The sequence below is a fragment of the Burkholderia cepacia genome (genome assembly GCF_029962485.1).
Taxonomy (GTDB): Bacteria; Pseudomonadota; Gammaproteobacteria; order Burkholderiales; family Burkholderiaceae; genus Burkholderia.
On sequence record NZ_CP073637.1, the window covers coordinates 3,007,844 to 3,122,260 of the forward strand.

A 114,417-nucleotide genomic window follows, 5' to 3' on the forward strand; every position below is an offset into this window, starting at 1 on the left:
GCGCAACCGGCGCCCGCCAACCCCGTGCCGGCCCCGGCGCGTTCGATGAAGACTCCGCTCGCCTGCGGCAGCGAACCGCAATAAGGCAAGGGAGACAGACACAATGAAACGCAAGTCCCTGTTTGCACTCTCGGCCGCCGCGATCGTCGCGGCCGCCGCCCTCGTCCCGGTCCTGTGGCCGGGCAGCGACACGCTGCACGGCGCTTCCGCCGTCGCGGCCACGCCGGCCGACCAGGCCGCGCTGATCAAGAAGGGCGAATACCTCGCGCGCGTCGGCGACTGTATCGCGTGCCACACCGTGCGCGGCGGCAAGTCGTTCGCGGGCGGCCTGCCGATGGCGACGCCGTTCGGCACGATGTACACGCCGAACATCACGCCGGACGACCAGAACGGTATCGGCAAGTGGACGTCGGACGACTTCTACCGCGCGATGCACACGGGTCGCTCGAAGGACGGCAGCCTGCTCTACCCGGGCTTCCCGTTCGCGAGCTACACGAAGGTCACGCGCTCGGATTCGGACGCGATCTACGCGTACCTGCGCTCGGTCGCACCGGTGTCGGTGCCGAGCCGTCCGCACGAACTGAAGTTCCCGTTCAACAACCGCAACCTGCTGATCGGCTGGCGCACGCTGTTCTTCAAGGAAGGCGAGTACAAGCCTGATCCGACGAAGTCGGTCGAATGGAACCGCGGTGCGTACCTCGTCGAAGGCCTCGGCCACTGCTCGATGTGCCACACGTCGATCAACATGATGGGCGGCCCGGTGAGCTCGTCGGCGTTCGCCGGCGGCCTGATCCCGCTGCAGAACTGGTATGCGCCGTCGCTGACGAACGACAAGGAACTCGGCCTCGGCGACTGGCACGTGCAGGAGCTGTCCGACCTGCTGCAAGCCGGCGTGTCGCACAAGGGTGCCGTGTTCGGCCCGATGGCGGACGTGGTCCACAACAGCCTGCAGTACATGACCGACGAAGATACGCGCGCGATGTCGACGTACCTGAAGTCGATCCCGCAGAAGGCTGAAGCGCCGAAGAACATGCAGTACGAGCCGTCGAAGCAGTTCGGCAACGCGCTGTTCGACCAGGGCAAGAAGATCTACGCGGACAACTGCGCGACCTGCCACGCCGAAACCGGCGCCGGCAAGCCGCCCGCTTATCCGCCGCTCGCGGGCAACCACTCGATCATGATGGAATCGGCCGTCAACCCGATCCGCATGGTGCTGAATGGCGGCTATCCGCCGAGCACGTTCAAGAACCCGCGTCCGTACGGCATGCCGCCGTTCGCGCAGTCGCTGTCGAACCAGGAAGTCGCAGCAGTAGTAACGTACATCCGGATGTCGTGGGGCAACAACGGTACGCCGATCTCGCCACAACAGGTGAGTGACCTGCGTTCCGCGCCGCTTGACTAAATAACGCGTGACGCAAACGGGGCGCGGCTGCGGGAAACCGCAGCCGCGCCCCTTTGCTTTTTGCGACGCCAGTCCCCGCGCGGGCCGCGCGAGGTGTCGCCGATCATAAAACTCAAGAGTGGTATCTATGTCTTTCGAATCTCTCGGCCTGGCCGAACCGCTGGTCAAGGCGGTCAACGAGCTCGGCTACACGTCGCCGACTCCGATCCAGCAGCAGGCGATCCCTGCCGTCCTCGGCGGCGGCGACCTGCTCGCCGGCGCGCAAACGGGCACCGGCAAGACCGCCGGCTTCACGCTGCCGATCCTGCAACGCCTGCACACGTTCTACGCGGACAACCGCGGCGCGAAGCGCGCGGTGCGCGCACTGATCCTCACGCCGACGCGCGAACTCGCCGCGCAGGTCGAGGAAAGCGTCCGTGCGTACAGCAAATACCTGAAGCTGCGCTCGACCGTGATGTTCGGCGGCGTCAGCATCAATCCGCAGATCGACGCGCTCAAGCGCGGCGTCGACATCGTTGTCGCGACGCCCGGCCGCCTGCTCGACCACATGCAGCAGAAGACCATCGATCTGTCGAATCTCGACATCCTCGTGCTCGACGAAGCCGACCGGATGCTGGACATGGGCTTCATCCACGACATCAAGCGCGTGCTCGCGAAGCTGCCGCCGCAGCGTCAGAACCTGCTGTTCTCGGCCACCTTCTCCGACGAAATCAAGGCGCTCGCGGACAGCCTGCTCGACTCGCCCGCGCTGATCGAGGTCGCACGCCGCAACACGACCGCCGAAAGCGTCGCGCAGAAGATCCACCCGGTCGACCGCGATCGCAAGCGCGAGCTGCTCACGCACCTGATCCGCGAACACAACTGGTTCCAGGTGCTCGTGTTCACGCGTACCAAGCACGGCGCGAACCGGCTCGCCGAACAGCTGACGAAGGACGGCATCAGCGCGATGGCGATCCACGGCAACAAGAGCCAGTCGGCCCGCACGCGCGCGCTGGCCGAGTTCAAGAACAGCACGCTGCAGGTGCTCGTCGCGACCGATATCGCCGCGCGCGGGATCGACATCGACCAGTTGCCGCACGTCGTCAACTTCGACCTGCCGAACGTGCCCGAGGATTACGTGCACCGGATCGGCCGCACGGGCCGCGCGGGCGCGACCGGCGAAGCCGTGTCGCTCGTGTGCGTCGACGAGAAGCTGCTGCTGCGCGACATCGAGCGACTGATCAAGCGCGAGATTCCGCAGGAAGTCATCGCGGGCTTCGAACCCGATCCGCACGCGAAGCCGGAGCCGATCCAGCAGCGCCGCGGCCAGCAGCCGCGCGGCGGTGGTGGTGGTGGCGGCAATCGCCAGCCGCGTGCAGGCGGCTCAGGCCAGCCGGCCGCGAAACGCGACGGCAACCCGCAACCGAAAGCCGCACAACAGAAGGCCGCGAAGCCGCGCACGCAAGGCGGCGCCGGCGCCGGCGGCAATAGCGGCGGACGTCCGGCCGGCGGCGGCAACAGCGCACGCCCGGCGAACGGCAATGCCGCGCACGCGAACCGCAATCGTTCGTCGCGCAGCGGCCAGCGCGGTCACTGAAGCCGCGCGGCTGCGTGCCGCAGGTGCTCGACCTGGCGTTGCCAGCGTGCGAGCACCGCGGCGCGATCCCCTTCCAGCGTGAACGTGACACCTGTCGCGAGACGCGCATAGCCGACCCGCTGCGCATCGCCGTGCGCGATCGTCGCAGCGAATCCGGCGAGGCCGCCGAAGTCTCCTTCGAGCGGCGTCATCTTCAATTGCGCCTGAAAGAACGCGCCGTCGGCGACGAGCGTCAACGCGGCCGTGCGCCGTTGCATGATCGCGCGCGCCGCCCGCGACTGCGGCCATAGCGCGACTAGCAGCGTGCGCGCATCGTGCGCGTAGATCTCCCCCACGCCGAGCAGCGTCGTGCGCAACTGTCCGTCGTCGGTCGCGACGATCAGCGATGCGGCGAGATCGGCATGGCGCTCGAGCGCGCTGCCGTCGAACAGCGCGACGACGGCCGGCGGCCACGCGTCGAACGTCCATTGTTCGAGTGCGTGGCGATGGGAATCGGTCATGATGGCGTGGCCCTGGTGCGGATCGGATGAGGATGCGCCAGCATACGCGCGACGGGCCGTGCCGACGCGATCAGCGCAGGAAAACGTGCCGCGTGATCTTCGTGAGCGGATAGTGGACGCCCGGCTGGATCTTCGCGGGCAGGTCGAGCGGCTTGAGCAGCATCTTCACGCACATGTCGGCCGACAGGTTGCGCCGCACGAGCGAATTGATGCGCGCCGCGCGCTCGCGGTTGTATTGATTGTCGCCGATGCGATCGGGATAGCGAATCGCGAACACGTGGCGCAGCGCGATCTCGGAATCCTCGTTCTTGATTTCCATCACACGACGCATCAACGCGCCGAGCACCGCGAGCCGGCCGTTGCCTTCGACCTGGTTGTACTTCTTGAAGAACTTGAAGAAGTGCTTGTAGTGACGCACTTCGTCCGTGCGGATGTTGTCGGTGATTTCCTTCAGCACGGGCTCGTCCGAGCATTCGTTGATCGCGCGATAGAGCGTGGCCGTGCCCGTCTCGACGACGCAGCGCGCGACCATCTCGAGCGCGCGGGTCTTCTCGAACGCCTCGACCGAGCAGGTCTTCGAATACTCGGCGAAGAAATTCGCGAACGCGGTATCCCAGTCGAACTCGGGCCACACGTGCGCGATGTACGCCTTCAGCGCGCGGCCATGCTGCAATTCTTCGTGCTCCCATGCATTGTTGAGCCATGCGGAGACTTCCGGATCGTCATTGAAGAATGTGCTCAGATTGCTCGTGTAGAGATCCGAGCCGCTTTCGATGAACGACGACGCGCACAGCAACAGCAACAGATCCTCGTTCGCGGCGGCACGCTGACGATCGATCCGGTTCAGGTCGATGTCCTCGATACGCCACGGCATGACATGCGTCGTTTTAGTGTCCATGGTGGTGCGCTCCCAGTCGTCGCGCGGGGGCCGGCCCATGCCTCCGGCACAGGCGCCAGCCTTCCCGCAGGCGGCGTTTTACGTCGTTTATAGTGAATTGGTCCGGCCGAACCATGCAGGCATCTTAGCCGGACTTTGATGTTCGTGCTCCAGAGCACTGACCATAGCCGACAAGCGCAGTTCCACGGCGTCTGTTGCCGTTCGTTAGACGAGTCCTTCAAACCGCTTGCGTCCGTTCGATGGTATGGGCCGCGCCAAACGAAACGGGCGGCCATCCGGCCGCCCGTCGAGCACGCAAAACGGAAGCGATCCGTCAGAAACCGGCCGCCAGGCCATCGCGCCGGCTGTCGCTCGCGGCCACGTAGCCGCGCTCGCGATCGTCGCGGTCGAGACGCCAGATGAACTGCCCCGAGCCGAAATCCATGTAAGGATCGTCGATCGACTTGATCGTATGGCCACGTGCGGCCAGTGCATCGACGGTCGCGCGATTCATCGTCGATTCGACGTCGAGCGTGAAGTCGCGATTGACCTTCCAGCGCGGCGCATCGCATGCGGCCTGCGGCTGCTGCCCGTGGCCGAGCATCCGCACGACGGTCTGCAGGTGGCCTTGCGGTTGCATGTCGCCGCCCATCACGCCGAAGCTCATCACGGCCTCGGTGCGGCCGTCGACCTCCTCGGTGACGAACGCCGGGATGATCGTGTGGAACGGCCGCTTGCCGCCCGCGACGACGTTCGGCGAGGCCGGATCCATCGAGAAGCCGTGCCCGCGGTTTTGCAGCGCGATGCCGGCACCCGGCACGACGAGCCCCGAGCCGAAGCCCATGTAGTTCGACTGGATAAAGCTCACCATCATCCCGCGCTCGTCGGCGGCCGACAGGTAGATCGTGCCGCCCGAATGCGGCCGGCCGGCGTCGAAGTGCGTCGCGCGCGCCGGGTCGATCAGCTTCGCGCGTTCGGCGAGATACGCATCGTCGAGCATCTGCTCGGGCGTGACTTCCATCGCGCGCGGATCGGCGACGTAACGATAGATGTCGGCGAACGCGAGCTTCATCGCCTCGATCTGCAGATGCTGCGAGTCGACCGAATCGAGCGGCCATTCGGTCACGCCCGCATGCTCGGCGATCCCGAGCGCGATCAGCGCGGCGATGCCCTGCCCGTTCGGCGGGATCTCGTGAATCGTATGGCGGCCGAAGCGCTTGCCGATCGGCTCGACCCATTCCGGCCGGTACGCACGCAGGTCGGCTTCGGTCAGCGCGCCGCCGCCTTCGCGCGAGAACGCGGCGATGCGCTCGGCGAGCGCACCTTCGTAGAACGCACGGGCGCCCTCCTTCGCGAGCGTGCGCAGCGTCTGCGCATGACCGGGCAGGCACATGCGCTCGCCGACGAGCGGTGCACGGCCGCGCGGCATGAAGGTGTCCGCGAAGCCCGGCAGACCCTGCAGTTCGGGCACGGCCGCCGCCCACTTGTGCGCGACGATCGGCGGCACCGCATAACCGCGCTCCGCGATCTCGATCGCCGGCTCGAGCAGATCCGCGAACGGCAGCGAACCGAACTTCGCGTGCAGCGCCTCCCAGCCCGCGATCACGCCCGGCACGGTGACGGTGTCCCAGCCGCGCGTCGGCTTGTTCGCGATGCCGTGCGCATCCTCGCCATGACGCTCGCGGAAGTAGTCGACGTTCCATGCGGCCGGCGCGACGCCCGACGCGTTCAGCCCGGACAACCGCTCGCCGTCCCACACGAGCGCGAACGCGTCGCCGCCGAGCCCGCATGACACGGGTTCGACGACGGTGATCGCGGCCGCGGCGGCCAGCGCCGCGTCGACCGCGTTGCCGCCCTTCCACAGCATCCGCAGCCCGGCCTGCGCGGCCAGCGGATGCGACGTCGACACGACGTTGCGCGCGAACACCGGAATGCGGGTCGTCGGATACGGGTTGTGCCAGTTGAAGCCAGTCATCGATGCCACCTCGTCGAAAGCTGAAATGAACACGCCAGCGCGCGCGGGCAATCCGTCATTGCAGCGCGATCGGCGGAATCGCACAAATTCATTTGTCACATGAATCCATGCAATTTCCGCATGAATCGTGCGCGCTCGTGCGGGCCAGGCCGGCCGAACGGCGTTGCCGCCCTTACAATACCTGCTCCGTCTCACGACACGACCATCGAGCCATGACCCGAGATCCCCGCCTCACCCTCAACGCGCGCCAGCAGGAATTGCTCGAATGGGTGCAGCGCGACGGCTTCGTGACCGTCGACGATCTCGCCGCGCACTTCGCGGTGACGCCGCAGACGATCCGCCGCGACGTGAACTGGCTCGCCGACCTGAACCTGCTGCGTCGCTACCACGGCGGCGCGAGCCTGCCGACCAGCTCGGAGAACGTGTCGTACACCGCGCGCCAGCGGATGTTCCACGACGAGAAGCGGCGCATCGCGGCGCTCGCGGCGTCGCACATCCCCGACCAGGCGTCGCTGTTCATCAACCTCGGCACGACGACCGAGGAGGTCGCGCGCGCGCTGAACCGCCATCACGGGCTGCACGTCGTCACGAACAACCTGAACGTCGCGTCGATGATGAGCGGCTACCCCGACTGCGAGGTGCTGATCACGGGCGGCATCGTGCGTCCGTGGGACAAGGGCATCGTCGGCGAGCTCGCGATCGACTTCATCCGGCAGTTCAAGGTCGACTACGCGATCATCGGCACGTCGGCGATCGAGGCCGACGGCACGCTGCGCGACTTCGACACGCGCGAGGTGCGCGTGGCCGAGGCGATCATGCAGCACGCACGCACGGTCTACCTCGTGGCCGACCATTCGAAGGTCGGCCGCCCGGCACTGGTGCGCCAGGGCCACCTGAGCCAGGTGCACGCGCTCTTCACCGACAAGCCGCTGCCGCCGGAGATGGCCGACACGGTGGCCGCCGCCGGCACCCAGGTGTACGTCGCGGAGTGACCGTTGCGATGCTGCACCGCACCTGAAACTTCAAGTGAAATCAAGAAGTTGGCGCGGCATGTGGACCGCTTGCGGCGGGCGTTCCTGTCAAACGGAAAATTAACGGGGCACGATTTGTCGTTGCCCGCGCGCTCGACTAGACTCCAGTTCCCCGGCCCGTTCGCCCGATCCGCCTGTGCCAGGGCGTGTGCGAACCGCAGGGCCGGCGAATACAGCTTTCCCCCCAAGCCATACCCCGCGGGGTATCGCGCGTCGGCGTGTGCGCCGGCCGCGCGGGCAGTCCGATTGCCATGGAGAGAACGATGCTGAGTCCGCATGAATTCGCCACGCTATTGCTTGTGAAGGACGCGCCTGACCAGCGCGATATGGATCGGGATGAACTGGACATCCTGCTCGAACAGCAGCTCGTTCGCCTGGAAGGGCTCGGCTCGGGGCGCAAATACTGCGTGACCGAGAGCGGCGACGCCGCGCTGCGATCCATCAAGTACCGCTATTCGTGAAATTCCGCTGTTCCTGACCTGACCGCGCGGCCCGACTCCCGGCCACGCGGTCGCTTCCGCTTGCTCCGCCCGCCTACCTCAGCCGGCTTCAACCGCCGCGCAGCGTCGGATCGACCGCCGCCCGCCAACTGATGGCCTGTGCGCGCGCACCGTTGAAATACGCGATCCAGCCGGCGCGCGCCGCCGCGTCAGGCGCCACATAGTGGGCCGAAAGTTCGTTTACGAACGCACAATAGTTCGCTTCGGTCAGCCCGCGATACCGCTTCGCCACATACGCGTCGTACAGCGTCGAGTAGACCGGCTGCGCGTCCGCGCCCCAGTCGCGCGCCGTGCCGCCGCACGACGTCTGCAGGTCGACGAACGACGGCGCCCGCCAGTTGCCGGTGAGCGGCGGCGTGCCCGCGCTGCACCCCGCCAGAAGGACGGCGCACACGCCGGCCCACATCCCAATACGCATGATTCACCTCGCGAAACGGTCGATTCCGCCAGTATCGTCCGGGATCGCGCCGCGCGCTACTGGCCCCGCTTTTTCGAACTTTACTTTTTCGATTTCGTTCGTTAAATTTCGAATTCGAACATTTCGTGTTCACCATATTTCAACAGACGATAAGGACAGCAGGTGACCCAACCGAATCGCTACGATCTGCTCGTCGTCGGCGGCGGCATCAACGGCGCGGGCATCGCGCGCGATGCGGCCGGCCGCGGCCTGTCGGTCATGCTCTGCGAGCAGGACGACCTCGCGTCGCACACGTCGTCGTCCAGCACCAAGCTGATTCACGGCGGCCTGCGTTACCTCGAGTACAACGAGTTCGGGCTGGTGCGCAAGGCGCTGCAGGAGCGGGAGACGCTGCTGCGCGCGGCGCCGCACATCATGTGGCCGCTGCGCTTCGTGATGCCGCACATGCCGAACCTGCGTCCGGCCTGGCTGATCCGCATCGGCCTGTTCCTCTACGATCACCTCGCGAAACGCGAACTGCTGCCCGGCTCGCGCGGCATCGACATGCGCCGCCATGCGGCCGGCGCGCCGCTGATCGACTCGATCAAGCGCGGCTTCGTATATTCCGACGGCTGGGTCGACGACGCCCGCCTCGTCGTGCTGAACGCGATGGATGCGAAGGAGCGCGGCGCCGAGATCCTGACGCGCACGAAGCTCGTCTCGGCCGAACGGCACGGCGACGCATGGGAAGCGCGGCTGCAGCACGCCGACGGTTCGATCCGCGTCGTGCACGCGCGTGCGATCGCGAACGCGGCCGGCCCGTGGGTCGGCGAAGTCCTGCACGGCGCACTCGGCCGCGGCGCGCAGCATAGCGTGCGGCTCGTGAAGGGCAGCCACATCATCACGCGCCGCCTGTTCGATCACGATCACGCGTACATCTTCCAGAACCCGGACAAGCGAATCATCTTCGCGATTCCGTACGAACACGACTTCACGCTGATCGGCACGACCGACGTCGAATACACGAACGATCCCGCGAAGGTCGCGATCGATCGCGACGAAACGCAGTACCTGTGCGATTCGATCAACCGCTACTTCAAGCGCAAGATCTCGCCGGCCGACGTGCACTGGACCTACTCGGGCGTGCGCCCGCTGCTCGAAGACGAGAACGCGACGAACGCGTCGGCCGTCACGCGCGACTACCGCCTCGAGCTCGACGACGGCGCGGGCGCCCCGCTGCTGTCGGTGTTCGGCGGCAAGATCACGACGTTCCGCAAGCTCGCGGAAGAAGCCGGCGACATGCTGTGCCGCGCGCTCGGCCGCGACGCGAAGACCTGGACGGCCGGCGTCGCATTGCCGGGCGGCGACATCGCGAACGCGAAGTTCGACGTATTTGCCGGCGCGTTCGCGAAACGCCACCCGTGGCTGCCCGCCGCGCTCGCCCGCCGTTATGCGCGTGCGTACGGCACGCGCGCGGAGCGCGTGGTCGACGGCGCGACGTCGCTCGCCGATCTCGGCGCCGAAATCGCGCCGGGCATCCACGACGCCGAACTGCGCTACCTGCGCGACGCCGAATGGGCGACCTGCGCACAGGACGTGCTGTGGCGCCGCTCGAAGCTCGGCCTGCACGTCACGCCGGGCACGCTCGATGCGGTGACGGCCGCCGTCGACGCATGGTTCGCCGCCGCACACGCGCCGCACGCGTGATCCGAATGCAGTTGCAGTTGTCTTACCGACGTTGACTCACCGACGCGCCGCCCCACATGCGGCGCGCATCACAACTACGCCAATTCACGGATGGAGATGAGAGACATGCAGGACCAGTACATCCTCGCGCTTGACCAGGGCACCACGAGTTCCCGCGCGATGCTGTTCGATCGCCAGGGCAATATCGTATCGATCGCCCAGAAGGAATTCGAACAGTTCTACCCGCAACCCGGCTGGGTCGAGCACGACCCGCAGGAAATCTGGTCGACGCAAGCCGGCGTCGCCGCTGAAGCCGTCACGCGCACGGGCATGAACGGCACGTCGATCGCCGCGATCGGCATCACGAACCAGCGCGAAACCACCATCGTCTGGGACCGTGAGACGGGCCAGCCCGTCTACAACGCGATCGTCTGGCAGGACCGCCGCACGGCCGACTTCTGTGACTCGCTGAAGAAGCAGGGGCTCGAGGCAAAGGTGCGCGCGAAGACCGGCCTGCCGATCGATTCGTACTTCTCCGGGACCAAGATCCGCTGGATCCTCGACAACGTGCCGGGCGCACGCGAGAAGGCCAGGCAGGGCAAGCTCGCATTCGGCACCGTCGACAGCTGGCTCGTGTGGAACTTCACGAAGCACGAACTGCACGTGACCGACGTGACGAACGCATCGCGCACGATGCTGTTCAACATCCACACGCGCGAATGGGACAACGAGCTGCTCGAACTGCTCGACATCCCGCGCAGCATGCTGCCGGAAGTGAAGGCCTCGTCGGAAATCTACGGCCACACGAAGACCACCGTGTTCGCGTCGAAGATCCCGCTCGCGGGCATCGCCGGCGACCAGCAGGCGGCGCTGTTCGGCCAGATGTGCACGACCTCGGGCATGGTGAAGAACACCTACGGCACCGGCTGCTTCCTGATGATGAACACCGGCGACAAGCCGATCGAGTCGAAGAACAACCTCGTCACGACGATCGCATGGCAGGTCGGCGACGACGTGCAGTACGCGCTCGAAGGCAGCATCTTCATCGCGGGCGCGGTCGTGCAGTGGCTGCGCGACGGCATGGGCATCATCAAGAGCGCGGCTGAAATCGAAGCGCTCGCCGCGAGCGTGCCGCACACCGACGGCGTCTACCTCGTGCCCGCGTTCGCCGGCCTCGGCGCGCCGCACTGGAACGCACGGGCACGCGGCTCGGTATTCGGCGTCACGCGCGGCACGACCTCCGCGCACCTCGCACGCGCGGCGCTCGATGCGATCGCGTACCAGTCGCTCGACGTGCTGGCCGCGATGGAAGCCGATTCGGGCATCAGCATCGGCGAGCTGCGCGTCGACGGCGGCGCGAGCGCGAACGACCTGCTGATGCAATTCCAGGCCGACCTGCTCGGCGTCGATGCGGTGCGTCCGCAGATCACCGAGACGACCGCGCTCGGCGCGGCCTACCTCGCGGGCCTCGCGATCGGCTACTGGAAGAACCTCGACGAAGTGCGCGACCAGTGGCAGCTCGATCGCCGCTTTGCACCGTCGATGCCGAAGGAGCAGGTCGAACGCTGCATGTCCGGCTGGCAGCGTGCGGTGCGTGCCGCGAAGGCATGGGCCGACGATACCCAGTAATCGTCAGCTTTCCATACGAAATACAACAACACCGGCGGACCGCGCAACCCGCGAGTCCGCCGCGACATACGAGAGACAACCATGTCACCTTATATTGCAGAATTCATCGGCACAGCGATCCTCGTGCTGCTCGGCAACGGCGCGGTCGCAAACGTGCTGCTTGCGAAGACCAAGGGCAAAGGCGCGGACCTGATCGTGATCGTGATGGGCTGGGCGATGGCCGTATTCGTCGCCGTCTACGTGACCGCGTCGTTCAGCGGCGCGCACCTGAACCCGATCGTCACGATCAGTCTCGCGCTCGCGGGCAAGTTCGCATGGTCGAAAGTCGGCGGCTACATCCTCGCGCAGATGCTCGGCGGGATGGCGGGCGCCCTGCTCGTGTGGCTCGCCTATCGCCAGCACTTCGCGAAGGAAGCCGATGCCGACCTGAAGCTCGCGGTGTTCTGCACGGCGCCGGCGATCCGCAGCGTCACGCACAACGTGCTGACCGAAGCGATCTGCACGTTCGTGCTGATCCTCGGCGTGCTGTACCTCGCGTCGCCGCAGGTCGGCCTCGGCGCACTCGACGCACTGCCCGTCGGCCTGCTCGTGCTCGGCATCGGCATCTCGCTCGGCGGCCCGACCGGCTATGCGATGAGCCCCGCGCGCGACCTGTCGCCGCGCATCATGCATGCGCTGCTGCCGATTCCCGGCAAGCGCGACAGCGACTGGCGCTATGCATGGGTGCCCGTTGTCGGCCCGCTGCTGGGCGGCGCCGCGGCGGCCGGTCTGTATCTGCACCTGCATTCCACGATCTGATCGCGGTTTGAACGAAGCGCGCGGCGTTCGGCGTCGCGCGCTTCGCGCATCATCCCCCGCCACTCCCCTTCCCCTCGCCTGCCCGCCCCCCGTCGTTGACGAATTCGCGTCGCGGCGCCAGCATACCGCCAGCCCCCGCACCCTCACGACAGCGCGCGCCCGCCGCACGCATGCCGGGGAAACATTCAAGCACCGCCCCTGGCCGACAGGAGACGACACGATGGCCGCCGCCCCCGCACCTCGCCGGCGCAAACGCACTGCGCGTTTCGTCGAGATCGCACAGCTCGCGGGCGTCAGCACCGCGACCGTCGATCGCGTGCTGAATGAGCGCGGCAGCGTATCGGCGCACGCGCGCGAACGCGTCGTCGCCGCGGCGCGCACGCTCGGCGTGCCGCGCCAGCTTCCCGATGTCCGGCACGGGCTGATTCACGTCGACGTGCTGCTGCCCGATACCGACACGCCGTTCTACCGACGGCTGCAGCAGGCGCTGCAGCGCGCGGTGCAGATGCTCGACCGGCGCGTCGTCGTGCACCGGGCGATCCTGCCCGCCGCCGACTGCACGCGCCTCGCCGAGCAGATCGAGCGCCCCGCGTACCGCCGCGCGGCGCTGATCGTGACAGCCGGCGATACGCCGCGCGTGCGCGATGCGCTGGCTGGCGCGATCGCGCGCGGCGAGACCGTCGTCACGATGGTCTCCGACATCGGCGGAATCGCGCGCTCACACTACGCCGGCATCGACAACGAACGCGCGGGCCGCACGGCCGGCTACTGCATCGGCCGTCTCGCGAAGCGGCCCGGTCGCGTGCTGCTGCTCGGCGGCCGGATGGGCTATCGCGTGCACATGGATCGGATCGCCGGCTGCCGCGTCGAACTGGCGCGCGCATTCCCCGAACTGGCCTGCGACACCGAAACCGCCGAAACGCTCGATCAGGACGACCTCGCCTACAGCGCCGTCGCGAAGGCGCTGCGCGCGTCCGGCGACGTGGTCGGCATCTACAACAGCGGCGGCGGCTCGGCCGGCATCGAGGCCGCGCTGCGCCGCTTCGGCGCGGCCGGCAACGTCGTCTGGGTCGGCCACGAGATGCTCGACCAGCATCGCGCGTACATCGAGGCAGGCACGATGGACATCGCGATCGACCAGGACCCGGACGGGCAGGCGATCTCGGCGCTGCAGCACCTGATGCATGCGTGCGGCGTGGTCGAGCAGCAGCCGCCGGCCGAGCCGGTCGAGTTCCGCGTGTTCTGCTCGGCCAATGTGCGCACGAGCCCGTACCTGCAACCGGTCTAGGGCCTGCCGGGCACACCCGTTTCGCGCCCGCTCATGGAGCGTCTTCTTGCCGATTTTTCGGCAACGCCGCGCATGCAGCCGGGACGGCGCCGTCCTACATTGACGGTCATTCGCCACGACGAATGCGCCGGAAACGATGGCCCGACCGATGGACGCCCCGCACACGGGCGGCGCTCGGTCGCGGCGGCCGATCGCCTGCCGTCCCGGCGTCGAACCCCGACCGAGGCCCCGTGATGACCCAACCCCTTACGTTTTCGCTGAACCGGATGAGCGCGCCGCGCTTGCCGCTCGACCGCTACGTCGCGCTGTGCCGGCGCCTCGGTGTCGACGCGATCGAGATCCGCAACGATCTCGACCGCATCGAGATCGCCGACGGCACGCCGGCCGCCGCCGTGCGCGCGACGGCCGAAGCCGGTGGCGTGACGATCCTGACGATCAACGCGCTGCAGCGCTTCGAGCAATGGAACGCCGAGCGCGCGGATGAAGCGACCGTGCTGGCCGACTACGCGGCGCAATGCGGTGCGCGCGCGCTGGTGCTGTGCCCGACCAACAGCCGCAACGACACGCGCGGCGCGGGCGCGCGCCATGCGGATCTCGTGAAGGCATTGAAGGCGCTGAAGCCGATCCTCGAAGCACGCAACCTGCTCGGCTTCATCGAGCCGCTCGGCTTCGAGGAATGCGCGCTGCGCCGCAAGTCGGACGCGGTGAAAGCCCTCTACGACGCGGCGGGCGAGCAGGTCTTCCGGCTCGTGCACGACACGTTCCACCATCACCTGTCAGGCGAGGACATCTTCTTCCCGAACCTGACGGGCCTCGTGCATCTCTCCGGTGTCGAGGAAACCGACCTGCCGGTCGACCGGATGCGCGACGGCCACCGCGTGCTGGTCGGCGGTGCCGACCGGCTCGGCAACATCCGGCAACTGCGCGAACTACTTGCGCGCGGCTACCGCGGCGCGTTCTCGTTCGAACCGTTTGCGCGCGAGATCGCCGAGGCGGACGACATCGAAGACCGGCTGCGGGCGAGCATCGACTACGTGCGCGGCCAACTGGCGGATCGCTGATACGTCACCACCGCACGCGGCCGACACACGCCGCGTGCCGGCAAAACCCAATCAACAGGAGAACGGAATGATCGAATTCGCGTTGTTCGGCGCGGGCAGGATCGGCAAGATCCACGCGGCGAATCTCGCGCGCCATCCGGGCGCGAAGCTCAGGTACGTGATCGACCGCCATGCGCCGTCGGCCGACGCGCTCGCCCACGCGCACGGCGCGCAGGTTGCCGACATCGAACGCGCGCTCGGCGATGCGTCGGTACAGGCGGTCGTGATCGCGTCGAGCACCGACACGCACGCAGACCTCATCGTCGCGGCCGCGAACGCGGGCAAGGCCGTGTTCTGCGAGAAGCCGGTCGACCTGAGCATCGAGCGCTCGCGCGCATGCGCGGACGTCGTGCGGTGCACCGGCGTGACCTGCATGATCGGTTTCCAGCGCCGCTTCGATCCGACGTTCGCCGCGCTGAAGGCACGTGTCGAGCGCGGCGAGATCGGTGCGCCGGAAATGCTGGTCGTCACGAGCCGCGACCCCGGCGCGCCGCCGGCCGACTACCTCCGCAGCTCGGGCGGTATTTTCAAGGACATGCTGATCCACGACTTCGACGTGTTCCGCTGGATTCTCGGCGACGAAGCGCAGACGCTGCACGCAACCGGCAGTTGCCTGACCGACCCGGCCGTGCGCGAAGCAGGCGACATCGATTCGACCGCCGTGACGATCCGCACGCGGCGCGGGCTGCTGTGCCAGATCAACACGTCGCGACGCGCGGCCTACGGCTACGACCAGCGCTTCGAGCTGCTCGGCAGCAACGGGATGCTGCAAGCCGGCAACGTGCGTCCGACCGAGGTAAGCGCGTGGCTCGCCGGCGGTATCGCGGCGGACGTGCCGGAGCCGTTCTTCCTCGAACGCTACCGGCATGCGTACGCGGCCGAGCTCGCGCACTTCGTCGATGCGCTGCGCGACGGCACGCCGGTCAGGACGACGATCGACGACGGGCTCGCCGCGCTCGAACTTGCCGAGGCCGCGATGACATCGTGGAAAACGGGGCGCGTGATCGAGCTGTAACGCAACAAGCGGCGACGGCCCGGGCAAACAGGCCGCCGCCGTCACGCGATCCGCAGCACACCTGCATGAAGCGCGGCAACGGTACGGCCGGATCGGGCAAATTTGCCGAAACGGCGCGCGGCGCGCGCGTGAAAGCACGTATGATGACGAATTGATCGGCGTCGCCGATTGTCTGCTTTGTCACCATCATGCTCGATCACCTCATCTGCGACTGCGACGGCGTGCTCGTCGACAGCGAAGTCATTGCCGACCGCGTACTGCTTGAAACGCTGTCCGCCACGTTCCCGAACCTCGATTTCGAAGCCGCTGCCAAGTCGGCATTCGGCCAGCAGACGTCGCGCTTCCTCACCGGAATCGAATCCCGCTTCGGGATCGACATGCCCGCGAACTTCATCGAGACCATCGAGCACAACATCGAGGTCGCGCTCGCGCAATCGCTCGCGCCGATCTCCGGCGTGCGCGACGCACTGCTGAAAGTCACGCTGCCGGCGGCCGTGGTGTCGAACAGCCGGCTCGTGCGCGTGCGCAATTCGCTGAAGCGCGCGTCGCTCACCGAGATCTTCGGCGAGCGCGTGTTCAGTTCCGAGCAGGTGGCGCGGCCGAAGCCCTACCCCGACGTCTACCTGCATGCGGCGCACACGCTCGGCGTGGCGCCGGAGCGCTGCGTCGTCGTCGAGGACAGCGTATCGGGGCTGAATGCCGCGCGCGCGGCCGGGATGAAGACGATCGCGTTCGTCGGCGCGAGCCACATTCCCGACAACTACGCGGACGCGCTGCGCGCGATGGGCATCACGCGGATCATGCGCAAGATGGACGAACTGCCGTCGCTCGTCGAAGCCGGCATGCGCGGCGAATTCGGCGACGTGCAGTCCTGATTGTCATCCAGGCCGGGTCAGGTCGCGCCGGCTCGCGACGGGTGCGCGAACGCACCCGTTTTCCCGCCGCTCAGGCCGGTTCGCAGCAGCGCTCGCGCGCGACCGCCAGCGCCTCGCGGAACTCGACGAGTTCCGCGATCGTCAGCATCGGCAGCCCGTGTCGTTGCGCGAAACGCTCGACGTCGTCGCCGCGCGTCATCGTGCCGTCCGGGTTCATCAGCTCGCACAGCACGCCGGCCGGCTTCAGGCCCGCGAGGATCGACAGGTCGACCGTGCCTTCGGTGTGACCGCGACGCGCGAGCACGCCACCCGGTTGCGCACGCAACGGAAACACGTGGCCGGGCCGCACGATGTCGTGCGGCTTCGCGCCTTCCGCGATCGCCGCGCGGATCGTCGTCACGCGATCGGCCGCCGACACGCCGGTATGCACGCCTTCGCGCGCTTCGATCGACACCGTGAACGCGGTGCCGTTGCGGCTTTCGTTGGTCTGCACCATCGGCGGCAGTTCAAGCGCGCGCACCGTGTCGTCCGTCAGGCACAGGCACACGATGCCGCTGCACTCGCGGATCAGCAGCGCCATCGTCTCGGGCGTGATGCGCTCGGCGGCGACGATCAGGTCGGCTTCGTTCTCGCGGTCGTGGTCATCCTGCAGCACGACCGCACGGCCTGCGCGCATGGCGTCGAGCGCAGCGGCGATGCGCGGCGGCACCGGTTCGGAATCCAGCAACGGGAGATCGGCAAAGGCGTCGGCCGGTGCCGACGAAAGGGACATCAAGGACATGTGAAACGCTCCTCGCAAATACGATGTGGGCGAAAAACGTTCCAGGGCATTGCAAACAGACAGAACGACAACCCGCTTCGCACGCATCGCGAAGCGGCCCTGACGGACATGACTATCTGCACATCTTCTCTCATCCGGACTATGACCGTCGGCTCTGGCATTCGACCAGATCTGCTGACCCCGCGCGGATGCGCGGGCGCTCGCGGGCTCGCCGGCTTACGCCAGCCTACCGCCGGTGGGGAATTTCACCCCGCCCTGAAGACGCACTGATTGCCGGATGGGGTACCCCATCAACGGCGGGCCAAGCATACAACAGCTGCGCGCGACGCGCAGCGCACCACACCTAAAACCTTACTGACGACTCCGTCTAACGGCATCGTCCGAACGGCCGACCACCCGGCCGCACTCCCGCGCTCCCGCGCTCCCGCGCTCCCGCGAGACGGCGGGAAAGCGACCGTTCCGTTCCACGCGTGCGGTCAGTGGGCCGCGTGCGCCGCGTCGGGCACGAGCCACCGCGGCGGCACCTCGGGGCTCACCGTCACGCGGAACGCGCGCGCTTCGCTGTCGCCCGGGTTGCGCAGGCTGTACGGCTGATCGGCATCGAACACGATCGCGTCGCCGGTCGCCAGCAACTGGCGGCGGTCATGCACGCTGACTTCGAGCGTGCCTTCGCTGACGACGAGGTTGACCGTCGTGCCGGGCGCGCGGCGCGCGCCAAGCTCCGTATGCAGCGGCGCGATCCGCAATTCGTGGAATTCGGCCGCGGCCGGCTCGCCTTCCGGATACAGCGCGCGGGCCGAGAAACGGCCGTTCGAGCTGACGACGCGCGACGCGCGTTCGGCCGCCAGGTGCTCGAAGCCGTTCACCGCATGGCGGCGCAGGAACGCGGCGACCGACACCTTCAGCGCCGCGGCGATCTTGCAGAGCACCTTGATCGACGGCACGCTGCGCGCCGATTCGATCTGCGCGAGCATCGCGCGCGACACGCCGGACAGCCGCGCGAGCGCATCGAGCGACAGTTGCCGCTCGGCGCGCAAGCGCGCGAGGTTCACGCCGACGACCTGCTCGAGGACATCGAGCGACGCGGACGCGCGCAGGTCGGCAGCGTTGCCGGACTCGAAGGAAGACACGTCGCGCACGAGCGCCAGGGATGAAGACATAGCATTGCCTCCGGGCCGCTGCGCGGCCCTGCGTATGGGGTAAGCCGGGATCGGAATCGCGTTGCGCCAGCCATGGCGCGTATCGAGACGCTATCACCCGGCCTTGCACGGGCAAACGAAGTTATCTTCACACCGTTATCAGCATCGCGGAGGAATGCGTTTCTCGCGAACCTTTTCCTGCCGCTATCGCGTCGCTCACTGCGCCGCCGGCGCCGCGCCGCGTGCCGGGCCGCGCGCGTCGAGCCGCATCGCGAGCCACGTGACGACGAGCGCCGCGAACGTCACCGCGACGGCAACCCACGGCAGCGCGTCGAGCGCGAAGCCGTGCTCCAGCGCAAGGCCGCCGAGCCACGCGCCGCCCGCGTTGCCGACGTTGAACGCGCCGATGTTCAACGTCGATGCGAGATGCGGCGCGCTCGCGGCCTTCTCGACCACGCGCGCCTGCAGCGGCGGCACCGTCGCGAACGCGGCGATCCCCCAGACGAATACGGTGACGGCGGCCGCGACCGGCAGGTGGCTCGTCTTCGCGAACACGGCCATCACGGCCATCAGCGCGACGAGGATCGCGATCAGCGACGGCATCAGCGCACGGTCGGCAAGCTTGCCGCCGAGCGTGTTGCCGATCGTCAGACCGGCGCCGAACAGCACGAGGATCAGTGCGACCGCGCGCGGCGAGTAGCCCGACACGGTTTCCAGAATCGGCGCGATGTACGTGAACACGACGAACACGCCGCCGAAGCCGAGCACCGTCATCAGCAGCGCGAGCCACACCTGCGGCTCCTTCAGCACGCGCACTTCGTGGCCGAGGCCGACCGGCCCGCTGTCGTGACGGTTCGGCACCAACGCGGCCACGCCGCCGAGCGCCAGCACGCCGAGCGCGGCAACGATCCAGAACGACGCACGCCAGCCGAGCAGCTGACCGACGAACGTGCCGAACGGCACGCCAAGCACGTTCGACAGCGTGAGCCCCGTGAACATCAGCGCGATCGCACTCGCGCGCTTGTCGGCCGGCACGAGCGACGCGGCGACCACCGCGCCGATCCCGAAGAACGACCCGTGCGCGAACGACGTGACGACGCGCGCGACCATCAGCATCGCGTAGCCTGACGCGGTCGCGCACAGCACGTTGCCGACGATGAAGATCGCCATCAGCAACTGCAGCGCGGCCTTGCGCGGCATGCGGCTCGTGAGCACCGCGAGCAGCGGCGCGCCGGCCGCGACGCCGAGCGCATAGCCGGTCACGAGCAGGCCGGCCGACGGCAGCGACACGGCGAGGTCGTGCGCGACCTCGGGCAGCAGGCCCATGATGATGAACTCGGTGGTGCCGATGGCGAAGGCGCTGATCGCAAGCGCCAGTAACGGGATGGGCATGACGTTCTCCGGAAGGCGGCGGCCGCGGCGCCCGATCGGTGCCGCACCGCACAAAAGGCAGGATGGGCGCATTGTCCCGAAGATGCCGATATTTGATAATTGGCGTGACGTTTGAACCATTTTCAAATATTTCTGGAAAATCACATGGATCGACTGGGCGATATCCGGCTGTTCGTCGAGGCGGCCGAACTGGGCAGCCTGTCCGCCGCCGGGCGCAAGCTGAATCTCACGCCGGCCGCCGCAAGCGCGCGCCTCGCCAAGCTCGAGGCGGCGGTCGCCACCCGGCTGTTCGACCGTTCGACCCGGCAGTTGCGGCTCACCGACGAGGGCCGCCTGTACCTGAACGGCTGCCGGCAGGCGTTGCAGGCGCTCGACGACGCAAACGCGCTGCTGCAGGCCGGCCGCAACGTCGTCGGCGGCCGGGTGCGGCTGTCGGCGACGTCCGATTTCGGCCGCCGCCGGCTGCTCGACTGGCTCGACGAATTCACCGCACGCTACCCGGACGTGACCTTCTCGCTGACGGCGTCCGACTCGACGGTGAACCTGTGGCAGGACGAGATCGACCTCGCGATCCGTTTCGCCGCGCCGCCCGACGGCGCGCTGATCGCCCGCCGGCTCGCCGCGGACCGGCGCGTGCCGTGCGCGACGCCGTCGTTCGTCGAACGCCACGGCATGCCGCGCGATCCGCACGATCTGGCCCGCTTTCCGTGCAACGTGATCACGGTGGCGTCCGGGCCGATGAACACGTGGCGCTTCACGCGCGGCGACGACACGCAGACCTGCACGGTGCCGCTCGCCACCGCGTTCGAGACCAACGACGGCGGCCTCGCCCGCGAGTGGGCGCTGCGCGGCCACGGCATCGTGCTGAACTCGATCTGGGATGTCGCCGACGACATCCGCGCCGGGCGGCTCAAGGTCCTGCTGCCCGACTGGCGGCACCAGAGCGCGCCGCTGCACGCGATCTATCCCGGCAAGCGCTACATGGCGCCGCGCGTGCGCGTGCTGCTCGACTTTCTCGCCGAGCGCTTCACGCGCGAGGAAGCCGCGCACGACGACCTGCTGAATGCGTGCCGCTGATGGCCGGCGCGCCGCCGTTCAAGGGTCCGAACCCGCCGATCGACGTCGCGCAGCCGCAACCCGACGCGGGCCCAGGGCAGCGCGAAAAGCTATAATGGAAGGCTTTCCCGACGGCTTTTCCTGCTCGATGCGCGCGTTTCGCGTGCAGCGCACGGCCGTCCCGATTCACTCTTGACGACGCCCCCAGGTCAACCACTGCGAACGGCGAATCCCCATGACCAAGAAAGTTTACGTAAAGACCTTCGGCTGCCAGATGAACGAGTACGACTCGGACAAGATGGTGGACGTGCTCAATGCCTCCGAAGGCCTCGAAAAGACCGACACGCCGGAAGACGCGGACATCATCCTGTTCAACACGTGCTCGGTGCGTGAAAAGGCGCAGGAGAAGGTGTTCTCCGATCTCGGCCGCGTGCGCGAGCTGAAGGAAGCGAAGCCCGGCCTGCTGATCGGCGTCGGCGGCTGCGTCGCGAGCCAGGAAGGCGCATCGATCGTGTCGCGCGCCCCGTACGTCGACCTCGTGTTCGGCCCGCAAACCCTGCACCGCCTGCCGCAGATGATCGACGCGCGCCGCGAGAGCGGCCGCGCGCAGGTCGACATCTCGTTCCCCGAAATCGAAAAGTTCGACCACCTGCCGCCCGCGCGCGTCGAGGGGCCGAGCGCGTTCGTGTCGATCATGGAAGGCTGCTCGAAGTACTGCAGCTACTGCGTGGTGCCGTATACGCGCGGCGATGAAGTGTCGCGCCCGCTCGACGACGTGTTGACCGAAGTGGCCGGCCTCGCCGACCAGGGCGTGCGCGAAGTCACGCTGCTCGGCCAGAACGTGAACGCGTACCGCGGCGCGCTGGCGGCCGGCTCGTCGGAAATCGCCGATTTCGCGACGCTGATCGAATACGTCGCCGACATCCCCGGCATCGAGCGGATCCGCTATACGACGTCGCACCCGAAGGAATTCACGCAGCGCCTGATCGACACCTACGCCAAGGTGCCGAAGCTCGTGAGCCACCTGCACCTGCCCGTCCAGCACGGCTCCGACCGCATCCTGATGGCGATGAAGCGCGGCTACACGGTGCTCGAATACAAGTCGGTGATCCGCAAGCTGCGCGCGATCCGCCCCGACCTGTCGCTGTCGACCGACATGATCGTCGGCTTCCCCGGCGAGACCGAGGACGATTTCGACAAGATGATGGCGCTGGTGCACGACATGAGCTACGACACGAGCTTCTCGTTCATCTACAGCCCGCGCCCCGGCACGCCGGCCGCGAACCTGCACGACGACACGCCGCGTGAAGTGAAGCTCAAACGCCTGCAACATCTGCAGGCGACCATCGAGGAGAACGTCGCGCGCATCAGCCAGTCGATGGTCGGGAAGGTCGAGCGGATCCTCGTCGAAGGCCCGTCGCGCAAGGACCCGAACGAACTCGCGGGCCGCACCGAGAACAACCGGGTCGTGAATTTCCCGGCGCCGCTCGCGTCGCACCCGCGCCTGATCGGCCAGATGATCGACGTGAAGATCAACCATGCGTACCCGCATTCGCTGCGCGGCGAGCTCGTGCTCGTCAGCGACGACGCGAGCGCGGCCACCCACTAATTGACGCTCAACAGGAGCCCGACGCTACTTTGAAGACCGTCCAAGCACTGGAATTCACTGCCCCGCGCGAAGACAACGCGCGCCTCGCCAATCTCTGCGGCCCGCTCGACGAGAACCTGCGGCAGATCGAACAGGCGCTCGACGTCACGCTCGCGCGGCGCGGCCACCGGATCACGATCCGCGGACGCGGCGCCAAGCTCGCGCTCGCCGCGCTCGAAAACTTCTACAACCGGGCGCGCGATCCGCTGTCGGTCGACGACATCCAGCTCGCGCTGGTCGAAGTGCGCCACACGACCGGCAACGGCCGCCAGGACACGCTCGACGTGCGCTTCCGCGGCGACCCCGACCATCCGTTCGATGAGCCCGTCGTGCAGCTCGACGCCAGCGAGCCGGACGAAGAACCCGCGCCGAAGCTGTACACGCGGCGCGCCGACCTGCGCGGCCGTACGCCCGCGCAGCGCGAGTACCTGAAGCAGATCCTGTCGCACGACGTGACGTTCGGCATCGGGCCGGCCGGTACCGGCAAGACCTACCTCGCGGTCGCCTGCGCGGTCGACGCGCTCGAGCGCGACCAGGTCAAGCGGATCGTGCTGACGCGCCCGGCCGTCGAAGCCGGCGAGCGGCTCGGCTTCCTGCCGGGCGATCTCGCGCAGAAGGTCGACCCGTACCTGCGCCCGCTGTACGACGCGCTGTACGACCTGCTCGGTTTCGACAAGACCGCGAAGATGTTCGAGCGCCAGATGATCGAGATCGCACCGCTCGCGTACATGCGCGGCCGCACGCTGAACCACGCGTTCATCATCCTCGACGAGGCGCAGAACACGACGCCCGAGCAGATGAAGATGTTCCTCACGCGGATCGGCTTCGGCTCGAAGGCCGTCGTGACCGGCGACACGAGCCAGGTCGACTTGCCGCGCGGTCACAAGAGCGGCCTCGTCGAAGCGCAGCAGGTGCTCGGCGGCGTGCGCGGCATCGCGCTCACGCGCTTCACGAGCGCGGACGTCGTGCGCCACCCGCTCGTCGCGCGCATCGTCGAGGCATACGACGAGTTCCACGCGCAGCACCAGGACGGCTGACGGGCGGCGCCCGCGCGCGCTGCCCCGGCCTGCCGGCCCGGCCCGCCACACGGCGCGCCGGGCTTTTTTTCGCCCGTTCGAATGCGGGTGGGATCGGCCGTTTGGTGTATCCTCAACGCGTCCCAATCGCCGTACGCGTCATGAAATCCTCCCGTTCCCGCAAGTCCGGTCGTGCCCAGTCCGCCGCGCCCGAATCCCCCCGTCTTTCGCTGTTCGACGCGAAGGGCAAGGCCCGCACCGTCAACGCACAAGGGCTGCGGATCGACTTCCCCGACGGTCGCAGCCTGATGTTCGACCTGTCGGGCAGTTCGGGCGACGCGGCCGTCGCGATCGTCGCGCAGCACAACGATCCGGCGATGCGCGCGAAGCTCGCGCTGCAGCCCGAGCACTACGACAGCGTGACGCTGCACGTGGGTGCCGAGCTCGCGCCGCGCGAAGACGATCTCGACGATGAACCGCGCGCACTGGAACTCGACCTGTCCGTGCAGTACGGCGACGAGATCACGAGCGAGATGCGCAAGACGCTGCCCAAGCGCAAGCTGATCGCCGAATGGATCGAGCCGGCGCTGTTCGCGAGCGCACAGCTCACCGTGCGCTTCGTCGGCGAAAACGAAGGCCGCACGCTGAACGCCGGCTACCGCCACAAGGACTACCCGACCAACGTGCTGACCTTCGCGTACGACGCGGCGCCCGACGGCACCGTGATCGGCGACCTCGTGCTGTGCTGCCCGGTCGTCGAGAAGGAAGCGCATGAACAGGGCAAGCCGCTCACGGCCCACTACGCGCACCTGCTGGTGCACGGCGCGCTGCACGCGCAGGGCTACGACCACGAGACGAGCGACGAGGACGCGGCCGAAATGGAAGCGCTCGAAGTCGACATCCTCGCGAAGCTGGGCTTCCCGAACCCATACCAGTAAGCCTTCAGTACGATGCGCAACGCCGCGATGCTCCCGTCCGCCTACCCGCCCGCGATCGGCGACGGGCGACTGCTGACGGAAGACGAGCTCGCGGCCTCGCTCGCGCACACGATGCGCGACTGGGACGGCCGGCAGGATCTCTGGCTGTTCGGTTATGGCTCGCTGATCTGGAACCCCGGTCTGCCGACCGTCGCCGCCGTCCGCGGCAAGGTGCATGGCTACCACCGCGGGCTGTACCTGTGGTCGCGCGTGAACCGCGGCACGCCCGAACGCCCGGGCCTCGTACTCGCGCTCGATCGCGGCGGCTCGTGCTCGGGCATCGCATTCCGGCTGTCGGGCCCGACCGCGCAGCCGCACCTCGAGACGCTGTGGAAGCGCGAGATGCCCATGGGCTCGTACCGGCCCGCCTGGCTGCCGTGCTCGCTCGAGAATGGTGAACGCGTAAACGCGCTCGCCTTCGTGATGCGCCGCGACGTACCGACCTATACGGGCAAGCTGTCCGACCCGATCGTGAAGGAAGTGTTCAGCTGCGCGACCGGCCGCTACGGCACGACGCTTGACTACGTGAGCCGCACGGTCGACGCGCTGCGCGCGAGCGGCATCCCCGATCGCGCACTCGAAGGGCTGCTCGCGCGATGCCGGTGACGCGGCCCGACGCCCGGCTGGCCGTCACGCGATCCCGCGCCGCCTGCGCATTCGAACGAGGTTCCCGCCGATGAAACCGTCACGCTGGTCGCGCTGCAAGGTCGCCGCGCTGCTCGTCGCCGCGAGCGTCGCGCTCTCCGGCTGCGGGATCCTGGGCTGCGGCGGCGCCGCGACCAACGGTGCGGCCGCCGGCGGCTGCTCGGCCGGCATGCGCTTCTGAGCCTTCTTCCCCGCAGCCGTCTTCGGCAGCCATCGCATGCGGCAGATTGCCGCCGGCACCCACCGGTCGGCCGGTCGTTTCCCCGCGTCGGGCCGGCCCTGCCTGCCCGAACCCGTTTTTTGCCGCTGCTGCGCCTTCGCCCTTTTCTGAGATAGGATGGACCCGAGGACGATGTCGCGCCCGGCGCGGCCGTCCGCGAGCGGGGCCCGCGCGCAACCCGCCCTGGCCGTACGGCCGGGGTGACACGGTCGCGTCGTGCCCTTGGTGTATCCTTGCCTACTCCGTGACAGCGCGCTCCGGCATGACCCGGGCGCACCACCATGAACGATTCGTATCCCAGTCGTAAGCTAACCGACAAACCGCAAGAAAAGCGCTCGCTGCTCGAGCGCCTGACCGACTTCATCTCGCCCGAGCCCGAATCCCGCGGCGAGTTGCTGGAAATCCTCCAGGACGCTCACGAACGCAACCTGATCGACGCCGACTCGCTGTCGATGATCGAAGGCGTGTTCCAGGTATCCGATCTGTGCGCCCGCGACATCATGGTGCCGCGCGCGCAGATGGACGCGATCAACATCGCCGACAAGCCCGAGGATTTCATCCCGTTCGTGCTCGAAAAAGCGCACTCGCGCTACCCCGTGTACGAGGAGAACCGCGACAACGTCATCGGCGTGCTGCTCGCGAAGGATCTGCTGCGTTTTTACGCCGAGGAAGAATTCGACGTGCGCGGGATGCTGCGCCCGGCCGTGTTTATCCCGGAATCGAAGCGCCTGAACGTGCTGCTCCACGACTTCCGCGTGAACCGCAACCACCTGGCGATCGTCGTCGACGAATACGGCGGCGTCGCAGGCCTGATCACGATCGAGGACGTCCTCGAGCAGATCGTCGGCGACATCGAGGACGAATACGACTTCGACGAGGAAGCCGGCAACATCATCTCGGGGCCGGACGGCCGCTTCCGCGTGCGCGCGCTCACCGAGATCGAACAGTTCAACGAGGCGTTCGGCACCGATTTCCCCGACGACGAAGTCGACACGATCGGCGGCCTGATCACCCATCATTTCGGACGCGTGCCGCACCGCGGCGAGAAGCTGCAGCTCGGCAACCTCGTGTTCGAGATCCAGCGCGGCGATGCGCGCCAGGTGCATGTGCTGCTGGTGCGCCGCAATCCGCTCGCCAGCCGTCGCGCCGAAACCTCGCACGAAGACTGACCGCTCCGCGCCAGCCGCGTTTCCTTCAACCGCTCGCCCACTTCCGCTTCACATGGACGATCCGATCCCGTCCCGCCCGGCTGGCGGCCTCCTCGCGCCGGCGCCCGGCCGCGCGCTGCCGCGCTGGCATTACCCGGCCGCGCTGCTCGCCGGCGCCGCCAATACGCTCAGCTTCGCACCGACGCCGCATGGCGGCTGGCTGCAACTCGTCGTATTCGTCTGGTTTTTCGCGCAACTGACGCGCACGTCGAGCTGGCGCGGCGCCGCGCTCACCGGCGGCGCGTTCGGCTTCGGCAACTTCATCAGCGGCATCTGGTGGCTCTACATCAGCATGCACGTGTACGGCGAGATGGCCGCGCCGCTCGCGGGCGGCGCGCTCGTGCTGTTCGCGCTGTACCTGTCGCTGTATCCGGCGTTCTCGGCCGGGCTGTGGTCGTTCTGCGCGGGTCATGCGTGGCATCGCCGCACCCCTGATCCGCGTCCGTTCTCGCCGACCTGGCACGGCGCGTTCGCGTTCGCGAGCGCGTGGGCCTTCAGCGAATGGCTGCGCGGCACGCTGTTCACCGGCTTTCCGTGGCTCGCCAGCGGCTACCCGCAGGTCGACGGCCCGTTCGCAGGCTTCGCGCCGGTGGTCGGCGTGTACGGGATCGCATGGGTGCTCGCGCTGTTCGCCGCGCTGGTCGTGCAGGCGCTCGCCGCCGCACGCCCGTCGCCCGCGCGTGACCCCGGCCCCGGCAGTGCGGGCGGCAACGCGCGCGTGCGCATCGCCGCACCGGCCGGCGTGGCGGTCGCGCTCATCGCGGCCGGCCTCGGGCTGTCGCAGGTCACGTGGACGGTGCCCGCGAATGCACCGCTCACCGTGCGGCTGCTGCAGGGCAACGTGAAGCAGGACATCAAGTTCGAGCAGGAAGGCATCGACGCGGCGATCAAGATGTACCAGCAGATGATCATCGAGAAGCCGGCCGACCTGATCGTCACGCCGGAGACCGCGATCGCGGTGATGATCCAGGAGCTGCCCGAGCCGTTCGCCGTCGCGATCCGCAAGTTCAGCGACACGACGAGTTCGGCCGTGCTGTTCGGCGCGGTCGGCGCGTCGGTGACCGAGGACGGCCACTACGTCGACTATACGAACAGCCTGTACGGCGTGACGCCGAACTCGCGCGACATCTATCACTACGACAAGCACCATCTCGTGCCCTTCGGCGAATTCATCCCGTGGGGCTTCCGGTGGTTCGTCAACCTGATGAAGATGCCGCTCGGCGATTTCGCGCGCGGCGCGCCGGTGCAGAAGCCGTTCCTCGTGCACAACCAGCCGGTGATGGCCGACATCTGCTACGAGGACTTGTTCGGCGAGGAAATCGCCGCGACGATCCGCGACAACCCGCAGCCGCCGGGCGTGCTCGTCAACGTAACGAACCTCGCGTGGTTCGGCGACACGATCGCGCTCGACCAGCACCTGCAGATCGCGCGGATGCGCTCGCTCGAAACGGGCCGGCCGATGCTGCGTTCGACCAACACGGGGATGACGGCCGCGATCGATGCGCACGGGCGCGTACTCGGCCAGCTGAAGCCGTTCACGATCGGTTCGCTGGATGTGCGGATCGAAGGCACGAGCGGCTTCACGCCTTACGTGACGAGCGGCAACAACATCGTGCTCGCGGTGTCGTTCGTGCTGCTGGCGTTCGGCTTCACGTTCGGGCCGGGGCTGCGCCGGCGCAACGGCCGGAAGACCGGCGACGACCAGCCCGAATGAGGCAAACGGCCGCCGCTGCGCACGGCGGCCGACGACCGTGAACCGGCAGGCCGCTCAGGCCTGCCGGGCCGCTTGATCCAGTCGACCCGGCTGCGCGGCCAGGCTCCGCAGGTCGCGACTCGCCGCCTCCATCACCGGCGCCCACGCACCGAACGTCGACTGCCGGTACAACGTGGCGGTCGGATACCACGGGCTGTCCGTGCGTTCGAGCATCCATGGCCAGTGCGGATTCACGTCGAGCAGCACCCAGGTGCGCGCACCGAGCGCGCCCGCCAGGTGTGCGACCGACGTGCATACGGTAATCACGAGATCCAGCGCGCCGATGAACGCGGCCGTATCGTCGAAGCTCGTCAGTTCCGCCGTGAAATCCTCGACCGCGAAGCCGGCCGCGCGTGCCGCGGCGACATCCGCGTGCGCGCCCGGTTGCAGCGAATAAAACGCGACGCCGTCGATCCCGCGAAACGCATCGGCATAGCGCTCGAGCCCGACGCGCCGGAACGGGTTGCGCTGGTGGCCCGCGCTGCCCGTCCACACGAGCCCGACCTTCAGCCGACGTTCGCCGGCAAGCCGCGCGCGCCACGCGTCGCACGCATCGGAGTCGGCCCGCAGGTACGGCACCGACGACGCGAGCGTCGACGCTTCCATCCCGAGCATCAGCGGCAGGCCGATCAGCGGCACCTCGTAGTCGAACGCCGGCAGCGTGTCGACACCGCCGCCCGCGCCAAAATCATCCGCGTACGCGCCAAGGCTGCGCTGCATCAGCGTGCCGACCTGCGGGAACGTATTCCACACGAGCCGGCCGCCTTCGCGATGGACGCGCTCCGCGAGCGGCGCGACGAAGCGGCAAAACTGCAGCACGTCGCCCAGGCCCTGCTCGCCCCACACCAGCAGCGTCTTGCCCGCGAGCGGCTCGCCCTGCCAGCGCGGGCCCGGCAGCACCGGCCGGCGGCCGCGCAACTCGCCCGCGCCGTCCCAGCGCGCCTCGTGGCCGCGCCAGCCGGCCGCGTAGTTGCCGCGCACGAGCTGGATGATCGCCAGGTTGAAACGGAACGACGCGTCGTCGGGCGCCAGCTCGCATGCGCGCGCCGCGTAGCGCTCGGCATCGTCCCAGCGCTGCGCCTCCTTCATCGCCATCGCGACGTTGTTCATCGCAAGCGCGTTGCCCGGCGCGAGGTCGGCCAGCCGCGCGGCGCACGCGAGTGCGCCGTCGAGGTCGTGCGTCGCGATCCGCGCGACGACGAGATTGATCCACGCCTGCACGTCTTGCGGATCGTGCTGCACGGCCGCGTCGAGCAGCGCGATCTCCTCGGTGCGATCGCCGCTGGACAGCCGCAGCGCGATCGCGAGGTTGTTGCGCAGCGACGGCCGGCCGGCATCGATCGCCAGCGCCGCGCGGTACGGCGCGACGGCGTCCGCATGGCGGTCGGCCATCTGCAGCGCATAGCCGTGATTGAAGTACGCGGTCGCGCCCGGCTGCACGCGCACCGCGCACTCGGCGAGCGCAAGCGCGTCGGCCGTGCGCTGCCGCGCGACGAGCGCCGTCGTGAGTTGCGCAAGTGCATCGGCATCGACCGCATGCAGATGGGCGGCGGCGGCGAGCCACAGATCGTGTGCGGCGCGCTCGCCGCGCGCCTGCGCGTCGGCGGCCTGCCCGAGCAGCGCGAGGAACGGCGGCAGCAGCGGAATGAGGAGTTCGGTCGGGTCGTCCATGCAGTCGGCGTCGGAAAGCGGTGACGCGGCACGCATGACGCGCGCCGCAATATGCGCATCTTAACGCTCGCGCGCGGCGGCACGGCACACGCGTCGCGACAGGCCCGCGGACGGCCGGACGGGCCGCGCCGGCCACCCGTGCGCACCCTCCGGAAGCGGGCCGGCGGCGGTGTCGCCCGCGTTCCGGCCGCATCCGGTCGCCGATCCGGTAAAATTACGCGTTTCAGCACACTAACAAGCCGCGCCGCCGCGCGAGCCGACCCTCCGGGCCCCGCCCGGAGCGCCGCCCGCAACGGAGCGCCAGCGCCACGAAGGCTCTTCATGCTTACGTTTCAGCAAATCATCCTGACGCTGCAGTCCTACTGGGACAAGCAGGGTTGCGCCCTGCTCCAGCCCATCGACATGGAAGTCGGCGCGGGCACGTCGCACGTCCACACGTTCCTGCGCGCGGTCGGCCCCGAGCCGTGGCGCGCCGCGTACGTGCAGCCGTCGCGCCGCCCGAAGGACGGCCGCTACGGCGAGAACCCGAACCGCCTGCAGCACTACTACCAGTACCAGGTCGTGCTCAAGCCGGCGCCGGAAAACATCCTCGACCTGTACCTCGGCTCGCTCGAAGCGCTCGGCTTCGACCTGAAGCAGAACGACGTGCGCTTCGTCGAGGACGACTGGGAAAACCCGACGCTCGGCGCGTGGGGCCTCGGCTGGGAAGTGTGGCTGAACGGGATGGAAGTCACGCAGTTCACGTACTTCCAGGAAGTCGGCGGCCTCGAATGCAAGCCGGTGCTCGGCGAGATCACGTACGGCCTCGAACGCCTCGCGATGTACCTGCAGAAGGTCGAGAACGTGTACGACCTCGTGTGGACCGAATGGGAAGAGCAAGGCCCGAACGGCCCCGAGCTGCGCCGCCTGTCGTACGGCGACGTGTACCACCAGAACGAGGTCGAGCAGTCGACCTACAACTTCGAGCACGCGAACGTCGACCTGCTGTTCACGTTCTTCAACAGCTACGAAGCGGAAGCGAAGAAGATGATCGACGCGCAGCTCGCGCTGCCCGCGTACGAACTCGTGCTGAAGGCCGGCCACACGTTCAACCTGCTCGACGCGCGCGGCGCGATCTCGGTCACCGAGCGTGCGGCGTACATCGGCCGCATCCGCGCACTGTCGCGTCTCGTCGCACAGGCTTACTACGACTCGCGCGAGAAGCTCGGCTTCCCGATGCTCGGCAACCCGCCGGGCGTGCCGGGCCTCACCACCGACGCCCAGGACGCCGCGCAGCCGGCATGGGCGCCGCCGCTCAAGGTCGAACGCAAGATCGATCAGGACTGACGAGACGAGAATTATTCCAATCATGACGCACAATCATCCCGCCCCCCTGCTCGTCGAACTGCTGACCGAAGAGCTGCCGCCGAAGGCCCTCGCGCGCCTCGGCGACGCATTCGCCGAAGGTATCGCGCAACGCCTCGCGGCGCGCGACCTCGTCGAAGGCGAACTCGTGTTCGAACGCTACGCCACGCCGCGCCGCCTCGCCGTCGTCGTGCAGAACGTGCGCGCCGTTGCGCCTGAAAAGCAGGTCCGCGAAAAAGTCCTGCCGGTGTCGGTCGCACTCGACGCGCAAGGCAAGCCGACGGCCCCGCTCGCGAAGAAGCTCGCGGCGCTCGGCCACCCGAACCTGTCGATCGCCGATCTCGAGCGCGCGCAGGACGGCAAGGCCGAAGCCTTCTTCATCAATTATTCGGCGGCCGGCGCCACGCTCGCGGACGGCCTGCAGGCCGCGCTCGACGAAGCGCTCGCGAAGCTGCCGATCCCGAAGTTCATGACGTACCAGCGCCCGGACGGCTCCGACGTGAAGTTCGTGCGCCCGGTGCATCGCCTGACGGTGCTGCACGACGACCGCGTCGTGCCCGTCACCGCGTTCGGCGTCGATGCCGGCGACACCACGCTCGGCCACCGCTTCCTGTCCGACGGCCTCGTCGCGATCCAGCATGCGCGCGCGTACGCCGACACGCTGCGCGACAAGGGCCGCGTGATCGCGCACTTCGTCGATCGCCGCGAAACGATTCGCACGCAGCTGAACGAACACGCGAACGGCGACACGGTCGTGATGCCCGAATCGCTGCTCGACGAAGTGACGTCGCTGGTCGAATGGCCGGTCGTCTACCCGTGCCGCTTCGAGGACGAATACCTGCAGGTTCCGCAGGAATGCCTGATCCTCACGATGCAGACGAACCAGAAGTATTTCGCGCTGACCGACGTCGCCGGCAAGCTGCGTTCGCGCTTCCTGATCGTGTCGAACATCGAGACGAAGACGCCGGGCGAGATCATCGAAGGCAACGAGCGCGTCGTGCGCCCGCGCCTCGCCGATGCGAAGTTCTTCTTCGAGCAGGACAAGAAGAAGCCGCTCGCCGAGCGCGTACCGCAGCTCGCGAACGTCGTGTATCACAACAAGCTCGGTTCGGCGCTCGCGCGCGTCGAGCGCCTCGAGGCGCTGGCCGGCGAGATCGCGCCCGCGATCGGCGCCGACGCCGCCCACGCGAAGCGCGCCGCGCGCCTCGCGAAGGCCGACCTGCTGACCGACATGGTCGGCGAGTTCCCGGAACTGCAGGGCACGATGGGCACGTACTACGCGCGCCACGACGGCGAAGCCGACGACGTCGCGCTCGCGTGCGCCGAGCACTACCAGCCGCGCTTCTCGGGCGACGCGCTGCCGACCACGCCCGTGTCGACCGCCGTCGCGCTGGCCGACAAGCTCGAAACGATCGTCGGCATCTGGGGCATCGGCCTCGCGCCGACCGGCGAGAAGGATCCGTTCGCGCTGCGCCGCCACGCGCTCGGCGTGCTGCGCCTGCTGCTCGAGAAGCAGCTGCCGCTCGATCTCGTGTCGTTGCTGCGCACGGCCCACGCGCGCTTCGAGGGCGTGCCGGGCGTCGCCGAGTCGACCGATGCGATCTTCGCGTTCTTCATGGATCGCCTGCGCGGACTGCTGCGCGAGCGCGGCTATACGGCCGGTGAAATCGACGCGGTGCTGAGCCTGAACCCGACGCGCGTCGACGATCTCGTCGCCCGCCTCGACGCGGTGCGCGAATTCACGCGCCTTGCGGAAGCCGAAGCGCTCGCGGCCGCGAACAAGCGGATCTCGAACATCCTGAAGAAGTCGGAAGGCGGCGCGAGCGGCACGGTGCAGCCGTCACTGCTCGTCGAAGCCGCCGAGAAGGCGCTGCACGAACAGCTCGCGGCCGTGACGCCACACGTGCAATCGCAGCTCGAGGCGCGTGCGTACACGGGCGCGTTGTCGGCGCTCGCCGCGCTGCGCGCACCGGTCGATACGTTCTTCAACGACGTGATGGTCAACGCGGAAGACCCCGCACTGCGCGCCAACCGGCTCGCACTGCTGTCCGCGCTGCACCAGCAGATGAACTGCGTCGCCGACATCTCGAAGCTCGCCGCATAAGGGCCGCACGATGCCGATCAGCCCCAACCGAAAGCTCGTCGTCCTCGACCGGGACGGCGTGATCAACGTCGATTCGGATGCGTTCATCAAGACGCCCGACGAATGGATCGCGCTGCCCGGCAGTCTCGAGGCGATCGCCCGGCTCAACCACGCAGGTTATCGCGTGGTCGTCGCGACCAACCAGTCCGGCATCGGTCGCGGGCTGTTCGACATGGCCACGTTGAACGAGATGCACCTGAAAATGCATCGCGCGGCGGCCGCGGTCGGCGCGCGCATCGACGCCGTGTTCTTCTGCCCGCACACGGCCGAGGATCACTGCGACTGCCGCAAGCCGAAACCCGGCATGATGCAGATGATCGCCGAGCGCTTCGAGATCGATCCCGATCACACGCCGGTCGTCGGCGATTCGCTGCGCGACCTGCAGGCCGGCGTCGCGGTCGGCTTCAAGCCGCACCTCGTGCTGACCGGCAAGGGCAAGAAGACGCTCGCCGCGGGCAACCTGCCGCCCGGCACGAAGGTGCATGACGACCTGCGCGCATTCGCGCTCGATTTCCTTTCACACGAACACGAGTGATGCGGCCGCCGCGCGCATCCTCCCTAACGCCAGACTTACGCCGATGCGCTTCGTCCGCTCCCTGCTGCTGCTGATCTACTTCGTCCTGTATACGGTGCCGTACGCCACCGCGTGCTTCATCGCCTTTCCGTTCATGCGCCCCGACGCGCGCTACTGGATGGCGGCCGGCTGGTGCAAGTCCACGCTGTGGGTCGTGCGCTGGCTGAACGGCATCCGCTACCGGATCGAAGGCTACGAGAACCTGCCCGACGGCCCGGCCGTGCTGCTGTCGAAGCACCAGTCCGCGTGGGAGACGCTCGCGTTTCCGGCGCTGATGCCGAAGCCGCTCTGCTATGTGTTCAAGCGCGAGTTGCTGTACGTGCCGTTCTTCGGCTGGGCGCTCGGGCTGCTGCACATGGTCAACATCAACCGCAAGGAAGGCAAGAACGCGTTCACGTCGGTGATCCGCCAGGGCAAGAAGCGCCTGTCGGAAGGCGCATGGATGATCATGTTCCCGGAAGGCACCCGCACGCCGGTCGGCAAGCAGGGCAAGTACAAGACGGGCGGCGCGCGCTTCGCGATCGAAACCGGCGCGCCGGTCGTGCCGATCGCGCACAATGCAGGTCGGGTGTGGCCGCGCAACTCGTTCACGAAATTCCCGGGCGTCGTCACCGTGTCGATCGGCAAGCCGATCCCCAGCGACGGGCTGACACCCGATGTATTGAACTCGCAGGTCGAAGCATGGATCGAAGCGGAAATGCGCCGCATCGATCCCGATTCCTATCGCCAGGCGGGCAATGCCGGCTCGCGCGATGCCGCGCGTGCCTGAAGCCCCCGGATTGCAGCCGTTGCGTACGACAAAAAGAAGCGAACTGATGAAACAGCGTCCGCGGCCACGGCCTGCCGTCGTGGCTCTCGATCATCGCCAGATGGATCTGCCGCTCTTCGACGGGCCGGCCGCCGCACCGTCGGCGCCCGCCACGCCGCCGGCGCCGCCTGAAGCCTCCCCTACGGCTCCGCCCGCTCCGGGCCCGGCACCCGACCGTTCGCGCGTGCGTACGTTCGCGCTCGACAGCCGCGTGCTCGAATACCGGCTGAAACGTTCGGCACGCCGTACGATCGGCTTCACGATCGACGGCAGCGGGTTGTCGATCACCGCGCCGCGCTGGGTCACGCTCGCCGACATCGAAGCGGCGATCTCCGAGAAGCAACGCTGGATCTTCGCGAAGCTCGCGGAGTGGAAAACGCGCACCGAACAGCGCGCGCTGCCGCAGATCGACTGGCGCGACGGCGCGCAGCTCCCGTATCTCGGCAAGACGGTGACGATCGCGCTCGGCGCGGGCGCCGTCTCGTTCGACGCCGATGCGCTGCGTCTGTCGCTGCCGCTGTCCGTGCAGGCCGACATGCAGCAGATCAAGGATCGCGTGCAGGGCTGGCTGCAGGGCGAAGCGAAACGCATCTTCGGCGAACGCCTCCCGGTCTACGCCGAAAAACTCGGCGTCACGTATTCGATGTATGCGCTGTCGTCGGCCGCGACGCGCTGGGGCAGCTGTTCAAGCGATGGCAAGATCCGCCTGAACTGGCGGCTGATCCATTTTCCGATGTCGATCATCGACTACGTCGTCGCGCACGAGCTGTCGCACCTGCGCGAGATGAACCACAGCCCGGCCTTCTGGCAGACCGTCGAATCGATCTTCCCCGAGTTCCGCGAAGCGCGGCACACGCTCAAGCATCACCCGCCCGAGCTGCTGCCGTCGCTTTGACGCGACGCACGCGGCGTCGCCGCCCATGAAAAAGGGCGATGCGGGTCACCCCGCATCGCCCTTTTTGCCGCCCGCGCGCATCGCGCGTCGCGGCCCGCTCATCCGGCGCTCACTTCTTCTGGATGAACTCGATCTTGTAGCCGTCCGGATCCTCGACGAAGGCGATCACGGTCGTGCCGTGCTTCATCGGGCCCGCTTCGCGCGTGACCTTGCCGCCTTGCGCCTTGATCTTCTCGCACGCGGCGTACGCATCCTCGACCGCCACGGCCAGATGGCCGAAGCCGTTGCCGAGATCGTAGGACGGCGTATCCCAGTTATGGGTCAGCTCGATCACGGTGCCGGTGCTCTCGTCTTCGTAGCCGACGAACGCGAGCGTGAACTTGCCTTCCGGATAGTCCTCGCGACGCAGCAGCTTCATGCCGAGCAATTCGGTGTAGAACTTGATCGAGCGGTCGAGATCGCCGACTCGCAGCATCGTATGCAGCAAACGCATGTCTTGTACTCCTGTGGGGACTTTCCAGAACCGGGAACTCTACCAGAGTCGGCTAAAACTCGCCGGGGGCGCACGGAGCGGGGCGGCCGATACGGCGCATCGGCGCGATACGCGCAAGCACGCTCGCAACGGCGGAAAACGGCACGATCCCGCTCGCCCGGCTACCGCGCCGATCGGGTAACATCCTTCCACCTCGCACCAAAAGCGGGCATGCGCTTCACCGCCCGAACGCGACCACCTACCCTTCCCTGAAGCCACACTGCCGTGCGAAACCGCCGATTCGAGCGCGCCGGACGCGCCACCCGTCCGACCTTGCCGCCGCCGTACCGATCAGCCGAGGCGCGCCGATGACCACCCTCGCCGCCGCCCCCGTGCGCCGCGCGCTCGACCTGCGCGCCGTCGGCCTGATGTTGCTGCTGTGCGCGATCTGGGGTTTCCAGCAGGTCGCGATCAAGAGCACGAATGCCGCGATCGCGCCGATGTTCCAGGCCGGGCTGCGCTCGGTGATCGCGGCAGGGCTGCTGTGGGGCTGGGCCCGCACGCGCGGCACGCCGCTGTTCCAGGCCGACGGCACGTTCGGTGCGGGCCTCGCGGCCGGCGCGCTGTTTGCCGGTGAATTCATCTGCGTGTTCTTCGGGCTCACGCTGACGAGCGCATCGCACATGGCGATCTTCCTGTACACGGCGCCGTGCTTCACCGCACTCGGTCTGCACCTGTTCGCACCGGGCGAACGGTTGCAGCGCACGCAATGGGCCGGCGTCGGTCTCGCGTTCGCCGGCATCGCGCTCGCGTTCGCGGACGGCTTCCTGAAGCCTCGCGCGCCCGGCGCATCGGTACTGGCCGGGCTGGCCGGCGACGCGCTCGGGATTCTCGGCGGCGCGATGTGGGCCGCGACGACGGTCGTCGTGCGCTCGACGGCACTCGCGCGGGCGAGCGCGAGCAAGACGCTGTTCTACCAGCTCGCGGTGTCGGCGGTCGTGCTGGTCGCACTCGCCGCGCTGTTCGGGCAGGTGTCGTTCGCGCACGTGACGCCGATCGCGGTCGCAAGCCTCGCGTACCAGTCGGTGATCGTCGCGTTCGTCAGCTACCTGTCGTGGTTCTGGCTGCTGACGCGCTACAGCGCGTCGCGGCTGTCGGTCTTCACGTTCCTGTCGCCGCTGTTCGGCGTCGCGTTCGGCGTGCTGCTGCTCGGCGAATCGGTCGGCTGGCGCTTCATGTCCGCCGCCGCGCTCGTGCTGACCGGCATCGCGCTCGTCAACGCGCCGCCGCGCAGGCGGGTGTGACGTGCAACGAAAGGCACGCGCGCAATAAAAAAGGCCGCCCCGTCGGGCAGCCTCTTCGACACGTCCAGTCCGGCCTGCGCCGTGCGCGTCAACCGGCCTTGCGCACCGCCGCGAGCGCCTGCGCGACGCCGACGTATTCAGCCACGCTCACGTCCTCCGCACGGCGCGCGAGATCGAAGCCGAGCCCTTCGAAATCGATCGTCTCGCGATAATCGCCGAGCGTGTTGCGCAGCATCTTGCGGCGCTGCGAAAACGCGGCGGTGACGATTTCACCGAGCAGCACGGGATCGACGTCCGGCAGTTCGTGCGGCTCGTACGGAATCATCCGGACGATCGCCGAATCGACCTTCGGCGGCGGCTGGAACGATTCCGGCGGCACGTCGAGCATCTTTTCCATCACGTAGCGGTACTGAAGCATCACCGACAGCCGCGAAAACGCCTTCGTGCCCGGCTCCGCAACCATCCGTTCGACGACTTCGTTCTGCAGCATGAAATGCTGGTCGATGACTGCATCGGCGAACGTCATCAGGTGAAACAGCAGCGGGCTGGAAATGTTGTACGGCAGGTTGCCGACGATCCGCAGCGACGGCTTGTCGCCGGGCGCCGCGAGCGAACGGAAGTCGAACGCGAGCGCGTCGCCCGCGTGCAGTTCGAGCAGCGCACCGAAGCGCTGCTGCAGGCGGCCGATCAGGTCACGGTCGAGCTCGACCGCGTGCAGCGGCGACTCGGGCGTCGAGAGACGCTCGATCAGCGGCCCGGTCAGTGCGCCGAGCCCGGGGCCGATCTCGACCATACGCTGACCGCGCGCGGGGCCAATCGTCGACACGATCGAATCGATCACGCCGTGATCGACGAGGAAGTTCTGCCCGAAGCGCTTGCGCGCGAAGTGGCCTTGGTGCTGTCTGCTGTTCGACATCGACTGAGTAAAACGAAAAATACGACGAATGAGGTAAAGCCGGACCGAGTCAGGCCGCGCGGCGATGGCGCGCCATCGTGACGGCCGTATCGAGCGCGGCAATCATGCTGCCCGGATCGGCACGGCCCGTGCCGGCCAGGTCGAGCGCGGTGCCATGATCGACCGACGTACGGATGATCGGCAGCCCGAGCGTCACGTTGATGCCCTCGCCGAACGTCGCATACTTCAGCACGGGCAGGCCCTGGTCATGGAACATCGCGAGCACGCAATCGGCATCGGCCAGATGGCGTGGCTGAAACAGCGTGTCGGCCGGATACGGGCCGCGCGCGTCGATGCGCTGCGCGTTCGCACGGGCCAGCGCCGGCGAGATCACGTCGATTTCCTCGCGGCCGAGATAACCGTTCTCGCCCGCATGCGGGTTCAGGCCCGTCACGAGGATGCGCGGCGCGGCGAGACCGAAGTCGCGCCGCAGGTCGCGATCGATGATCGCCAGCGTCTCGACGAGCCCGTCGATCGTCAGCGCGGCGGAGACATCCTTCAGCGGCAGGTGCGTCGTCGCGAGCGCGACGCGCAGCGGCTTGTCGCCGGTGCCCGCCAGCATCATCACGACACGCGGCGTGTGCGTACGCTCTGCCAGGTATTCGGTATGGCCGGTAAACGGCACGCCCGCATCGTTGATCGTGCTCTTCTGCAGCGGCGCGGTCACGATCGCGTCGTACCGGCCGGCCAGCGCGCCGTCGATCGCCGTGTCGAGCAACCCGAGCACGTAGCGGCCGTTCGCGGCGTCCAGCGTGCCCGCCCGCGCGGGGACGGCCAGCGCGTGGTGCGCGACCGACACCTGCGCACCGCCGGCCAGCACGGCGCGGTCGGCGCCGACGGCCGCGGCGCGCGCGTCGAGCAGCGCCACATCGCCGAGCACGGTGAAATGTGCGTCGGGCCAGCGCTGCGCCGCGTCACGCAGCGCCTGCACGGTCAGCTCCGGGCCAACCCCCGCGGGTTCGCCGGTCGTGATCGCGATCTGCAGCGCGGGCGTGGTCATCCGAAGCTCGCTCAGTTCGCCGGGGCGACGCCGCCGATCTTGTACTGAACGTACGACGAATCGCGCAGCTCGCGCAGCCAGTCGGCGTAGGCCTGCTCGGCCTTGCGCTGGCCGATCGCCTGGCGGGCGATGTCCATCTGCTGCTGCACCGACCCTTCCGCTTCGCGGCGGTTCAACACCTGGATCAGGTGATAGCCGTACTCGGTACGAATCGGCTGGCTGATCTGGCCGTCCTGCAGGTTGTTCATCGCGCGCTCGAATTCCGGCACGGTCTCGCCCGGGCTGATCCAGCCGAGATCGCCGCCCTGCGACGCCGACCCGTCCTGCGAGTAGGTGCGCGCGAACTTCGCGAAATCGCCGCCGGCCTCGACCTGGTTGCGGATGTCGACCAGTTGCTGGCGCGCCTGGCCTTCCGACTTGCCTTCACCGACGCGCAGCAGGATGTGGCGCACGTGCGTCTGGACGATCTTCGGCGCGGCGGCGGTCGCACCCTGGCTCTGGCGGCGGTCGACGAGACGCACGATCTCGAAGCCGTCCGGCACGCGGATCAGCGTCGGGTTGACCTGGCCCGGGCGCAGCTTCGATGCGGCGTCGACGACTTCGGCCGGCAGCGCGCTCGGCGCCTTGAAACCGAGGTCGCCGCCCTTCTTCGCGTCGTTCGCTTCCGAGTTGTTCTTCGCGAGGCGCTCGAAATCGGCGCCCGACTTCGCCTGCTGCAGCAGCGCGTCGGCCTTCTTCTGCGCGACCTCGATGTCGGCCTGCGGCGCGTTGGTCGGCGCCTTGATGAAGATGTGCTGGAAGCGCAGGTCCTGCTGCTGCGACGCGTTCGGCCCGCGCTGGCTCGCGATGTAGTTCGCGACTTCGGCGTCCGACACGGTGATCTTGCCGTCGACCTCGCGCTCGCGCAGCTTCGACAGCATCAGCTCGGTACGTGCATCGCTCGTGAAGATGCTCCAGGGCACGCCTTGCGCCTCGAGACGCGCGCGGTACTGCTCGAGCGTCATCCCGTTCGCCTGCGCGAGACGCTGCAGCGTGGACTGCACGGTCGCGTCGTCGATGCGGATCCCGTCGTCCTTCGCCTTCTGCACCTGGATGCGCTCGAGCACCATCTGGTTCAGCACCTGTGCGCGCAGTTGGTCGGTCGGCGGCACGGGCGCGTTCTGCTGCTGCAGCCGGCGCGCGATCAGGCCGGCGCGCTGGTCGAGTTCGCGGCCCGTGATCACGTCGTTGTTGACGACCGCGACGACTTCGTCGGCGAGCTGCGCACCTTGCGAACCGAGCGCCTGCGCCGCGGCCGGCGCGGCGGCGAGCAGCGCGGCGGACGCGGCGAGGCTGGACACGACTGCCGCGAAACGAAGGTTTTTCTTCATTGCCACTGAAACTCCATTGAAATCGTGCTGACCGGTGCAGACAAGCCGGCGTTACTCGTAGTTGCTGAAGCGGGACATCGGCGGCGGCGGCGGCGGCAGCGGCGTGTAGCCCGGTACCCCGGCGCGGAATGCGGACACAAGGCCGTTGTCGACGGTCGACAGGCCCTTGAGCGTCAGTTGCATCATGAATCGCGTCGACGAGTTCTGCTGTCCCGACGAATTGATGCCGTTCGCAGCCCGCTGCACCCCGACCCCGAGCGCCCAGCAATCCGCGTCGTATTGTAAGCCGACCAGACCGTCGACCACGCGATCTCCGGCGAGGTCGTAGTTGAAACGGCCGATCGCATACAGGCGGCGCGTGAGCGGCCACTGCGCGGATATCAGGAACTGGTTGATCGGCTGGTTGTCGAGCGTGGTGTTCGATCGCGTGTAGCGGTAGCCGACGTTGATCACGCGGCGCTCGCCCGGGCTGTAACCGAAACCGACGCTCGACTTCACGAGCTGGTTGTTGTTCTGGTTGTACTGGAACGCCGTCTCAGACATGAAGCCCGAGCCGAGCTTCAGCGCGGCGCCGACGATCAGGTCCGAGTGGCGCGCCAGCACGGCGCTCTGGCCGGAATTCAGCGTGACGCGCTGATCGGCGAAGTAGTACTGCTGCGCGATCACGAAGCGCGCGCGTTCGTCGCCGGTGCGCGGATCGATGAAGCGCGACGTCAGGCCGGCCGTGATCCGGTTCGCGTCCGCGATCCGGTCGTTGCCGACGAACGTGTTCGGCTGGTAGATCTCCGCGAGGCCGAAGTCCGATTCCGCGGAGTCGAACAGCGGCGCGTTCGACTGGTCGCGATACGGCGTGTACACGTAGTACAGGCGCGGCTCGAGGGTCTGGATGAAGTCCTGGCCGAACAGGCGCACCGAGCGATCGAAGATCAGGCCCGTGTCGAAGCTCACGGTCGGGATCGACTCGGTGAAGCGCTTCGGGCTGTTCGGCGTGGTCGACGACAGGTAGTTCAGGTCGTACGACGCGAAGTGGTACTGGACCTTCGGCACGACGAAGTAGCCGGGGCCGTACACGCCGTACGCGATATACGGGTTGAAGACGATCCGGTCGCCTTCGGTCGCATCGGCCGTCGTGATGCGGAACCGCGAATAGTCGGCTTCCGCGCCGAAGTCGAAGCCGCCGACGTTGTACTTCGTGTACTTCACGTTCAACTGCGGCTCGCGGCTGTACGGCGCGATCGACGGCGGCAGCGTCTGCCAGTGCTGGTAGCGCGCGAGCACCGACCACGGGCCGTTGTTGTACGTGAGGCCCGCTTCCTGCTGGTACAGCGTCTGCGTCCCGTTGATGAACTGGTTCATCGACCCAAGGTCTTCGGGATACGTGTTGTCCGAGACCTTGTTGAAGTAGACGTAGCCGCCGAAGCCGCCGCCGAAGTTCTGCTGGTGCTGCCAGTAGATCGCGTAGCGGTTGCGGTGCGCGAGCCGGTCATCCGGCAGGTAATTGGCCGTAAACGTGCCCGAATACGACGGCGACAGGTAGCGGAACGTCGCTTCCATCATCGCGCCGCGCCGCGAGATGATGCGCGGCGTGAGCGTCAGGTCGCGGTTCGGCGCGATGTTGAAGTAGTACGGCAGCGTCAGCTCGAAGCCGTTGCTCGAGTTCACCGAGAACGTCGGCGGCAGCAGGCCGCTGCGCCGCTCGCCCGACAGCGGGAACGTCATCCACGGGCTCGCGAAGATCGGCACGCCCTGGAAGAACAGCACACCGTTGCGCGCGGTGCCTTCGTCGGCGCCCGTATCGAAGTCGAAGCGGCTGCCCTTGATGTACCACGCGGGGTTCGTCGAGCACTGGCACGCGGTGTAGGTGCCGTTGACGAATACCGAGCGCTCGTTGTCGACCATGTCGACGCGCTCGGCGCTGCCCGACCCGCCCGTCATGTTGAAGCGGTACTTCGGCGCCGTCATGTAGCCCTGGTTCGCCTCGATCTTCAGGTGCGCCTCGGGGCCTGCGAACGACGTACCGCCATTGACCACCTTGACCTGGCCGTACGCATCGGCCATGTCGGTATCCTGATCGTAGTGGAGCGCATCGGCCTTCACGACGGCATCGCCACGCCGCAACTCGGCGGAACCCTTGGCGGCGAGGTCCTGCTCGGACGTGCCGCTCGTGTGGTCGGCGATCACGAAGGCGGCCGGCTTCGCGCCGTCCTTCAGCGGACGATCCTCGAGCTGGGGCGCGAGACGCAGATCCCACGGCGAGTCGAGCGGCTGCGGCTGCGCGGCCGCGCCCGACAGCTGCGCGTACGACACGGCCGGCACGAGGCCGGGCACGGCCAGGAGCGCGAGCGCGAGCCGCCGTTTGCGCGGCGCCCCGTCACCGGGGAAAACATTCGGGAATAGCGGTTTGGGCGGCATCTATCGTTTGGCGAATCGCCCCTTGTCAACCGCACCTTCACGGCACATGCGCGCACGGCGGGCCGCGCCGTCGCACCGCGACTGCGGCGGAGCGCAAACCGGGGAGGCGATCGGGCGGGCGGCGCGACAGGCGGCGAGCCTGCACGGCGGAAGCTGACGCGGGGCGCGTCAAAAAAGTCGTGGGGTATTATATGGCAAGACGTTCCCCCCTCCCCCGAGTTTCATGACGCCCCCATCCGCCGCATCCCAGCCCGACGCCCGCCTCGACGCCCTGACCGCGTGGCTGCAACCGCTCGCCGAGCGCTATGCCCTCGACCTGTCGACCCTCGCGCCCGCGTCGTCGGACGCCAGTTTCCGCCGCTATTTCCGTGTCGCATCGGCCACCAGCGCCGGCGGCACGCTGATCGCCGTCGACGCGCCGCCGCCCGAGAAGTGCCGTGAATTCGTCCAGGTCGCGCAGCTGCTCGCGGCGGCCGGCGACCACGTGCCGGACGTGCTGGCCCACGATTTCGACGCGGGCTTCATGCTCGTGACCGATCTCGGCCGCACGTCGTACATCTCGGTGCTCGACCCGGCCGACCCGGTCGCCGCGCGCCCGCTGATGCGCGACGCGCTCGACGCGCTGATCCGCTTCCAGCTCACGTCGAAGCCCGACGTGCTGCCGCCGTTCGACGAAGCGTTCCTGCGCCGCGAAATGGAATTGCTGCCCGAATGGTTCGTCGGCCGCCACCTCGGCAAGCCCGTCACCGACGCCATGCGCGGCACGCTCGACCGCACGTTCGCGCTGCTCGTCGCCAGCGCGCACGCGCAGCCGCAGGGCTTCATGTTGCGCGACTTCATGCCGCGCAACCTGATGGTCTGCGAGCCGAATCCGGGCGTGCTCGACTTCCAGGACGCCGTCTACGGGCCGCTGACGTACGACGTCGTGTCGCTGGTGCGCGACGCGTTCATCAGCTGGGACGAGGAGTTCGAGCTCGACTGCTTCGCGTACTACTGGGAAAAGGCGAAAAAGGCCGGCCTGCCGGTCGACCCCGATTTCGGCGAGTTCTACCGCCAGCTCGAATGGATGGGGCTGCAGCGCCATATCAAGATCCTCGGCCTGTTCGCGCGCATCAATTACCGCGATGGCAAGCCGCACTACCTGAACGACCTGCCGCGCTTCATCGCGTATGCACGCAAGGTCGCGCTGCGCTACCGCCCGCTCGTGCCGTTTGCCAAGCTGCTCGACGAGCTCGAGGGCAACGCGCCGGCCGACGTCGGCTATACGTTCTGACTGCCCCATAGAGCCCTGACACCCGGCCGAACATGAGCACACCCCTGACCACGGCGATGATCTTCGCCGCCGGGCGCGGCGAACGGATGCGCCCGCTCACCGACACCCGCCCGAAGCCGCTGCTCGAAGCCGGCGGCAAGCCGCTGATCGTGTGGCAGATCGAGGCGCTCGCGCGCGCGGGCATCGAAACGATCGTGATCAACCACGCGTGGCTCGGCGAGCAGATCGAGGCCGCGCTCGGCGACGGTTCGCGCTGGGGCGTGCGGCTCGCGTATTCGGCCGAAGGCGAAGCGCTGGAGACCGCGGGCGGCATCGCGCAGGCGCTGCCGCTGCTCGAGCGCGACGGGCAGCCGGCCGTGTTCGCGGCCGTCAGTGGCGACGTGTACTGCGCGTTCGACTACCGGACGCTCGCGCCGCGCGCCGCGCGGATGGCCGCGCTCGACACGCCGGCGATGCACCTCGTGATGGTGCCGAACCCGCCGTTCCACCCCGCCGGCGATTTCGCGCTCGGCAACGATGGCCGGCTGGCGCTCGACGGCGTAACGCGTGTCACGTTCGGCAACATCGGCCTGTACGACACGCGGATGTTCCGCGATCTGGCGCCCGGCACGCGGCGCGCGCTGACGCCGTACTACCGCGCGGCGATCGAAGCCGGCCGCGCGAGCGGCGAATTGTACGAAGGGTTCTGGGAGAACGTCGGCACGCCCGCGCAGCTCGGCGAGCTCGACGCGCGGCTGCGCGCCGCGGGCTGATCGTTTCGCAGTCGCGCGCCGGTTCGCAGGTTCGGCCGCCGATATCCTGACAGACCGACGACTGCGCGGCCGACCCGCCGCGGACCAATCCGGAATCAAATGTCGCGGACGCTTCGCACGGCACGCCGGCCGTGACGGCACCACACCGCCCGTTCCCGCCGCGCACCGCGTCGCACGGCGCCCGTGCCTACGCGGCCTCGGCCTCTTCCCCGCCGGCCGCCGCGCGCTGCTGCTGCAGCGCCCACATCTGCGCATACAACCCGTCCGCACGCACGAGTTCGTCGTGCGTGCCGCGCTCGACGATCCGGCCGTGGTCCATCACGAGGATCTGCTGCGCGTGCACGACCGTCGACAGCCGATGCGCGATCACGAGCGTCGTGCGATGCCGCGCGATCTGGTCGAGCTCGTGCTGGATCGCGCGCTCGGAGCGCGAATCGAGCGCCGAGGTCGCCTCGTCGAACAGCAGCACCGGCGGATCCTTCAGCAGCGTGCGCGCGATCGCGACGCGCTGCTTCTCGCCGCCCGACAGCTTCAGCCCGCGCTCGCCGACCGGCGTGTCATAGCCCTTCGGCAAGGTTTCGATGAAATCGTGGATGTGCGCGGCACGCGCGGCCGCGACCACCTCGTCGCGCGTCGCGGTCGGCCGGCCGTAAGCGATGTTGTAGTAGATCGAGTCGTTGAACAGCACGGTGTCCTGCGGCACGATCCCGATCGATGCGCGCAGCGAATCCTGCGTGACGTCGCGGATGTCCTGGCCGTCGATCCGGATCGCGCCGCCCGCCTGGCGATCGAGATCGTAGAAACGGAACAGCAGGCGCGACAGCGTCGATTTCCCTGAACCGCTGTGGCCGACCACCGCGGTCGTCGTGCCCGCGTCGATCGTGAACGTCACGTCGTGCAGGATCTGCCGCGCCGGCTCGTAGGCGAAGTTCACGTGCTCGAAGCGCACCTGCGCGCCGGCCACCGCGAGCGGCTGCGCATCGGGCCGATCGGCCACTTCCTTCGCGGCCGACAGCAGCCCGAACATCCGGTCCATGTCGGTGAGGCTCTGCTTCAGCTCGCGGTACACGACGCCGAGAAAATTCAGCGGAATGTAGAGCTGCAGCATGAACGTGTTGATCAGCACGAGATCGCCGAGCGTCAGCTTGCCCGCGAGCACGCCTTGCGTCGCGCGCCACAGGATGAACACGAGCCCCGTGCCGATGATTGCCTGCTGACCGAAGTTCAGTACCGACAGCGAGTTCTGCGAGCGGATCGCGGCCTTCCGGTAGCGCTTCAGGTTCTCGTCGTAGCGCTGCGCCTCCCACTCCTCGTTGCCGAAGTACTTCACCGTCTCGTAGTTGATCAGCGAATCGATCGCGCGTGAATTCGCGCGCGAATCGAGTTCGTTCATCGTGCGGCGAAAATGCGTGCGCCAGTTGGTGACCTTCACGGTGAACACGATGTACGTGACGAGCGCCGCGAACGTGACGTACGCGTAATAGGCCTCGTACTTGACCACGAAGAAGCCGAGCACGAGCCCGACCTCGACGAGCGTCGGCAGGATGCTGTACAGCGAATACGAGATCAGCTGCTGGATACCGCGCGTGCCGCGCTCGATGTCGCGCGACATGCCGCCCGTCTGGCGTTCGAGATGGAACCGCAGCGACAGCCCGTGCAGGTGCCGGAACACCTGCAGCGCGAGCTGGCGCACCGCGCTCTCGGTGACCTTCGAGAACAGGATTTCGCGCAGCTCGGTGAACAGTGAAGTAGACAACCGCACGAACGCATACGCGACGACCAGCAGCCCGACGCCGCCCGCGAGCACGATGCCGGCCGATTGCTCCGCGCGGCCGAGCGCGGTGATCTGCTGCACGTAGGACAGGTGGTCGACGATGCGCTTCATCACGACCGGCACGCCGAGGTTCGCGACCTTCGCGCCGATCAGGCAGGCGAGCGCGAGCGCGACGCGCCATTTGTAGGTGGTCAGGTACGGCAGCAGCGACCGGATGGTCTGCCAGTCGTTGCGGGGCCCGGTCGAAGCCGGCGCGGGCTCGCCGGAAGCAGGAAATCGGCGCATGGGGGAAGTCTCGGTGGCGGTGCCCGACGCGTGTATCGACGGCCGGCTCGCGCGCTTTCTCGTACAATTTGCGAACGTTGTATTGTCGCAGAAGCCGCTTCGCGCCGCTGCCGGCGGCCTCGCCGGCCAGCCTGCGCGCGGCGGCCCATTTATTACAGGATGAAAGCCCCAGCCATGACCGATTCGACCCTCGAACTCCCGCAGATGCAGCCCGCGCTGCGCGTCGTCCCGCAGCCGCACGACGCGAACGTCCACGGCGACGTGTTCGGCGGCTGGATCATGTCGCAGGTCGACATCGCCGGCTCGATCCCCGCGAGCCAGCGCGCGAACGGCCGCGTCGCGACGGTCGCGGTCAACTCGTTCGTGTTCAAGCAGCCGGTATTCGTCGGCGATCTGCTGAGCTTCTACGCGACCATCACGCGCACCGGCAACACGTCGATCACGGTCGACGTCGAGGTGTACGCGCAGCGCATGCGCCTGATGGGCGAAATCGTGAAGGTCACCGAAGCGACGCTCACGTACGTCGCGACCGGCACGGACCGCAAGCCGCGGCAACTGCCGCCGCTCTGACCGGCGAGCGCCGCGACCGTGCGGCGCACGGTCGCGTCAGTGCGTGGCCGTCAGCCCGAACTCCCGCATCGCGGGCAGGAAATCGTGATTCAGCTTCGGCTTGCGCGACAGCTTGACCAGCACGTAGCGCTGGAACGGCGCGAGCCGCTGCCACTGCGCGAGCGCGGGCGCCGTCAGCCCGGCCAGCGCGCTCTGCTGCACGAGCGTCTCCGGCACCGTGTCGACGGCGCGCCAGGTCGGCTGCTCGTCCGGCTGGAACCATGACGGTTCCAGATCCGCGTGCGTGCGCAGCATTTCGAACAACGCATGATCGAAGTTGGGCTCGATCGCGGTGTCGTCGTCGGCCGGAAAGCGCGCGAGCAGCTTGCGGTCCTCGAGCGGCAGCAGTTGCCACTGTTCGAGCGAGATCCGCAGACCGAAGCGGTCGAGATTGAAACGCACGATCATCGGGATGTACGTGAAGTTTTCCGACGAATCGTGTTCGAAGTTGAAGAGCAACGGAGCGTCGCTGAGTCCCATGGTCGTTACCTGACGTGGCGGATGCCGGCGCGGCCGGCCTGCCTGAGGTATTTTAGAACCTCTGCGCGCGGGCGGCGGTGCGATTGTCGCCGGCCGTGCTTCGAATCAACGGGAGTGCTCGTGAATCCGACCCAATCCGATGGACTGCGCGACGACCTGCGCGACGAACCGCGCGGCGCGATCGAACTGTCCGTGCGCCGCACGCGCGGCGGCGCCGTCGAAACCGCGCACGACTACGTGGGCCAGGAATGGCCGGTCGCGCTCGTGTTCAACGGCATTTCGCACGCGGTGATGATGTGTACGCCGTGTGACCTCGAAGCGTTCGCGGTCGGCTTCGCGATCTCGGAAGGGATCGTCGCGCGCGGCAGCGACATCAAGGATATCGAGGTGATCCTGCACGCCGATGCGCCGCTGCCGCATGCGGAAGTGCACCTGGAGGTCGTCCAGCAGGCGTTCGCCGCGCTGAAGGACCGGCGCCGCGCGCTCGCGGGGCGCACGGGCTGCGGCGTGTGCGGGATCGAAAGCATCGATTTGCTCGATCTCGCCCCGGAACGCGTGCCCGACACGGGCTTTCTCGCGCGCCTCGCGCCCGACGCGCTCACGCACGCGGCGCAGGCACTGCCCGCGCACCAGACGCTCACGAAACTGACCGGCGGCCTGCACGCGGCCGCGTGGTGCGACGCAACAGGCGCGATCCGGATGGCATTCGAGGATGTCGGCCGCCACAACGCGCTCGACAAGCTGATCGGCTCGCTCGTGCTGGCGCGCGCCGACGCGACCGACGGCTTCGTGTTCCTGTCGAGCCGCGCGAGCTACGAGCTCGTGCGCAAGGCCGCCCGCGTCGGCATTCCAATGGTCGCGACGATCTCCGCGCCGTCGTCGCTCGCGATCGAAATCGCGAAGGCGGCCGGTTTGCGACTCGTCAGCTTCTGCCGCGAAACCGGCCACGTCGACTACGGCACGGCCTGACTGCGACCACGGGATCGCGCCGGCGGTCAGACCCCGGCGCGCCCTGCTCCGTCAGTCGAACTGACGGAAATCCGGCTTGCGCTTCTCGAAGAACGCCGTCATCGCCTCGCGCGCTTCCGGCGCGCGCAGCATCGCGGCGAAGTGGCCCGCCTCCTCGGCCATCCGCGCGGACGTCGCCACGCCGCCCGTATCCTTCAGCAGCGCCTTCGTCACGCGCAGCGATGCCGCCGGCAACGCCGCGAGCTTCGCCGCCTGCTTCGCCGCGAACGCGTCGAGCTCGGCAGCCGGCAGCACGCGGTTCACGATGCCGATCCGGTGCGCTTCCAGCGCGTCGAACGCCTCGCCCAGCAGCAGCTTCTCGGCCGCGACCTGATGGCCGGCCAGGCGCGGCAGCAGCACGCTCGACGCGGCTTCCGGACACAGCCCGAGCTGCGCGAACGGCAGCGAGAACGTCGCGGTGTCGGCCGCGTACACCAGATCGCAGTGCAGCAGCATCGTCACGCCGACGCCGATCGCCAGGCCCGGCACCGCGGCCACGATCGGCTTGCTCGCGCTGCTGATCCGCGCAAGGAACTGGAACACCGGAGCGGTGTCGTCCTTCGGCGGCGCTTTCAGGAAATCCTCGAGATCGTTCCCCGCGGTGAAATTGCCGTCGCTGCCGCGCAGCAGGATCACGCGGATCGCCTTGTCTTCCTGCGCGTCGGCGAGCGCATCGGCCATCGTCTGGTACATCGCCGCCGTCAGCGCATTCTTCTTCGCCGGGCGCGCGATCGTGATCGTCATCACGCCTTCGGCGCGTTCCACTTGAATTTCGGCCACAACCGTCTCCTTGACTTTCCTCTATCGGAATGAAAAAACGGTGCGCGAGCTCGTGGCCCGCGCACCGTCGTCGCTTTGCGTCGCGTCCCGCTTACAGGCGTTCGATGATGCCCGCGGCGCCCATGCCGGTGCCGACGCACATCGTGACCATCCCGTACTTCAGGTTGCGGCGGCGCAGGCCGTGCACGACGGTCGCCGCGCGGATCGCGCCGGTCGCGCCGAGCGGGTGGCCGAGTGCGATCGCGCCGCCCATCGGGTTGACCTTCGACGGGTCGAGGCCGAGGTCGCGCATCACCGCCAGCGACTGCGCGGCGAACGCCTCGTTCAGCTCGATCCAGTCGAGATCGTCCTGCTTCAGGCCAGCAGCCTTCAGTGCGGCCGGAATCGCTTCCTTCGGGCCGATGCCCATGATTTCCGGCGGCACGCCGCGCACCGCGAAGCTCACGAAGCGTGCGAGCGGCGTCAGGTTGAATTCCTTCAGCACCTTCTCCGACACGACGAGCAACGCGCCCGCGCCGTCCGACGTCTGCGAGCTGTTGCCGGCCGTGACCGAGCCCTTGTTCGCGAACACCGTGCGCAGCTTCGCGAGGCCTTCGATCGACGTATCCGCGCGCGGACCTTCGTCGAGCGCGATCTCGCGCGTCTTCACGTCGACTTCGCCGGTCGCGAGGTTCGGGAAACGCTCGGTGATCGTGTACGCGGCGATCTCGTCGTTGAACTCGCCGGCTTGCTGCGCGGCCAGCGCCTTGCGATGCGACTCGACCGAGAACGCGTCCTGGTCTTCGCGGCTCACCTTCCACTGCTCGGCGACGCGCTCGGCCGTCAGGCCCATCCCGTACGCAATGCCGAAGTCTTCATTGCGATCGAAGATGTGCGGCGACATCGACGGCTTGTTGCCCATCATCGGCACCATGCTCATCGATTCGCAGCCGCCCGCGAAGATCGCGTCCGATTCGCCGACGCGGATGCGGTCGGCCGCCATCGCCAGCGCGGTGATGCCCGACGCGCAGAAACGGTTGACCGTCACGCCGCCGACCGTCTGCGGCAGGCCCGCGAGCAGCGCGCCCATGCGCGCGACGTTCAGGCCCTGCTCGGCTTCCGGAATCGCGCAGCCGATGATCGCGTCCTCGATCAGCTTCGTGTCGAAGCCGGGCACCTGCGCGACCGCCGACCTGATCGCGTGGACCAGCAGCTCGTCCGGGCGCGTATTCTTGAAGACACCGCGCGGGGCCTTGCCGATCGGCGTGCGGCTAGCGGCGACGATGTATGCGTCTTGCAATTGTTTGCTCATTTGAGACTCCTTGCCTTATCCGCTCGCTCAGTTACGCACCGGCTTGCCGGTCTGCAACATGCCCATGATCCGTTCCTGCGTCTTCTGCGTGCCGAGCAGCTCGACGAACGCACGGCGCTCCAGCGCGAGCAGCCACTGCTCGTCGACGAGGCTGCCGGCTTCGACGTCGCCGCCGCACACGGCTTCGGCGATGCGGCTCGCGATCAGGTAGTCGTGGTCGCTGATGAAGCGGCCGTCACGCATGTTGACGAGCGATGCCTTGATCGTCGCGATCGCCGAGCGGCCTGCGACCGGCACGTCCTTCGCACGCAGCGGTGCGCGGTAGCCGGTGGCGGCCAGCGCACGCGCTTCCTTCTTCGCGGTGTCGAGCAGTTCGAACACGTTGAAGATGATCGTGTCGGACGGCTTCACGTAGCCCATCGCACGTGCATCGTGCGCGGACGCCGAGACCTTCGCCATCGCCGCATTCTCGAACGACTTCGTGACGAACTTCAGGATGTCGGTGGTCGCGTTCGCGGCCGTTGCGGCATCCGCCGCGCGCAGCGCCGCTTCCTTCAGGCCGCCGCCCGCCGGCACGAGGCCGACGCCCACTTCGACGAGACCGATGTAGCTCTCGACATGCACGACACGCTTCGCGCTGTGCAGCATCAGCTCGCACCCGCCGCCGAGCGCGATGCCCGACACGGCCGCGACGACCGGCACGTTCGCGTACTTCACGCGCAGCATGCCTTCCTGGAACTTCTTCACGAACGGCTCGATACCCTTCGCGCCGCCCATCATGAACGCGGGCATCGCCTCTTCGAGGTTCGCGCCGGCCGAGAACGGGCCGCCCGGCGTGCCGAGCTTCAGCGACGTCGGCTGCCAGATCACCACGCCCTTGTAGTCCTTCTCCGCGAGTTCGATCGCCTGCACGAGGCCGTCGATCACGCTCGGTCCGATCGTGTTCATCTTCGACTTGAACGACACGATCACGACGTCGTCTTCACCCGCACGGTCGTCGACCCATGCACGCACCGCGTCGGTTTCGAACAGCGTCTTGCCGTAGGTCTTCGGATCGGCGCCTGCTTCACCGAGCAGCGGCGCGCGGAAGACTTGCTTGTCGTAGACCGCGAGGTCCGAACGCGGCACGAAGCGCTGCGCGGCCGGCGCCCACGAGCCTTCGGCCGTGTGCACGCCGCCCTTCTCGGCGACCGGGCCCTCAAGCACCCACGACGGCAGCGGCACGTTTGCCAGCGCCTTGCCGGCCGCGATGTCTTCCTGCACCCACTCGGCGACCTGCTTCCAGCCGGCAGCCTGCCAGCCTTCGAACGGGCCTTCGTTCCAGCCGAAGCCCCAGCGGATCGCGAGATCGACGTCGCGCGCGTTGTCGGCGATCGACTCGAGATGCACGCCGATGTAGTGGAACACGTCGCGGAAGATCGACCACAGGAACTGCGCATGCGGATGGTCCGTTTCACGCAGCAGCTTCAGGCGCTCCGCCGGCGGACGCTTCAGGATGCGGCCGACGGTTTCGTCAGCCTTCGCGCCCGCGTCGACGTAGGTGCCCGTCTTCGCGTCGAGCACCTTGATCGCCTTACCTTCCTTCTTGTAGAAACCGCCGCCCGTCTTCTGGCCGAGCGCACCCTGCTTCACCAGTTCGGCGAGCACGGCGGGCGTCTGGTAGACCGGGAAGAACGGATCGTCGGCGAGGTTGTCCTGCATCGTCTTGATCACGTGCGCCATCGTGTCGAGGCCGACCACGTCCGCGGTGCGGAACGTCGCCGACTTCGCGCGACCGAGGCGGCTGCCCGTCAGGTCGTCGACTTCGTCGAAGCGCAGGCCGAACTTCGCGGCCTCGGTGATCACCGCGAGGATCGAGAAGATGCCGACGCGGTTCGCGATGAAGTTCGGCGTGTCCTTCGCGCGCACGACGCCCTTGCCGACGATGCTCGTCAGGAAGGTTTCGAGCTGGTCGAGGATCTCCGGGCGCGTATACGCGGTCGGGATCAGTTCGACGAGGTGCATGTAGCGCGGCGGGTTGAAGAAGTGCACGCCGCAGAAGCGCGACTTCAGCTCGTCCGAGAAACCTTCGGACAGCTTCGTGATCGACAGGCCCGACGTGTTGGTCGCGAAGATCGCGTTCGGCGCGATGTGCGGCGCGACCTTCTTGTACAGGTCGTGCTTCCAGTCCATGCGCTCGGCGATCGCCTCGATCACGACGTCGCATTCGGCCAGCTTCGCGATGTCGTCTTCGTAGTTCGCTGCTTCGAGGTACTTCGCGTCGTCCTTCACGCCGAACGGCGCGGGCGACAGCTTTTTCAGGTTCTCGATCGCCTTCAGCGCGATCGCGTTTTTCGGGCCTTCCTTGGCCGGCAGGTCGAACAGCAGCACCGGCACGCGTGCGTTGATGAGGTGCGCGGCGATCTGCGCGCCCATCACGCCGGCGCCCAGCACGGCGACCTTGCGAATCAGGAAATTGCTCACGGGATGTCTCCGGATAGTGTCGTGCAGCGCGGGTTGTGAGGGCTGCACGGCGAAGTGAGTACCAGGAACCGTTGCGTTCGGGCGGCGCGCGGCGCGCACCGCCCGGACTCGCGTCAGAACAGCGATTCGTCGACTTCCATCATCGTCTTCGAGCCGGCGCGCGCGGCGCGGATCGTCGACGCCGTTTCGGGCAGCAGACGCGCGAAGTAGAAGCGGGCCGTCGCGAGCTTCGACTTGTAGAACGGGTCGCCCGACGCTTCGTTGTCGAGGGCGAGGCGTGCCATGCGCGCCCAGAAGTACGAGAACACCAGGTGGCCGACGGTACGCAGGTACGGCACGGCCGCAGCACCGACTTCGTCGGGGTTCTGCATCGCCTTCATGCCGATTTCCATCGTCAGCTTCTGCACCTTGTCGCCGATGTCGGCGAGCGGGTTGATGAACTCGGCCATTTCCGGCTTCACGCCTTCGGCTTCCGCGAATTCCGTCACGAGCTTGCCGAACTTCTTCAGCTTCGCGCCCATGTCGCCGAGCACCTTGCGGCCCAGCAGGTCGAGCGACTGGATCGAGTTCGTGCCTTCGTAGATCATGTTGATCCGCGCGTCGCGCACGTACTGCTCCATGCCCCACTCGGAGATGAAGCCGTGGCCGCCGTAGATCTGCATCGCGTGGTTCGTGCACTCGAATGCGTTGTCGGTCAGGAACGCCTTGATGATCGGCGTGAGCAGCGCGACGAGGTCGGCGGCTTCCTTGCGCACGGCTTCGTCACCGTGCGACAGTTCCTTGTCGATCTGCAGCGCGGACCAGTACGTGAACGCGCGTGCGCCTTCCGCGTAGGCCTTCTGCGTGAGCAGCATGCGGCGCACGTCCGGGTGCACGATGATCGGGTCGGCCGGCTTGTCCGGTGCCTTCGGGCCCGTCAGCGAGCGCATCTGCAGACGATCCTTCGCATACGCGAGCGAGTTCTGGTACGCGACTTCCGTGAGGCCGAGACCTTGCGCGCCCACGCCGAGACGGGCCGCGTTCATCATCACGAACATCGCGTTCAAGCCCTTGTTCGGCTCGCCGACCATCCAGCCCTTCGCGTTGTCGAGGTTCATCACGCACGTCGAGTTGCCGTGGATGCCCATCTTGTGTTCGATCGAGCCGCACTTGATGCCGTTGCGCTCGCCCGGCTCGCCCGCTGCGTCGGGAATAAACTTCGGCACGATGAACAGCGAGATCCCCTTCGTGCCCTGCGGCGCGTCCGGCAGGCGCGCGAGCACGAGGTGGATGATGTTCGTGGCCATGTCGTGCTCGCCGCTCGAGATGAAGATCTTCGTGCCGCTGATCGAGTACGAGCCGTCGCCGTTCGGTTCGGCCTTGGTGCGCAGGATGCCGAGGTCGGTGCCGCAATGCGGCTCCGTCAGACACATCGTGCCGGTCCATTCGCCGGTCACGAGCTTCGGCAGGTAGGCCTTCTGCAGTTCCGGCGCGCCGTGTGCGTGCAGGCATTCGTAGGCGCCGTGCGACAGGCCCGGATACATCGTCCAGGCCTGGTTCGCCGAATTCATCATTTCGTAGAGCGCGTTGTTCACGAACGCGGGCAGGCCCTGGCCGCCGTAGTCCGGATCGCAGCCGAGCGCCGGCCAGCCGGCCTCGACGTATTGCTGGTAGGCCTCCTTGAAGCCGGTCGGCGTCTTCACGACGCCGTCGCCTTCATACGTGCAGCCTTCGCGGTCGCCGACCTGGTTCAGCGGGAACAGTACCTCGGAGCAGAACTTGCCCGCTTCCTCGAGGACCTGGTTGATCGTGTCGGCGTCGAGGTCCGCATGCTTGGGCATTTGCTTGACTTCGGCTTCGACGTTCAGAAGCTCGTGCAACACGAATTGCATGTCGCGCAGCGGCGCGGCGTACTGTCCCATGACTCTCTCCAAAGGTGGGCAAAACGGCTCGAGCTCCTGGCGGGCGGGTCACGCGCCGCTAACGGCTCTCGCTCTGATACGAAACAATCGTCTTTTCCAGCGCGGCCCACGTGAGGCGCACGGCGTCCGGCGAATGCAGGAAGCGGGCGTCGTGATGCAGGCCGAGCGTGAAGCTGTACAACTCGAAGAGCATCAGGTCCGGATCGGTATCCGCACGCAGATGGCCTTCTTCTTTCGCCTGCGAAATGGCACGCAGCATCGCGGCACGCCAGGCTGTCACGCTCGCGATCAACTGCTCGCGCACGGGGCTGTCAGGCCGGTCGTCGTACTCGACCGCACCGCTGATGTAGATGCATCCCGTCGTCACCTCCTGGATGCGCTTCTCCGTCCAGCGGGCCAGCATCGCCCGAAGGCGCGGCAAGCCTCGCGACTCGCGCAGGCTCGGAAAGAACACCTCGTTTTCGAAACGATGGTGATACTCGCGGACGACCTCGACCTGCAGGTCCTCACGCGATCCGAAGTGCGCGAACACACCGCTCTTGCTCATCTGCATGCGCTCGGCCAGCAGGCCGATCGTCAGCCCCTCCAGCCCGTCACGGCTGGCGAGGTCCAAAGCAGCTTCAAGTATCGCGGCACGCGTCTGTTCGCCTTTTCGCATAGCTATTTCTGTAACCGTTCGGGGGTTCGAATAAAATCGAACGGCCGTACTATTATTGAGTGCGGCCGCTCGCGAAACAAGGAAATTATTAGAAACCGGTGTCTAACCGAGCCGCTATTTTGCGCGATTCCGGCGGGACCGGAGCGGCTTTTCCGCACGAACGTGCGGACAGATATTTTGAAGCGAATGCTTAGTCTGCGTCAGTCGTAACCGCCGACCGTCAGCGCCTTCATCACGACGCGATATGCGGTGTACGCAAGCCAGTTCAGCAGACGCTCGATGCGCGGGCGCGCGGCGAAGCGCGCGGGGTCGATTTCCCGGCCATCGGCGAACGCAGCCGCGATCGCGTCGCGCAGTTCGTTCGTGACAGCATCGTAACGCACCAGCACGACATTCGCTTCATTGTTCAGCATCAGGCTCAGCGCGTCCAGGTTCGACGAGCCGACCGTCGCCCAGTTGTCGTCGATCACGGCGACCTTGCCGTGAAGCATCGTCTTGTCGTATTCGGCGACGCGCACGCCCGCGCGCAGCAGCGCGTGATAGAGGAACGGCACGGCCGTATCGAGCGCCGCGAACTCCTTGCGGCCGATCAGGATCCGCACGTCGACGCCGCGCCGTGCGGCGCCCGTCAGCGCACGGCGCAGCTTGCGGCCCGGCATGAAGTACGGATTCGCGAGCAGGATCCGCTGGCGCGCCTGGCCGATCGCCGCGAGATATGCCTTCTCGATCGCGCGGCGGTTCACGACGTTGTCGCGCGCGACGAACGCGACGCTCGGCTCCGTCACGACCCTGAGTGCACCGGCCTTGATCCACCGGTGGCTGCGCATCCAGCGCCGGAACATGTCGGGGAACGCTTCGCCGCCGTGCAGCCCGGCCGCGTACTGGGCATACGGCTTGTGGCCGAACTGGATCCGGTGCCACTGCAGCTCGAACGCCGCGCGCACGTCGGACACCGCAGGCCCGGCCATCTCGACCGCGAAATCCCAGCGCGGAAACGGCAGCGTCGTGCCGTTCTGCGCGTAGTCGTCGACGATGTTGATGCCGCCGCAGAACGCGGCCGCATGATCGATCACCGCAAGCTTGCGATGCGTGCGCGAGAAGCCGAAGCGGCCGAACAGGAAGCGGTTGTAGATGCAGTGCTCGACACCGGCCTCAACCCACGTGTCGAACAGCGGCAGGCGCGCGGTGCCGATGCCGTCGGTGATCACGCGCACGCGCACGCCGCGCTGCGCCGCACGGATCAGCGCATCCGACACCGGCCGGCCGGCTGCATCGTCGCAGAAGATGTAGGTTTCGAGCATCACCTGCTCGCGGGCCGCATCGATCCGTTCGATCAGGGCCCGGAAGAACGCGCCGCCGCTCTCGCACAGCCGCACGGTGTTGCCCGACGTGAACGCGAGCCGCGATGCGGAGCCGCGTTCCTGCAGGAACATCTGCCGCAATTGCGCGAAGCGCTTGCGGGCTTCCGCCGTCATGCGGACGAGCCGTGCGGCGCGCGCGACAGGGCCACGCGCGCGGGCAGTTGCAGGATCGCCTCGGCGTTCGACGGCGAGAAGCAGCGCGCGGCCGCCTCGCGGAACGGCAGCCACGCGTGGTCGACGTGCTCGCGCGGCGACAACGTCACGCCGACGCGATGCGGCACGCACAGGCCGAACCAGTGCTCGACGTTGCGCGTGACGCCCGGCGCATAGCGGTGCAGATATTGCGGATAGATCGAGTATTCGATCCGGTGGCGCCAGTCGACGAGCGCGCCGGCCGGCACGTCCGCCGTGCCGATCGCGATGCCGGTTTCCTCCGCCACCTCGCGCGCGGCGGTGAGCGCGAGCGGCTCGTCCAGTGCATCCTTCGAGCCGGTGACCGATTGCCAGAAATCGGGCTGGTCGGCACGCTTGATCACGAGCACATCGAGGTCGGGCGTGTAGATCACGACAAGAACGGATTCGGGGATTTTCGGCGGCTTCGTCATCGTTGTTTCATGCGGCACAGGGCCGTGCGTCGGGCATGTGCCCCGAACGTGCGGCAAGTGCTGCGACTGTACCGCAAAAAATGAAAAAGGCGCATCGCGCGCCTTTTTCATGTGCGTCGTGTGCGCGTGACCGCACACACGACCGGGTGCCAAACGCGTTACGCCTTCGGCTGTTCCGGCTGACGCAGGCGGATGTGCAGTTCGCGCAGCTGACGCTCGTCGACCGGGCTCGGCGCTTGCGTGAGCAGATCCTGCGCACGCTGCGTCTTCGGGAACGCGATCACGTCGCGGATCGAATCGGCGCCGGCCATCATCGTGACGATGCGGTCGAGACCGAATGCGATACCGCCGTGCGGCGGCGCACCGTACTGCAGCGCGTCCAGCAGGAAGCCGAACTTCAGTTGCGCTTCTTCCGCACCGATCTTCAGCGCGCGGAACACCTTGCTCTGCACTTCTTCCTGATAGATACGCACCGAGCCGCCGCCGATTTCCCAGCCGTTCAGCACCATGTCGTACGCCTTCGCGAGGCAGCGGCCCGGGTCGGTCTCGAGGTACTCGAGGTGCTCGTCCTTCGGGCTCGTGAACGGGTGGTGCGCGGCGACGTAGCGTGCATCTTCGTCGTCGTATTCGAACATCGGGAAGTCGACGACCCACAGCGGCTTCCAGCCGGCCTGAACGAGGCCGTTCGCCTTGCCGAATTCCGAATGGCCGATCTTCAGGCGCAGTGCGCCGAGGCTGTCGTTGACGACCTTCGCGCGGTCGGCCGCGAAGAAGATGATGTCGCCGTCTTCAGCACCGGTGCGCTCGAGGATCGCCGCGATCGATGCGTCGTGCAGGTTCTTGACGATCGGGCTCTGCAGGCCGTCGCGGCCCTTCGCCTTCTCGTTGACCTTGATCCAGGCAAGGCCCTTCGCACCGTAGATGCGCACGAATTCCGTGTAGCCGTCGATGTCGCCGCGCGACAGTTCGCTGCCCTTCGGCACGCGCAGCGCCGCGACACGGCCGTCCTTCGCGTTGGCCGGCGTGCTGAACACCTTGAAGTCGACGTCCTTCATCGCGTCGGTCAGCTCGGTGAATTCGAGCTGCACGCGCAGGTCCGGCTTGTCCGAACCGAAACGCGCCATCGCTTCCGAGTACGGCATCACCGGGAATTTCGCGTCGAGCTCGACGTCGATCGTCGTCTTGAAGATGTGACGGATCATGTCTTCGAACAGGTCACGGATTTCCTGCTCGCCGAGGAACGACGTTTCGCAGTCGATCTGCGTGAATTCCGGCTGACGGTCGGCACGGAGGTCTTCGTCGCGGAAGCACTTGGTGATCTGGTAGTAACGGTCGAAGTTCGCGACCATCAGCAGCTGCTTGAACAGCTGCGGCGACTGCGGCAGCGCGAAGAACTGGCCCGCGTTCACGCGCGACGGCACGAGGTAGTCGCGCGCGCCTTCCGGCGTGCTCTTCGTCAGCATCGGCGTTTCGATGTCGATGAAGCCCTGCTCGTCGAGGTACTTGCGCGCCTCGATCGCGACGCGGTAACGCAAGCGCAGGTTGTGCTGCATCTGCGGGCGGCGCAGGTCGAGCACGCGGTGCGTGAGGCGCGTCGTTTCCGACAGGTTGTCGTCGTCGAGCTGGAACGGCGGCGTGACCGACGCGTTCAGCACGTTCAGTTCGTGGCACAGCACTTCGATCTTGCCGCTCTTCAGGCCGGCGTTGACCGTGCCTTCCGGACGGTTGCGCACGAGGCCCTTGATCTGCACGCAGAACTCGTTGCGCACGCCTTCGGCGGTCGCGAACATCTCCGCGCGATCCGGGTCGCACACTACCTGCACGAGGCCTTCACGATCGCGCAGGTCGATGAAGATCACACCGCCGTGATCGCGGCGGCGCTGCACCCAGCCGCACAGCGACACGGTTTGGCCCAGCAGGTGTTCGGTCACGAGACCGCAGTATTCAGTACGCATCGACATGATGTTTGCTTTCGTTCGGTTTGATCAACGGGCGCCGCAACGCGCGGCCCGGGCGATGATTCTTTACTTACAGCGGCGGCTCGACGGGACGGCGGGCGGGCGCCGGAGCCGGCGCCGGAGGCGCCACGACGCCCATCGAGACGATGTACTTGAGCGCGGCATCGACCGACATGTCGAGTTCGATGACTTCGCTCTTCGGCAGCATCAGGAAGAAGCCCGACGTCGGGTTCGGCGTCGTCGGGATATACACGCTCACGTATTCTTCCGTCAGATGATTGAGCACGTCGCCGCCGGGCGTGCCGGTCAGAAACGCGATCGTATACGAGCCGCGGCGCGGATATTCGATCAGCAGCGCCTTGCGGAACGCGTTGCCGCTACTCGACAGCAGCGTGTCCGACACCTGCTTGACGCTCGTGTAGATCGGCCCCACGACCGGGATGTGACGCACGACCGCATTCCACCAGGTGACGAGCTTCTGGCCGACGAAATTCCGCGTGGCCAGACCGACGACGAAGATGAACGCAAGCGTCAGCACCGCGCCGATCCCCGGCAGATGGAAGCCGAGCATCCGCTCGGGCTGCCACGATTCGGGCAGCAGGAGCAGCGTCTGGTCCATCGTGCCGATGATGAGGCCGAGCACCCACAGCGTGATCGCGAGCGGGACGAGAACCAGCAGGCCGGTCAGAAACACCGATTTCAGGGTCGTCTTTTTCATCATCTGCCGTCAATGAACCGCGCCGGCGGCGGCGCGGAGTGGTCGCGGCCCGGTCGGACCGCGACGGTCAACTACTGGCGGCGGGCGCTGCAGCCGGGGCGGGCGCGGCGCTCGTCGTCGACGTGCTTTCGGAACTCGCAGCGGCCGGCGCGGCCGCTGCCGGCTCCGCCGCGGCGGGTGCCGCCGCAGCCGTGTCACCCGACGCGGTCGCCGGCGCGCTGGCGCCACCCGAACCGCCACGGAAATCGGTGACGTACCAACCCGAACCCTTCAACTGGAAGCCCGCGGCAGTGACCTGCTTGCGAAACGCATCCTTCCCGCATTCCGGGCACTGCGACAACGGCGCGTCGCTCATCTTCTGGAGCACGTCCTTCGCGAAACCACACGCTTCGCATCGATAGGCGTAGATCGGCATGATATTTTTCCCGCGGAAACTGGAAACAGCTTGCAAAACCTTGAATTATAGCCGAAACCCCGGCGCGGTCCGGCAACGGCCGCTACGCCCGTGCATCAGCGGCGGCGCCACGTGAGCCAGCGCTCATGCCCTTCGAACACGGCCAGCGAATCGGTCACGGGCAAATCCTCGATCAACTCGAAGTGCGGCGCGAGCAGCGCATCGAGTTCCGCACGCTCGATTCCGAACGGCGGCCCCTTCGGTTTCGCCATCACGAAGAAATAGCCGGCCAGCAATCCGTCCACGGGCAACAGCTCGGCCATCCGTGCCGCGTAGCCCGTGCGCATGGCCGGCGGCAGCGCGCACAGGAACGCGCGCTCGTACACCCACTGCACGTCGAACGGCGGCCGGTACGCAAAGAAATCGGCCTGCTCGACGACGTCCGCGTGCGCGCCGAGCTGCGCCTTCGCGGCAGCCACCGCCTGCGCGGCGAAATCGATCGCGCGCACGGGCCAACCGGCCTGTGCGAGCCACCCGGCCTCCTGCGCACTGCCGCAGCCGGGAATCAGCACCGTGCACGGCTCGAGCCGATGCGCAAACGCGCGAAAACCGTCGGGCACGCCGCCGAATTCCCACGGCGTCACGCCACGCTCGAAGCGCTCGTCCCAGAACGATGCGTTGCCGGGGTCGCGCGTCGCGAAATCGGCGGCCGTCGGTGCAGCCGGTTGCTTCGGATCGGACATCGCGTTGCTCCTTTCGGTCAGGCGCCGTACGCGAGCGCGAACAGCACGCGCGCGACCAGCGCGCCGACGCCGACCGACAGGCCGAAGATCAGCAGCGCCTGCAACAGCCTGTTGGTACGTTTCTGCTCGACGAGGATCTGGCGCATCAGGTCCTCGCTCGCGGCGCGCGGTGCGTCATGGCGCGCGGCCATCGCGTGATGGATCAGGCGCGGCAGTTGCGGCAGCGTCTTGCTCCACTGCGGCGCCTCGACCTTGAAGCGCTCGTACCAGCCGCGCAGGCCGATCTGCTCGGTCATCCAGCGCTCGAGGTACGGCTTCGCGGTCTTCCACAGGTCGAGCTCGGGGTCGAGCGAGCGGCCGAGCCCTTCGACGTTCAGCATCGTCTTCTGCAGCAGCACGAGCTGCGGCTGGATCTCGACGTTGAAGCGGCGCGACGTCGAGAACAGACGCATCAGCACCTGGCCGAGCGAAATATCTTTCAGCGCACGGTCGAAATACGGCTCGCACACCGCGCGGATCGCGCTTTCGAGTTCTTCGACGCGCGTCTCGGGCGGCACCCAGCCCGATTCGAGGTGCAGCGTCGCGACGCGGTGGTAGTCGCGCTTGAAGAACGCGAGGAAGTTCTGCGCGAGGTAGTTCTTGTCGAAATCGGACAGCGCGCCGACGATCCCGAAATCGAGCGCGATATAGCGCCCGAACGTGCTCGGGTCGAGGCTCACCTGGATGTTGCCGGGGTGCATGTCCGCATGGAAGAAGCCATCGCGGAACACCTGCGTGAAGAAGATCTCGACGCCTTCGCGCGCGAGCTTCTTGATGTCGACGCCGGCCGAGCGCAGCGTCTCGACCTGGCTGATCGGCACCCCCGTCATGCGCTCCATCACGAGCACCTGCGACGTCGAGAAATCCCAGAACATCTCGGGCACGAGCAGCAGGTCGAGGCCCGCGAAGTTGCGGCGCAGCTGGCTGCCGTTCGCGGCCTCGCGCATCAGGTCGAGTTCGTCGTGCAGGTACTTGTCGAATTCGGCGACGACCTCGCGCGGCTTCAGGCGGCGGCCATCGGCCCACATGCGCTCGGTCCAGATGGCGATGTCGCGCATCAGCGCGAGATCCGAGTCGATCACGGACAGCATGTTCGGGCGCAGCACCTTCACCGCAACGGCCTTGCCCGCATGCACGCCCTGCTTCAGCTTCGCGAAATGCACCTGCGCGATCGACGCGCTCGCGACCGGCTCGCGCTCGAATTCGTCGAACAGCTCGTCGACCGGCGCACCGAGCGACTTCTCGATGATCGAGATCGCGACGGCCGAATCGAACGGCGGCACCTGGTCCTGCAGTTTCGCGAGTTCGTTCGCGAAATCGACCGACAGCAGGTCGCGACGCGTCGACAGCACCTGGCCGAACTTCACGAAGATCGGGCCGAGGCTTTCGAGCGCGTGACGCAGCCGCACGGCGGGCGGATCGGAATAACGGCGGCCGATCGTCGTGATCCGCAACAGCAGCTTCACGCGCCGGTCGTCGATCCGGGACAGCATCACTTCGTCGAGACCAAAGCGGATGACGGTGTAGACAATCTTGATGAAACGGAAAATGCGCATGCCCTGCGGCCCTCAGTGCGCGCCGCGCGGGCCTGGGCCCGTGCGCGCGCCGATTTTTTGTTCGAGTCGCTCGACCCGCTTTTCGACCCGCGCGAGCGCATCGCGTGCGCGCGCCAGTTCGGCGTCGAAACCGCCGAGCGACGTGCGCCGGACGACTTGCGGGTTCTCGTCGAGCCAGTATTCGGCGACGGAATCGAGCACGTTGCGGCCGGTGCGTCGCGCGCGCGCACCGGCGTCGCGCACGACCGTCGCGATCCGGTATGCCGCCGCGTCGCCGACCAGCTTCGCGAGATCTTCTTCAGGTTCCCAGCGCAAGTGCTCGGCCAGCTTCGCGATCTGCGTCGCGAATTCCGCGTCGCCCTCGATCTTCACATGCTTCATCACGGCCGCCTGGCCGCCCTGCAGGAACGCGGCGACCGTGTCGCCGGCGAGCGCGATCGACACGTCGACCTGTTGCGCATCGTGCGCGTCGACGGCGGACAGATAGCCGTCCGGCTGCACCAGCAGCGTGAGCGTCACGGGGGGCACGTCGATCCGGGCAGTCTTGCCCGCATAGGGAATCAGGCGGTCGCGCGCCCATGATTCGCGCGCGAGCAGGTGATTGACAGCAGCAGCAAAAGGCTTGGCGGCAAAGGTCATCGGGCTGGGAAAGAAAAAACCCGCGCAGGCCGGGCGCCCACGCGGGTTTCTATTGTAACGTCGGATCGTCGGCAGACCGTGCCTGACCGTACACCCGGGCGGCAAGCGGTCGCAGTGCGGCGGCCGTCGCCCGGGTGCCTGGCGGCGCGGGCCGCCGGGCACGCTCAGTGCGTGTTGATCTGCTGGATACCCGCGAGCAGCCAGCCCTGGCTGCCCGACTTCGACAGGTTCCACACCTCGTCGAACGGTGCGGCCGACGCGCTCGCCGATTCGCGGATCAGGCCGTGGAAACGCACGCTCGCCGATTGCTCGATGCCGCGATCCTCGATGGCAACCAGTTCCGCGTCGAGCTGCACGACGTCGGTCTGGTTCGCCTCGTTACCGCGCGAATCGAGGTCGATCTTGATCTCGGCGAACATTTCGGGCGTCGTGAACTCGCGGATGTCGGCCAGGTTGCCCTGGTCCCACGCCGCCTGCAGGCGCACGAAGTAGACCTTCGCGCTGCGCAGGAACGCCTCGGAATCGAAGCCGGCCGGCACCTGGAGCGGTGCCGCCGCAGCCGCTGCCGCTGCACCGCCGCCGAACACGCCCTGCGCTTCGTTCGCATAGCTGCTGCCGCTGCCCGCATAGTTGCTGCCGGTATTGCCTTGCTGGAACGACGGGCTTTGCGAGTAGCCGCCCGACGACGACGCCGAGCCACCGACCGAGTACGCCGGCTCCTGCGGGCGACGGCGGTTCATGAACTTGCGGATCAGCCAGATACCGACCATCGCGAGCAGGGCGATCACGATGACGTTCGCCATCATGCTCGCGAACGCGCCGCCGAGGCCGAAGTGCGACAGCAGCGCCGCGATGCCGAGACCGGCCGCGAGGCCGGCGATCGGCCCGAGCCAGCGCGAGCGGTTGGGCTGCGCGGCCGGCGTGGGCGTGGCCGGATTCGCACGCTGCGCCTGCGACGGCGCGGCCTGCTGCATCGGCTGCTGCGCGGGCGGCGTGGCCTGGCGCTGCGTGACGGTGGAATTCTGCCGGCCGATGCTGCGCCCGCCGCCCATGCGCTTGGCTTCAGCGTCGAGCGATGCGAACGTGCCGGCCGTGAGCAGGCCGACCATCAGCAGCGTGCCGACCCGTCGAGCCCACGGCTTCGACGGCTTGCTACGGTTGAACAACGAACGCGTTTCGGACATCAGCTTCTCCAGATGTAAGGCGAATGTATGGAAAGAACCCCTTAGTACTTGGTTCCTAGGTGTAAAGCTACCACGCCACCTGACAAATTGTAATATTTGACGGCATCGAGGCCCGCTTGTTCCATCATCGTCTTCAGCGTGTCCTGATCGGGGTGCATCCGGATAGATTCAGCAAGATACCGGTAACTTTCAGCATCTTTCGCGAACTTGTCGCCAAGCCACGGTAATACTTTGAAAGAATACAGATCGTACGCTTTTTTCAACGGATCCCAGACTTTCGAGAATTCCAGCACCATCACGCGGCCGCCGGGCTTCGTCACGCGGCGCATCTCGGCCAGCGCGGCGTCCTTGTGCGTCATGTTGCGCAGCCCGAACGCGACCGTGACCACATCGAAGTAGTTGTCCGGAAAGGGAATTTTCTCCGCGTCGCACAGCAGCGACGGCGTCACGATCCCCTTGTCGAGCAACCGGTCGCGGCCGACGCGCAGCATCGATTCGTTGATGTCCGTATGCCAGACCTCGCCTGTCGGCCCGGCCGCCTTCTTGAACGACTTCGTCAGGTCGCCGGTGCCGGCCGCGATATCGAGCACCTTGAAACCGGGGCGCACGTTCGCCTGCGCGATCGTGAACGCCTTCCACGCGCGGTGCATGCCCGCCGACATCAGGTCGTTCATCAGATCGTAGTTGCTCGCGACCGAATGGAACACCCCCGCCACTTTCTTCGCTTTTTCGTTTTCCTCGACGCTTTCGAAGCCGAAGTGGGTTTTGCTCATCGCGTTGATCCTCAGTAAATGGCAAGACGGCGCCGAGCGGGCGCCGTCGATTTCAGTGGCAGTGGCCGTGCGACGCGGAGGCCGCCTGCATCGGGGCGTCGCGCTCGACGCCCGCTGCCTTCAATTTGTCGAAATAGTCGCGCCACAGCGCGTCCTGCTGCGTCGCCAGTTCGTACAGCAGATCCCACGAGTAGATACCGGTCGAATGGCCGTCGGAGAACGTCGGCTGCAGTGCGTAGTTGCCGACGCCCTCGAGCGCCGTGATCGTCACCTCGCGCTTGCCGGTCTGCAGCGTCTCCTGGCCGGGCCCGTGTCCGCGCACCTCGGCCGACGGCGAATAGACGCGCATCAGCTCGAACGGAATCCGGTAGCTGTCGCCGTTCGGGTACTGCAATTCGAGCACGCGCGACACCGCGTGCACGACGACGCCGGACGGAATCGGCGTCGTGGAAGTCAAACCGCTCATGGTTGCCTCGAATCGGTCATGCGTTGAATTTCCTCGCGCACCGCATTGTGCAGCAGCGAGGCCTGCGCGGCGCGCGTGCGCAACAGCGCCTCGGACACGCTGCGCTGGCGCGGCGCCCAGACGGGCTGCGGGAAGTGGGCGTCGTTGGAAAAGCGCGGGATCACGTGCCAGTGCACGTGCGGCACCATGTTGCCGAGGCTCGCGAGATTCACCTTGTTCGGCTGCATCACGCGGCGCACGGCCCGCTCGACCGCGTAGACCACGCGCATCAGGTGGGCCCGCTCGGATTCGCCGAGATCGGAGAACTCGGCCACGTGCGCGCCCCAGATCACCCGGCAGAAGCCCGGGTAGTCGTGCTCGCCCGTCGCGAGAACGACGCGCACCGCATCGTCCTGCCAGAGCAGATCGCCGCCGTCTTCACGGCAAAACACGCATTCCATCGTCGCTCCCATGTGGACAGGCGCCGGCATTGCTGCGCCGGCGCCCGCTCATTCCTGGCCCGGTCGGGCGGTCGTCATGCCCGCATTAGACCAGCACGCGCTCGATCCCGCCATTGTTGGCACGTGCGACATAATCGGCCATCCAGTTCTCGCCGAGCACCTGGCGCGCAATTTCGACCACGATGTAGTCGGCTTCGAGGTTCGCATCCTCGCTGTAGCGCGACAGGCCCTGCAGGCACGACGGGCAGCTCGTCAGGATCTTCACGTCCGGGCCGTTCGCGGCCGCGGCGGCCGGCGCCGGCGCATCGCCGGCCACGACGGGAATCGCGCGCAGCTTCGCGGCGCCCTTGCGGATCTCCTCTTCCTTGCGGAAGCGGACCTGCGTCGACACGTCCGGGCGCGTGACCGCGAGCGTGCCCGATTCGCCGCAGCAGCGATCGTTCTTCTCGATCTTGTAGCCGTCCTTTTCCGCGCCCATCAGCTCGTTGACGAGCTTCACCGGGTCCATCGTCTTGATCGGCGTGTGGCACGGGTCGTGATACATGTAGCGCGTGCCCGACACGCCGTCGAGCTTCATCCCCTTCTCGAGCAGGAACTCGTGGATGTCGATGATCCGGCAGCCCGGGAAGATCTTGTCGAATTCGTAGCCCGCGAGCTGGTCGTAGCAGGTACCGCACGATACGACGACCGTCTTGATGTCGAGGTAGTTCAGCGTGTTCGCCACGCGGTGGAACAGCACGCGGTTGTCGGTGACGATCTTCTCGGCCTTGTCGTACTGGCCCGAGCCGCGCTGCGGATAGCCGCAGCACAGGTAGCCCGGCGGCAACACGGTCTGCACGCCGGCTTCCCACAGCATCGCCTGCGTCGCGAGGCCGACCTGCGAGAACAGGCGCTCGGAGCCGCAGCCCGGGAAGTAGAACACCGCTTCCGAATCGACGGTCGTCGACTTCGGGTTGCGGATGATCGGCACGATCTTGTTGTCCTCGATGTCGAGCAGCGCGCGCGCCGTCTTCTTCGGCAGGTTGCCCGGCATCTTCTTGTTGACGAAGTGGATCACCTGCTCGACGACGGGTGGCTTGCCGACCGTCGCGGGCGGGTGCTGCGTCTGCTTCGTCACGACCTTCTTCAGCATGTCGTTCGCGAAGCGCTGCACCTTGTAGCCGACGCCCATCATCACGGTGCGCGCGGCGTTGATCGTCTGCGGATTGGTCGCGTTCAGGAAGAACATGCCGGCCGCGTTGCCGGCATTGAACTTCTTCTTGCCCATCTTGCGCAACAGGTTGCGCATGTTCATCGTGACGTCGCCGAAGTCGATCTTCACCGGGCACGGCGTCGCGCACTTGTGGCACACCGTGCAGTGGTCGGCCACGTCGTTGAACTCGTCCCAGTGCTTGATCGACACGCCGCGGCGCGTCTGCTCCTCGTACAGGAACGCCTCGACCAGCAGCGACGTCGCGAGGATCTTGTTGCGCGGGCTGTACAGCAGGTTCGCGCGCGGCACGTGCGTCGCGCACACCGGCTTGCACTTGCCGCAGCGCAGGCAGTCCTTCACCGAATCGGCGATCGCGCCGATGTCGGACTGCTGCATGATCAGCGATTCGTAGCCCATCAGCCCGAAGCTGGGCGTATAGGCGTTGCGCAGATCGGCGCCGTCGAGCAGCTTGCCCTTGTTGAAACGGCCGTTCGGGTCGACGCGCTGCTTGTACGCGCGGAATTCGGCGATCTCGTCGTCGGTCAGGAACTCGAGCTTCGTGATGCCGATCCCGTGCTCGCCGGAGATCACGCCGTCGAGCGAGCGCGCCAGCTTCATGATGCGTGCGACCGACGCGTGCGCGTCCTGCAGCATCTCGTAGTTGTCGGAGTTGACCGGGATGTTCGTGTGGACGTTGCCGTCACCCGCGTGCATGTGCAGCGCGACGAACACGCGGCCACGCAGCACGCGCTTGTGGATCGCCTGCGCTTCGTCGAGGATCTGCTTGAACGCGCCGCCGTTGAAGATCGCGCGCAGTTCCGCGCGGATCTCCTGCTTCCACGAGATGCGGACCGTGCGGTCCTGCGTGATGTGGAACACGGTCGCGCCCGGCTGCTCGTCCGTGCGATCCGCGAACTTCTCGGCGAGCGCTTCGTAGCCGAGCTGCACGAGATAGTGCTGCGCCTCGCGCAGCGGCTGGTCGAGCCGGTCGCGCACGAATTCCCAGCGTGCGCGCACGCGCTTGAGCAACTCCAGCGCCTGCTGTACACGATCTTCGAGCAGCTCGGCGCTCGGGATCTCGTTCGCGTCGTCGGTCTTGCCGAGCGGCAGGTTGCCGGCGCGGAAGAACGCTTCGAGCGCGTCGACGAGCTGCAGCTTGTTCTTCAGCGACAGCTCGATGTTGATCCGCTCGATGCCGTCGGTGTACTCGCCCATCCGGTTCAGCGGGATCACGACGTCTTCGTTGATCTTGAACGCGTTCGTGTGCTTCGCGATCGCGGCCGTACGGCTGCGGTCGAGCCAGAAGCGCTTGCGCGCCTCCGCGCTGATCGCGACGAAGCCTTCGCCGCTCTTGCCGTTCGCCATCCGGATCACTTCGGACGTCGCGTGCGCGACCGCGTCGGCGTCATCGCCGACGATGTCGCCGATCAGCACCATCTTCGGGAACGCATTGCGCTTGCTCTTGGTCGCGTAGCCGACCGCGCGCAGGTAGCGCTCGTCGAGGTGCTCGAGGCCCGCGAGGATCGCGCCGCCCTGCTTCGACGTTTCAAACAGGTAATCCTTGATCTCGACGATGCTCGGGATCGCCTCGCGCGCCTGCCCGAAGAACTCGAGGCAGACGGTGCGCGTGTGCGCGGGCATCTTGTGCAGCACCCAGCGCGCGGACGTGATGAGCCCGTCGCAGCCTTCCTTCTGCACGCCCGGCAGGCCGGCGAGGAATTTGTCGGTGACGTCCTTGCCGAGCCCTTCCTTGCGGAACCGGCGGCCTTCGATCTCGAGCATCTCGGTCTTCAGCAGCTTCTCGCCCGGCGCGTACGCACCGTCGAACCACTTCAGCTCGAAACGCGCGACCGCGATGTCGTGGATCTTGCCCTGGTTGTGCTCGTGGCGCGTGACTTCGAGCCAGTTGCCGTCCGGGTCGACCATCCGCCACCAGGCCAGGTTGTCGAGCGCGGTGCCCCACAGCACGGCCTTCTTGCCGCCCGCGTTCATCGCGACGTTGCCGCCGATGCACGATGCGTCGAGCGACGTCGGATCGACCGCGAATACGTAGCCGGCCGCTTCGGCCGCCTCGGTCACGCGGCGCGTGACGACGCCCGCGCCGGAGAAGATCGTCGGCACCTTGTGCGCGACGCCCGGCAGTTCGGTCAGCTCGACCGCGCCGAGCTGTTCGAGTTTTTCGGTGTTGATGACGGCGGAGAACGGCGTGAGCGGCACCGCGCCGCCCGTGTAGCCGGTACCGCCGCCACGCGGGATCACGGTCAGGCCGAGCTCGAAGCACGCCTTGATCAGCGCCGCGATCTCGGCTTCGGTGTCGGGCGTCAGCACGACGAACGGGTATTCGACGCGCCAGTCGGTCGCGTCGGTCACGTGCGACACGCGCGACAGCCCGTCGAAGCGGATGTTGTCCTTCTCCGTGCAGCGGCCGAGCGCCTTGGTCGCGCGGCGGCGCAGGTCGGCCATCTTCTCGAATTCGTCGGCGAACTCGTTGACCGCGCGCTGCGCGGCGGTTTCGAGCATCTCGACGCGCGATGCGCGCTCGCGGCCCGCGTCGTCGCGATGCTCGGTGAGATCCGCGCTGCGGCGCTTGCCGATCTCGGTCAGGCGGTGGTTCAGCGCCTCGATCAGCAGCGCGCGGCGCTTCGGGTTGTCGAGCAGGTCGTCCTGCAGGTACGGATTGCGGCGCACGACCCAGATGTCGCCGAGCACTTCATACAGCATCCGTGCCGAGCGGCCCGTGCGGCGCTCGGCACGCAGTTCGTCGAGCACCGACCACGCCTCTTCGCCGAGCAGGCGGATCACGATCTCGCGATCCGAGAAGGACGTGTAGTTATAGGGAATCTCGCGCAAGCGGGGCGCGGGGTCAGCGGCGACGGCGGCGGCCGCGCCATGCGGATCGAAAACTTGTGGTGCGTTCATGTTCGGACGACTCGGAGGGCCGATACACCGTGCACGGGCGTCGGCAAGCGCGTGGGCGCAATCTTGGGGAAATCTGTTCTGTTACCAGGCGCGCGGCTGTCCTTCATGGGGCCGGAGCGGGCGACTTGCCCCTCCTGGCCGGCGACAGGGCCTGGCGGCACTCGGAACGATCAGCACGATCGCGCGCGGCGCGCATGCCGTTCGGCCGCGGGGCTGGCTGCGCGCGGCGTCGGCTTCAACGGTGCGATCCGAGGGTGCCTCTGCATCTTCCGATCCTTGATTCAAAACGGAATTCTAACCCATGATCGGGCCATCCGTGACACGCCGGACAGGTCGTGGGGCTATCGCCTCCAGCCGCGCCGGGCGGGGTTCGGCGCGGTTTCGTGCGATCATTCGCCGCCCGTCCGGTCGGTAACCGTACGGTTAAGCCGGTAAAAAAAGGACGCTCCGCGTCGCGCACACCCCCTGCGCGCGCCGCTGCGACCGCTCGCCCGGCATGCCGCTTGCGTGCGGGCGGACCCTTGGCGCTATCATTGACCTTTTACCGTTTGCTTCCGCACTGCACGCGAGCGCCCATGGCACCCCACGATTACCTGAAAAAAATCCTCACCGCGCGCGTCTACGACGTCGCGATCGAGACGGAACTCGAACCCGCCCGCAACCTGTCGGCCCGGCTGCACAATGCCGTCTACCTGAAGCGCGAGGACAACCAGCCGGTGTTCTCGTTCAAGCTGCGCGGCGCGTACAACAAGATGGCGCACATTCCGGCCGACGCGCTCGCGCGCGGCGTGATTACGGCATCGGCCGGCAATCACGCGCAGGGGGTCGCGTTCTCGGCAGCCCGGATGGGCGTGAAGGCCGTGATCGTCGTGCCGGTCACGACGCCGCAGGTGAAGGTCGATGCGGTGCGCGCGCACGGCGGCCCGAGCGTCGAGGTGATCCAGGCGGGCGAATCGTACAGCGACGCGTATGCGCACGCGGTGAAGGTGCAGCAGGAGCGCGACCTCACGTTCGTCCACCCGTTCGACGATCCGTACGTGATCGCCGGCCAGGGCACGATCGCGATGGAAATCCTGCGCCAGCACCAGGGCCCGATCCACGCGATCTTCGTGCCGATCGGCGGCGGCGGGCTCGCGTCCGGCGTCGCCGCGTACGTGAAGGCCGTGCGCCCGGAGATCAAGGTCATTGGCGTGCAGGCCGAGGATTCGTGCGCGATGGCGCAGTCGCTGGATGCCGGCGAGCGCATCGAGCTGAGCGAGGTCGGCCTGTTCGCGGACGGCACGGCGGTGAAGCTCGTCGGCGAGGAAACCTTCCGGCTGTGCCGCGAATTCCTCGACGGCGTCGTAACGGTCAACACCGACGCGCTGTGCGCGGCGATCAAGGATGTCTTCCAGGACACGCGCAGCGTGCTCGAGCCGTCCGGCGCGCTCGCGGTCGCGGGCGCGAAGCTGTACGCGGAACGCGAAGGCATCGAGAACCAGACGCTCGTCGCGGTCACGTCCGGCGCGAACATGAACTTCGACCGGATGCGCTTCGTGGCCGAACGCGCGGAAGTCGGCGAGGCGCGCGAAGCCGTGTTCGCGGTCACGATCCCCGAGGAACGCGGCAGCTTCAAGCGCTTCTGCTCGCTCGTCGGCGACCGCAACGTCACCGAGTTCAACTACCGGATCGCCGATGCGCAGTCCGCGCACATCTTCGTCGGCGTGCAGATCAAGCGTCGCGGCGAATCGGCGGAGATCGCCGCGAACTTCGAGTCGCACGGTTTCAAGAGCGTCGACCTGACGCACGACGAGCTGTCGAAGGAGCACATCCGCTACATGGTCGGCGGCCGCTCGCCGCTCGCGCTCGACGAGCGCCTGTTCCGCTTCGAATTTCCGGAACGGCCGGGCGCGCTGATGAAGTTCCTGTCGTCGATGGCGCCGGACTGGAACATCAGCCTGTTCCACTACCGTAACCAGGGCGCGGACTACAGCTCGATCCTCGTCGGGCTGCAGGTGCCGCAGGCCGATCGCGCCGAATTCGAACGCTTCCTCGCGGCACTCGGCTATCCGTATGTCGAAGAGAGCGCCAACCCGGCTTACCGCCTCTTCCTGTCGTAAAGGCGTCAAACGATGAATCCCGAACATTCCCCGCTCGGCAAGGCCACCGTCTACGCGGCGCAGTACGACGCGTCGCTGCTGTTCCCGATCCCGCGCGCCGGTGCGCGCGAGCAGCTCGGCATCACATCGGCGCTGCCGTTCTTCGGCACCGACATCTGGAACGCATACGAGCTGTCGTGGCTCAATGCGCGCGGCAAGCCGCAGGTCGCGGTCGCGACGTTCTACGTGCCGGCCGAGTCGCCGGCCATCGTCGAATCGAAGTCGTTCAAGCTGTATCTCGGCTCGTTCGCGCAGTCAAAGTTCGACTCGATCGACGCGGTGCGCGACGTGCTGAAGCGCGACGTGTCGGCCGCGTGCGGCGCGACCGTGTCGGTGCAGCTCGTGTCGGCGCACGATTTCGGCAAGCTCGAGATGGACGAGCTCGACGGGCTGTCGCTCGACCGCCTCGATCTCGATACCGACATCTACGAACCCGATCCGTCGCTGCTGTCGGCCGCCGAGGACGAAGCGCCGGTCGAGGAGACGCTCGTGTCCGACCTGCTGCGCTCGAACTGCCCGGTCACGGGCCAGCCCGACTGGGGCAGCGTGCAGGTCCACTACGTCGGGCCGCAGATCGACCACGCGGGCCTGCTGCGCTACATCATCTCGTTCCGCAATCACACGGGCTTTCACGAGCAGTGCGTCGAGCGGATCTTCCTCGACATCCTGCATGCATGCAAACCGGTGAAGCTCGCGGTGTACGCGCGCTACACGCGTCGCGGCGGGCTCGACATCAACCCGTTCCGCACCAACTACAACCAGCCGATGCCGGACAACGCACGCACCGCGCGGCAGTGACGACGGCGGGTGACCGCCGCAGTTCGCAGTGCCCGGTTGGCGACGCGTGGCCGCCCCCCCCAGACAAAACGGCCCGACCGGATTCAACCGGCCGGGCCGTTTTTCATTGCACGCGGGAGCGCGGACGGCCCGCGCTCACCGGCTTGCCGGCCGCTCCGGCAGGATCTCCACCAAGCGCAGCAGGTAACCGTCGGGATCCTGTACCAGCACCTCGATCTGGCCATGCTCGATCTCGTCCTCCCGATACCAGGACGTACGCGGCTCGACGAACAGCGTCACGCCCGCGGCGCGAATCCTGTCGAGAATGAGATCGAGCGCATCGACCTCGATCTGAAAATTGATCCCGCGCCCGAACGGCGGCTCAAGCGGGCCGGTCAGCCAGCCCTCCGCGCTGTACTGCTCGAGCATCAGCTGAGCCCGCCCGATTTCAAGATAGGCGAAGCCGTCTTCCGGACGTTCGAAGCGAATCCGGAATCCCAGCACGTCACGATAGAAGCGAACGCTTCCGGCAAGGTCGGAGCAGATCAGCTCCGGCACCAACGCAGCCCATTCCATGTATTTCTCGTCCGTATGGTCATGCGGCACATTACATGAACCGGCGGGTGGCGTTGCGGCGGTTGCCGCAGCAGGAACGTGGAGCAACGGTCGAACCGTGCGCGCCACATGACAAAACGGGCCCGGCGCACGTGAATGCGCCGGGCCCGTTGCGTAGCGGCTCGCCGTTGCGGCGTTACTTCGCCGGCGCCTTGTACGCGATGCAGTCGACTTCGACCTTGCAGTCGATGACCATGCTCGACTGCACGCACGCGCGTGCCGGCGGATGCTCGCCGAAGTACGACACGAACACCTTGTTGAACGACGCGAAATCGCGCGCGTCGTCGAGCCACACGCCGCAGCGCACGACGTGTTCGAGGCCGTAGCCGGCTTCCTTCAGGATCGCGATCACGTTCTCGATCGTCTGCTTCGACTGCGTGACGATCCCGCCTTCGACGACCTCGCCGTTCACCATCGGCGTCTGGCCCGACACGTACAGCCAGCCGTCGGCCTCGACCGCACGCGCGAACGGCATCACCTGGCCGCCAGTTCCCTTCGCTTCGCCCACGCCATATCGCTTCATCGTTTCACTCCTCACATTTCGGTTACGGATGCGCGCGCCGGCTGCGGCACGCGCGGAAGATCGGAACAACCGCCACGCTCAGAACGCGGCGTCGGCACTCGCCGCCACGCGCTCGCCGCGCGCGACGAAGCCGCCAGCGCGCTCGCCGGTCGGCTGGCCGTTTTCATAAGTCAGCACGCCGTTCACCCACACCGCGTCGATCCCGTGCGCGGGCTGCTGCGGTTTCTCGAACGTCGCCGCGTCGATCACGCGCGCCGGATCGAACAGCACGAGATCGGCGTAGTAGCCGACCTGCACTTCGCCGCGCTTCGCGATCCCGTAGCGGCGCGCGGACAGCGACGTCATCTTGCGAATCGCCTCCTCGAGCGGCAGCAGGTTCGTGTCGCGCACGTAATGGCCGAGCACGCGCGGGAACGCCCCCCACAGCCGCGGATGCGGCAGCGGATCGTTCGGCAGGCCGTCGGAGCCGACCATCGTCGCGGGGTGCGACAGGATCCGGCGCACGTCGTCCTCCGACATGTTGTGGTACACGGCGCCGGCCGGGCGGATGCGCTGCGCGGCTTCCTGCTCGGTCACGCCCCAGTCGGCCGCGATCGCCTTCAGCAGCTTGCCCGCGACTTCCGGGTGCGGCTCCGACCACGTGATCGTGATGTCGATGTCGCCCGTCACCTGCTTCAGGTCGAGCGTCGACGAGCTGCGGCTGTACGGATAGCAGTCGCAGCCGACCGGCTGGTAACGACGCGCGCCTTCGAGCGAGGCGAGCACCTCCGTGCTGCGCCCCCAGTTCGACGGGCCCGCGCATTTCAGGTGCGAAATCACGACCGGCACGCGCGCATGGCGGCCGACCTGGTACGCCTCCTCCATCGCATCGAGGATCGCGTCGAATTCGGTACGCATGTGCGTCGTGTACAGCGCGCCGGCTTTCGCGAGCGGCTCGGCGAGCGCCATCACTTCCTCGGCCGGCGCCGCGAACGCGGAGCCATACGCGAGGCCCGACGACAGGCCGAGTGCGCCGTTCGCGAGCGCCTCCTCGAGCTGCGTGCGCATCCCGGCGATCTCGCCGTCGGTCGCCGCGCGGTCGAGGCGGTCCATCTGGTTGTTGCGCAGCGCCGTGTGGCCGACGAGCGCCGCGACGTTGACGGCCGGATGCGCGGCGTTCACGGCCGCGACGTAGTCGGCGAAGGTCGGGTACTGGAACGCGCCGCGCTCGCCGAGCAGATTCATCGGATCGGGCGGATCGCCGGCGAGCGTCACCGGCGATGCGCTGATCCCGCAGTTGCCGACGATCACGGTCGTCACGCCCTGCGAGATCTTCGGGATCATCTCCGGCGCGCGGATCACGTGCGTGTCGTCGTGCGTGTGCACGTCGACGAAGCCCGGCGCCAACGCGCGGCCGTTCGCATCGACGACGTTCTCGGCCAGCCAGTTCGACAGGTTGCCGATCGCAGCGATCTGGCCGTTGCGGATCGCGACGTCGCGCGTGACGGGCGGTGCGCCGGTGCCGTCGTACAGCTGCGCGCCGACGATCAGCGTATCGGCGGCTTCGGGATGCGAATGCATGGTCAGTCTCCTACCGGTTGACGGTCTCCGCCGCCGCGGTGCGCATCGAGCGCATGCTTGATGCGGCGCAGCGATTCTCGGCCCGCATCGCCGAGCCGCAATGCGACTCCGGTGACGAGCACGTCGATCGCCATCATCATCGCGTAACGCGATGTCGAAGGCTTGTAAATGAAATCGGTTTCGAATGCGACGACCGGGATCAGGTGGTCGGCGAGCTTCGCGAGCGGCGACGCCGGCGCGGTGATCGCGATCAGCTTCGCGCCGTAGCGCTTCGCGAGCCGGCAGCTTTCGAGCAGCTCGGGCACGCGCCCGCTCACCGACAGCGCGACGACGACGGTGTCGCGCGACAGCGTCGCGGCCACCATCCGCTGCAGCACGCTGTCCTGATAGCTCGCGACCGGCCGGCCGAAGCGCACGAGCCGGAAGCGCAGCTCGTCGGCGAGCGCGGTGGAGCCGCCGCCCTGCCCGTACACGTACGTCATCTTCGCGCTGGTGAGCAGGTCGGCCGCTGCCTCGAACGACGTGTTGCGCAGCAACTGGTGGTTGTGCGCGAGCGCCACGCGGATCTCGTCGTAGACCATCGACGCGGGGCTCGCATCGTCGGCCGGTGCGTCGTCGGACGGCACCAGGAAGCGCTGGCCGACGGCCGCCGCCTGCGCGACGAGCACCTTCAGTTCGCGTACGTCGCGGCAGCCGACGGCTTTTGCAAAACGCGTGACCGTCGCGACGCTGACTTCCGCGTCGCGCGCGAGCGCGCCGATGCTCGCATGCGCGGCGCGCGCAAGATCGGCGAGGATGAACGCGGCGACCTTGCGCTCGGCTTCGCGCAGCTCGGGCGCGCATTCGGCGATCCGCGCGACGATGTCGAGGACCGGCGCGGCAGCCGCAGCCGGCTGGAGCGGGGCCGCGAGCGGAGCGGACGGGGAAGCGGGCGTATTCATCTGCGGATAAGGGTGCGAAGCTTGATGTTACTAAATAACATCACCGCGCAGATGCTACTTTCTGTACCATCTGCGTGTCAACTTCAGTGCAATGCATAGTGATGATGGAGCGGGATGACATGAAAGTTACAAACTATCAGGAAGCGACGATCGACCCGTTCGGCAAGGGTCTGGGCAATCTGCCGAGCGCGAGCGTGCCGCTCGGCGACGCAGGCCGGCTCGAATGGAACCTGCTCGCCGAAGACGTCAGCCTGCCGGCCGCCGTGCTTTACGAAGACCGCGTCGAACACAATCTGAACTGGATGCAGGCATTCGTCCAGAAGTATGGCGTGCAGTTCGCGCCGCACGGCAAGACGACGATGGCGCCGCAACTGTTCCGCCGCCAGCTCGACGCCGGCGCGTGGGGCATCACGCTCGCGACCGCGCACCAGACGCAGGCCGCGTATCACGGCGGCGTGCGGCGCGTGCTGCTCGCGAACCAGCTGGTCGGCCGCCAGAACATGACGATCATCGCCGGGCTGCTGTCGGATCCCGATTTCGAATTCTTCTGCCTCGTCGATTCCGCGGAAAGCGTCGACCAGCTCGGCCGCTTCTTCGGCGACGCGAAGAAATCGCTGAACGTGCTGATCGAGCTCGGCGTGCCGGGCGGCCGTGCGGGCGTGCGCGATGCCGCGCAGCGCGAGGCCGTGCTGGCCGCGATCGCGCGCTATCCCGATACGTTGAAGCTGGCCGGCATCGAACTCTATGAAGGCGTGCTGAAAGAGGAAGGCGAGATCCGCACGTTCCTGCAGGAAGCCGTCGCGCTTACGCGCGAACTCGCCGAGGCAGGCCGCTTCGCGCGCACGCCGGCGATCCTGTCCGGCGCCGGTTCGGCGTGGTACGACGTGGTCGCGGAAGAGTTCAGGAAGGCGTCCGACGCGGGCTTCGCGGAAGTCGTGCTGCGTCCGGGCTGCTACCTGACGCACGACGTCGGCATCTACAAGAAGGCGCAGACCGACGTGTTCGCACGCAACCCGATCGCGCGCACGATGGGCGAAGGGCTGCTGCCGGCGCTGCAGCTGTGGGCGTACGTGCAGTCGGTGCCGGAGCAGAATCGCGCGATCGTCGCGCTCGGCAAGCGCGACGCGGCGTTCGACGCGGGCCTGCCCGAGCCGGCACGCCACTTCCGCCCGGGCCGCGACACCGCGCCGCGCGACGTCGCCGCGACCGAAGGCTGGGCCGTGACCGGGATGATGGACCAGCACGCGTACCTGCAGATCCCGCCGGGCGCGGACGTGAAGGTCGGCGACATGGTCGCGTTCGACATCTCGCACCCGTGCCTGACGTTCGACAAGTGGCGCCAGGTGCTCGTGCTCGATCCGCAGTTCCGCGTGACGGAAGTCGTCGAAACGTTCTTCTGACGCCCATTGCGCGCCCCGCCCCGCCGCTCGCGCGGGGCGGCCGTCACGCGCGCTTCAATCTGCCGGAGTACACTGCGCTTTCGTCCTCGGGGCCCCTCGCGGCCGTTGCGCACGGCGCGAACGGGCCTTCAACGCTGCTTCACTGGAGAAAGCCATGGCCGCGAAGAAGATCCTGTTCCTGACCGGCGATTTCGCCGAAGACTACGAAACGATGGTGCCGTTCCAGGCGCTGCAGGCCGTCGGCCACCACGTCGATGCAGTCTGCCCGGGCAAGCGCGCGGGCGACAAGATCAAGACCGCGATCCACGATTTCGAAGGCGACCAGACCTACACCGAAAAGCCCGGCCACCAGTTCACGCTGAATGCCGCATTCGACGACGTCGACGCCGCGCGCTACGACGCACTCGCGATCGCGGGCGGCCGTGCCCCCGAATACCTGCGACTGGATCCGAAGGTGATCTCGCTCGTGCGCGAGTTCGCCGAAGCCGGCAAGCCGATCGCCGCGATCTGCCATGCGGCACAACTGCTCGCCGCCGCCGACGTGATCCGCGGCAAGCGCATTTCGGCCTACCCGGCGTGCGCACCCGAGGTGAAGCTCGCGGGCGGCGAATACGCGGACATCCCGGTCGACGCGGCCGTGACCGACGCGCCGTTCGTCACCGCACCCGCCTGGCCCGCGCACCCGGCCTGGCTCGCGCAGTTCCTCGCGCTGCTGGGCACGCGCATCGAGCTGTGAACCTGAATCGAATCGGGAAGGGATGATGTGCCGGCCGGCGGCGCGCTCGCGCCGCCCTGCCCGGCGTTTCAGCGCGCGACCGGCGCCGGACCGACGTCCGCGATGCGCGTTTCCAGCATCGCGAGCGCACCCGACAGCGCATTCAGCACGTCGTCCGGCAACTGCGCCATCGTCTGTTCGATGAACGCCTTGCGGCGCGGCAGGCACGCGTCGAATGCCGCGCGGCCTTCGTCCGTCAGCGTGACGTTGGTCACGCGGTTGTCGCGTGCATCGGATTCGCGCTGGATCCACCCGAGCGCATCGAGCGACTTCAACTGGCGCGTGAGCGCGCCCGGATCGATGCGCAGCACTTCGACGAGCTTCTTCTGCGACGAATGCCCGCCCATCGTGTGCAGCGCGACCATGATGCGCCAGCGCGGCATCGGCTGCCCGACGTGCGCTTCAAACGCGGTCATGAACGCGCGATACGTGCGTCCGAATTGCTGCAAGATCGCGACGCGGTCCTGTTCTTCCATGCGCTGATTTCGTTTCCGGTAAATCGTTGAATCGTTGAATCGCCTGATCGGTCAATCGGCCGCGACGTGCGGCTCGATCTTGCGCCGCAGCGCGATCGGCGGCACCCGACGGCACTGCCACACCGACACCACGGCGATGACGGCCGCCATCGCGACGCCCAGGTGAATCGCACCGACGAGCGATTCGCGGGCCGCTTCCAGCAGCAGCGCGCCATTATGCCCGGCACGCGTCAGCTCGGCGACGAGACCGCCCTGCGCCGCGCGATCGATCAGGATCTGCGGATCGGCGAGCTGCGCATGCCACTGCATCGCATGATCGGCCGTCAGCGCGTTGCGCACGCCGCCCGAGTACATCTGGTTGACGAGCGTGCCCGTCAGCGCGGTGCCGAGCATCCCGCCGACCATCCGCAGCGACTGCAGCAGCGCCGTCGCGATGCCGAGGTGCTCGCGGCCGGCTGCCTGCTGCGCGAATACGGTGAGGTTCGGCAATACGAAACCGAGCCCGATGCCGCCCGCGACCATCAGCGCCATCAGCATCCAGGTCGGCGTCGTGTGGGTCGACACGACGATGCCCGCGCACGCGATCGCGAACAGCACGAAGCCGACGTGCAGCATCGCGTTCGGATTGCGGATGCGCGTAACGACGCGGCCATTCATGATGCTGCCGATCGTGATGAACACGACGAGCGGCGTGATCACGAGCCCGGCTTCCTTCGGCGACATCCCGAAGCCGCCCTGGAACAGCAGCGGCGCGTAGAACAGCAGCGAGAACATCGAGAAGCCGGCGAGGATCGCGAGGACGAACAGCGCCGACAGCGCGCGGTTGCCGAACATGTCGAACGGCAGAATCGGCTGCGCGCAGCGCTTCTCCCAGTGCCACAGGCCGACACCGGCCGCGACCGCGACGACGAGCAGCAGCGACGCCCAGCTCGCGACGCCGTACTTCGGCAGCCATTCGACGAACAGCTGCAACGCGCCGAGCGACAGCGCGATCAGCAGCGCGCCCGGCCAGTCGAGCCGCATCTTGCGATCGTGCGCGACGTGGCGCAGGTGCGGCAGGTAGCGCCACACGAAGAACAGCGACAGCAGGCCGACCGGCAGGTTCACGTAGAACACCGAGCGCCAGCCGAACGACTGGGTCAGCACGCCGCCGAGCGACGGGCCGACCGCGTTCGCGATGCCGAACGCCGAGCTCATCAGCACCTGCCAGCGCAGCCGCACGACGGAATCGGGGAACAGGTCGGGAATGCACGCGAACGCGGTGCCGACCAGCATCCCGCCGCCGATCCCCTGCAGCCCGCGCGCGAGCACGAGGTACAGCATGTCGTTGGCCATCCCGCACAGCACGGATGCAGCGGTGAACACGACGATCGACACGATCACGAACGGCTTGCGGCCGTAATAATCGCCGAGCCGGCCGAAGATCGGCACCGTGATCACGGAACTGAGCAGGTACGAGGTCGCGACCCATGCGTACAGGTCGAAACCGCGAAGCTCGGCGACGATGGTCGGCAGCGCGGTGCCGACGACGGTCTGGTCGAGTGCGACCAGCATGGTCACGAACGAGATCCCGATCATCGCCATCAGCGATTCGCGGAACGGCAGGACTTGCCCGCTCGAATGATGGGCGGCAGTGTGGACGGCCATTTTTTGTTGATGCAACTTTTGACGAGTCAAACAATCTCAAAATTCTAGCACGGCGGAGTAATCTAGGCTGGCGACGGTCAAACCGACCCCGGCCGCCAAGGAGAAAGATGGAACCGATTTCAATCACCCCTGCAACGACGCTTTCGCAGGAGGATCGGGACGCGCTGTGGCGCGCGAAGCAGGTGCTGGAAAGCCCGTCGCTGACGATGAAGCTGACCGGCATGCTCGGCGCCCCGGTCGAGAAAATGATCGCTCGGCTGCCCGATTTCGCGACCGGCAAGATCAACGATGCGACACAGCTCGCGCTGCGCAAGTGCCTGAACATCGCGCTGCGCACGCTCGGCAAGCCGCCGGCGCCCGACGCCGAGCCCGACAAGCCGAGCAACCTGCTGCACAAGCTCGCGGTCGCGACGACCGGCGCGGCGGGCGGCGCGTTCGGCTTTCTCGCGTTGCCGGTCGAACTGCCGGTGACGACCACGCTGATCTTTCGCTCGGTGTGCGACATCGCGCGCAGCGAGGGCGAAGACCTGACGTCGGTCGACACGCAGTTGCAATGCCTGGCCGTGCTCGGCATGGGCGGCAGCACGGACAAGCAGGAAGAGGACGCCGACCTCGGCTATTTCGTACTGCGTGGCGCGCTTGCCCAGGCGATTTCGAAGGCGTCGTCGGACATCACGACGAAAGGGATCGCCGCGCACAGCTCGGCGGCCGTGTTCAAGCTCGTGCAGACGGTGGCGTCGCGCTTCTCGGTGCAGGTGACCGAGCAGATGGCCGCGAAGTCGATCCCGGCGATCGGCGCCGTGCTCGGCGCGACCGTCAACACGCTATTCATCGACCACTTCCAGCAGATGGCACACGGCCACTTCACGGTGCGCCGGCTCGAGCGCAAGTACGGCTCGGTGGCCGTCAAGGCCGCCTATCAGGCGATCGACGCCTCGCCGACGCGCTGAACCGCACGCTCGACCGCGACGCGGCGCAGGAACGCGGCCGCGCGGTCGAGCGCGTCGCGCGCTTCCGGCACCATCGGCGCGTACAGCTGCCATACGTGCGGCATGTCCGGCCACACCTCGATCTCCACCGCCACGCCGGCCGCCTTCGCCTTCTCGGCGACGCGGCGCGAATCGTCGAGCAGCACTTCGGTGCTGCCGACCTGGATATACAGCGGCGGCAGGCCCGTGAAGTCCGCATAGAGCGGCGATGCGTATGGATGCGTCGCGGGCGCGTCGCCGAGGTACAGCTTCGCGGCCTTCGGCAGCGCCGCGCCGGCAAACATCGGATCGGCGCCGTCGTTCGTGCGCAGCGTCGCGCCGGTGGCCGCGAGATCGGTCCACGGGGAGAACAGGATCGCGCCGGCCGGCAACGGCTCGCCACGGTCGCGCAGTGCAACGAGCGTCGCGAGCGCGAGGCCGCCGCCCGCCGAATCGCCGCCGAGCACGATCGACTCGGGCGGCGTGCCGAGCGCCAGCAGTTGCCGATAGGCGGCGAGCGCGTCGTCAAGCGCGGCGGGAAAGCGGTTTTCGGGCGCGAGCCGGTAGTCGAGCGAGAACGAGCGCACGCCCGCGCGCTTCGTCAGGCCGAACACGAGCGGCCGGTGGGTCTTCGTCGAACAGAAGTAATAGCCGCCGCCATGGATGTACAGCAGCGTGCGGCCGGGCCCGCGACCCGCGCTCGCGTCGGTGCGCTCGAGCCATTCGCCGCGCAGCGGCGCGTCGCCCGCGCCATGACACTGGCGCAGCCGGTAGCCCGACGGCGCGCGGCGCGGCACGACCATCCGCAAGTCGGTAAAGCGCCGCGCACGCGCGGGATCGAGCACCTCGCGCGTGGTCTCGGGACGAAACTGCCAGCGCAGCAGCCAGCAGGCGAACTTGCTTTGCCAACTCATCGGACGCACTCCGTAATCGCAGTGTGACGATGGTACGTGCGAACGTTCCCGCACCGCTCGACAGGTGCCTCTAAATCAAACGCCGATGCTCAGTTCGCCGGCATCACCTGGCCGCGGATCTCGCCGGCCGGGTGCTCCTTCGTATGGACGTTGAAGTACCACTTGCCGCCCATCAGGTCGGTGACCTGCGCGTCGGTGAGTTCCTTCGAACCCTTGATCGGGCTCGCCAGCTCGTCCTTCGGAATCGGCACCTGCACGCCGGCGTTCTGGCCGACCGGTGCGGGCCCGTGGAAATGCGCGGCAGTGGCCGGCCCCGTGAGGTGTTCATAAGTTGCGATCCACTGCAGCGTATGGGTGGCCGTGTCGTACGTGGCGTCGACGCTACCCGAACCCTTGGTCGCCGTCGGCGGCACTTCACTCGACGGCTGGAGGCTGGCGGACAGGCGCACCGTTTCGGCGGCGGCGCTGCCGGCGGCCAGCACGCCCGCGAGTAACGCGACCTGGAGCAAACGCAGCTTGAGCATGGACTCTCCTTGTACGACGTTGTACGCCGCCCGAACGGGGGCGCCAGATAGGATGGTAGTCGATCGCCGCCGTTGCGGGAGCCCACCGAACGGCCATGCTGCGAATCGTCGCAGCGCGACGCGCAGCGTCACGTCAGTCTGCGTCAACCTGGAACGGACCTTTGCAACCCGACGGCTGAATCCGCGCGCGGCCTTTCGCTACACTTCGTTTCACAGTTGCTTGTTTCCTTCGTCCGAAGGAGTCTGCGAGTATTCACGCGGCCACCCGGCCGCGTTTTTTTTGCGTGCGCCGCCGGCACACGCGGCACGTCACGCGCGATAGCCGGGATCGATGCGATCGACGATACGCTGCAGCGCGTCGAACGCGTCCTGCCCCGCGCCATGCTTCGGATCGAAATTCAGCGAATCGCGCACGCATCCTTCGAGCACCGGCGGCGCGATCGGCAGCGCATCGCCAATCGCATGCGTCGCGACCTGCACCTCGCACGCGCGGTTGAGCAGCCACATCAGCGAGAACGTCTGCGCGAGCGTCGCGCCGATCGTCACCGGTCCGTGGTTGCGCAGCAGCAGCACGGGCCGCCCGCCCGCGCTCTCGACGATGCGCCGCCCCTCCTCCAGATGCACGGTGATGCCCTCGAAGTCGTGATACGCGATCTTCCCGTACAGCTGCGCCGAATAGAAGTTGGAAAACGACAGCCCGTCACGCGAACAGCACACGGCCATCGTGGGCGTCGTATGGACATGCATCACGCAGTGCGCGTCGGGCAGCGCCGCATGGATCGCGCTGTGAAACGTGAAGCCGGCCGGATTGATCGGCCAGTCGGAATGCCCGATCAGGTTGCCGTCGATGTCGATCTTCACGAGGTTCGACGCACATACCTCGCGGTAATGGAGCCCGAACGGGTTGATCAGGAAATGCCCGTCCTCGTCCGGTACGCGCAGCGAAATGTGGTTGTAGATCAGCTCGGTCCAGCCGAGGTAATCGAAGATGCGGTAGGCGGCCGCGAGCTGCACGCGCGCCTGCCATTCGGCTTCGGAGAAGCGGGCCGGACGCGTGAACGGCTGGTTCGGTACACGTTGCATGGGGAACTCCGGTTGCGGGTATGCGTGGCGCGGGCCGTCGGGCCGTCGGGCCGTGTCGTCAAACTGCCACGCCGCCACGATGGTTGCGCACACAACCATATCACCTTCCCCGCACCGCGTTAACGCGGGTTTAGCCGGAGCGCTTCCGTCCCCTTAAAGCTGGTCGTCGACCGGCAGCAGCATGAAGATGCCCGTCATCAGGTTGCGCATCAGCCCTGCGTGCGGATCGACGTGATAGGTCGTCGGCTTGCCGTCGTCGGTACCCGTCCACTCGAGTTCGGGCGACCCGCCGCCGGCCGGCGCGACGAGGCTCACGCGATAGCTTTCGTCCGGCTGCGTCGCGCGCGCGAAGATCTTCGCGACCTGCTCGGCGAGCGTCGGGCTATGGATCACCAGCGCCAACTCGGTATTCAGGTGCGCGGAACGCGGATCGAGGTTCATCGAGCCGATCACGAGGATTTTCCGGTCGATCACGTACGCCTTCGCGTGCAGGCTCGCGCGCGAACGCGATCCGAACAGGCGCGGACGCTGGCGCCCCGGCTGCGCCTTGAACTCGAACAGTTCGACGCCGTGCTGCAGCAGCGGCACGCGGTAGGGCCCATAGCCGGCCTGCACGGCGACCGCGTCGGTCGCGGCGAGCGAATTCGTCAGGATCGCGACGCGCACGCCGCGCGCGGTCGTGTCGCCGAGGATCTTCACGCCCGCGTCGTGCGGCACGAAGTACGGCGAGAACGCGAGGAATTCCTGCTGCGCGCCGCGCGTCAGCTCGACGAGCCGCTGCATCGGCGGGCTCACGTACGCGTCGGTCGGCTGCGCGACCTTGTCGGGCGCGTCGACCTTGAACTCGGCCGGCGCCCACACGAGCCCGAGTTCGTCGCGCGCAATCTGCTGCGCGAGCGGCGTCGCATTCAGCGGCTTCGCGTTGTATGGCTCGGCGTTCTGGCGCCAATGGTTGCGCAGCTCGTCGCGCATCGCGTCGAGCTCCTTCGGATCGAAAGCCTGATGATTCAGCACCCGCAACGGATAGCTGCTCGCGCTCGCCCAGTACGTGTCGAAACTCGCCGAGACATCGTTCGTCACGGGGCCGGCGGCGAGCACGTCGAGATCGCGAAACTGCAGCGTCGGGCTCGCGCTGAAGTATTCGTCGCCGAGATTGCGGCCGCCGACGATCGCGATCTGGTTGTCCGCGAGCATCGCCTTGTTGTGCATCCGGCGCGTGAAGCTGTCGATCCGCGTGAAGAAGTTGGTCGTGCGCTCGACCATCCGCTGCCGCGACGCGCCGAACGGGTTGAACACGCGAATCTCGATGTTCGGATGCGTGTTCAGCGCGGCCATCACGCGGTCGATATCGCGGAAGTTCAGGTCGTCGACCAGCATCCGCACGCGCACGCCGCGATCGGCCGCGTACAGCGCCGCGGCGAGCAGCAGCTTGCCCGTCGTGTCCTCGGTCGTGATGTAGTACTGCATGTCGAGCGTCTTCGTCGCGGCGCGTGCGAGCGCGATGCGCATCTGCAACGCCTGCGCGCCGTCGGCGAGCAGCCGGAAGCCCGACTGGCCCGGATGCGCGGCCTCGGGCGCGGCCAGCGCGTCGCGCAACGGCGTCGCGGTATCGGGCGGCAGCGCGTGGGAAACCGGGCGATCGAGCGTGGTGGCGGGCGGATGCGTCGCGCACGCGGCGACGAGCGACAGCAGTGCGCAAACGGCCAGCGCACGGGCCGGGCGGCATGCGGCACGCCATGACGGCGCGGCCGGCGCGCGCCGGATGAAAGACGTGAGCACGGGAGCTTCCTCGACTGGCGGAACGACGGTCCGCATTCGCCGCGGCGCGCGGCTGGCGCGCGGTTCCGGCCGATTCTAGTGGGCGGCCGATGAACCGGTCAATCGCGCGGGCGGCACCCGGCGGCTCCCGGCAGCTCGCGCGCGGCGGCTTGCCGGGGGTGATGCCCGCGCACGCCAGATTCGCCCGCCGGACGGGCCGCGACCCGAAGCGGTCCAACCAATCTCACTGCGCATCGCCGCTGCGCTCGAAATGGCTGCGCACGTAGTCAATATGCGTCTGCATCGCGGTGCGCGCCTCTTCGGGCCGCTGCGCGCAGATCGCGTCGCACACGACGCGGTGCTGCAGCAACAGCAGCTCGGACGCCTGCTCGTCGTGCGTCGTCATGCCCGCCACGTTGATCGAGATGTGCTCGCGCAGCATCCCGATCACGCTCGTATGCAGGTGCAGGAACATCGTGTTGTGCGACGCGAGCGCGATCGCCTCGTGCAGCTTCGCGTCGGTCGCGGCTTCGACGGCCGCCGCACCGTTCGCATGCGCGGTTTCGAGCTCGCGCAGCAGCGTGCGGATCCGGCGCCGGTCGTTTGCATCCGCACGCAGCGCGGCGAAATACGCAGTCGCGCCTTCGAGCACGCGGCGGAATTCGAGGATGTCATCGCGCAGCGCCGGATGATCGGCGACCAGCTGGCCCCACGGCGAGGCAATACCCGCGCGTAGCTGGTCCGTCACGTAAACGCCCGCGCCGCGCCGGCTCTGCAGCAGCCCGCGCGCGACGAGCCGCTGCGTCGCCTCGCGCACCGTATTGCGTGCGACGCCGTACTGCTGCGCGAGCACACGCTCGGCCGGCAGCCGCGCGCCGGCCGGCCAGGTGCCGTCGAGCAGCGCCGTCTCGATCTTGCGCATCACCACTTCGGTCCGGCCTCGTGCCGTCATCGCTGCCATCGTCGCGTCTCCCCGCGGAATGCGTGTCGCGCCGATTGGCCCAACCAATTTGAGCTGCGGCGCCGTCGCGGGAATTATGCAGCGAAATCGTCGACCCGCATGCCGGGCCGTCGCCTCTGGAGCGAGACATGAACGAAAGGCAGTACCCCGCCGCCATCCCCGCGCACGTCTATCTGTTCGCGACCTGCCTGGTCGACCTGTTCGTCCCCGAAGCGGGGCTCGACGCGGTCCGACTGCTGGAGCGCGAAGGGTTGACCGTCCACTATCCGCGCGGCCAGAGCTGCTGCGGGCAGCCGGCCTACAGCAGCGGCAATCCCGACGAAGCGCGCCGCGTCGCGGCCGCGCAGCTCGACCTGTTCGCCGAAGCGTGGCCCGTGATCGTGCCGTCCGGCTCGTGCGCTGGCATGATCCGGCACCATTGGCCCGCGCTGTTCGCCGACGATCCCGTCAACGGCCCGAAGGTCCGCGCGATCGCCGACCGGACCTACGAACTCGCTGAATTCCTCGTCCACGTGCTCGACGTGCAGCTCGACGCGGCCACGGCCAGCGCCGGGCCCGACGAGCGCGTCGTGCTGCACACGTCGTGCGCGGCACGCCGCGAGATGGGCACGCGCGTGCATGGTGTCGCGCTCGTCGACGCGCTGCCGGGCATCACGCGGATCGAACACGAACGCGAATCCGAATGCTGCGGCTTCGGCGGCACGTTCTCGCTGAAACATCCGGACATCTCCGGCGCGATGGTGCGCGACAAGGTCGCGTCGGCCTGCGCGACCGGCTGCGACCGGCTCGTGTCCGCCGACTGCGGCTGCCTGCTGAACATCGGCCACGCCGCGGCCAAGGCCGATGCACCGCTGCCGGTCGAGCATCTCGCGAGCTTCCTGTGGCGGCGCACGGCCGGCGCCGCGTCGTTGCGCGGAGACAAGCAATGAGCGCGCGCGCCGCCATTCTCGCAAGGCTGCGCGCCGCCGCGCCGGGCGTCGTCGCGACGGCCGCCCCCGCGCTCGACGCACGCATCGACACGCATTACGACACGCGCCGCGCGTCGACCGAACGCGACCCGCACGCGCTCGCGCAGGCAATGCAGGCCGCACTGGCCGCGTCGCACGCGGACGTCTGGTGCGCGACCGCCGAGGCATGGCCCGCGCAGCTTGCCGCGCGCCTCGCCGATGCCGGCGTGCGCCGCCTGCTGCTCGACCCGGCCCGCGCCGAATCCGCCGCGCTCGCCCGCGCACTGCCCGACGCAGTCGCACCGGTGCCGTTCGACCGGCCGATCGACGCATGGAAAGCCGAACTGTTCGACACGATCGACGCGGGCTTCACCGTCGCGCGCTCAGGCATCGCGGCCACCGGCACCGTCGTCCTCGCACCCGATGCCGGCTCGCCGCGCACGGTGTCGCTGGTACCGCCGCTGCATGTCGCGCTCGTTCACGCGAACACGCTGCATGCCGACCTGCACGCGGCCGTGCATGCGGAGCGCTGGCACACCGGCATGCCGACCAATCTCGTGCTGGTGTCGGGCCCGTCGAAGACTTCCGACATCCAGCAGACGCTCGCCTACGGCGCACACGGCCCGCGCCGCCTGTGGGTCGTGATCGTCACCGATTCGGCCTTCCGGTCGATCGTACCCACCAGCGAGGACCAGCCGCGATGAGCGACCATACGCTGCAATTCGTCACGCCCGGCGACTTCAAGGCCCGCGCACGTGCCGCGCTCGACGATCCCGCATTGCGTCAGAGCTTTCGCGGCGCGATGGACTTCCTGCAAGGCAAGCGCGCGACGCAATTCCCCGACGACGCCGAACTGCAGCAGCTGCGCGATCTCGGCGAAGCCGTACGCCAGCACGCGCTCGCGCAACTGCCCGCGCTGCTCGAACGGCTGGAGACGAAGCTCACCGAAGCCGGCGTGCACGTGCACTGGGCCGAGACGGCCGCCGACGCGAACGCGATCGTGCTCGGCATCGCGCAGGCGCAGAAGGCGCGCCGCGTGATCAAGGGCAAGTCGATGGCGAGCGAGGAAATCGAGCTGAACCATTACCTCGCGGAGCACGGCGTCGACTGCATCGAATCCGACATGGGCGAGTTCATCGTGCAGCTCGCGGGCGAGAAGCCGTCGCATATCGTGATGCCGGCGATCCACAAGACGCGCGGCGACATCGCCGAGCTGTTCGAGGCACACATCCCCGGCACGCGCTACACGGAAGACGTCGACGAACTGATCCAGACCGGCCGTCGCGCACTGCGCCGCGCGTTCGCCGAAGCGGACATCGGTCTCTCGGGCGTGAACTTCGCGGCGGCCGACACGGGCACGCTGTGGCTCGTCGAGAACGAAGGCAACGGCCGCCTGTCGACGACGGTGCCCGACACGCACATCGCGATCATGGGCATCGAAAAGGTCGTCGAGAAGCTCGAGCACATCGTGCCGCTGTCGAGCCTGCTCACGCGCTCGGCCACCGGCCAGGCGATCACGACCTACTTCAACCTGATCTCGGGCCCGCGCCGCGACGGTGAACGCGACGGCCCGCGCGAGCTGCATCTCGTGCTGCTCGACAACGGCCGCACGCAGGCATACGCGGACGACCAGCTGCGCGCGACGCTGCAGTGCATCCGCTGCGGCGCGTGCATGAACCACTGCCCCGTCTACACGCGCATCGGCGGCCACGCGTACGGCACCACCTACCCGGGCCCGATCGGCAAGATCATCTCGCCGCACCTGCTCGGCCTCGACGCGACGGCCGACCTGCCGACCGCGTCGACGCTGTGCGGCGCATGCGGCGAGGTCTGCCCGGTGCGGATCCCGATCCCGCAACTGCTCGTGCGGCTGCGCACCGAGGCGAACCGCAAGCCCGACGAACCCGTCGCGCATCCGCTGCGCGGCCAGGGCGCGAACTACAACCGCGCGGAAGACCTCGTGTGGCGCTTCTGGTCGGGCGCGTTCGCGCATCCGCGCGCGTACCGCGCCTTCCGCTGGACCGCGACGCGCCTGCGTGCGCTGACGCCCACGAAACAGATGGGCTGGACACAGCACCGCACGCCGCTCGAACCGGCGCCGCGCAGCCTGTCCGACCTGCTGCGCGCGCGCGGCCAGCCCGAATAGCCCATTCGCTTTCAAACCCGTACCCCTATAAATCCATGGAGGAGACACCCATGCAGGTTTGGCATCAGATCTACACACCGCTCGGCAGCCTCGGGCTGTCGGCATTCGTCGCCGCGATTCCGATCATCTTCTTTTTCATCGCGCTCGCCGCGCTGCGGATGAAGGGCCATGTCGCCGCCGCGATCACGCTGCTGCTGTCGCTCGGCGTCGCGATCCTCGCGTACGGGATGCCCGTGCCGCAGGCGCTTGCCGCGGCCGGCTTCGGCTTCGCCTACGGCCTGTGGCCGATCGCGTGGATCATCGTCGCGGCCGTGTTCCTGTACAAGATCGTCGTGAAAACCGGCCAGTTCGACGTCATCCGTGCGTCCGTACTGTCGATCACCGACGACCAGCGCCTGCAGATGCTGCTGATCGGCTTCTCGTTCGGCGCATTCCTCGAAGGCGCCGCCGGCTTCGGCGCGCCCGTCGCGATCACGGCCGCGCTGCTCGTCGGGCTCGGCTTCAAGCCGCTGCATGCGGCAGGACTGTGCCTGATTGCAAACACCGCGCCGGTCGCGTTCGGCGCGATGGGCATTCCGATCATCGTCGCCGGGCAGGTGACGGGCATCGATCCGTTGCACATCGGCGCGATGGCCGGCCGCCAGCTGCCGCTGCTGTCGCTCGCGGTGCCGTTCTGGCTCGTGTTCATGATGGACGGGCTGCGCGGCGTGCGGCAGACCTGGCCGGCCGCGCTCGTCGCGGGCGGCAGCTTCGCGGTCACGCAGTACTTCACGTCGAACCACATCGGGCCCGAGCTGCCGGACATCACGTCGTCGCTCGTCAGCCTCGTCGCGCTCGCGGCGTTCCTGAAGGTGTGGCAGCCGCGCACCGCGAAACAGCCGGCCGGCGGCCTCGTCGCGTCCGGCGGCGGCGCGGCGCTCGCGGGCTTCGGCGGCACGGGCTCGCGCAACGGCTTCGGCACCGGCGCGAGCCGGCAGGCATCGCCGTACACGCTCGCGCAGACGGTGCGCGCGTGGTCGCCATTCCTGATCCTGACGGCCGTCGTCACGGTCTGGAGCATCGCGCCGTTCAAGGCGCTGTTCGCCGCGCATGGCGCACTCGCGTCGACCGTGCTGAAGTTCCACGTGGCCGGGCTCGACCAGCTCGTCGTGAAGACCGCGCCGATCGCCGCGACGCCGAAGGCGCTCGAAGCGGTGCTGAAGATCGATCTGGTGTCGGCGGTCGGCAGCGCGATCCTCGTGACCGCGCTGATCTCGATGGCGCTGTTGCGGATGAAGCCGCGCGACGCGCTCGTCACGTTCGGCGAGACGCTGAAGGAGTTGACGCGCCCGATCCTGTCGATCGGCCTCGTGCTCGCGTTCGCGTTCGTCGCGAACTACTCGGGGATGTCGTCGACGCTTGCGCTGATGCTGGCCGCGACGGGCGCCGCATTCCCGTTCTTCTCGCCGTTCCTCGGCTGGCTCGGCGTGTTCCTGACGGGCTCGGACACGTCGTCGAACGCGCTGTTCTGTTCGCTGCAGCAGGCCACGGCCCATCAGCTCGGCGTGCCCGAGACGCTCGCGGTCGCCGCGAACACGACGGGCGGCGTGACCGCGAAGATGATCTCGCCGCAGTCGATCGCGGTCGCCTGCGCGGCGACGGGCCTCGTCGGCAAGGAGTCCGAGCTGTTCCGCTTCACCGTGCGGCACAGCCTGCTGTTCGCGGTGATCGTCGGGCTGATCACGCTCGTGCAGGCGTACGTGCTGCCGGGCATGGTGCCGTAAGCGGCGCGCGGCCGGGCCCAAAAAACAAAACCCCACGCCCGAACGAGCGTGGGGTTTTTCCTTTCGCGTGCCGATCGCCGGCGCGGGCCGGCGATTCGTCATGCGCGTGGCGCGATCAGCTGCCCTTCGCGATGCGATCCTGGATGTGCTGCGCACGGCTCGCCGACGACGGGTGCGAGCTCATCATCGAGCTTTGGCCGCCGTCCATCTGCGCGAGCTTCTGGAAGCCGGTGACGAGGCCCTTCTGGCTCATGCCCTTCTGCTTCATCAGGTCGAACGAGTAGTCGTCCGCGGCGCTTTCCTGCGTTTGCGAGAACTGCGCGTTGATGAACTTCTCGGTGATGTCGCCGAGCTGCGAGCTCGACAGCGCCGCCACGCCCGGCGATGCCGCGCCGGCCGCGCTGCGCGCCGCGCTCACCGCGTACGCCGTCTGCATCGCCTTCTTCGAGTGACCCAGTGCAACGTGGCCCATTTCATGACCGATCACGCCGCGCAGCTCGTCGTCGTTCATCATGTCCATCAGGCCGCTGTACACGCGCACGCAGCCATTGCCCATCGCCCACGCGTTGACGTCCTTGGTCATGTAGACCTTGTAGTTGATCTTCTGGCCGTTCAGCGTCATGTCGCCGAAGCCCTTCATCACCTTCGTCAGGCGCTTCGCGTACGCGCTGTTCGCCGGTGCGATCTTCGACTCGGCATCGCTGGACTTGCACGATTCGTTCGACAGGGCGGCGATGTCGCTGTCCGACAGCGTCGCCGCCTTGTACAGGTTCGTCCCCGCCGACGTCAGGCTGTTCGCGTCAAGGCCTTGCACCCCGCCGCATGCGCTCAACAGAAACGCCACGCCACACGCCGCCACCGCTTTCTTGAGTTGCATCCCGGAATCCCTCGATAGTTGTATTTGGGAGCGGCGATTTTGCATAATCCGGCAGAAAATTACCAGATGTTTACATCAGATGACACGTTCATTACTCGACGAATCGAAATAAATCGGTGATCCGCCACCAGATTGGCGACGAAAATCGTTGCAATCGTCGCACCCGGGCGACGATCGAGAGGGAGAACGGGCGAGCCGCCGCTCAGGCGGCCTGGTTGCGGCGTCGCGTCAACCGCCGCGCGACCAGCATCGGCAACCGCACCGCGAAGCCGGCGAACAGGCGCAGGTGCATCCATGCGAGCAGCGCATTGTCGCGGCCATAGTGGAAGTGCGAGACGCCGCCTTCGTGGCGGCCGAAATAACGTACCGGAGCGTCGATGCGGATCGGGCGCACGCCGGCCCAGCACAGCCGCACGGCCGCTTCGGGATCGAAGTCGAAGCCGCGCATCCACGGCTGGCGGCGCATGATTGCCGCGAGCGGCGCGACCGGATACACGCGAAACCCGTACAGCGAATCGCCGATGCCGGCCCACAGCGTCTCGAGGTCGGCCCATGCGTTCGACAGGCGGCGGCCCTGCACGCGCAACTGCGGCGCGCTCGCGTCGAACTTCGGCACGCCGAGCACCATCGCGTCGGTCTCGGCCTGCGAGGCGGCCATGAAGGCGGGAATCAGGTCGGCCGGATGCTGGCCGTCGGAATCCATCGTCAGCACGTGCGTGAAGCCGCTCGCGGCGGCCGCATCGAGCCCCGCGAGCACCGCGGCGCCCTTGCCGCGATTCTCCGGCAGCACGATCACGCGCAAGCCGGGATCGCGTTCGGCCATCGCCTGCAGTCGTTCGGCGCTGCCGTCGGTGCTGCCGTCGACGACGACCCACACCGGATTCCACTGCGCGCGCGCATTGCGCACGGTCGTATCGACCTTGACGCCCGGGTTGTAGCTCGGGATCAGCACGAGATGGGTGGACGAGGCGTGCAGCTTGGACATGGAAACAGCCGATTGCGAAGACGGGGATCCTGACAAAAGTTTATGACTTGCCGACGAACGGCGGCAGGTTTCGTCGACCAGGACATCGTCGACGTCGTGCGCCGGTTGCCGGATCGTGAGGTTCTCGCGCTTCATGACAGCCACTCCATTGCATGCCCGGCGCTGGCCTCGATCTCGACCAGCAGGTCGTCGCGGCACACGTCCGCGTGGACGAACAGCGGCCGCACGCGAGGGCCGGCCGCATCGCGCAGCACGCGCCCGATCGCGGCGAGCGCCGCGGTATCGCCGGCGTCGCGCACGTAGACGCGATAGCTCAAATCGGCGAGCGAGAACGGGCCATGCCCCTGCCGCTCGGCCTGCTCGAGCACCGCCGCGAGGTTCGCGACCGTCTCGCGCGTCTGCGCGACGACGTCGCCGTGATGCACGGTGTGGTGCCCGACGATGCTCGCGGTACCCGAGACGAACAGCACCGGCGCCGCGTCGTCATCGGCCCATGCGGCGGCGCGCGCGAACGTCGGCGCACGCGGGCCGTACTGCGCCGGGTAGTGGTACGCGCTGACCTGGCGCGGATTCTCGACCGGATCGGCCGGCGTGCGGCTCGCGAGGAAATGAATCGCGAGCGGCGCGGCCGGCGGCGCATCGCCCTCGACCGGCACGACCGACCCGAGCGCGCACGCGGCCGGCACGCCGCCCGTCAGCGCACGACGGCACGCGTCGAACGCATGCTGACGGCCGATATTGAACTGACGATAGCGCTCGATCCCGAACTGCACCGCATTGATCGCCGGCACCGTGTTCCAGATGCGCAGCGGATGCGGCATGTCGAGCGTATCGAGCAGGTCGAACAGCATGCGGTATGCGTCGAACGTCGCGCGCTCGAGCGGCATATCGCCGTCGCGCGTGGCGTGCGCCTCGTGCACGACGATGCTGCCGAACACGAGGCCGGCCGTATCGCTGTAACGGTAGTGCAGCGCGCCGCGCCGTTCGCTGCGCAGGTCGCGCGCATCGCATTGCCAGATTTCGCAGACGGCATCGTCCGGTGCGGCATCGGCGCCGAGCAGCGCCATCTGCACCGGTGCGACCGGCAGGCCCGGCACGCGATCGGCGAGCAGCCGTTCCACCGCATCGGCATGCGAGCTTGCCGCGCCGATGCACACCGCACCCAACGCGCCCGGCAGGACGTGTTCGAAGCGGGCATCGTCCAGCAACGCGACAAGCCGCGCACGGCTCATCTGGACGAGCCGCAGTGCGCGGTCGCCGCCCTGCGCGAACGGCGCGGTGGCGGACGGCAGCGAACAGGGGCGCCGTTCGGCGTCGACTGGATGTACGGACACTTCGATTTCCTCACTATGCGGCGCAGGCCGCGCGGCAGCACGGCCCTGCGCCGCGTTGCGTTACTCGACGGACGCGGCGCGCGCCATCACGCGAGCCCGCCGTTGACGGACAGCACCTGCCCCGTCACATAGGCCGCGGCGTCGGACACGAGATACGCGACCATCGCCGCGACTTCGTCGGGCCGGCCCGCGCGTTGCGCGGGTACGAGCTGCTTGATGCGTTCGGCGGGGAACGCCTGTTCGGCCATCGGCGATTCGATGATGCCGGGCGCCACCGCGTTCACGGTGATGCCGCGCGACGCGAGCTCCAGCGACAGCGACTTCGTCGCGCCGATCAGCCCCGCCTTCGCGGCCGCATAATTGACCTGCCCGCGGTTGCCGGTCACGCCGGCCACCGACGCGATGTTGACGATCCGCCCGCGCCGCGTGCGGATCATCGGCAACAGCAGCGGCTGCGTGACGTTAAAAAAGCCGTTGAGCGTCACGTCGATCACGCTGTGCCACTGCTGGTGTGACATGCCGGCCATCGGCGCGTCGTCGTGAATGCCCGCGTTGTTGACGAGGATCTGCACCGGCGACTCGTCGATGAACGGCTTCAGCGCGGCGAGCGTCGCATCGGCGTCGGTCACGTCGAACGCGATCGCGTGCGCGACGCCGCCGGCCGAGACGATCTGCTGCGCGACCGCCTCCGCCTGCGCGAGATGGCGGTTCGCATGCACCCACACCTCATGGCCGGCCTGCGCGAGCGCCGTGCAGATCGCCTGCCCGAGTGCGCCGCTGCCGCCCGTCACGAGCGCCCGCATCCAATTGCTCCGTTCATCGCGTTTCACCTCGATCGACGCGGCGTCGATTCGTACACCGATCGCCGCCGCATGCCGTCATTTATTGCGCGCTGCCGTCACTTCGTGCGATGCGCGGCGACGTACGCGGCCAGCGCGCCGAGCGTCGCAAAGATCTTCTGGTTGTCCGGGTTGTCCGAGCGCAGCTCGAAGCCGTATTTCTTCGAGATCAGCAGCGCGATTTCGAGGATGTCGATGGAGTCGAGCCCGAAACCTTCGCCGTACAGCGGAGTGTCGGCCGTCACCGTGTCGAGCGGGACATCTTCGAGATTCAGTTCGCCGATGATCAGCGTGGCGAGCTCTTGTTCCAGTGCGTTCATCATGCGTGCGGGCAGGCGGCCCATGGCAGCGGGAGGCGCCCGGAAACGGCAACTGTCGTGCACGCCCGGCGCGTGCAAATCTCCGTCCCTCCGGCGTCTGCCGGCTTCCCCGCCTGCGTTATTTGGGGATTGTTTGTAAAAGTTACGCGGATTCTAGACGAAGGGTATCGGGCCGTATACCGCGAATGGTTACAGACTGGCGAGCCGGCGCCGCGGCCCGTTTCGGCACGCGAATGCACGAGACGCTTGAGCCGCTTTGGATGGAAATGGACCGACCCCGCGAAACCGTTCGTCCGGTCCCATACAATCGGTTACAAAACCCGGTCGCACCGGCCCCGAACACGCGGTGCCGCGGCCCTAAAATGAGCGTGCCCGACCACCGGCCCGGATCCGCGTCCCGGCCGCCATTCATATGATGTTTGACGGCCCGACCTCCGCGTCCGGCCACGATCCGCTAGATGTCTCCAGTCATGCCGCGTCCAACCTTCCGCTCCGTTCCGGTTCGCCCGCTCGTCCGCCGTGCCGCGGCCGTCGGCCGGTGCCCGCGCCGCGCGCATGGAGGCGGCCGATGAGCAGGCTGCTGTCCGTCCTGCGCGGCGCCGCAGCGGTCGGTGCCGTGGCGGCCTACCAGGTGGGCGCGCACTACGCGAGCGCGACGCCGGGCGCGCACGGTTTCGGCCTCGCGATGGCGCTCGTGCCGCCGCTGCTGCTCGCGCTCGGCGCGGCGCTGCGCTCGCCACGGCGCGCCTGGCTCGCGCCGGCTTGGCTGCTGGCCGCCGCCGCGCTGTGGGCCGCGCGCGCGCCGCTCGCGCAGCACTTCGAATGGGGCCTGTATCTGGAACACGCGAGCTTCAACCTTGCGATGGCGCTGCTGTTCGGCCGCACGCTCGCAGCCGGCCAGGTGCCGCTGTGCACGCGCTTCGCGGCGATGATCCACGGCACGGTCACGCCGGCCGTCGCCCGTTATACGCGGCAGATCACGCTCGCGTGGACGCTGTTCTTCGTCGCGACCGCCGCCGTGTCGACGCTGCTGTTCGCAACCGCGCCGATCGTCACGTGGTCGACGTTCGCGAACTATCTGTCGCTGCCGCTCGTCGCCGTGATGTTCGCCGCCGAGCATGCGTGCCGACGGTTCGCGCTGCCGCACGAACCGCGGCCGCGGATGGTCGACGCGGTGCGCGCATATCGCGCGACGACACACGCGTCGCAGGCGTTCCGATGAATTCATGACCGGCGCGCCGCCGCGCACGCGGCCGCGCCGGCCTTCGCTCCCGTCTTGACCGATTTATGCCGACTCACCCGCTGGTATTCCATTCCTCGCCGGACCAGACGATCGCCTGGCGCGACGGCACGCCCGTCACCGTGCGCGCGTTCGTCGCCGACGTCGCGCGCGTGGCCGCCGCGCTGCCCGCCGGCGGCCACGTATTCAACGTGTGCCGCGACCGCTACCGCTTCGCGGTCAGCCTGTGCGCGGCGCTCGTCGCCGGCAAGATCAGCCTGCTGCCGTCGACGCACACGCCGGAAATGGTCCGCCAGCTCGCCTCGTTCGCACCCGACGCGTTCTGCCTGCACGACGCGCCCGACTGCACGATCGACCTGCCGCGCTTCGCCTATCCCGACACCGCGCCCGGCGAACTTGCGAGCGATGCGCCGTTCGCCGTGCCGCAGATCGACGCGGCGCGGATCATGGCCTACGTGTTCACGTCCGGCTCGACCGGCGCGCCGGTGCCGCACCGCAAGACCTGGGGTTTCCTGGTCGGCTGCGTGCGTGCGGCGGCCGACCGCCTCGGCCTGCTCGACGGCCGCGCGGCCACGCTGATCGGCACGGTGCCCGCGCAGCACATGTACGGCTTCGAGTCGACGGTGCTGCTTGCGCTGATCGGCGGCCTCGCGTTCAGCAACCGCCAGCCGTTCTACCCGGTCGACATCCGCGACGAGCTCGACGCGATCCCGCAACCGCGCGTGCTCGTCACGTCGCCGATCCACCTGCGCGCGCTGCTGTCCGCCGGCCACGCACTGCCGCCGGCGGCGCTCGTGCTGTCGGCCACCGCGCCGCTGTCGGAAAAGCTCGCATGCGAAGCCGAGGCCGCGCTCGATGCGCCGCTCGTCGAGATCTACGGCAGCACCGAGACCGGCCAGATCGCGACCCGCCGCACGTCGCAGGGCGCGACGTGGGAACTGTTCCCGGAGATCCGCCTCGACGCGCGCGACGAACCGGACGACGACGACAGCGGGCCGACCGTCTGGGTGTCGGGCGGCCACGTGGAAGCGCCCGTGCCGATGGGCGATGCGCTCGAACTGCTCGGTGACGGCCGGTTCCTGCTGCATGGCCGCAAGGCCGACCTCGTCAACATCGCCGGCAAGCGCACGTCGCTCGCGTACCTGAACCATCAGCTCAACGCGATTCCGCAGGTGGTCGACGGCGTGTTCTTCATGCCCGACGAAGCCGCACCGGCGCACGACGACACCCGCCTCGAGCCGATCACGCGCCTCGTCGCGCTCGTCGTCGCACCGACGCTCACGACCGCCGACCTGCAGCGCGCGCTGCGCGAGAGGATCGATCCCGCGTTCATGCCGCGCCCGCTCGTGTTCGTCGACGCACTGCCGCGCAACGAAACGGGCAAACTGCCGCGCGATGTGCTCGCCGCGCTCGTTGCGCAACACGCGCGCGCCGTGGCCGCGCCGGTGCCCGAACGCGACACGGCCGCCGCGCCCGCACTCGCGTTCACGGTTCCCGCCGACCATCCGGCGCTGCCCGGCCACTTCCCCGGCCATCCGGTCGTGCCGGGCGTCGTGCTGCTCGATCACGCGATCCACGCGATCGGCACCGCGCTGAACCGTCCGCTGCACGCGTGGCGGCTCGGTTCAGCGAAATTCCTGAGCCCGGTCGCGCCGGGCGAACCGCTCGATCTCGCGTACGACGCCGCGCCCAGCGGCGCGATCCGCTTCACGCTGCGTGCCGGGTCGCGCGAGGTCGCAACCGGCGTGCTGTCCGCGCCGCCGGCCGCGCAGGATGGCGCGCAGCCATGAAGCGCACCGCGTGGGCCGAACGCCAGGAACGCAGCAACGCCGGTTTGCTGCGCACGATGACGTGGATCTCGCTGCGCTTCGGCCGGCAGCGCGCGCGCATCGTGCTGCACCTGATCGCGACGTACTTCGTGCTGTTTTCGCCGGTCGCGTGCGCCGCGTCGCGCGACTACCTGCGCCGCGTGCTCGGCCGCCCGGTGCGCTGGCGCGACGTGTACCGGCACGTGTTCACGTTCGCGGCGACGATTCACGACCGCGTCTACCTGATGAACGGGCGCTTCGACCTGTTCGACATCCGGCTGCACGGCGAGACGCTCGTCGACGATGCGCTCGCCGGCGGCCGCGGCGCGTTCCTGATGGGCGCGCACCTCGGCAGCTTCGAGGTCGTGCGCGCGATCGGCCGCACGCATCCGGACCTGCGCGTCGTCGTCACGATGTACGAGAAGAATGCGCGCAAGATCAACGCGACGCTCGCCGCGGTGAACCCGGCCGCGAAGCCGGAAGTGATTCCGCTCGGGCAGGTCGACTCGATGCTGAAGGTGCGCGAGCGCCTCGACGCGAACTGCATGGTCGGCATGCTCGCCGACCGTACGCTGCTCGACGACGCCGCCGCGTCGCTGCGGCGGCTGCCGCTGCTCGGCACGCCGGCCGCGTTTCCGCTTGGGCCGCTGTACATGGCCGCGATGCTGAAGCGCCCGGTGATCTTCATGACGGGCCTTTATCGCGACGGCAACCGCTACGATGTGCACTTCGAGACGCTCGCAGACTTCTCCGACGTGCGGCGCGACACGCGCGCGGCGGCCGTCGACGCGGCACTCGCGCGCTACGTCGCGCTGCTCGACAAGTACTGCCGCGCGGCGCCGTACAACTGGTTCAACTATTTCGATTTCTGGCAGGGCGGCGATGCCCCGGCCGCGCGCCGCGACATGGCGCACGCCGGTACCGACCTGCCCGCCACGAGGGATTCCGACGCATGACCGCCGTTCGCCGCTTTCTGCTTCCGCTCGCGATGCGCCGCACCGCCCGCCTGCTCGCCGCCACCGCCGCCGCGATCTCGCTGGCCGTGCCCGCGCACGCGGCCGACACGGCACCGGCATGGAACCTCGACCGGCTGATGTCGACGCTCGCCCAGCATAAGTCCGGACGCGCGACGTTCACCGAGACGAAGTACCTGTCGATCGCCACGCAGCCGGTCGAATCGTCCGGCGAGCTCGTGTTCGTCGCGCCCGATCATCTCGAAAAACACACGCTGAGCCCGAAGCCCGAACACCTCGTCGTCGACGGCGACATGCTCACGGTCGAGCGCAACAACCGCAAGTTCACGCTCGCGCTCGCGCGCTATCCGGAACTCGGCGCGTTCATCGACAGCATCCGCGCGACGCTCGCCGGCAACCGCTTCGCGCTCGAACAGGTGTACAAGGTCGCGCTCGCCGGGCACGGCGACGACTGGACGCTGACGCTCACGCCGCTCGACTCGCGGATGCTGAAAGTCGTCAGCACGATCACGCTCGACGGCACGCGTGACGTATTGCGCAGCGTCGCGATCCGGCAGGCCGACGGCGACCATTCGGTGATGCGCCTGCAACCCGTTGCGGCGACCGCGAACTGATGGACGAACGCACGCGCCCGTCACCCGTCGCCCGCCACCTGCACGTGTGGCGGCAGCGCGCGGTGCTCGTATGGCTGCTCGCGCTCGTCGCGTGCGGCGTCGCGATCGGGCGCGCACACTTCACGGCCGACCTGTCCGCGTTCCTGCCAAGTTCGCCGAGCGCCGGGCAGCGCGTGCTCGTCGAACAGTTGCGCGACGGCATCGTGTCGCGGCTGATCCTCGTCGCGATCGACGGCAGCGATGCGGCCACGCGCGCCGCACTGTCGCGGCGCGTCGCCGGCGCGCTGCGCACCGATCCGCAATTCGCGGCCGTGCACAACGGCGAAGCCGCGAACGATGCGCGCGACCGGCAGTTCGTCTTCGATCACCGCTACCTGCTGAGCCCGGCCGTCACGCCGCAGCGCTTCAGCGCCGACGGCCTGCACCAGGCGCTCGGCGACAGCCTCGACCTGCTGAGTTCGTCCGCCGGCCTCGTGGCCAAGGCGATGCTGCCGCGCGACCCGACCGGCGAAGTCACCGCGCTCGTCGACCAGCTCGACAGCGCGGCCGAACCGGCGAGCCGCGACGGCGTGTGGGCATCGCGCGACGGCACGCGCGCGGTACTCGTCGTGCAGACGGCCGCCGCCGGCTCCGATACCGATGCACAGGCACACGCGATCGACACGGTGCGCAGCGCGTTCGCCGCGGCGAAGCAGGCCGTGCCGCATGCAACCGCAACCACGCTCGCGATGACGGGCCCCGGCGTGTTCTCGGTCGACACACGCGACACGATCCGGCATGACGTCGAGCGTCTGTCGACGGCGAGCGTCGTGCTGATCGTCGCGCTGCTGCTGACCCTGTACCGTTCGCCGCGCACGCTCGTGCTCGGGCTGTTACCGGTACTCACGGGCGTCGCGGCCGGGATCGCGGCGGTCAGCGTCGCGTTCGGCACGGTCCACGGGCTCACGCTCGGCTTCGGCACGACGTTGATCGGCGAAGCCGTCGACTATTCGATCTACCTGTTCGTGCAATCGGCGCAAGCCGGCACGCGCGGCACCGCGCGCCCGGGCGATGCGACGCGCGCATGGGTCGCCGCGTACTGGCCGACGATCCGGCTCGGCGTGCTGACGTCCGTGTGCGGTTTCGCGTCGATGCTGTTCTCCGGATTCCCGGGCCTCGTGCAGCTCGGACTGTATTCGATCGTCGGGCTGACGGCCGCCGCGCTCGTCACGCGCTTCGTGCTGCCGCACCTGCAAGGCGAACATGTCGCGATCCGCGACGTGTCGCGCGTCGGCGCGGTGCTCGCGCGCGCGGCCGATGCCGCGCCGCGGCTGCGCTGGCCGCTCGCCGTGCTGGTGGTCGCCGCGATCGCGACGCTCGTGCTGCATCGCGACGGCCTGTGGAGCCGCGAGCTCGCCGCGCTCAGCCCCGTGCCGGCGCAAGCGCAGGCGCTCGACGCGCGGCTGCGCGCCGACGTCGGCGCGCCCGACGTGCGCTACCTCGTTGTGATTGCCGCGCCGACCGAACAGGCGGCGCTCGAAGGCGCCGAACGCGTGGCCGCACAATTGCAGCCGCTCGTCGACCAGGGCGTGCTCGCCGGGTTCGAAAGCCCCGCGCGCTACCTGCCGAGCCATGCCGCGCAGCGCGCGCGGCAGGCGAGCTTGCCGGATGCAAGCGTGCTCGCCGCCCGGATGCGCGACGCCGTCGCGAACCAGCCGATCGCGGTGAAGCCCGACCTGTTCGGGCCGTTCATCGCCGACGTCGACGCCGCCCGCCACGCGCCGCTGCTCACGCGCGCGGACCTGCGCGGTACGTCGATGGCACTCGCCGTCGATGCGCTGCTGACCGAACGTGACGGCCGCTGGAGCGCGATGCTGTCGCTGCGCGCGCCGGATGCCACACGCACCGCGCAGCCGGCGTCCGGCCTCGATGCGACGCCGATTCGCACGGCCGTCGCGCGGGCGGGCGTGCCCGATGCGCTGTTCGTCGACATGAAGGCCGAAGCCGATCGCCTGTACGTGAGCTACGTGCGCGAGGACATCCGGCTGTCGCTCGCGGGTTTCGCTGCGATCGCCGTGCTGATGCTGATCGCGCTGCGTTCGCCGCGCGTTGCCGTGCGCGCGCTCGCGCCGCTCGTCGCGGCCGTGCTGGTCGTGACGGCCGGCTTCGCGCTGGCCGGCGTGCAACTGACGATCCTGCATCTCGTCGGGATGCTGCTGATCGTCGCGGTCGGCTCGAACTACGCGCTGTTCTTCTGCAAGCGCGACGACGCGCAGCCCGTGACGCCCTACACACTCGTGTCGCTGCTGATCGCGAACCTCGCGACGGTCGCCGGCTTCGGGCTGCTCGCGCTGTCGCGCGTGCCGCTGCTGGAGACCTTCGGGCTGACCGTCGGCCCCGGTGCAATGCTCGCGCTCGCGTTCGCGGCGATTCTCGCGCCGCGTGCCGCAGCGGCCGGCGTGCGTCATCAACGGAGTCCGGCATGAACGCGCCGTCGTCCGTTCCATCGCACCAGGCCGGCGATACGCGCCGCTGGAAACCAACGCCGCTGATCGCGGGGACAGCCGCGCTGCACGCGGGTGCGGCAGCCGCCGTCATCGCGCAACCGGCTACGTGGCCGTGGGCCGTCGGCGGTGTGGTCGCGTCGCATCTCGCGCTGACGGCCGCCGGCCTGTGGCCGCGCAGCACGCTGCTCGGCCCGAACTGGACGCGCCTGCCGGCAGGCGCCGGCCGCAAGATCGCACTGACGATCGACGACGGCCCGGACCCGGACGTCACGCCGCGCGTGCTCGACCTGCTCGATCGTTACGACGCGCGTGCGACGTTCTTCTGCATCGGCGATCTTGCGCGCCGCCATCCTCGGTGGATCGAGGCAATCGTCGCGCGCGGCCATGCGGTCGAGAACCACAGCCAGCGGCACCGGCACACGTTCTCGCTGTCGGGGCCCGCTGCGCTGCGGCACGAGATCGCGGCCGCGCAGCAGACGCTGACCGAGATCGCCGGCACCCGCCCGCTGTTCTTCCGCGCGCCGGCCGGCCTGCGCAATCCGTTTCTCGAACCGGTGCTGTGCGAACTCGGCCTGCAGCTCGCCAGCTGGACGCGGCGCGGCTTCGACACGCGCGCCCGCGATGCCGCGATCGTCACGCGTCGCCTGCTGCACGGCCTCGATGCGCGCGACATCCTGCTGGTACACGACGGTCATGCGGCACGCGATGCGCGCGGCGAACCGGTCGTGCTCGACGTGCTGCAGGCGGTGTTGCGCGCAGCCGCCGATGCGCAGTTGCACTGGACCACGCTGCGCGCGGCGCTCGCGCCCGAACCGCCCGGCCAGCCGGGCGTTCCGGCCCCCCAGTTTGATAAAATCTGACCTCGAACGGCGCGCCCGCCAGCCATGCTGCGGCGCCCGTTCCGGCCACCGGATACGACCCTCGTGAATCCTCTCCTGCTCTCGCACTACACCGCCACCAGTTGCATCGGCCGCGGCCTCGATGCGACCCTCGATGCGCTGCGCCACGCGCGTGGCGGGCTCACGCCGTGCCACTTCGAGCGCGCGGATCTCGACACGTGGATCGGCGCGGTGGACGGTGTCGATGCGCACCGCGTGCGCGCCGATCTCGCCGACTTCGAGTGCCGCAACAACCGCCTCGCGCAGCTCGGCCTCACGCAGGACGGCTTCGACGCCCGTGTCGCGGCGGCCGTCGCCCGCTACGGCGCGGCGCGCGTCGGCGTGTTCGTCGGCACGAGCACGGCCGGCATCCTCGAGACCGAGCACGCATACCAGCGCCGCGATCCGGCGAGCGGCGCGCTGCCGGCCGACTTCCGCTATGCGCAGACGCACAACCCGTATTCGCCGGCCGCGTTCGTGCGCGCGTATTTCGCGCTGCGCGGGCCGGCGATGGCGATCTCGTCCGCGTGCTCGTCCGGCGCGAAGGTGTTCGGCTCCGCGCGCCGCATGATCGAAGCCGGGCTGATCGACGCGGCAGTCGTCGGCGGCGTCGATTCGCTGTGCCTGACGACGCTGTACGGTTTCAATTCGCTCGAACTGCTGTCGCGCCAGCCATGCCGGCCGTTCGATGTCGCGCGCGACGGCATCTCGATCGGCGAGGCCGCCGCGTTCGCGCTCGTCGAGCGTGTGCCCGAGCCGCCCGTCGCGGTCGACGACGACGCGATCCTGCTACTCGGCATCGGCGAATCGAGCGACGCGCATCACATGTCCTCGCCGCATCCAGAGGGGCTCGGCGCGCGCACCGCGATCGAGCAGGCGCTCGCGTCCGCCGGCCTCGGCGCGCACGACATCGACTACGTGAACCTGCACGGCACCGCGACGCCGAGCAATGACGCGGCCGAAAGCCGCGCGGTCGGCGCGCTGTTCGCCAGCACGCCGTGCAGCTCGACGAAGGGCGCGACCGGCCACACGCTCGGCGCGGCCGGCGCGCTCGAAGCCATCGTCGCCGCGCTCGCGCTGCGCGACCAGTTCGTACCGGCCGGCGTCAACACGACGCAACCCGACCCGGCACTTGTGGCCGACTACGTGCTCGCGAGCCGCGACACGCGCGTGCGCGCCGTTCTTTCCAATTCGTTCGGCTTCGGCGGCACGAATTGCAGCCTGATCCTCGGCCGCGCCGATCACGCACGCCGTTGAGGCCCGCCATGACACTCACCGCCTACATCGAAAGCATCGGCCTGGTCGGGCCCGGATTGAACGACTGGCCGCACGCGGCCGACGTGCTTGCGGGCCGCGCGCCCTATGCCCCCGCACGCACCGAACTGCCGCCGCCGGCCGGGCTGCCGTCGGCCGAGCGGCGCCGCACCGGCCCCGTCGTGCGCACGGCGCTTGCGGTCGGCCACGCAGCGGTGGCCGCGAGCGGCCGCGACGCGGCGACGCTCGCGACCGTGTTCAGCGCATCCGGCGGCGACGGCCAGAATTGCCACGCGATCTGCGAAACGCTGGCAGGCGACGATCGCCAGCTGTCACCGACGCGTTTTCACAACTCCGTGCACAACGCGCCGGCCGGCTACTGGAGCATCGCGACCCGCGCGATGGCGACGTCGAACGTGCTGTGCGCGCACGACGGCAGCTTTGCCGCCGGTCTGCTCGAAAGCCTGTGCCAGGTCGTCGTCGATCGCATGCCGACGCTGCTGATCGCGTACGACACCGACTATCCGGAACCGCTGCGCGCGGTGCGGCCGATCGGCGATGCGTTCGGCGTCGCGCTCGTGCTCGCGCCCGACGCGAGTGAGCGCGCACTTGCCCGCATCGACGTGCAGCTCACCGACGCGCCCGCGACGACACTCGCGAATGCCGAACTCGACGCGCTGCGCGCCGGCAATCCGGCCGCGCGCGTGCTGCCGCTGCTCGACGCACTCGCCGCGCGGCGTTCGACGCGTGCCGTGCTCGACTATCTGGCCGATACGCGCGTGCAGGTCGACGTCGCGGTACCCGAATCCGTCGCGGAGCGTGCGTGATGACCGCCACACGCCCGCTTGCGCCGCCGCTCAACCACGCATGGATCGCCGCGCACATTCCGCACGGCGGCGCGATGTGCCTGCTCGATACGGTCGATGCATGGGATGCCGAACGGATCCGCTGCACGGCGACGAGCCATCGTGATCCGCGCAACCCGCTGCGTTCGCACGGTCGGCTCGCGTCGGTCTGCGGCATCGAATACGCCGCGCAGGCAATGGCCGTGCACGGCGCGCTGCTCGGCGCGCACGAAGCACGCCCGCGCGCCGGTTATCTCGCGAGCGTGCGCAACGTCGACGCGTTCGTCGACCGGCTCGACACGTTCGCGCAGCCGCTCGTCGTCGACGCGGAACGCGTGAGCGGCGATGACCGCTCGGTGCTGTACGGCTTCGCGGTGCGCTGTGGCGATCGCGTGCTGCTGTCCGGCCGCGCCGCGGTGATGCTCGACGCATCGGCCGCCGGCGCGTTTCAACCGGCGCCAGCCGGCGCCACGAATCCTCGCTGAAGAGGCAAACCCCAAGGAAACCAGGTCGTGAAAGTTCGTCAGTTCATTGGTACCGCGCTCGTTCTGGCGCTGATCAGCCCGATCGCGCACGCGGACATGTCGGAAGTGAAACAGGACATCAAGCGCGATTCGAAGGAAGCCGCACACAAGACCGGCGAAGCGGCACGCAGCTTCGGCCATGCGACCGCGAGCGCCGCGAAGGCGGTCGGGCACGGCGTCGCGCATGCGTCGCGCGAAGGCTGGGATGCCACCAAGCGCACGACGAAGCGGATCTTCCACAAGAGCGACTCGGGCGAGTCGTCCGGAAAGAGCGACAAGAGCGATTGATCACGCGCGTCGCGCACAGGCTGCCTGTGCGCGACGCGTGACCGTGCATCGATCGTGGCGCGTCACTAGCGCGATACTGCCGCCGTCAACGCGCCCCGCGCATGCGGCGGGCCGGCCGTGCCGGCCTGCGCGCGAAGCACCTGCCGTACGCGACGAGCCAGCAATCGCGATGATCGAAGTTCCGCAGCAGCCGCGCGCGGCGCCGCTCGAGCCAGTAGAGCGAGACCGCCATCGTCAGCGCGACGGCCAGTGCCGTGCCGCCGATCGCGAGTCCCATCCAGGTGTCGCCCATGCGTTCTCCGGAATGCGAAGCCGAAGCGGCGCGCCTGCCGCCGCCCTGGCACTGGATAGTGCGGAACGCGGCCCGACACGTGCGCGAACGCCGTGCGGGCCGCCGCGCGTCAGTGCATGTGCTGGCCGCCGTTGATCGCGATGTTGGAGCCCGTCACGAAGCCGGCCTCCTCCGAGCACAGGTAAGCGACCAGCGCCGCGACTTCCTCGGGCTTGCCGAGCCGGCCCGCCGGAATCTGCGGGAGGATCTTCGAGTCGAGGATGTCCTGCGGGATCGCCGTCACCATCTTCGTCGCGAGGTAGCCCGGCGACACCGTGTTCACCGTCACGCCCTTGCGCGCGATCTCGAGCGCGAGCGATTTCGTGAAGCCGTGCATGCCCGCCTTCGCGGCCGCATAGTTGGTCTGGCCGACCGAACCCTTCGAGCCGTTCACCGACGAGATGTTGACGATGCGACCCCAGCCGCGTTCGACCATGCTTTCGCAGACGGGCTTCGTCATGTTGAACACGGAGTCGAGGTTCGTGCGGATCACCGCATCCCAGTTGACCTTGTCGAGCTTGCGCAGCGTCATGTCGCGCGTGATGCCCGCGTTGTTCACGAGAATGTCGACCGGGCCGACGTCCCGCACGATCTTCTCGATGCATTGCTGGCACGAATCGTGATCGGCCACGTCCACCGGGTACGCATGGAACTCGCGGCCGGCCGCATGCATCTCGGTCAGCCAGCGGTCCGCGCCGGCGTTGTTCGGCGAATACGTGACGACTACCCGGTGGCCCGCGTCGTTCAACCTGATGCTGACCGCTTCGCCAAGACCGCCCATTCCACCTGTCACAACTGCAATTCGCTTAGTCATCCTATAAATTACCGACAAAAAAAGTAATCGATGAATGCGGGGCGGCGGCATCGTACCTGCTGCCGCCCCACCGCTTCGATGCGCAACCGCCCGCGTCGCGGGCGCGGCACGCACCGGAACCCCGCGCTTGTTATTGGCTGCTTGTCATGCGCGAAACCCGCCTGGTTCGCCTGCGACGCCAGCCAGCGCCCCGCAGCGAACCGTGTCGTCAGACCCTGCTCAGACGCGCTCGACCGCGAGCGCGACGCCCATCCCGCCGCCGATGCACAGCGATGCCAGCCCGCGCTTCGCATCGCGCTTGACCATCTCGTGCAGCAGCGTCACCAGGATCCGGCAGCCCGACGCGCCGATCGGGTGACCGATCGCGATCGCACCGCCGTTCACGTTCACCTTCGACGTGTCCCAGCCCATCTGCTTGTGCACCGCCAGCGCCTGCGCCGCGAACGCCTCGTTGATTTCCATCAGGTCCAGGTCGCCCGGCGTCCAGCCCGCGCGCTCCAGGCACCGGCGCGACGCCGGCACCGGGCCCATGCCCATCACGCTCGGATCGACACCCGCGTTCGCGTATGCCTTGATTCGTGCGAGCGGCGTCAGGCCGAGGGCCGCCGCCTTCTGCGCCGACATCACCAGCACCGCCGCCGCGCCGTCGTTCAGCCCCGACGCGTTCGCCGCCGTCACCGAGCCGTCCTTCGAGAACGCCGGCTTCAGCCCCGACAGCGATTCCGCCGTCACGCCGTGGCGCACGAATTCATCGGTGGCGAACTGCAGCGGCTCGCCCTTGCGTTGCGGGATCGACACCGGCACGATCTCGTCGTCGAAACGGCCGGCCTTCTGCGCGGCTTCCGCCTTGTTCTGCGACAACGCCGCGAACGCATCCTGCGCTTCGCGCGTGATCCCGTACTCCTTCGCGACGTTCTCCGCCGTGATACCCATGTGGTACTGGTTGTATACGTCCCACAGGCCGTCGACGATCATCGTGTCGACCAGCTTCGCGTCGCCCATCCGGAACCCGTCGCGCGAGCCCGGCAGCACGTGCGGCGACGCGCTCATGTTCTCCTGGCCGCCCGCGATCACGATGTCCGCGTCGCCCGCGACGATCGCGTTCGCCGCCAGCATCACAGCCTTAAGGCCCGAGCCGCACACCTTGTTGATCGTCATCCCCGGCACTGCCGTCGGCAGCCCGGCCTTGATCAGCGACTGGCGCGCCGGGTTCTGCCCCGAACCGGCCGTCAGCACCTGGCCCATGATCACTTCGCTGACCTGATCGGGCTTCACGCCCGCACGCTCCAGCACCGCGCGGATCACCGTCGCGCCCAGCTCGGGCGCCGCAATCTTCGCAAGCGAGCCGCCGAATTTGCCGACCGCGGTCCGCGCGGCCGATACGATCACTACGTCCGTCATGTTCAATTCCTGCTTCGAAATCAGTTCGTCGTTCCGACGCCGGCACGCGCCGGCTGCAACGGGCGATGGCGCACGTCGGGCCATCCGGCGCGATCACGGTCGCACGCCGCCATACGGCGGACAGCGCTCGCGCACACCGGCGGCACACCGGCACGGGCGCCTTGCGGCGAACCGGACGGCCGCCGGACACCGCGTAGCACACACGGCGTCCGGCGCCACCCGGCGCCGATCAAGCGGGTCGCGCTCGCACGCGACACGCTGTCATGCAGTTACGCAGCCGATTCGCGCGCAGCCGCGTCCTTGCGTGCGGCGGCAGCCGTCTGCTTGGCGCCGCGCGTGGCCGTTTCGCTGACCGCGTCGAAACCGCTCTGTGCGGCTTCGATCGCCTGACCCGTCGCTGCACGCACGGAGTCGGCCGCGGCCGTCGCCGCGGACAGCGCCGAATTCAGCGCGGCCACGACCGGCGCCGAGCCGGCCGGCGCGTGCTTCGACAGTTCGCCGAGCGCGTCCTTCAGGCGCTTGTCGTTCTGTTCGTACTGCGCCTGCGCGACCTTCGCCCATTCGGATTGCGTCGACACCGCGATGTCGAACAGATGGCGGCCGTACGACACGACCTTGCCGGCTGCTTCCTGCGGTGCGGCGATCTGCTGCGCGAAGCCCGCGGCCGGATTGCTGCTGTTGAACGCGTTCTTCAGCTTGTCCTCGTACTCTTCGAGCGCCGTCCGGGCCGCCTGCAGGTTGAGTTCGACGACAGCCTCGAAACCGTGGATCGCCGGACGGGCAATCGCAAACCACGCGGCGATACCGGACTGATAATCGGCGCTGAGTTTTTCGGGGGCAAATACGGACATCGGGCACGCTCCTGTTAGCAATGCGAGAGACGACGCAAAGAAAAATGGAAGCTCGACCAGCCACTGCTTCCTTATTGACAACCCGTCACTTATTTGAGTACGGGTAGTTGAAGAGGGCCATTCTAGATCGATTAATTGTCAATTAAATGGCATTAATACTAGGTGTAAACCCTTATTATCACTTTCGGCAGCCGCTGGAACCCTCGGCACGCCGACATCGCAGAGAGGATTCCGCAAGGGTTCGGTCCCGCAATGCTTTTTTACCTTTTTACAGGATAGCGCATCGTGACGTCGCGCAACATTTACCAATCCATTATTCCGTTTATTAGAAAACCGGTGCACATTGAAAATGGAGCAGTCACTTATGTAATCGTTTTTTCTGGATTTATTATGAAATCGTTTCCGGGATTATTAATGACGGAATCAATGATCGGACGAATTGCGGGTCGCAATGAAAATACGGCCGCATGAAGCGGCCGCGGTCGACACGGGAAAGCGCGGAATCAGCCGGCCAGTTCGCGATGCAGCGCGCGGAATTCCTGCGCGAGCTTGTGCCCCGGCTCGAGATGGATCACCGGCATCGACTGCTGATGCGACTCGCGAATCTTCACCGACGCCGACAGCCTCGACGCGAGCACCGGCAGCCCTTCATCGACGAGCTCGTCGACCAGCCGTTGCGGCAGGCTCGCGCGCGGCTGGAACCGGTTGATGACGATCCCTTCCACCTCGAGCGCCGCGTTGTGGTCCTGCTGGATTTCCTTCACGTTCTCGAGCAGCGTGTACAGCGCGCGGCGCGAGAAATCGTCGCAGTCGAACGGGATCAGGCAGCGCTCGACCGCGATCAGCGCCGAGCGCGTATAGAAATTCAGCGCGGGCGGCGTGTCGATGTACACGGCGTCGTAGGTGTCGAGCTCGTTCAGCGCGTCGCGCAGCTTGTAGATCTTGTAGCGCGATTCGAGCTTGCCGTGCAGCGTGTCGAGATCCGGATGCGCGGGCATCACGTCGAGCCCTTCGAACGGGGTCGGATGGATGAACGACGCGACGTCGACCGGACGGAAGTTGAAGGTCAGCGCGGTTTCGAAGAAACCGGCAACGCCCGGTTGCGCGTCGGCCGCGGCATCGCCGAGCAGGTAGCGCGTGGAGTTCGCCTGCGCATCGAGGTCGATGACGAGCGTGCGCAGCCCTTCGCTCGCACTGATCGCCGCCAGGTTGCAGACGATCGTCGACTTGCCCACGCCGCCCTTCTGGTTGAATACGACCCGCCGCATGGTGTCCCCTCGATCGAACGTCGAAAGGATCAGCTTAGCCGGTCAATCATGGCGGCCGCGTGACGCAGGTCGAATTGCGTGCGACTTGTGGACGGCGCGCGTCAAATGCGCGGCAGCGCGCCCGACACGTGATGGTTGCCCGGCACGCACCACCGCCATGGGAATTCCGTGCCGACACGAATGCCGATGCGCGGCCCGCTCGTCGGATCCATGGGCGGCGCCGTGCCGTCGTCGACGATCGCGAACCCTTCGCGCGCATCGACCACGTCGACGCCATCCTGCGCGCCGCTGATCCCCATCGCCTGGGTCAGCCGCGCCGGCCCGCGGCACAGGTCGCGATCGCGCGTCTGCGGCGGCCGCGCCGCTCGCATTCGCTCGAGCCCGTGCAGCGGCTCCAGCGCGCGGATCAGCACACCGGTGCCCGTGCCGTCGGGGCCGCACACGCAGTTGCAGCACCAGTGCATGCCGTACGTGAAATAGACGTACAGATGCCCCGGTGGCCCGAACATCGTCGCGTTGCGCGGCGTCCGGCCGCGATAGGTATGTGCCGCCGGATCGATCGCACCGGCATACGCCTCCACTTCGACGATGCGGCCGGCGCGGCCGTCCGCCGCCGCGAGGATCTTGTTGAGCAGTTGCGGGGCAACGTCGGTGGCCGCGCGGTCGAAGAATGCGCGCGGCAGCACCGTGCCCGGCCAGAGCGGCGCGGTCTTATTGCGCCGCATGCTGCCCGGCCGTCGATGCGGCCAGAAAAAGCTGACGGTACGCATCGACCAGTTCATTGAGACCGAACGCGAGATTTCGTCCGCTCGGATTGGGGAGCACCCAGACACTCGCGCCCTGCATGCGGGCCGGCTGCAGCCCCCACTGGACTTCG

Annotated in this window: 106 protein-coding genes and 1 riboswitch (2 of these 107 only partly in view); of the genes, 50 read left to right on the forward strand and 56 right to left on the reverse strand. The window is 67.8% G+C overall.

The genetic code is table 11. The features are described from left to right. The 3 genes from KEC55_RS14035 to KEC55_RS14045 form a co-directional block, all read left to right on the forward strand. Nucleotides 1-84: the final stretch of a c-type cytochrome gene (locus tag KEC55_RS14035; RefSeq protein WP_282505915.1), read on the forward strand. 681 nt of this gene lie to the left of the window's left edge; 84 of the gene's 765 nt are visible here — the last part of the coding sequence; its start codon lies off the left edge, out of view; it ends in the stop codon at nt 82-84. 19 nt (nt 85-103) lie between these two features. Then, the gene (locus tag KEC55_RS14040; protein ID WP_282505916.1) at nt 104-1,402 is read left to right on the forward strand and encodes a c-type cytochrome; all 1,299 of its coding nucleotides are present in this window, start codon (nt 104-106) and stop codon (nt 1,400-1,402) included. A 127-nt stretch (nt 1,403-1,529) separates the two neighbouring features. Then, entirely contained in the window at nt 1,530-2,978 is a 1,449-nt protein-coding gene (locus KEC55_RS14045; RefSeq protein ID WP_282505917.1) for a DEAD/DEAH box helicase, read from the forward strand. Here KEC55_RS14045 and KEC55_RS14050 read toward each other — a convergent pair. The 3 genes from KEC55_RS14050 to KEC55_RS14060 form a co-directional block, all read right to left on the reverse strand. Beyond that, entirely contained in the window at nt 2,972-3,478 is a 507-nt protein-coding gene (locus tag KEC55_RS14050) for a hypothetical protein (protein ID WP_282505918.1), read from the reverse strand. The genes KEC55_RS14045 and KEC55_RS14050 overlap by 7 nt on opposite strands. 70 nt (nt 3,479-3,548) lie before the next feature. Further along, the gene (locus KEC55_RS14055; RefSeq protein ID WP_059233270.1) at nt 3,549-4,376 is read right to left on the reverse strand and encodes a ferritin-like domain-containing protein; all 828 of its coding nucleotides are present in this window, start codon (nt 4,374-4,376) and stop codon (nt 3,549-3,551) included. A 313-nt stretch (nt 4,377-4,689) separates the two neighbouring features. After that, on the reverse strand, nt 4,690-6,330 hold the full coding sequence (locus tag KEC55_RS14060; RefSeq protein WP_282505919.1) for a gamma-glutamyltransferase family protein: 1,641 nt from the start codon (nt 6,328-6,330) through the stop codon (nt 4,690-4,692). Nucleotides 6,331-6,542: 212 nt separating this feature from the next. Here KEC55_RS14060 and KEC55_RS14065 point away from each other — a divergent pair, with 212 nt between their 5' ends. Together KEC55_RS14065 and KEC55_RS14070 are read left to right on the forward strand one after the other, a co-directional pair. Continuing rightward, nucleotides 6,543-7,322, forward strand: coding sequence for a DeoR/GlpR family DNA-binding transcription regulator (locus KEC55_RS14065; RefSeq protein ID WP_175847564.1), 780 nt, complete (start codon nt 6,543-6,545; stop codon nt 7,320-7,322). A gap of 302 nt (nt 7,323-7,624) precedes the next feature. After that, nucleotides 7,625-7,822, forward strand: coding sequence for a hypothetical protein (locus KEC55_RS14070; RefSeq protein ID WP_166963486.1), 198 nt, complete (start codon nt 7,625-7,627; stop codon nt 7,820-7,822). A gap of 88 nt (nt 7,823-7,910) precedes the next feature. Here the strand turns inward: KEC55_RS14070 and KEC55_RS14075 are convergent, their stop codons facing one another. After that, a complete protein-coding gene (locus tag KEC55_RS14075; RefSeq protein WP_282505920.1) occupies nt 7,911-8,279 on the reverse strand; it encodes a hypothetical protein in 369 nt (122 codons plus the stop codon). 162 nt (nt 8,280-8,441) lie between these two features. Here KEC55_RS14075 and glpD point away from each other — a divergent pair, with 162 nt between their 5' ends. The 7 genes from glpD (at nt 8,442) to KEC55_RS14110 (ending at nt 16,649) form a co-directional block, all read left to right on the forward strand. Beyond that, a complete protein-coding gene (gene glpD / locus KEC55_RS14080; protein ID WP_282505921.1) occupies nt 8,442-9,965 on the forward strand; it encodes a glycerol-3-phosphate dehydrogenase in 1,524 nt (507 codons plus the stop codon). Between the two features lie 105 nt (nt 9,966-10,070). Continuing rightward, entirely contained in the window at nt 10,071-11,573 is a 1,503-nt protein-coding gene (glpK, locus tag KEC55_RS14085; protein ID WP_282505922.1) for a glycerol kinase GlpK, read from the forward strand. 81 nt (nt 11,574-11,654) lie between these two features. Next, a complete protein-coding gene (locus tag KEC55_RS14090) occupies nt 11,655-12,371 on the forward strand; it encodes an MIP/aquaporin family protein (RefSeq protein WP_176050278.1) in 717 nt (238 codons plus the stop codon). 220 nt (nt 12,372-12,591) lie between these two features. Then, nucleotides 12,592-13,659, forward strand: a complete 1,068-nt coding sequence (locus KEC55_RS14095; RefSeq protein ID WP_282505923.1) for a LacI family DNA-binding transcriptional regulator — start codon at nt 12,592-12,594, stop codon at nt 13,657-13,659. A gap of 233 nt (nt 13,660-13,892) precedes the next feature. Then, nucleotides 13,893-14,720: a TIM barrel protein gene (locus KEC55_RS14100; RefSeq protein ID WP_282505924.1), complete on the forward strand. Its 828-nt coding sequence runs from the start codon at nt 13,893-13,895 to the stop codon at nt 14,718-14,720. 67 nt (nt 14,721-14,787) lie between these two features. Further along, nucleotides 14,788-15,774, forward strand: coding sequence for an inositol 2-dehydrogenase (gene iolG / locus KEC55_RS14105; RefSeq protein ID WP_282505925.1), 987 nt, complete (start codon nt 14,788-14,790; stop codon nt 15,772-15,774). 188 nt (nt 15,775-15,962) lie between these two features. Continuing rightward, nucleotides 15,963-16,649, forward strand: coding sequence for an HAD family hydrolase (locus KEC55_RS14110; RefSeq protein WP_282505926.1), 687 nt, complete (start codon nt 15,963-15,965; stop codon nt 16,647-16,649). A gap of 70 nt (nt 16,650-16,719) precedes the next feature. Here KEC55_RS14110 and ribB read toward each other — a convergent pair whose 3' ends face one another. The 3 genes from ribB to KEC55_RS14125 form a co-directional block, all read right to left on the reverse strand. Then, on the reverse strand, nt 16,720-17,430 hold the full coding sequence (gene ribB, locus KEC55_RS14115) for a 3,4-dihydroxy-2-butanone-4-phosphate synthase (RefSeq protein WP_282505927.1): 711 nt from the start codon (nt 17,428-17,430) through the stop codon (nt 16,720-16,722). 118 nt (nt 17,431-17,548) lie between these two features. After that, a riboswitch (FMN riboswitch) is annotated at nt 17,549-17,697 on the reverse strand. 209 nt (nt 17,698-17,906) lie between these two features. Then, entirely contained in the window at nt 17,907-18,590 is a 684-nt protein-coding gene (locus KEC55_RS14120) for a helix-turn-helix domain-containing protein (RefSeq protein WP_282505928.1), read from the reverse strand. 195 nt (nt 18,591-18,785) lie between these two features. Beyond that, nucleotides 18,786-19,961: an MFS transporter gene (locus KEC55_RS14125; RefSeq protein ID WP_282505929.1), complete on the reverse strand. Its 1,176-nt coding sequence runs from the start codon at nt 19,959-19,961 to the stop codon at nt 18,786-18,788. 144 nt (nt 19,962-20,105) lie between these two features. Between KEC55_RS14125 and KEC55_RS14130 the strand changes: the two genes are divergently transcribed. From KEC55_RS14130 to lnt, 8 genes are all read left to right on the forward strand, one after another. After that, on the forward strand, nt 20,106-21,038 hold the full coding sequence (locus KEC55_RS14130) for a LysR family transcriptional regulator (protein ID WP_282505930.1): 933 nt from the start codon (nt 20,106-20,108) through the stop codon (nt 21,036-21,038). A 214-nt stretch (nt 21,039-21,252) separates the two neighbouring features. Continuing rightward, entirely contained in the window at nt 21,253-22,626 is a 1,374-nt protein-coding gene (miaB, locus tag KEC55_RS14135; RefSeq protein ID WP_282505931.1) for a tRNA (N6-isopentenyl adenosine(37)-C2)-methylthiotransferase MiaB, read from the forward strand. Nucleotides 22,627-22,655: 29 nt separating this feature from the next. Next, nucleotides 22,656-23,702: a PhoH family protein gene (locus tag KEC55_RS14140; RefSeq protein ID WP_282505932.1), complete on the forward strand. Its 1,047-nt coding sequence runs from the start codon at nt 22,656-22,658 to the stop codon at nt 23,700-23,702. A 140-nt stretch (nt 23,703-23,842) separates the two neighbouring features. Then, complete coding sequence (gene ybeY, locus KEC55_RS14145; RefSeq protein WP_282505933.1) at nt 23,843-24,619, forward strand: rRNA maturation RNase YbeY; 777 nt, start codon at nt 23,843-23,845, stop codon at nt 24,617-24,619. Between the two features lie 12 nt (nt 24,620-24,631). Then, nucleotides 24,632-25,264, forward strand: coding sequence for a gamma-glutamylcyclotransferase (locus tag KEC55_RS14150; protein WP_176050293.1), 633 nt, complete (start codon nt 24,632-24,634; stop codon nt 25,262-25,264). Between the two features lie 70 nt (nt 25,265-25,334). Then, complete coding sequence (locus KEC55_RS14155) at nt 25,335-25,484, forward strand: hypothetical protein (protein ID WP_167361875.1); 150 nt, start codon at nt 25,335-25,337, stop codon at nt 25,482-25,484. Nucleotides 25,485-25,804: 320 nt separating this feature from the next. Continuing rightward, nucleotides 25,805-26,692 carry an HlyC/CorC family transporter gene (locus KEC55_RS14160; protein ID WP_176050294.1) on the forward strand — a complete coding sequence of 296 codons (888 nt, stop codon included), beginning with the start codon at nt 25,805-25,807 and terminating at the stop codon, nt 26,690-26,692. 52 nt (nt 26,693-26,744) lie between these two features. Then, nucleotides 26,745-28,445 carry an apolipoprotein N-acyltransferase gene (gene lnt / locus KEC55_RS14165; RefSeq protein WP_282505934.1) on the forward strand — a complete coding sequence of 567 codons (1,701 nt, stop codon included), beginning with the start codon at nt 26,745-26,747 and terminating at the stop codon, nt 28,443-28,445. Nucleotides 28,446-28,499: 54 nt separating this feature from the next. On the opposite strand, the gene KEC55_RS14170 is transcribed toward lnt, so the two are convergent. Next, nucleotides 28,500-30,191 carry a hypothetical protein gene (locus KEC55_RS14170; RefSeq protein WP_432625617.1) on the reverse strand — a complete coding sequence of 564 codons (1,692 nt, stop codon included), beginning with the start codon at nt 30,189-30,191 and terminating at the stop codon, nt 28,500-28,502. Nucleotides 30,192-30,476: 285 nt separating this feature from the next. Between KEC55_RS14170 and glyQ the strand changes: the two genes are divergently transcribed. Genes glyQ through KEC55_RS14195 form a run of 5 tightly spaced genes read left to right on the forward strand, consistent with a single transcriptional unit; the run spans nt 30,477 to nt 35,919 of the window. After that, nucleotides 30,477-31,481 carry a glycine--tRNA ligase subunit alpha gene (glyQ, locus tag KEC55_RS14175; protein WP_006477868.1) on the forward strand — a complete coding sequence of 335 codons (1,005 nt, stop codon included), beginning with the start codon at nt 30,477-30,479 and terminating at the stop codon, nt 31,479-31,481. Between the two features lie 22 nt (nt 31,482-31,503). Then, nucleotides 31,504-33,603, forward strand: a complete 2,100-nt coding sequence (gene glyS, locus KEC55_RS14180; RefSeq protein WP_282505935.1) for a glycine--tRNA ligase subunit beta — start codon at nt 31,504-31,506, stop codon at nt 33,601-33,603. 10 nt (nt 33,604-33,613) lie between these two features. Beyond that, on the forward strand, nt 33,614-34,177 hold the full coding sequence (gene gmhB, locus KEC55_RS14185; RefSeq protein WP_176050298.1) for a D-glycero-beta-D-manno-heptose 1,7-bisphosphate 7-phosphatase: 564 nt from the start codon (nt 33,614-33,616) through the stop codon (nt 34,175-34,177). Nucleotides 34,178-34,220: 43 nt separating this feature from the next. Further along, nucleotides 34,221-34,985 (forward strand): lysophospholipid acyltransferase family protein, encoded by a 765-nt coding sequence (locus KEC55_RS14190; RefSeq protein WP_176050299.1) that lies wholly within the window; start codon nt 34,221-34,223, stop codon nt 34,983-34,985. 46 nt (nt 34,986-35,031) lie between these two features. Beyond that, nucleotides 35,032-35,919: a M48 family metallopeptidase gene (locus KEC55_RS14195; protein ID WP_282505936.1), complete on the forward strand. Its 888-nt coding sequence runs from the start codon at nt 35,032-35,034 to the stop codon at nt 35,917-35,919. A gap of 109 nt (nt 35,920-36,028) precedes the next feature. Here the strand turns inward: KEC55_RS14195 and gloA are convergent, their stop codons facing one another. Further along, nucleotides 36,029-36,412, reverse strand: coding sequence for a lactoylglutathione lyase (gene gloA, locus KEC55_RS14200; RefSeq protein ID WP_124453625.1), 384 nt, complete (start codon nt 36,410-36,412; stop codon nt 36,029-36,031). Nucleotides 36,413-36,759: 347 nt separating this feature from the next. Between gloA and KEC55_RS14205 the strand changes: the two genes are divergently transcribed. Next, nucleotides 36,760-37,695: a DMT family transporter gene (locus KEC55_RS14205; RefSeq protein WP_282505937.1), complete on the forward strand. Its 936-nt coding sequence runs from the start codon at nt 36,760-36,762 to the stop codon at nt 37,693-37,695. Between the two features lie 88 nt (nt 37,696-37,783). Here the strand turns inward: KEC55_RS14205 and rsmA are convergent, their stop codons facing one another. From rsmA to KEC55_RS14225, 4 genes are read right to left on the reverse strand one after another with little or no spacing between them, the layout of a single operon-like run. Further along, entirely contained in the window at nt 37,784-38,611 is an 828-nt protein-coding gene (gene rsmA / locus KEC55_RS14210; RefSeq protein WP_282505938.1) for a 16S rRNA (adenine(1518)-N(6)/adenine(1519)-N(6))-dimethyltransferase RsmA, read from the reverse strand. A gap of 49 nt (nt 38,612-38,660) precedes the next feature. After that, entirely contained in the window at nt 38,661-39,650 is a 990-nt protein-coding gene (gene pdxA / locus KEC55_RS14215) for a 4-hydroxythreonine-4-phosphate dehydrogenase PdxA (RefSeq protein ID WP_282505939.1), read from the reverse strand. Between the two features lie 11 nt (nt 39,651-39,661). After that, complete coding sequence (locus KEC55_RS14220) at nt 39,662-41,020, reverse strand: peptidylprolyl isomerase (protein WP_282505940.1); 1,359 nt, start codon at nt 41,018-41,020, stop codon at nt 39,662-39,664. A gap of 51 nt (nt 41,021-41,071) precedes the next feature. Next, nucleotides 41,072-43,432, reverse strand: coding sequence for an LPS-assembly protein LptD (locus KEC55_RS14225; RefSeq protein WP_282505941.1), 2,361 nt, complete (start codon nt 43,430-43,432; stop codon nt 41,072-41,074). Nucleotides 43,433-43,655: 223 nt separating this feature from the next. Between KEC55_RS14225 and KEC55_RS14230 the strand changes: the two genes are divergently transcribed. Both KEC55_RS14230 and murU read left to right on the forward strand, forming a co-directional pair. Beyond that, nucleotides 43,656-44,705, forward strand: coding sequence for an aminoglycoside phosphotransferase family protein (locus KEC55_RS14230; protein ID WP_282505942.1), 1,050 nt, complete (start codon nt 43,656-43,658; stop codon nt 44,703-44,705). Between the two features lie 32 nt (nt 44,706-44,737). Next, entirely contained in the window at nt 44,738-45,457 is a 720-nt protein-coding gene (gene murU, locus KEC55_RS14235) for an N-acetylmuramate alpha-1-phosphate uridylyltransferase MurU (RefSeq protein ID WP_282505943.1), read from the forward strand. Between the two features lie 187 nt (nt 45,458-45,644). On the opposite strand, the gene KEC55_RS14240 is transcribed toward murU, so the two are convergent. Then, nucleotides 45,645-47,516, reverse strand: a complete 1,872-nt coding sequence (locus tag KEC55_RS14240; RefSeq protein WP_282505944.1) for an ABCB family ABC transporter ATP-binding protein/permease — start codon at nt 47,514-47,516, stop codon at nt 45,645-45,647. Between the two features lie 174 nt (nt 47,517-47,690). Here KEC55_RS14240 and KEC55_RS14245 point away from each other — a divergent pair, with 174 nt between their 5' ends. After that, nucleotides 47,691-48,086, forward strand: a complete 396-nt coding sequence (locus KEC55_RS14245) for an acyl-CoA thioesterase (RefSeq protein WP_282505945.1) — start codon at nt 47,691-47,693, stop codon at nt 48,084-48,086. A 36-nt stretch (nt 48,087-48,122) separates the two neighbouring features. Here the strand turns inward: KEC55_RS14245 and KEC55_RS14250 are convergent, their stop codons facing one another. Next, the gene (locus tag KEC55_RS14250; protein WP_059233234.1) at nt 48,123-48,605 is read right to left on the reverse strand and encodes a nitrate reductase associated protein; all 483 of its coding nucleotides are present in this window, start codon (nt 48,603-48,605) and stop codon (nt 48,123-48,125) included. Nucleotides 48,606-48,719: 114 nt separating this feature from the next. On the opposite strand from KEC55_RS14250, the gene fdhD reads away from it, so the two are divergent. Then, a complete protein-coding gene (gene fdhD, locus KEC55_RS14255) occupies nt 48,720-49,574 on the forward strand; it encodes a formate dehydrogenase accessory sulfurtransferase FdhD (protein WP_282505946.1) in 855 nt (284 codons plus the stop codon). A 51-nt stretch (nt 49,575-49,625) separates the two neighbouring features. Here the strand turns inward: fdhD and KEC55_RS14260 are convergent, their stop codons facing one another. The 18 genes from KEC55_RS14260 to KEC55_RS14345 form a co-directional block, all read right to left on the reverse strand. Beyond that, nucleotides 49,626-50,393, reverse strand: coding sequence for an enoyl-CoA hydratase (locus KEC55_RS14260; RefSeq protein ID WP_176050311.1), 768 nt, complete (start codon nt 50,391-50,393; stop codon nt 49,626-49,628). A gap of 91 nt (nt 50,394-50,484) precedes the next feature. Continuing rightward, a complete protein-coding gene (locus KEC55_RS14265; protein ID WP_014896087.1) occupies nt 50,485-51,684 on the reverse strand; it encodes an acetyl-CoA C-acyltransferase in 1,200 nt (399 codons plus the stop codon). Between the two features lie 27 nt (nt 51,685-51,711). After that, the gene (locus KEC55_RS14270) at nt 51,712-54,147 is read right to left on the reverse strand and encodes a 3-hydroxyacyl-CoA dehydrogenase/enoyl-CoA hydratase family protein (RefSeq protein WP_282505947.1); all 2,436 of its coding nucleotides are present in this window, start codon (nt 54,145-54,147) and stop codon (nt 51,712-51,714) included. A 113-nt stretch (nt 54,148-54,260) separates the two neighbouring features. Further along, complete coding sequence (locus tag KEC55_RS14275) at nt 54,261-56,048, reverse strand: acyl-CoA dehydrogenase C-terminal domain-containing protein (RefSeq protein WP_282505948.1); 1,788 nt, start codon at nt 56,046-56,048, stop codon at nt 54,261-54,263. Between the two features lie 58 nt (nt 56,049-56,106). Continuing rightward, nucleotides 56,107-56,706: a TetR/AcrR family transcriptional regulator gene (locus KEC55_RS14280; RefSeq protein ID WP_166963559.1), complete on the reverse strand. Its 600-nt coding sequence runs from the start codon at nt 56,704-56,706 to the stop codon at nt 56,107-56,109. 200 nt (nt 56,707-56,906) lie between these two features. After that, nucleotides 56,907-58,181 carry a cardiolipin synthase ClsB gene (clsB, locus tag KEC55_RS14285; protein WP_282505949.1) on the reverse strand — a complete coding sequence of 425 codons (1,275 nt, stop codon included), beginning with the start codon at nt 58,179-58,181 and terminating at the stop codon, nt 56,907-56,909. Continuing rightward, nucleotides 58,178-58,672, reverse strand: coding sequence for a dihydroneopterin triphosphate diphosphatase (gene nudB / locus KEC55_RS14290; protein ID WP_282505950.1), 495 nt, complete (start codon nt 58,670-58,672; stop codon nt 58,178-58,180). The genes clsB and nudB overlap by 4 nt, the downstream gene beginning before the upstream one ends. 158 nt (nt 58,673-58,830) lie before the next feature. Further along, on the reverse strand, nt 58,831-60,633 hold the full coding sequence (gene aspS / locus KEC55_RS14295) for an aspartate--tRNA ligase (RefSeq protein ID WP_166963565.1): 1,803 nt from the start codon (nt 60,631-60,633) through the stop codon (nt 58,831-58,833). Nucleotides 60,634-60,700: 67 nt separating this feature from the next. Further along, nucleotides 60,701-61,351 carry a DUF502 domain-containing protein gene (locus KEC55_RS14300; RefSeq protein WP_048242740.1) on the reverse strand — a complete coding sequence of 217 codons (651 nt, stop codon included), beginning with the start codon at nt 61,349-61,351 and terminating at the stop codon, nt 60,701-60,703. 64 nt (nt 61,352-61,415) lie between these two features. Beyond that, on the reverse strand, nt 61,416-61,763 hold the full coding sequence (locus KEC55_RS14305) for an FmdB family zinc ribbon protein (protein WP_282505951.1): 348 nt from the start codon (nt 61,761-61,763) through the stop codon (nt 61,416-61,418). Nucleotides 61,764-61,858: 95 nt separating this feature from the next. Beyond that, nucleotides 61,859-62,485 (reverse strand): SAM-dependent methyltransferase, encoded by a 627-nt coding sequence (locus KEC55_RS14310; protein ID WP_282505952.1) that lies wholly within the window; start codon nt 62,483-62,485, stop codon nt 61,859-61,861. A 17-nt stretch (nt 62,486-62,502) separates the two neighbouring features. Continuing rightward, nucleotides 62,503-64,080: a ubiquinone biosynthesis regulatory protein kinase UbiB gene (gene ubiB, locus KEC55_RS14315; RefSeq protein ID WP_176050317.1), complete on the reverse strand. Its 1,578-nt coding sequence runs from the start codon at nt 64,078-64,080 to the stop codon at nt 62,503-62,505. 12 nt (nt 64,081-64,092) lie between these two features. Next, a complete protein-coding gene (locus tag KEC55_RS14320; RefSeq protein ID WP_176050318.1) occupies nt 64,093-64,719 on the reverse strand; it encodes a ubiquinone biosynthesis accessory factor UbiJ in 627 nt (208 codons plus the stop codon). A 164-nt stretch (nt 64,720-64,883) separates the two neighbouring features. After that, a complete protein-coding gene (locus KEC55_RS14325; RefSeq protein WP_282505953.1) occupies nt 64,884-65,903 on the reverse strand; it encodes a Tim44 domain-containing protein in 1,020 nt (339 codons plus the stop codon). A 41-nt stretch (nt 65,904-65,944) separates the two neighbouring features. Next, nucleotides 65,945-66,676, reverse strand: a complete 732-nt coding sequence (ubiE, locus tag KEC55_RS14330) for a bifunctional demethylmenaquinone methyltransferase/2-methoxy-6-polyprenyl-1,4-benzoquinol methylase UbiE (RefSeq protein ID WP_122946245.1) — start codon at nt 66,674-66,676, stop codon at nt 65,945-65,947. 52 nt (nt 66,677-66,728) lie between these two features. Further along, complete coding sequence (locus KEC55_RS14335) at nt 66,729-67,142, reverse strand: gamma-butyrobetaine hydroxylase-like domain-containing protein (RefSeq protein ID WP_034188995.1); 414 nt, start codon at nt 67,140-67,142, stop codon at nt 66,729-66,731. Then, the gene (locus KEC55_RS14340) at nt 67,139-67,582 is read right to left on the reverse strand and encodes an HIT family protein (protein ID WP_282507533.1); all 444 of its coding nucleotides are present in this window, start codon (nt 67,580-67,582) and stop codon (nt 67,139-67,141) included. The genes KEC55_RS14335 and KEC55_RS14340 overlap by 4 nt, the downstream gene beginning before the upstream one ends. 85 nt (nt 67,583-67,667) lie before the next feature. Continuing rightward, nucleotides 67,668-71,693: a DUF3683 domain-containing protein gene (locus KEC55_RS14345; RefSeq protein ID WP_282505954.1), complete on the reverse strand. Its 4,026-nt coding sequence runs from the start codon at nt 71,691-71,693 to the stop codon at nt 67,668-67,670. A gap of 575 nt (nt 71,694-72,268) precedes the next feature. Here KEC55_RS14345 and ilvA point away from each other — a divergent pair. Together ilvA and queF are read left to right on the forward strand one after the other, a co-directional pair. Then, nucleotides 72,269-73,792: a threonine ammonia-lyase, biosynthetic gene (gene ilvA / locus KEC55_RS14350; RefSeq protein WP_176050322.1), complete on the forward strand. Its 1,524-nt coding sequence runs from the start codon at nt 72,269-72,271 to the stop codon at nt 73,790-73,792. 12 nt (nt 73,793-73,804) lie between these two features. Further along, the gene (gene queF, locus KEC55_RS14355; protein WP_282505955.1) at nt 73,805-74,629 is read left to right on the forward strand and encodes an NADPH-dependent 7-cyano-7-deazaguanine reductase QueF; all 825 of its coding nucleotides are present in this window, start codon (nt 73,805-73,807) and stop codon (nt 74,627-74,629) included. A 135-nt stretch (nt 74,630-74,764) separates the two neighbouring features. Here the strand turns inward: queF and KEC55_RS14360 are convergent, their stop codons facing one another. The 4 genes from KEC55_RS14360 to KEC55_RS14375 form a co-directional block, all read right to left on the reverse strand. Then, the gene (locus tag KEC55_RS14360; RefSeq protein WP_282505956.1) at nt 74,765-75,184 is read right to left on the reverse strand and encodes a bleomycin resistance protein; all 420 of its coding nucleotides are present in this window, start codon (nt 75,182-75,184) and stop codon (nt 74,765-74,767) included. Nucleotides 75,185-75,359: 175 nt separating this feature from the next. Then, complete coding sequence (locus tag KEC55_RS14365) at nt 75,360-75,746, reverse strand: RidA family protein (protein WP_006751946.1); 387 nt, start codon at nt 75,744-75,746, stop codon at nt 75,360-75,362. A 78-nt stretch (nt 75,747-75,824) separates the two neighbouring features. After that, nucleotides 75,825-77,306 carry an N-acyl-D-amino-acid deacylase family protein gene (locus KEC55_RS14370; RefSeq protein WP_282505957.1) on the reverse strand — a complete coding sequence of 494 codons (1,482 nt, stop codon included), beginning with the start codon at nt 77,304-77,306 and terminating at the stop codon, nt 75,825-75,827. Between the two features lie 2 nt (nt 77,307-77,308). Beyond that, complete coding sequence (locus KEC55_RS14375; protein ID WP_282505958.1) at nt 77,309-78,247, reverse strand: MurR/RpiR family transcriptional regulator; 939 nt, start codon at nt 78,245-78,247, stop codon at nt 77,309-77,311. A 119-nt stretch (nt 78,248-78,366) separates the two neighbouring features. Between KEC55_RS14375 and KEC55_RS14380 the strand changes: the two genes are divergently transcribed. Further along, a complete protein-coding gene (locus tag KEC55_RS14380; protein ID WP_282505959.1) occupies nt 78,367-79,647 on the forward strand; it encodes an amino acid deaminase in 1,281 nt (426 codons plus the stop codon). A 154-nt stretch (nt 79,648-79,801) separates the two neighbouring features. Then, entirely contained in the window at nt 79,802-80,383 is a 582-nt protein-coding gene (locus tag KEC55_RS14385; RefSeq protein WP_006487930.1) for a DJ-1/PfpI family protein, read from the forward strand. A gap of 68 nt (nt 80,384-80,451) precedes the next feature. Here the strand turns inward: KEC55_RS14385 and KEC55_RS14390 are convergent, their stop codons facing one another. Both KEC55_RS14390 and KEC55_RS14395 read right to left on the reverse strand, forming a co-directional pair. Then, entirely contained in the window at nt 80,452-80,898 is a 447-nt protein-coding gene (locus KEC55_RS14390; RefSeq protein ID WP_282505960.1) for a MarR family winged helix-turn-helix transcriptional regulator, read from the reverse strand. A gap of 51 nt (nt 80,899-80,949) precedes the next feature. After that, complete coding sequence (locus KEC55_RS14395; RefSeq protein WP_282505961.1) at nt 80,950-82,545, reverse strand: MDR family MFS transporter; 1,596 nt, start codon at nt 82,543-82,545, stop codon at nt 80,950-80,952. 107 nt (nt 82,546-82,652) lie between these two features. Here KEC55_RS14395 and KEC55_RS14400 point away from each other — a divergent pair, with 107 nt between their 5' ends. Further along, nucleotides 82,653-83,495, forward strand: a complete 843-nt coding sequence (locus KEC55_RS14400; protein ID WP_282505962.1) for an EcsC family protein — start codon at nt 82,653-82,655, stop codon at nt 83,493-83,495. On the opposite strand, the gene KEC55_RS14405 is transcribed toward KEC55_RS14400, so the two are convergent. From KEC55_RS14405 to KEC55_RS14425, 5 genes are all read right to left on the reverse strand, one after another. Continuing rightward, nucleotides 83,465-84,427, reverse strand: a complete 963-nt coding sequence (locus KEC55_RS14405) for an alpha/beta hydrolase (protein ID WP_282505963.1) — start codon at nt 84,425-84,427, stop codon at nt 83,465-83,467. The two genes, KEC55_RS14400 and KEC55_RS14405, sit on opposite strands and share 31 nt — an antisense overlap. 89 nt (nt 84,428-84,516) lie before the next feature. Further along, a complete protein-coding gene (locus tag KEC55_RS14410) occupies nt 84,517-84,951 on the reverse strand; it encodes a CHRD domain-containing protein (protein WP_176050331.1) in 435 nt (144 codons plus the stop codon). A gap of 309 nt (nt 84,952-85,260) precedes the next feature. After that, entirely contained in the window at nt 85,261-86,034 is a 774-nt protein-coding gene (locus KEC55_RS14415) for a class II aldolase/adducin family protein (RefSeq protein ID WP_176050332.1), read from the reverse strand. A 153-nt stretch (nt 86,035-86,187) separates the two neighbouring features. Continuing rightward, nucleotides 86,188-87,813, reverse strand: a complete 1,626-nt coding sequence (locus KEC55_RS14420; protein WP_282505964.1) for a phospholipase D family protein — start codon at nt 87,811-87,813, stop codon at nt 86,188-86,190. A gap of 223 nt (nt 87,814-88,036) precedes the next feature. Then, entirely contained in the window at nt 88,037-88,753 is a 717-nt protein-coding gene (locus KEC55_RS14425) for a FadR/GntR family transcriptional regulator (RefSeq protein WP_176050334.1), read from the reverse strand. Between the two features lie 128 nt (nt 88,754-88,881). Here KEC55_RS14425 and KEC55_RS14430 point away from each other — a divergent pair, with 128 nt between their 5' ends. From KEC55_RS14430 to KEC55_RS14445, 4 genes are read left to right on the forward strand one after another with little or no spacing between them, the layout of a single operon-like run. Beyond that, on the forward strand, nt 88,882-89,682 hold the full coding sequence (locus KEC55_RS14430; protein ID WP_282505965.1) for a (Fe-S)-binding protein: 801 nt from the start codon (nt 88,882-88,884) through the stop codon (nt 89,680-89,682). Further along, nucleotides 89,679-90,404, forward strand: coding sequence for a LutC/YkgG family protein (locus tag KEC55_RS14435; protein WP_282505966.1), 726 nt, complete (start codon nt 89,679-89,681; stop codon nt 90,402-90,404). Before KEC55_RS14430 ends, KEC55_RS14435 begins: the two co-directional genes overlap by 4 nt. Next, nucleotides 90,401-91,846 carry a LutB/LldF family L-lactate oxidation iron-sulfur protein gene (locus KEC55_RS14440; RefSeq protein WP_282505967.1) on the forward strand — a complete coding sequence of 482 codons (1,446 nt, stop codon included), beginning with the start codon at nt 90,401-90,403 and terminating at the stop codon, nt 91,844-91,846. The genes KEC55_RS14435 and KEC55_RS14440 overlap by 4 nt, the downstream gene beginning before the upstream one ends. Before the next feature lie 50 nt (nt 91,847-91,896). Beyond that, nucleotides 91,897-93,609 (forward strand): lactate permease LctP family transporter, encoded by a 1,713-nt coding sequence (locus KEC55_RS14445; protein ID WP_282505968.1) that lies wholly within the window; start codon nt 91,897-91,899, stop codon nt 93,607-93,609. Nucleotides 93,610-93,724: 115 nt separating this feature from the next. Here the strand turns inward: KEC55_RS14445 and KEC55_RS14450 are convergent, their stop codons facing one another. From KEC55_RS14450 to KEC55_RS14470, 5 genes are all read right to left on the reverse strand, one after another. Continuing rightward, nucleotides 93,725-94,486 carry a M48 family metalloprotease gene (locus KEC55_RS14450; protein WP_176050339.1) on the reverse strand — a complete coding sequence of 254 codons (762 nt, stop codon included), beginning with the start codon at nt 94,484-94,486 and terminating at the stop codon, nt 93,725-93,727. Between the two features lie 202 nt (nt 94,487-94,688). Then, entirely contained in the window at nt 94,689-95,471 is a 783-nt protein-coding gene (locus KEC55_RS14455) for a glycosyltransferase family 2 protein (protein WP_282505969.1), read from the reverse strand. 131 nt (nt 95,472-95,602) lie between these two features. Then, nucleotides 95,603-96,805: an endoribonuclease L-PSP gene (locus KEC55_RS14460; protein ID WP_282505970.1), complete on the reverse strand. Its 1,203-nt coding sequence runs from the start codon at nt 96,803-96,805 to the stop codon at nt 95,603-95,605. An 86-nt stretch (nt 96,806-96,891) separates the two neighbouring features. Further along, complete coding sequence (gene fabG, locus KEC55_RS14465; protein ID WP_282505971.1) at nt 96,892-97,608, reverse strand: 3-oxoacyl-ACP reductase FabG; 717 nt, start codon at nt 97,606-97,608, stop codon at nt 96,892-96,894. Between the two features lie 95 nt (nt 97,609-97,703). Then, the gene (locus KEC55_RS14470; protein WP_124453521.1) at nt 97,704-97,988 is read right to left on the reverse strand and encodes a phosphopantetheine-binding protein; all 285 of its coding nucleotides are present in this window, start codon (nt 97,986-97,988) and stop codon (nt 97,704-97,706) included. Between the two features lie 544 nt (nt 97,989-98,532). On the opposite strand from KEC55_RS14470, the gene KEC55_RS14475 reads away from it, so the two are divergent. The 10 genes from KEC55_RS14475 to KEC55_RS14520 all read left to right on the forward strand — a co-directional run bounded on the left by KEC55_RS14475 (nt 98,533) and on the right by KEC55_RS14520 (nt 108,875). Continuing rightward, nucleotides 98,533-99,186: a hypothetical protein gene (locus KEC55_RS14475; protein WP_282505972.1), complete on the forward strand. Its 654-nt coding sequence runs from the start codon at nt 98,533-98,535 to the stop codon at nt 99,184-99,186. Between the two features lie 65 nt (nt 99,187-99,251). Next, complete coding sequence (locus tag KEC55_RS14480; RefSeq protein ID WP_282505973.1) at nt 99,252-100,994, forward strand: AMP-binding protein; 1,743 nt, start codon at nt 99,252-99,254, stop codon at nt 100,992-100,994. Beyond that, on the forward strand, nt 100,991-101,968 hold the full coding sequence (locus KEC55_RS14485; protein ID WP_282505974.1) for an acyl-CoA synthetase: 978 nt from the start codon (nt 100,991-100,993) through the stop codon (nt 101,966-101,968). The genes KEC55_RS14480 and KEC55_RS14485 overlap by 4 nt, the downstream gene beginning before the upstream one ends. Then, nucleotides 101,965-102,600 carry an outer membrane lipoprotein carrier protein LolA gene (locus KEC55_RS14490; RefSeq protein WP_282505975.1) on the forward strand — a complete coding sequence of 212 codons (636 nt, stop codon included), beginning with the start codon at nt 101,965-101,967 and terminating at the stop codon, nt 102,598-102,600. The genes KEC55_RS14485 and KEC55_RS14490 overlap by 4 nt, the downstream gene beginning before the upstream one ends. Further along, complete coding sequence (locus KEC55_RS14495; protein ID WP_282505976.1) at nt 102,600-105,065, forward strand: MMPL family transporter; 2,466 nt, start codon at nt 102,600-102,602, stop codon at nt 105,063-105,065. Before KEC55_RS14490 ends, KEC55_RS14495 begins: the two co-directional genes overlap by 1 nt. Continuing rightward, nucleotides 105,062-105,946: a polysaccharide deacetylase family protein gene (locus tag KEC55_RS14500; protein ID WP_282505977.1), complete on the forward strand. Its 885-nt coding sequence runs from the start codon at nt 105,062-105,064 to the stop codon at nt 105,944-105,946. Before KEC55_RS14495 ends, KEC55_RS14500 begins: the two co-directional genes overlap by 4 nt. Before the next feature lie 63 nt (nt 105,947-106,009). Further along, a complete protein-coding gene (locus tag KEC55_RS14505; protein ID WP_282505978.1) occupies nt 106,010-107,221 on the forward strand; it encodes a beta-ketoacyl-[acyl-carrier-protein] synthase family protein in 1,212 nt (403 codons plus the stop codon). Between the two features lie 8 nt (nt 107,222-107,229). Continuing rightward, on the forward strand, nt 107,230-108,045 hold the full coding sequence (locus tag KEC55_RS14510; RefSeq protein ID WP_282505979.1) for a beta-ketoacyl synthase chain length factor: 816 nt from the start codon (nt 107,230-107,232) through the stop codon (nt 108,043-108,045). Further along, a complete protein-coding gene (locus KEC55_RS14515) occupies nt 108,045-108,548 on the forward strand; it encodes a hotdog family protein (RefSeq protein WP_282505980.1) in 504 nt (167 codons plus the stop codon). Before KEC55_RS14510 ends, KEC55_RS14515 begins: the two co-directional genes overlap by 1 nt. A gap of 27 nt (nt 108,549-108,575) precedes the next feature. Continuing rightward, nucleotides 108,576-108,875: a hypothetical protein gene (locus tag KEC55_RS14520; protein WP_176050352.1), complete on the forward strand. Its 300-nt coding sequence runs from the start codon at nt 108,576-108,578 to the stop codon at nt 108,873-108,875. An 85-nt stretch (nt 108,876-108,960) separates the two neighbouring features. On the opposite strand, the gene KEC55_RS14525 is transcribed toward KEC55_RS14520, so the two are convergent. From KEC55_RS14525 to phaP, 4 genes are all read right to left on the reverse strand, one after another. Beyond that, nucleotides 108,961-109,167, reverse strand: a complete 207-nt coding sequence (locus KEC55_RS14525) for a hypothetical protein (protein ID WP_176050353.1) — start codon at nt 109,165-109,167, stop codon at nt 108,961-108,963. A 109-nt stretch (nt 109,168-109,276) separates the two neighbouring features. Next, a complete protein-coding gene (gene phbB / locus KEC55_RS14530; RefSeq protein ID WP_059233189.1) occupies nt 109,277-110,020 on the reverse strand; it encodes an acetoacetyl-CoA reductase in 744 nt (247 codons plus the stop codon). A 219-nt stretch (nt 110,021-110,239) separates the two neighbouring features. Beyond that, a complete protein-coding gene (locus KEC55_RS14535; protein ID WP_282505981.1) occupies nt 110,240-111,421 on the reverse strand; it encodes an acetyl-CoA C-acetyltransferase in 1,182 nt (393 codons plus the stop codon). Nucleotides 111,422-111,690: 269 nt separating this feature from the next. Further along, complete coding sequence (gene phaP / locus KEC55_RS14540; RefSeq protein ID WP_176049660.1) at nt 111,691-112,272, reverse strand: TIGR01841 family phasin; 582 nt, start codon at nt 112,270-112,272, stop codon at nt 111,691-111,693. Nucleotides 112,273-112,557: 285 nt separating this feature from the next. On the opposite strand from phaP, the gene KEC55_RS14545 reads away from it, so the two are divergent. Further along, nucleotides 112,558-112,743, forward strand: coding sequence for a hypothetical protein (locus tag KEC55_RS14545; RefSeq protein WP_282505982.1), 186 nt, complete (start codon nt 112,558-112,560; stop codon nt 112,741-112,743). A 32-nt stretch (nt 112,744-112,775) separates the two neighbouring features. Here KEC55_RS14545 and KEC55_RS14550 read toward each other — a convergent pair whose 3' ends face one another. The 3 genes from KEC55_RS14550 to mug all read right to left on the reverse strand — a co-directional run. Next, the gene (locus KEC55_RS14550; RefSeq protein ID WP_282505983.1) at nt 112,776-113,540 is read right to left on the reverse strand and encodes a ParA family protein; all 765 of its coding nucleotides are present in this window, start codon (nt 113,538-113,540) and stop codon (nt 112,776-112,778) included. 101 nt (nt 113,541-113,641) lie between these two features. Next, nucleotides 113,642-114,265, reverse strand: a complete 624-nt coding sequence (locus KEC55_RS14555) for a DNA-3-methyladenine glycosylase (RefSeq protein ID WP_282505984.1) — start codon at nt 114,263-114,265, stop codon at nt 113,642-113,644. Then, nucleotides 114,252-114,417: the 3' end of a G/U mismatch-specific DNA glycosylase gene (gene mug, locus KEC55_RS14560; protein WP_282505985.1), read on the reverse strand. It continues 365 nt past the right edge of the window; the window shows 166 of its 531 coding nt (coding positions 366-531); its start codon lies beyond the right edge, outside the window; the stop codon is at nt 114,252-114,254. Before mug ends, KEC55_RS14555 begins: the two co-directional genes overlap by 14 nt.

Coding starts and splice junctions, on each gene's coding strand:
- clsB (WP_282505949.1), bottom strand. CDS start 58,181: ATGACGGCGGAAGCCCGCAAGCGCTTCGCGCAATTGCGGCAGATGTTC.
- KEC55_RS14050 (WP_282505918.1), bottom strand. CDS start 3,478: ATGACCGATTCCCATCGCCACGCACTCGAACAATGGACGTTCGACGCG.
- KEC55_RS14070 (WP_166963486.1), top strand. CDS start 7,625: ATGCTGAGTCCGCATGAATTCGCCACGCTATTGCTTGTGAAGGACGCG.
- ubiE (WP_122946245.1), bottom strand. CDS start 66,676: ATGAGCAAAACCCACTTCGGCTTCGAAAGCGTCGAGGAAAACGAAAAA.
- lnt (WP_282505934.1), top strand. CDS start 26,745: ATGGACGATCCGATCCCGTCCCGCCCGGCTGGCGGCCTCCTCGCGCCG.
- fabG (WP_282505971.1), bottom strand. CDS start 97,608: ATGCGGGCGCTCGTGACGGGCGGCAGCGGCGCACTCGGGCAGGCGATC.
- KEC55_RS14225 (WP_282505941.1), bottom strand. CDS start 43,432: ATGCCGCCCAAACCGCTATTCCCGAATGTTTTCCCCGGTGACGGGGCG.
- phaP (WP_176049660.1), bottom strand. CDS start 112,272: ATGTCCGTATTTGCCCCCGAAAAACTCAGCGCCGATTATCAGTCCGGT.
- KEC55_RS14250 (WP_059233234.1), bottom strand. CDS start 48,605: ATGGGACTCAGCGACGCTCCGTTGCTCTTCAACTTCGAACACGATTCG.
- KEC55_RS14220 (WP_282505940.1), bottom strand. CDS start 41,020: ATGAAGAAAAACCTTCGTTTCGCGGCAGTCGTGTCCAGCCTCGCCGCG.
- KEC55_RS14475 (WP_282505972.1), top strand. CDS start 98,533: ATGAGCAGGCTGCTGTCCGTCCTGCGCGGCGCCGCAGCGGTCGGTGCC.
- KEC55_RS14425 (WP_176050334.1), bottom strand. CDS start 88,753: ATGGCAGCGATGACGGCACGAGGCCGGACCGAAGTGGTGATGCGCAAG.
- queF (WP_282505955.1), top strand. CDS start 73,805: ATGAATCCCGAACATTCCCCGCTCGGCAAGGCCACCGTCTACGCGGCG.
- KEC55_RS14550 (WP_282505983.1), bottom strand. CDS start 113,540: ATGCGGCGGGTCGTATTCAACCAGAAGGGCGGCGTGGGCAAGTCGACG.
- KEC55_RS14120 (WP_282505928.1), bottom strand. CDS start 18,590: ATGTCTTCATCCCTGGCGCTCGTGCGCGACGTGTCTTCCTTCGAGTCC.
- KEC55_RS14205 (WP_282505937.1), top strand. CDS start 36,760: ATGACCACCCTCGCCGCCGCCCCCGTGCGCCGCGCGCTCGACCTGCGC.
- glyQ (WP_006477868.1), top strand. CDS start 30,477: ATGCTTACGTTTCAGCAAATCATCCTGACGCTGCAGTCCTACTGGGAC.
- KEC55_RS14390 (WP_282505960.1), bottom strand. CDS start 80,898: ATGGAAGAACAGGACCGCGTCGCGATCTTGCAGCAATTCGGACGCACG.
- ybeY (WP_282505933.1), top strand. CDS start 23,843: ATGAAATCCTCCCGTTCCCGCAAGTCCGGTCGTGCCCAGTCCGCCGCG.
- KEC55_RS14265 (WP_014896087.1), bottom strand. CDS start 51,684: ATGAGCAAACAATTGCAAGACGCATACATCGTCGCCGCTAGCCGCACG.
- KEC55_RS14090 (WP_176050278.1), top strand. CDS start 11,655: ATGTCACCTTATATTGCAGAATTCATCGGCACAGCGATCCTCGTGCTG.
- KEC55_RS14230 (WP_282505942.1), top strand. CDS start 43,656: ATGACGCCCCCATCCGCCGCATCCCAGCCCGACGCCCGCCTCGACGCC.
- KEC55_RS14365 (WP_006751946.1), bottom strand. CDS start 75,746: ATGAAGCGATATGGCGTGGGCGAAGCGAAGGGAACTGGCGGCCAGGTG.
- KEC55_RS14040 (WP_282505916.1), top strand. CDS start 104: ATGAAACGCAAGTCCCTGTTTGCACTCTCGGCCGCCGCGATCGTCGCG.
- KEC55_RS14340 (WP_282507533.1), bottom strand. CDS start 67,582: ATGGAATGCGTGTTTTGCCGTGAAGACGGCGGCGATCTGCTCTGGCAG.
- murU (WP_282505943.1), top strand. CDS start 44,738: ATGAGCACACCCCTGACCACGGCGATGATCTTCGCCGCCGGGCGCGGC.
- KEC55_RS14335 (WP_034188995.1), bottom strand. CDS start 67,142: ATGAGCGGTTTGACTTCCACGACGCCGATTCCGTCCGGCGTCGTCGTG.
- gmhB (WP_176050298.1), top strand. CDS start 33,614: ATGCCGATCAGCCCCAACCGAAAGCTCGTCGTCCTCGACCGGGACGGC.
- KEC55_RS14060 (WP_282505919.1), bottom strand. CDS start 6,330: ATGACTGGCTTCAACTGGCACAACCCGTATCCGACGACCCGCATTCCG.
- KEC55_RS14055 (WP_059233270.1), bottom strand. CDS start 4,376: ATGGACACTAAAACGACGCATGTCATGCCGTGGCGTATCGAGGACATC.
- KEC55_RS14100 (WP_282505924.1), top strand. CDS start 13,893: ATGACCCAACCCCTTACGTTTTCGCTGAACCGGATGAGCGCGCCGCGC.
- KEC55_RS14510 (WP_282505979.1), top strand. CDS start 107,230: ATGACACTCACCGCCTACATCGAAAGCATCGGCCTGGTCGGGCCCGGA.
- iolG (WP_282505925.1), top strand. CDS start 14,788: ATGATCGAATTCGCGTTGTTCGGCGCGGGCAGGATCGGCAAGATCCAC.
- KEC55_RS14410 (WP_176050331.1), bottom strand. CDS start 84,951: ATGCTCAAGCTGCGTTTGCTCCAGGTCGCGTTACTCGCGGGCGTGCTG.
- KEC55_RS14415 (WP_176050332.1), bottom strand. CDS start 86,034: ATGCAACGTGTACCGAACCAGCCGTTCACGCGTCCGGCCCGCTTCTCC.
- KEC55_RS14555 (WP_282505984.1), bottom strand. CDS start 114,265: ATGCGGCGCAATAAGACCGCGCCGCTCTGGCCGGGCACGGTGCTGCCG.
- KEC55_RS14125 (WP_282505929.1), bottom strand. CDS start 19,961: ATGCCCATCCCGTTACTGGCGCTTGCGATCAGCGCCTTCGCCATCGGC.
- KEC55_RS14385 (WP_006487930.1), top strand. CDS start 79,802: ATGGCCGCGAAGAAGATCCTGTTCCTGACCGGCGATTTCGCCGAAGAC.
- glpK (WP_282505922.1), top strand. CDS start 10,071: ATGCAGGACCAGTACATCCTCGCGCTTGACCAGGGCACCACGAGTTCC.
- glyS (WP_282505935.1), top strand. CDS start 31,504: ATGACGCACAATCATCCCGCCCCCCTGCTCGTCGAACTGCTGACCGAA.
- pdxA (WP_282505939.1), bottom strand. CDS start 39,650: ATGACCACGCCCGCGCTGCAGATCGCGATCACGACCGGCGAACCCGCG.
- KEC55_RS14495 (WP_282505976.1), top strand. CDS start 102,600: ATGGACGAACGCACGCGCCCGTCACCCGTCGCCCGCCACCTGCACGTG.
- ribB (WP_282505927.1), bottom strand. CDS start 17,430: ATGTCCTTGATGTCCCTTTCGTCGGCACCGGCCGACGCCTTTGCCGAT.
- KEC55_RS14485 (WP_282505974.1), top strand. CDS start 100,991: ATGAAGCGCACCGCGTGGGCCGAACGCCAGGAACGCAGCAACGCCGGT.
- KEC55_RS14400 (WP_282505962.1), top strand. CDS start 82,653: ATGGAACCGATTTCAATCACCCCTGCAACGACGCTTTCGCAGGAGGAT.
- KEC55_RS14130 (WP_282505930.1), top strand. CDS start 20,106: ATGGATCGACTGGGCGATATCCGGCTGTTCGTCGAGGCGGCCGAACTG.
- KEC55_RS14405 (WP_282505963.1), bottom strand. CDS start 84,427: ATGAGTTGGCAAAGCAAGTTCGCCTGCTGGCTGCTGCGCTGGCAGTTT.
- ubiB (WP_176050317.1), bottom strand. CDS start 64,080: ATGCGCATTTTCCGTTTCATCAAGATTGTCTACACCGTCATCCGCTTT.
- KEC55_RS14525 (WP_176050353.1), bottom strand. CDS start 109,167: ATGGGCGACACCTGGATGGGACTCGCGATCGGCGGCACGGCACTGGCC.
- KEC55_RS14450 (WP_176050339.1), bottom strand. CDS start 94,486: ATGCAACTCAAGAAAGCGGTGGCGGCGTGTGGCGTGGCGTTTCTGTTG.
- KEC55_RS14500 (WP_282505977.1), top strand. CDS start 105,062: ATGAACGCGCCGTCGTCCGTTCCATCGCACCAGGCCGGCGATACGCGC.
- KEC55_RS14195 (WP_282505936.1), top strand. CDS start 35,032: ATGAAACAGCGTCCGCGGCCACGGCCTGCCGTCGTGGCTCTCGATCAT.
- KEC55_RS14325 (WP_282505953.1), bottom strand. CDS start 65,903: ATGTCCGAAACGCGTTCGTTGTTCAACCGTAGCAAGCCGTCGAAGCCG.
- KEC55_RS14375 (WP_282505958.1), bottom strand. CDS start 78,247: ATGAATACGCCCGCTTCCCCGTCCGCTCCGCTCGCGGCCCCGCTCCAG.
- KEC55_RS14170 (WP_432625617.1), bottom strand. CDS start 30,191: ATGCGTGCCGCGTCACCGCTTTCCGACGCCGACTGCATGGACGACCCG.
- KEC55_RS14240 (WP_282505944.1), bottom strand. CDS start 47,516: ATGCGCCGATTTCCTGCTTCCGGCGAGCCCGCGCCGGCTTCGACCGGG.
- aspS (WP_166963565.1), bottom strand. CDS start 60,633: ATGTCGATGCGTACTGAATACTGCGGTCTCGTGACCGAACACCTGCTG.
- KEC55_RS14490 (WP_282505975.1), top strand. CDS start 101,965: ATGACCGCCGTTCGCCGCTTTCTGCTTCCGCTCGCGATGCGCCGCACC.
- KEC55_RS14535 (WP_282505981.1), bottom strand. CDS start 111,421: ATGACGGACGTAGTGATCGTATCGGCCGCGCGGACCGCGGTCGGCAAA.
- KEC55_RS14095 (WP_282505923.1), top strand. CDS start 12,592: ATGGCCGCCGCCCCCGCACCTCGCCGGCGCAAACGCACTGCGCGTTTC.
- KEC55_RS14280 (WP_166963559.1), bottom strand. CDS start 56,706: ATGCGAAAAGGCGAACAGACGCGTGCCGCGATACTTGAAGCTGCTTTG.
- KEC55_RS14470 (WP_124453521.1), bottom strand. CDS start 97,988: ATGGGCCGCCTGCCCGCACGCATGATGAACGCACTGGAACAAGAGCTC.
- KEC55_RS14065 (WP_175847564.1), top strand. CDS start 6,543: ATGACCCGAGATCCCCGCCTCACCCTCAACGCGCGCCAGCAGGAATTG.
- ilvA (WP_176050322.1), top strand. CDS start 72,269: ATGGCACCCCACGATTACCTGAAAAAAATCCTCACCGCGCGCGTCTAC.
- KEC55_RS14360 (WP_282505956.1), bottom strand. CDS start 75,184: ATGGAATGGGCTGCGTTGGTGCCGGAGCTGATCTGCTCCGACCTTGCC.
- KEC55_RS14045 (WP_282505917.1), top strand. CDS start 1,530: ATGTCTTTCGAATCTCTCGGCCTGGCCGAACCGCTGGTCAAGGCGGTC.
- KEC55_RS14305 (WP_282505951.1), bottom strand. CDS start 61,763: ATGCCGATCTACGCCTATCGATGCGAAGCGTGTGGTTTCGCGAAGGAC.
- KEC55_RS14320 (WP_176050318.1), bottom strand. CDS start 64,719: ATGACCTTTGCCGCCAAGCCTTTTGCTGCTGCTGTCAATCACCTGCTC.
- KEC55_RS14160 (WP_176050294.1), top strand. CDS start 25,805: ATGAACGATTCGTATCCCAGTCGTAAGCTAACCGACAAACCGCAAGAA.
- phbB (WP_059233189.1), bottom strand. CDS start 110,020: ATGACTAAGCGAATTGCAGTTGTGACAGGTGGAATGGGCGGTCTTGGC.
- KEC55_RS14245 (WP_282505945.1), top strand. CDS start 47,691: ATGACCGATTCGACCCTCGAACTCCCGCAGATGCAGCCCGCGCTGCGC.
- KEC55_RS14430 (WP_282505965.1), top strand. CDS start 88,882: ATGAACGAAAGGCAGTACCCCGCCGCCATCCCCGCGCACGTCTATCTG.
- KEC55_RS14110 (WP_282505926.1), top strand. CDS start 15,963: ATGCTCGATCACCTCATCTGCGACTGCGACGGCGTGCTCGTCGACAGC.
- KEC55_RS14190 (WP_176050299.1), top strand. CDS start 34,221: ATGCGCTTCGTCCGCTCCCTGCTGCTGCTGATCTACTTCGTCCTGTAT.
- KEC55_RS14310 (WP_282505952.1), bottom strand. CDS start 62,485: ATGTCCGATCCGAAGCAACCGGCTGCACCGACGGCCGCCGATTTCGCG.
- KEC55_RS14155 (WP_167361875.1), top strand. CDS start 25,335: ATGAAACCGTCACGCTGGTCGCGCTGCAAGGTCGCCGCGCTGCTCGTC.
- KEC55_RS14150 (WP_176050293.1), top strand. CDS start 24,632: ATGCGCAACGCCGCGATGCTCCCGTCCGCCTACCCGCCCGCGATCGGC.
- rsmA (WP_282505938.1), bottom strand. CDS start 38,611: ATGTCGAACAGCAGACAGCACCAAGGCCACTTCGCGCGCAAGCGCTTC.
- nudB (WP_282505950.1), bottom strand. CDS start 58,672: ATGACGAAGCCGCCGAAAATCCCCGAATCCGTTCTTGTCGTGATCTAC.
- KEC55_RS14275 (WP_282505948.1), bottom strand. CDS start 56,048: ATGGGACAGTACGCCGCGCCGCTGCGCGACATGCAATTCGTGTTGCAC.
- KEC55_RS14435 (WP_282505966.1), top strand. CDS start 89,679: ATGAGCGCGCGCGCCGCCATTCTCGCAAGGCTGCGCGCCGCCGCGCCG.
- KEC55_RS14345 (WP_282505954.1), bottom strand. CDS start 71,693: ATGAACGCACCACAAGTTTTCGATCCGCATGGCGCGGCCGCCGCCGTC.
- KEC55_RS14445 (WP_282505968.1), top strand. CDS start 91,897: ATGCAGGTTTGGCATCAGATCTACACACCGCTCGGCAGCCTCGGGCTG.
- KEC55_RS14300 (WP_048242740.1), bottom strand. CDS start 61,351: ATGATGAAAAAGACGACCCTGAAATCGGTGTTTCTGACCGGCCTGCTG.
- KEC55_RS14480 (WP_282505973.1), top strand. CDS start 99,252: ATGCCGACTCACCCGCTGGTATTCCATTCCTCGCCGGACCAGACGATC.
- KEC55_RS14440 (WP_282505967.1), top strand. CDS start 90,401: ATGAGCGACCATACGCTGCAATTCGTCACGCCCGGCGACTTCAAGGCC.
- miaB (WP_282505931.1), top strand. CDS start 21,253: ATGACCAAGAAAGTTTACGTAAAGACCTTCGGCTGCCAGATGAACGAG.
- KEC55_RS14455 (WP_282505969.1), bottom strand. CDS start 95,471: ATGTCCAAGCTGCACGCCTCGTCCACCCATCTCGTGCTGATCCCGAGC.
- KEC55_RS14370 (WP_282505957.1), bottom strand. CDS start 77,306: ATGCATTCGCATCCCGAAGCCGCCGATACGCTGATCGTCGGCGCGCAG.
- KEC55_RS14515 (WP_282505980.1), top strand. CDS start 108,045: ATGACCGCCACACGCCCGCTTGCGCCGCCGCTCAACCACGCATGGATC.
- gloA (WP_124453625.1), bottom strand. CDS start 36,412: ATGCGTTTGCTGCATACGATGCTGCGAGTCGGCGATCTCGACCGCTCG.
- KEC55_RS14395 (WP_282505961.1), bottom strand. CDS start 82,545: ATGGCCGTCCACACTGCCGCCCATCATTCGAGCGGGCAAGTCCTGCCG.
- KEC55_RS14380 (WP_282505959.1), top strand. CDS start 78,367: ATGAAAGTTACAAACTATCAGGAAGCGACGATCGACCCGTTCGGCAAG.
- KEC55_RS14075 (WP_282505920.1), bottom strand. CDS start 8,279: ATGCGTATTGGGATGTGGGCCGGCGTGTGCGCCGTCCTTCTGGCGGGG.